Source organism: Arthrobacter sp. zg-Y895 (genome assembly GCF_020731025.1).
In the GTDB taxonomy this organism is placed as follows: Bacteria; Actinomycetota; Actinomycetes; order Actinomycetales; family Micrococcaceae; genus Arthrobacter_B.
Map to the genome: position 1 here is coordinate 1 of NZ_JAJFZY010000012.1, position 114,485 is coordinate 114,485.

Below are 114,485 nucleotides of genomic sequence, written 5' to 3' on the forward strand. Positions count from 1 at the left end.
GGGGGCGGGCGGGGCGGCACCCGCCCCCCTACAACCCACCACGGCGGGGCCCCCCCTCAAAGGGGGGCGCCACCGCCGTCGTTTTTTAGTGCCTTCTCAGCCGCTGCGCGTCAACGCCTCAGTCAGCGGGGACAGTGGCCTTGTCATTGGCGTACAGCACGCCGATCTGCGCCCGTACAGCGTCAAAGAGCCGCATGGTCCGCAGGGAGTCCGCCCACGTCATGGTGGGGCTTTCCACCATGCCCGCCTGGATGCAGCGGGTCACCTCACGCAGCTCGTACGCGTAGCCGTTGCCGACCTGCGGGAACCTCTCCACGCGGGCCTCTCCGTCCTGCGGAACGATGGTCAGCTCCACCGGGTTATGCAGGGGTGCACCGGTGCGGAGCCAGCCCTTGGTGCCGGAAATAACAGCGGTCCGCGGGCAGGAGGAGACCAGCGACGAGGTCAGCTGTGCCAGGCCGCCGGACGGGTACCCGAGCGTCAATGCGTTCTGTGTGTCCACGCCGTCGGCGTTGATGCTGCCTACTGCATGGACCGTCTCCGGGTAGCCCAGTGCGCCGAGGGCAAAGGTGAGCGGATAGACCGTCAGATCCAGCAGTGCTCCTCCGCCTGCCGCCGGGTCCCAGAGCCTGCTGGCAGGGTCATACGGTGCCGGGAAGCCCAGGTCTGCCTGCACCCAGTTGATGTCCCCGAGTTCACCCGAGGCAATGAGTTCCCAGATGCGGTTGATGCAGGGAAGGAAACGGGTCCAGACCGCTTCCATGAGGAACAGGTTGCGGGACCGGGCCAGTTCGATCAGGTCCTGGGTTTCGCGGGCATTGATGGTCAGCGACTTTTCGCACAGTACGTGTTTGCCGGCTTCCAGGGCACGCCGGGCTATCCGATAGTGCTGGGCGTGCGGGGTCCCGATGTAGACGACGTCGACATCGGGATCGGCAAAGAGCAGGTCGTAGCCCGAGGCATCGTCCGAGTCGAAGTAGCTGCTGGCGAAGCCGAAGCGGGCAGCGAACTCCTCCGCCGAGGCCTGCCGGCGGGAACTGACCGCCTGCAGGACAGCGTCCTCCAACCGGGCAATGTCTTCAGTGACACGCTCGGCAATGTTTCCGGTGGCGACTACGCCCCAGCGCAGGGTCCGTCCCGTGGATTGGACGGGACTGGGAGCTCCCGGCTGGACACAGGGCGGGGTGGGTATGTGTTGAACGGCAGTCATGGTCCTCGTCTTCCGCGTCGTTGCAGGGAGTACCCCTACTCTATGGTCGCCCCCGGCCGAGGCCTAGGGGTGGACACCGAGCCCGTGCGGCACGAAGTGCAGGCGACCGGCGTGTGAAACAGGGTGGAACAGGCGTGGAACAGCCCGGGTCTCCGCTGAGGGATACCCGGGCTGTTCCGCCCCGAGGGGCAGTGAATGCGTGCTTACTTGGTCAGCTCGGAGAGCGTGGGGTCATTCTCGTAGGCCTCGGCAGCGTTGGCCTTGGTGACGATGACCGGTTCCAGCAGGTAGCTCTCGACTACCTTCTTGCCGTTGTCGTAGCTCTCGTCGTCGTTGATTTCGACCTCTTCGCCGGCGCCCAGTGCCTTGACCATGTCAATGCTCTGGTTCACCAGGTTGCGGGTGTCCTTGTTGATGGTGGAGTACTGCTTGCCTTCCATGATCAGCTTGACGGATTCCACCTCGGAGTCCTGGCCGGTGATGACGGGCAGCGCCTTGCCGGCGCCGGTGACCGAGGTCAGGACGGCGCGGGCCAGGGTGTCATTGGGGGAGAGGACGCCGTCCAGCTCCTGGGAGGCGTAGTTGCTGGAGAGCAGGGTGTCCATGCGCTTCTGGGCGTTCTCCGCCTTCCAGCCCTGGGTGACGGCCTGGTTGAACTCGGTCTGGCCGGAACCGACCACGAGGTTTCCTGCTTCGATCTCCGGCTGGAGGATATCCATGGCGCCGTCGAAGAAGACCTGGGCGTTGGCGTCATCCGGGGAGCCGGCGAACAGCTCAATGTTGTACGGACCTTCGGGCTTCTTCTCCTTCAGCCCGTCCAGCAGGGCCTGGCCCTGCAGCTGGCCGACCTTGAAGTTGTCGTAGGCCACGTAGTAGTCAACGTTTTCGGTGTTTGTCAGCAGGCGGTCGTAGGCGATGACGGTGATGCCGGCATCCTTGGCATCCTGCAGCTGCGAGCCGAGCTGGCTGCCGTCGATGGCACCCACAATCAGGACCTCGACACCGTTGGTGATCATGGAGCTGATCTGGTTCTGCTGTTCGGACACGCCGCCGTTGGCGAACTGGACCTGGCCTTCGTAGCCGGCTTCCTTGAGGCCGTCGTTGAAGAGGGTCTCTGCCAGCACCCAGTTCTCCGAGGTCTTCTGCGGCAGCGCGACGCCGATGGATGCCCCGTCTTCGAAGCCTTCTTCGGCGCCGGAAGCGGTTTCTTCGGTGCGGCCGCAGGCGGACAGCGACAACGCTGCCACCGTTGCCGCAACGGCGAAGGACTTTGCGAATTTACGCATGGTGTTCTCTTTCTGAATAGCGGTCGTGGAAATAGTGGGGAGTAAGTGGTGCGGTTTAGGCGTCAGTGGAGATGACGGTCTTGGTGCCCGTGGGCATTTCCGGGGTGGCGTCGACGACGGCGGGGGCCGGCTTGGGCTTGTTGCCGCCGAAGTTGCGCATCAGCAGTCCGGTGATGGAGGGCTTGCCCTGGGTCTTGTTGTAGACGTCCAGGGCCACGGCCAGGAGCAGGACAAGGCCCTTGATCATGGAGGTCATATCGGCACCGACGCCCAGCAGCTGCAGGCCGTTGTTCAGCACTGCCATAACGAGGCCGCCGACGATGGAACCGACCACGGTGCCCACGCCGCCGGAGACAGCGGCGCCTCCGATGAAGACGGCCGCAATGGCGTCCAGTTCCCAGTTGGTGCCGTCGAACGGTCCGGAGGCGGTGGAGCGGGCCACGAAGATCATGCCGGCCAGGGCGGCCAGAATCGACATGTTCATCATGACCATGAAGTTGACCTTCTTGCCCTGCACGCCGGAGAGCTCGGCCGCGTGCCGGTTGCCGCCCACCGCGTAGACGTGGCGGCCGAAGATGGTCTTATTGGAGACGAAACCGTAGAACAGGACCAGGACGCCGAGGATGATGCCCGAGACCGGGAAGGACGTGCCCGGCCGGCCGGTGGCGAACATGTACGTGGCGTAGAGGATGACGGCGCAGAGCAGGCCGATCTTGACCACGGGCACCCAGGCAGGCGGGTTGGCGGTGCCCAGCTTGGCGTTGCGGGAACGCTTGCGCATTTCGCCGTAGATCACTGCGGCGCACAGGATCAGGCCCAGCAGCAGCGTCAGGTTGTTGTACCCGGGGATCGGGCCGCCCTCGGGCAGGTAGCCGGCGCCGATGAACTGGAATTCGGACGGGACAGGAACCGTGTTGGACTTGCCCACCCACTGGTTGGCTCCGCGGAAGATCAGCATGCCCGCCAGCGTCACGATGAATGCAGGTATGCCGATGTACGCGACCCAGAAGCCCTGCCAGGCACCGATGGCCGCACCCACCGCCAGGCCCAGGATGATGCCCATGTACCAGGGCAGGCCCCAGTCCCGCATGGCCATCGCGACGACGATGCCCGAGAACGCTGCGACGGATCCCACCGAAAGGTCGATGTGGCCGGCAATGATCACGAAGACCATTCCCACGGCGAGGATCAGGATGTAGGAGTTGCCGTTGAACAGGTTGATCATGTTCGTGGGTGTCAGGGTCTTGCCCCCGGTGAGGACCTGGAACAGGCCGACCAGGATGGCCAAGGCGAAGATCATCCCGAATTGGCGGCCGTTGCCGCCCAGGAGTTGCTTGATGGCGTTCATGAAAGTGTTCCTTGAGTGGCGTAGTCGGCGGGCTTCCGGGCGGGGGAGGTCATGAGCCTCATGAGGTTCTCCTGGTTGGCCTCCGCCTTGGAGACCTCGCCGGTGATCGCCCCTTCGAAGATGGTGTAGATGCGGTCCGAGAGGCCCAGGAGCTCGGGGAGCTCCGAGGAAATCACGATGACTCCCTTGCCCTGGTTCGCGAGCTGCTGGATGATTCCGTAGATTTCGTACTTGGCGCCCACATCGATGCCGCGGGTCGGTTCGTCCAGGATCAGCAGGTCCGGGTCGGTGAACATCCACTTGGCCAGGACAACCTTCTGCTGGTTGCCGCCGGAGAGCTTGGAAACGCCCTCATCTACAGTGGGTGCCTTGGTGCGCAGGCTCTTGCGGTATTCCTCCGCGTAGCGGAACTCGGCGTCGTTGTCGACAACAAGCCCGCGGGTGATCTTCTTCAGGTCAGCCGAAACGGTAGTGGCCTTGATGTCGTCCAGGAGGTTCAGGCCCAGGGTCTTACGGTCCTCAGTGACGTAGGCCAGGCCATGGTTAATCGCGGAGTGCACCGTCTTGAGGGTGATCTCCTTGCCGTCCTTGATGATCTGGCCGGAAATGAAGTTGCCGTAGGAGCGGCCGAAGATTGACCGGACCAGTTCGGTGCGCCCGGCGCCCATAAGACCGGCGAAGCCGACGATTTCCCCGCGGCGGACGTGGAAGTTCGAGCCCTTGCAGACCAGGCGGTCCGGGACGGTCGGATGCCCCACGGTCCAACCGCGGACCTCGAAGAACGTTTCACCGATCGTCGGGGTGTGGTCCGGGAACCGGGACTCCAGCGAACGGCCAACCATGCCGCGGATGATGCGGTCTTCGTCCGCGCCTTCGGCGGCGACGTCGATCGTCTCGACGGAGCGGCCGTCGCGGATGATGGTGATGGAATCCGCAATCTGCTCAATCTCATTGAGCTTGTGCGAGATCATGATGCAGGAGATGCCCTTGTCCCGCAGGCCGGACATCAGGCCCAGCAGGTGCTGGGAATCGGTCTCGTTGAGCGCTGCGGTGGGCTCGTCGAGGATCAGCAGCTGTACCCGCTTGTTCAGTGCCTTGGCGATCTCCACCAGCTGCTGCTTGCCCACGCCCAGATCCTTGATGGGCGTGGTGGGGTCTTCCTGGAGTCCGACCCGTTCCATGAGGTCCAGGGTGTCGTAGTTGACCTTGTCCCAGTCGATGACGCCGAACCGGGTGGGTTCATTGCCCAGGAAAATGTTCTCGGCGATGGAGAGTTCGGGAATCAGCGCCAGTTCCTGGTGGATGATGACAATTCCCGCGGCTTCGCTGGACCGGATATCCCGGAACTGGACGGGCTTGCCCTGGAAGACAATTTCTCCGGTGTACGTGCCGTGGGGGTAGACGCCGGAGAGGACCTTCATCAGCGTGGATTTTCCTGCGCCGTTTTCTCCGCAGATGGCGTGGATTTCGCCGGCCCGGACGTTGAGGGCCACATCCGCGAGGGCCTTGACGCCGGGGAACTCCTTGGTGATGGAGTGCATTTCCAGAATGAATGGACTAGCCGGCATGCGCATTGTCCCTGCCGTGATGGCAGGGAGCGCGCCGCGCGCCGACTGCCGGAGCTGCTTCTGCTCGCATGAGTGCCTCCGTGTGACCTCTTTGTCGTGATACGGCCCACAGAGTGGGCCGGTAAGGAAGTTACCACGGTCACAGGCACTGCCGTCAAGTCTTGAACGCAAGAGCGGCGGTTTCGGGTAGTTTTTGGTTCGCCCGGGCAAGTACTACGCTGCCGCGGTTCCCTGCTCCTGGAGGACCAGTGCCGCTGCCCCCAGGGCTTCGGCGCGGTCCCCGAGCGAGGACATAAGCACGGTGGAGGTTTCGCCGACAAGGGGGACGGCGTGCCGCAGCAGGCCGCGGCGGATCGGGTCCAGGAAGGTGTCGCCGAGGTCGGTCAGCGACCCGCCGATGATGATGAGTTCCGGGTTCAGGGTATTCGCGAGGTTGGCGGCGGCGCGGCCGACCGCGACGCCGGCATCGTCAATGACGCGCAGGGTGGCCGGGTCCTTTGCCGCGGCCCGCGAGAGGATGTCGGCGGTGGTGATGTTGTCCTTGGAGGCGCGGCTCAGCAGTTCGATCATGATGGAGGTCGAGGCGATGGTTTCCAGGCAGCCCCGGTTGCCGCACCGGCAGATCAGCCCCTGGTCGAAGATGGTGGCGTGGCCGATTTCCCCGGTGATGCCGACATTGCCGTAGTAGAGCGAACCGTTGATGACCAGCCCCGCGCCGATGCCGGAGGCAACCTTGATGAAGATCAGGTTTTCGCTGCAGCCGTGCGGTCCCCAGGTGACTTCCGCCAGTGCCCCGAGGTTGGCGTCATTGTCGATGTAGACCGGGACACCCAGCCGGTCGGCGAGGTCTTCGCGCATGTTGATCCCCACCCATTCGGGAAGGATTGCGCCCTGGACCACTGTGCCCGTGCGCCGGTCGATGGGGCCGGGGATGCCGACGCCGGCACCCAGGACGGCGCTGCGGTCCACCCCCTGCCGGCGTAGCAGCCGGGCAAGCAGGGCCGCAGCGGCATCCATGCCCTCTGCCGCGGAGTGGCCCAGCGGAAGCTGGACGGACTCCTCCTGCAGGATCCGGTGGCCGAGCGAAGCCAGGATCACCCTGACGTGCCGGCGTCCGATGTCGATGCCGGCAGCAACGGCTCCCGACTCGTTGAGCCGCACCGAAAGTGCCCTCCGCCCGGAGCTGGTGGTGGGCTCGGTGATGACGAGCCGGCGCTCGCTCATATCGCCCACGATGTTGGAGACCGTGGCGCGGGACAATCCCGTCTGGCGCGAAAGTTCCGCCTGCGTCAACGGCCCCGAGGCCAGGAGGGCCTGGATAATGCGCTGCCGGTTGCGTTCGCGCAAGGCGCTCTGCGAGCCCGGCTTGGGCGGGGTGGTCCCCGGTGTGCGGGTGGTCCTCAACGTCGAGGATTGGTCGGCTGGCATTATTTTAGAGTGCTACATCACACTCTTGCAGTCAAGAAGTGAACACAAGCCTAGGGCTGCGACGCTACGGCAGAGCGGTGGTCGGCAGCCGTCTGCCGGTAGTTTTCCGCGTTCGCCTTCACTCCCGCGACCTCCTCATCCGTGAGGGGCCGGCGGACCTTTGCCGGCACACCGGCTACCAGCGAGCGGGGCGGGACCACCGTTCCTTCAAGGACCAGGGCACCGGCGGCCACGAGGGAGCCGGCGCCGATCACGGCACCGTTCATAATCGTGGCGCTCATGCCGATCAGGCAGTCATCCTCGACCGTGCAGCCGTGCACCACCGCGTTGTGGCCGATGCTGACCCGAGCGCCCACCGACGTCGGGAAGCCCGGGTCCGCGTGCAGGACCACGTTGTCCTGCAGGTTGGTTCCCGCGCCAACACGGATGCTGTTGGAGTCACCGCGGACGCAGGCGCCGTAGAAGGCGCTGGAGTCCGCGGCCATGGTGACGTCGCCAATGAGCGAAGCGGTGGGAGCGAGGAAGACGGTGGGATCGACGGCGGGGGTCTTGCCCCGGAATTCAATGATGTGTGCCATGCCACCCAGCGTAGCGCCGGCCGGAGGCCGGTTAGCGGAAGCCGGCACCCGTAGCAGGAACCGCCTAGTTGAAGACGATGGTCCGCCGGCCGTCCAGCAGGACCCGGTGCTCGGCATGCCACTGCACGGCTTTGGACAGTGCCCGCCCCTCGACGTCGCTGCCCAGGGCCGCGAGCTGGGCAGCCGAACGGGCGTGGTCCACCCGGATGACTTCCTGTTCAATGATGGGACCCTCATCCAGGTCCGAAGTTACGTAATGCGCCGTGGCACCGATCAGCTTCACGCCCCGGGCATGCGCCTGGTGGTAGGGCCTCGCTCCCTTGAACGAGGGCAGGAAGGAGTGATGGATGTTGATGGCACGCCCGGACAGGTCGCGGCAGAGGTCGTTGCTCAGGATCTGCATGTAGCGGGCGAGGACCACCAGCTCAATGTCCAGTTCGGCCATCAGGGCGCGCAGCCGGTCCTCCGCCTGGCCCTTGGTGTCCGGAGTGACGGGGACATAGTGGAACGGCACGCCGTAGAAGTCGGCGAGGGACTCCAGCTCGCGGTGGTTGGAGACAATGGCCGGGATATCGATCGGCAGCGTCCCCGCACGCTGCTGGAACAGCAGGTCATTGAGGCAGTGGCCGGACTTGGACGCCATGATCAGGGTCCGGGTCCGGCGGCCGGCGCGGTGCAGTTCCCAGGACATGGCAAACGCAGATGCCGTTGCAGCGAGTTCCGCATGGACCTGCTCGTAGGAGCGCGGAGAAGTGAAGTCCACGCGCATAAAGAAGGAGCCGGTTTCCCGACTGCCGAACTGCGCGGACTCGGTGATGTTGCCTTCGGCCGCCACGAGGGAAGCACTGACGGCATGGACAATGCCCGGACGGTCGGGGCAGGACAACGTCAGGGTAAAGGCGTTGGCGGCGGAGGTGTCGGGAGAAGAAATCATGTCTGTCACCCTTGCTAGGTTACCGGTTTCAGTGCCCTGACCTAGGGTGGGCACATGGATGTGATGTTCCTTCCGTTTTCTGACAAGGACGAGGGAGAGCTCGTACGTTTCCTCACTACCAATAGCTTTCCCTACCACCGGATCAAGGCGCCTTCTGAGGGGCTGGTGCGTCGCCTCCTGATCGAAGGGCGGTTCGACGGCGACGGCGTGAGTACCTTCTGGGTGTTCGGCGACAACCACCGCATGGGCCTGGTCATCCTGGAGGAGTTGGGAACGAGTACACCGGTGCTGGACCTGCGCCTGGTGGAGAAGTTCCGCGGCCGGGGCAACGGCGTACCGGTGTTGCAGGCCCTGACCGGCATGGTGTTCGACGACTACCCCGAAGCGCACCGCTTCGCGGGCCGTACGAGCGAGGACAACATCGCCATGCGCAAGACCCTGCTGAGGTCAGGCTTCGTGAAGGAAGCGCATTACCGGGAGGACTGGCCGCTGGAAGACGGGCGCAGAGTTGCCACGGTGGTTTACGCCATCCTGCGGCGGGACTGGGAGCAGGGCACGGTTACCGCCGTCAACTGGGAAGAGCTGCTTTCGTAACCGGCTGCCGCACGGCCGCAAGCGCGGCTGCACGGCCGGCGCGGGTAGCCCCCAGCGTGGAGGAGGACTCGCCGTAGCCCACCAGCAGCAGCCGGGGCTCGCGCACCACCCGTACTCCGTCCATCCGGATCCCGCCGCCGGGTTCGCGCAGGTGCAGCGGTGCCAGATGCTCCAGGGCGGCACGAAAGCCGGTGGCCCAGAGGATGGTGTCCACGGACTCCGCGGACCCGTCTGCGAAAACGACACCGGAGGTGGTCAGGCGGCCGATCGGTCCGCGCGAAACGAGCACCCCGTCCTCTATGCCCCGCCGGTATTCATCCGTCAGCGGCAGGCCCGTGGCGGAAACGACGCTCAGCGGCGGCAGGCCGGCACGGGTCCTGGCGCTGACTTTCGCTTCCACGGCCCGCCCCCACTCTGAGTCGAACGGACGGAGGGTGAATTCCGGCGGTCGGCGGGTGGACCAGACGGTTTCCACACCGGCACGTTGCAGCTGCAGCAGGAACTGCACGGCGGAGGTGCCGCCGCCCACCACAAGGACCCGCTGCCCGGCAAAGTCAGCCACGCTGCGAAAGTCCCGGGTATGCAGCTGCCGGCCGCGGAAGGATTCCCGCCCGGGGTAGTAGGGCCAATACGGCCGGTCCCACGTGCCCGTCGCGTTGATGACCGTGCGGGCTTGCCACTCGCGGCCATCCACGGCACGGACCGAGAGCCTGCCGCCGTCGCCCTCCGCCACCGCGGACACGGAAACCGGCCGGACGACGTCGAGCCCGAACTCCTGCTCATAGCGTCCGTAGTACCTGGTGACGACGGCGGAAGCGGGTTCGGCGGGATCCGGCGAGCCCAGCGGCATCCCCGGGAGGTCGTGCAGGGCGTGCGCAGCACCGAAGGTCAGCGAATCCCACCGGTGCCGCCAGGCGCCGCCCGGCCCGGGGTTCGCGTCCAGCACGGTGAATCCGGCGCCGGGCTCCAGGCCGCGGCGGCGCAGGTGATAGGCGGCGCTGAGCCCGGCCTGGCCGGCTCCGATCACGAGTATGTCCGTTTCCACCTGTGCACTCCTTCGTTCTTGAGAACCGTAACGGTCCGGGCATTGCGGCTATTCCGCTGAAGCCCTGCAGCCGGGGGACAGGTGAGGCTAGGATGGAGAGCGTCGCGACTGGCGTTAGGTGGATTACCACCAGGAAGCGGCACGGCACCCCTGCGGGGGTGTCCTAACGACCACGGATCGCACGCCTGGGCCGCGGGTCACGCGCGAAACTGTTGTGCCATGCCCGGCCTATGTCCCGACAGGTAGCCTGACCTATAGAGAACCCCTTCCCAGGAGATCCACGTGAGAGTATCCACCCAGCCCGTCACCAACGCGCCGCTTATCGATGTTGATCCCGAAATAGCAGCGGTGCTGAATGATGAATTGTCCCGCCAGCGCAGCACCCTCGAGATGATCGCCTCCGAGAACTTCGCCCCGCGCGCCGTCTTGGAAACCTCCGGCTCCGTCCTCACCAACAAGTACGCCGAGGGCTACCCCGGGCGCCGCTACTACGGCGGCTGCGAACATGTGGACGTAGCGGAGAACCTCGCCATCGAGCGGGCGAAGGCCCTGTTCGGTGCAGAGTTCGCCAACGTCCAGCCGCACTCCGGCGCGCAGGCCAATGCTGCCGCGCTCGCGGCCCTGATGGCACCGGGCGAGAAACTGATGGGGCTGAACCTGGCCCACGGCGGGCACCTTACCCACGGCATGAAACTGAACTTTTCCGGCAAGCTGTACGACGTCGCGGCCTACGGGGTGGACGAGCAGACTTATCGGGTGGACATGGATCGGGTCCGCGAACAGGCGCTGGCAGAACGCCCGCAGGTTATTGTCGCCGGCTGGTCCGCCTACCCGCGGCAGCTGGACTTCGAGGCCTTCCGCTCCATTGCCGATGAAGCCGGTGCCTATCTCTGGACCGACATGGCGCATTTTGCCGGACTGGTGGCCGCGGGACTGCACCCCAACCCGGTGCCGGTGTCCGACGTCGTCACCTCCACCGTGCACAAGACCCTTGCCGGGCCGCGCTCGGGAATGATCCTGGCGAAAAAGGAATACGCGAAGAAGCTGAATTCCGCCGTTTTCCCCGGCCAGCAGGGCGGTCCGCTGATGCACGTGATTGCCGCGAAGGCCGTGGCCTTTAAGATCGCCGGCACCGAGGAGTTCCGGGAACGGCAGGAACGCGTGCTCGAGGGTGCACGGATCATTGCCGACCGCCTGAATGCGCCCGACGTCGCCGAACACGGAGTTTCCGTGCTCACCGGCGGCACCGACGTACACCTGATCCTGGTGGACCTGCGGCACTCCGCCCTGGACGGGAAGCAGGCCGAAGACCTGCTTGATTCCGTGGGCATCACGGTGAACCGCAACTCCGTGCCGTTCGACCCGCGGCCGCCGATGGTCACGTCCGGCCTGCGGATCGGCACCCCGGCGCTCGCAACCCGGGGCTTCGGCGCAGCCGAGTTCACCGAAGTTGCCGAGATCATTGCCGCCGCACTGAAGCCCGCTCCCGACGTCGAGGCCCTCCGGGCCCGCGTGGGGGCGCTGACTGAGAACTTCCCGCTCTACCCCGGACAGGAGGAATGGTAACCGTGGAGAAAGGAACCAATATGGAGGGTCCCGCGACTGATGAGGCCGCCAGCGTCAACCTTGGCTGGGAGGTCAAGGAGAAAACCGAATTCGGCACTCCGGTCGCGGCGAAGATCCTGGACGGCCGCGCCGCCGCCCGGGAGATCAAGGAGGACCTGACCGAACGGGTGCGCGTGCTGAAGGAAGAGCACGGCGTCACTCCGGGCCTGGGGACCGTGCTGGTGGGCGACGATCCCGCCAGCCACTCCTACGTGGGCGGCAAGCATAAAGACTGCAAGCAGGTGGGGATTAATTCCATCCGCCGGGATCTTCCCGGCGACATCAGCCAGGCAGACCTGGAAAAGGTCATTGACGAGCTGAACGAGGACCCGGCGACCACCGGTTACATTGTGCAGCTGCCGCTGCCGGCGCATATCGATGCGAATGCCATCCTGGAGCGGATCGCCCCGGAAAAGGATGCGGACGGGCTGCACCCGGTCAACCTGGGCCGCCTGGTGCTCAACGTCAGCGAACCGATGACGTCTCCGCTGCCCTGCACGCCGCACGGGATCGTGCAGCTGCTGGTCCGCAACGGGATTTCACTGAACGGCAAGAAAGTCCTAGTGGTCGGACGCGGCGTCACCGTCGGGCGGCCGCTCGGCCTGCTCCTGACCCGCCGTCCGATCAATGCCACGGTCACGCTGGCGCACACCGGGACCGCGGACCTGTTCGAGCACCTGCAGGCAGCCGATGTGGTGGTTGCTGCAGCCGGCTTCCCGGAAATGATCCGTGCCGAAGACCTCAAGCCCGGCGCCATCGTGCTGGACGTAGGCGTCACCCGGGTCACCGATCCGGAAACCGGGGAAACAACGCTGACCGGCGACGTCGAAGCAGCGGCGGCCGATGTCGCGTCCTGGATTTCGCCCAACCCCGGCGGCGTGGGCCCGATGACCCGCGCCATGCTGCTGGCGAACGTGGTGGAAGCCGCCGAACGGCAGGCCGGAATCCTGGTCTAGGGCCGAATTCAGCACCAACGGAACGGACCGGCGCGGCTTGATGCGCCGGTCCGTTCCGCGTCCACTATGCTGTCTCAAGTGTCACAGATCACATCAAGCAGAACCGTCCCCGAAACCCGCTCCGATTTCGTTATTTCCGCACGGAACCTGACCAAGTCCTACGGCGATTTCACCGCCGTCAACGGCATCTCCTTTGACGTTCCGCCGGGGGAGTCCTTCGGGCTGCTCGGGCCCAACGGCGCAGGTAAATCCACCACCATGAAAATGATCGGCGGAGTGTCCCAGCGCAGCGGCGGAGACCTCAGCATCATGGGGCTGGACCCGAACACCTACGGGCCGGAAGTCCGCGCCCACCTGGGCGTGGTGCCCCAGCAGGACAACCTGGACGAAGACCTGCGCGTGCGGGACAACCTCCTGGCCTACGGCCGCTACTTCGGCCTGCCCAAGAGCTACCTGCAGCCCAAGGCGGACGAGCTGCTGGAATTCGCGCAGCTCACCGACAAGGCCAAGGCCCGCGTGGATTCGCTCTCCGGGGGGATGAAGCGGCGCCTGACCATTGCCCGGTCCCTGATCAACGATCCGAAGATCCTGCTGCTGGACGAACCGACCACCGGACTGGATCCGCAGGCCCGGCACATCCTCTGGGACCGGTTGTTCCGGCTCAAGGAAGCCGGCGTGACGCTGATCCTCACCACCCATTACATGGACGAGGCCGAGCAGCTGTGCGACCGGCTGATCGTGGTGGACAAGGGCGCGATCATGGCCGAGGGGTCGCCGTCGGCCCTGATCCGTGAGCATTCCACCCGGGAGGTGGTGGAGCTGAGGTTCGGTTCGGAGCGCAACACCACCGTGGCCGCGGAGCTGGAGGGGATCGGCGAGCGGCTGGAGACACTCCCGGACCGGGTCCTGATCTACGCAGACGACGGCGAAGCCGCCCTGGAAGCCGTGACCGGCCGGGGGCTGCGGCCCATCACCTCGCTGGTGCGACGCTCCTCGCTGGAAGACGTGTTCCTGCGCCTGACCGGGAGAAGCCTCGTTGACTAGGCCGGAATCCCCTGCCCGGCCCGGGGTCGAGCGCCATGACGTGCTCGGGCTGAGATCACCGCTGACGCCGATGGAAACGGCCGCCAAGGCGCGCCGTTTCGGCAGCCTTTACTACGCCGACATGTGGATCCGGCGGATGCGCGGTTACCAGTGGACCGTGCTGATGACCGCCGTCGGGACCCCGCTGGTGTACCTGCTGGGCATGGGCACGGGCCTGGCGGTGCTAATTGACGGGAACTCCAACGCGGGTTTCCCGGGCGGCAACGGCTCGACGGTGTCCTACCTGATGTTCCTGGGACCGGCCCTCGTGGCCACGGCGGCGCTGATGGTTTCCAGCGAGGAAAACACCTATACCGTCATGGGCGGGTTCAAATGGCACCGCACCTACTACGGACCCAACGCCTCTCCGCTCTCCAGTGGGCAGATTGCCCTCGGCCACGTCCTGGGGCTCACCGTCCGCATCCTGCTGACCACGACCATCTATTACCTTTTCCTGGTCCTCTTCGGGGCCGTGGCGCAGCCGGCAACCGGCTGGCTGATGATCTTCACGGCGCTGCTGGCCGGACTTGCCTTCGGTATGCCGCTGCTGGCGTTCAGCTCCACCCTGAAAGAGGACAAGGGGCAGTTCGCCATGGTCCAGCGGTTTATTGTGATGCCGCTGTTCCTGTTCTCCGGCACCTTCTTTCCATTGGAGTCGCTGCCGCTGGCCGTCCGCTGGATCGGCTGGATCTCACCGCTCTGGCATTCCACCGAACTGGGCCGGGTGCTTAGCTACGGACACCCGGAACCGGCAGCCATGACGGCCGTCCACGTGGTGTACCTGCTGGTCCTGACCGTCGGCGGGCTGGTACTGGCCCGGCGGAACTTCACGAGGAGGCTCGACGGATGAGCACCGAAAACCGCACGGCACCCACGGCGCTTGTACCGCAGGACCGTTTCCTCGGCTCGCTGTACGGACGGAACATCCGGGCAGTAATTGCCCGCGGCCTCAAGGCCACGTGGGGCACCAACTGGAGCATCATGATCAGCGGGTTCGTCGAACCGGTGCTGTACCTGGTCGCCATGGGCATAGGCCTGGGCGCGCTGGTGGGGACGGTCTCCGGCCCCGGCGGCCAGGAAATGGAGTATGCCAACTTCATCGCGCCGGCGCTGCTGGCTGTGTCGGCGATGAACGGCGCGGTGTACGACTCCACCATGAACGTGTTCTTCAAGCTCAACTACGCCCGGCTCTACGAAGGCATGCTGTCCACGCCGCTGGGGCCGCTGGACGTCGCGATGGGGGAGATCTTCCTGGCCCTCCTGCGGGGCGCCATGTACGCCACGGGCTTCACCGCCGTGATGGGCGCGATGGGCCTGATCACCTCGCCCTGGGCGCTGCTGATGATCCCGGCCGCCGTGGTGATCGCGTTCGGCTTCGCCTCCTTCGGGATGGCAATAACCAGCTACATGAAGACGTTCCAGCAGCTGGACTGGGTCAACATGATCATGCTGCCGATGTTCCTGCTCTCAGCCACCTTCTACCCGCTGAGCGTGTACCCCGAAGCGGTGCAGTCGGTGATCCAGGCCCTGCCGCTGTGGCACGGCGTGGAACTGCTCCGGCAGATCAGTGTAGGTATCTTCAGCTGGGGGACGGCAGGGCACCTGCTGTACTTCGTGGTGATGATTGTGCTGGGCCTGACCTTGACCACTAACCGGCTCCGGGCGCTGTTCCTGAAGTAGGTTCCTGGTCAGCCGGCCAGCTGCTCATACTTGTTGGCGAAGATCCCGGCCAGGCGGTCGTTGAACAGGACGAACTCTGCCCGCTTCAACGTCCGCGGGGTATGGTCCAGGAGCTCCTGCAGCCCGATCCCGGCCACGGTCTCCGGGTCCCAGCCGTAAATGCCGGCGCTGACGGCGGGAAAGGAAATGCTCTCGGCGCCCAGGTCCTCGGCCACGGCCAGGGCGGTCCGGAAGCATGACCTCAGCAGCTCCGGGTCCGTTTCCCCTGCCCCCGCGTTGGGTCCCACGGTGTGCACCACCCACCGGGCAGGCAGGTTGAACGCCTCGGTAGCGACGGACCTGCCGGTGGGCAGCCCCTGCGGCAGTGATGTCTTCCGCAGCCCCCGGCAGGCTGCCAGGAGCTGCGGGCCTGCCGCGCGGTGGATGGCGCCGTCCACCCCGCCGCCGCCCAGCAACGATGAGTTGGCGGCATTGACGACGACGTCGGTATCCCGGGTGGTGATGTCACCGGTGGCGATCGTGATCTGCATCGAGCCAGTCTGCCACTGCAGCCGCCCCGTTTTCCACCGCCGGGGAAGGCAGGCACCAGCGCAGAGCGAACGCGGCATCGGGCACCTGTCCGAGTTTGAGAGAATAAAACCATGCAGTCGATCCGAAACGGCCAGACGCCGTCGTCCTCGTCCTCGCCCGGCCGCGGCATTAGCCGCAAGATGGGCTCTACGGGCATCGTCGTGATGCTCATTGTCTTCCTGGTGGCAGTGGTTTTCGCCGCCAACCAGAATGACGTCATCGGTTGGCTAGTGGTCATTGTGTCCCTCGGCTGGCTGTTCCTCGCCACGTTCGTGGTGTTCTCTGTCCGGAGTGCCACGCGCAAGGCCACCGCGAAGCTCGCCGGCGCCACTGCCGGCCTTGCTCCCCGCGGCGGCGTCCAGGTTGTCGACGAAGCCACCACTGTGCGCGACCAGAAACTGGACCACAGCTTCAAGATCATCCAGGTCCAGGCGAATGTCATTGCCCAGAACCTGGACACTGACCGCGAAATGGTGGACCGCGCCCTGGAGACCATCGAGATCACGGCGCACAACGGCCGTGGCATGATCAAGAAGGACGACGGCGGGTCCGTCGAAGGCACCGTAGTCGACTAGTTCCCGCCAGCCGCTTCCGGAAGCGCCGCGTCGACGCGGCGTGCCGGACGGCCGTTTCGGGATGAACAGCTACTGAGGAGTATGGTTATTCGCGTGAGTTCGGCATCAACAGGGACGGCATCAACAGGGACTATGGACAGTTCCGGGGAAACACTGCGCATTGCGTCCGTGAACGTCAACGGCATCCGCGCCGCCTACAAGCGGGGCATGGCCGATTGGCTGGCAGGGCGCGATGTGGACATCCTCTGCCTGCAGGAGGTCCGCGCCCCCGACGCGATCCTGAAGGACCTGCTCGGTGATACCTGGCACGTCCAGCACGCCGAATGCCTCGACGCCAAGGGCCGTGCGGGTGTTGCCATCGCCTCCCGCACGGAGCCGGTCGCCGTCCGCGAACATATCGGCGACGAGTACTTCGCACGTTCGGGCCGCTGGGTGGAGGCTGACTTCAAGGTTGCCGTCGCGGGAGAAGAGAAGATCCTCACCGTCGTCAGCGCCTACGTCCATTCCGGCGAAGTGGATACGCCCAAGCAGGTCGACAAGTACCGCTTCCTCGACACGATGGCCGCCCGGCTGCCCGCCCTGGCACAGACGAGCGACTTCGTGCTGGTGGTGGGGGACCTGAACGTGGGACACACGCCCCTGGACATCAAGAACTGGAAGGGCAACGTCAAGCGTGCAGGTTTCCTGCCCGAGGAACGTGCCTACTTTGACCGCTTCTTCGGCGAGGAAATCGGTTACACCGACGTCCACCGCTCCCTGGCCGGCGAGGTCAACGGACCGTACACCTGGTGGAGCTGGCGCGGACAGGCGTTCGACAATGACTCCGGCTGGCGGATCGACTACCACATGGCCACGCCGGAGCTGGCGGCACGGGCCGTCACCGCCGTCGTCGACCGTGCCCCCTCGTACGACTCGCGCTTCTCAGACCACGCTCCAGTAGTGATCGACTACCAGTTCTAAGGGTTTCCTCCATGACATCTGAGTCTTCCAGCAGCCGCCGGCGCATCCTCTCGGGCATGCAGCCGTCCGCCGATTCCCTGCATCTGGGCAACTACCTCGGCGCATTGGTGAACTGGGTGAGGCTCCAGGACGAATACGACGCCTACTTCTTCATCCCGGACCTGCACGCCATCACGGTGCCGCAGGATCCCGAGGACCTGCGCAAGCGCACCCGCGTCACCGCTGCCCAGTACATCGCGGGCGGCGTCGACGTCGACAAGGCCACCCTGTTCGTGCAGTCCCAGGTGCCCGAGCACGCCCAGCTGGCCTGGGTGCTGAACTGCCTCACCGGATTCGGTGAGGCCTCCCGCATGACGCAGTTCAAGGACAAGCAGCAGCGCTTCGGGTCGGATTCGGCCAGCGTCGGACTGTTCACCTACCCGATCCTGCAGGTGGCCGACATCCTGCTCTACCAGCCGCACGGCGTGCCGGTGGGCGAAGACCAGCGGCAGCACGTGGAGCTGAGCCGGGACCTTGCCAAGCGGTTCAATACCCGCTTCGGCGAGACCTTCGTGGTGCCCGAGGTCTTTATCCAAAAAGCAGCAGCCAAGATTTACGACCTGCAGAACCCTTCGGCGAAGATGTCCAAGTCAGCCGCGTCGCCGGCAGGCCTGATCAACCTCCTCGATGAGGACAAGGTCATAGCCAAGCGGATCAAGTCGGCCGTGACCGACGACGGCAGCGAGATCCGTTTCGACCGCGACGCCAAGCCCGGGGTTTCGAACCTGTTGTCCATCTACTCCCTGATCAGCGGACGCAGCGTGGAAACACTGGAGAAGGAGTACGAGGGGAAGATGTACGGACACCTGAAGGTGGACCTTGCGGAGGTCGTCACCGAACACATCCGGCCCATCCGTGAACGTGCACTGCACCTGCTGGACGATCCGGCCGAGCTGGACCGCCTGCTCGCAGTGGGTGCTGCCAAGGCGCGGGAGTCGGCGTCGGTGACGCTCGCGGACGTGTACAACAAGGTCGGCTTTCTGCCGCTGGGCAGCGTTACCGCGTAATCCCATGAGAATCTCCGAATCCTACGACCAGGCCATGGCAGCAGGCAGCATGAACGGCAGCCACGCTCCTGCGTGCGATGCGCGCTGCGTGGGGATAGTGATTGCGGTTCCGGAGCCGATGGCGAGCGAGCTGAAGGCGGCACGGGCATCCTTCGGAGATCCCATGGCGGCGCTGATCCCTGCCCACATCACCTTGGTCACGACCACGGAAACGGATGACTGGGAAGCGACGTTGCAGCATGTGCGCAAAGTTGCCGCGGCGCAGGAACCGTTCCGGGTGACGTTGGAGGGGACCGCCACGTTCCGGCCGGTTTCACCGGTGGTCTTCCTGAACGTCGACGAGGGCTTCGATGAGTGCACGGCACTGCATAAGGAGCTCCAGAGCGGCCCGCTGGCCCGGGACCTGGCGTTCCCGTTCCACCCGCACGTTACGGTGGCGCACGATGTCAGCGAGCAGAGCATGGACGAAGCCGTTCGCCGGCTGGACAGCTATTCCGCAGGCTTTACGGTGGACTGCGTGGGCCTTTACGAGCACGATGCCACCGGCCTGTGGAAGCTGCAGGAGCACGTCCGGCTCGGATCCGGGAAGCAGCCGGACTAGGACTCCCTGCCCAGATCCAGATAGGTGCCGGCCCATGCGGCGATGATTGCCGCGGCACGCGCTGTCTGGGCCCGGTCCACCATCAGGTGGTCGCTGCCTTCCAGCGAAATGAAATTCCGGGGATGCCGCGCCGTCCGGAAGATCTCGCTCGCGTTGTCTATGCCCACGGTGTTGTCGGTGGGGGAGTGCATCACCAGCAGGGGCAGGTGCAGCTCCTTGATGCTGTCCGTGAGGTCATGACCCCGCAGGTCCTCAATCAGGTGCCGGCGGATTTCCAGTTCCCCGCCGCCCAGATCCACGGCTGCCGATCCCTGTTCGTGGATCCGGTCCAACTCCGATTCGAAGAGGTGGACTACATGTGAGGGACGGAAGGGCGCGGCGATGGTGACGACGGCGTCCAGTCCGGGAACCCGTGAAGCGGCCGCCAGGACGGCGGCGCCGCCGAGCGAATGTCCGACCAGCAGGGAGACCGGGCGTCCGCTGTCCGCCATGAAGCCGCAGGCACTGAGCACATCTGCCACCTTGGTACTGAAGCTGCCGTCTTCCCACCTGCCGGTGGAGCTGCCCAGCCCCGCGGCGTCGTAGCGGAGCACTCCGATGCCGTGGCCGGCCAGGGCCTTGGAGATCCGGGAGGCCGCGGCGCTGTTCTTTCCCAGCGTGAAGCCATGGCAGAAGACCGCCCAGGCGCGGGCTCCGCCGTCGGGGACATCAAGGGTTCCGGAGAGGGTGGTCCCGTTGACGCCGGAAAAGGACACAGATTCAAACGAAGGCATGGAGCAACTCTATCGAGTACGCAAAAGGCGCCGGTAAGCGGGGAAATCCGCTTGCCGGCGCCTAACGCAGGGAAGTACTTAGAGGGAACGGGCCAGGATGGCCTGCTTGACCTCTGAAATGGCCTTGGTGACCTGGATGCCGCGGGGGCATGCTTCCGAGCAGTTGAAGGTGGTGCGGCAGCGCCACACGCCTTCCTTGTCGTTCAGGATCTCCAGGCGCATATCTCCGGCGTCGTCACGCGAATCGAAGATGAAGCGGTGCGCGTTGACGATCGCCGCCGGGCCGAAGTACTGGCCGTCGGTCCAGAAGACGGGGCAGGAGGACGTGCACGCGGCGCAGAGGATGCACTTGGTGGTGTCGTCGAAGCGCTCACGGTCCTCGGCGGACTGCAGGCGTTCCTTCGTGGGCTCGTGGCCCTTGGTCACCAGGAACGGCATGATCTCGCGGTAGGACTGGAAGAACGGCTCCATGTCCACGATCAGGTCCTTTTCCACCGGCAGGCCCTTGATGGGCTCGACGAGGATGGGCTTGGACGTGTCCAGGTCCTTCAGCAGGGTCTTGCAGGCCAGGCGGTTGCGGCCGTTGATGCGCATGGCATCGGAGCCGCAGACACCGTGGGCGCAGGAACGGCGGAACGAAACCGAGCCGTCGTGCTCCCACTTGACCTTGTGCAGTGCGTCCAGCACGCGGTCCGTGCCGTACATGGTCAGCTTCCACTCATCCCAGTAGGCTTCGTCGGAAACCTCGGGGTTGTAGCGACGGACCTTCAAGGTGATTTCGAACGAGGGGATCTCTCCGCCGATTGACTCGGGGAGCTCCACCTTCGAGGCCGGCTCGGCGATTTCGGTTGTCATTAGTACTTCCTCACCATCGGCTCATAGCGCGTGAAAATGACCGGCTTGGTGTCCAACCGGATGCCGGCGGTGTGCTCGGTATTCTCGGCTTCGTCAACCTTGTAGGCCATCGAATGCTTCATGAAGTTCTCGTCATCGCGCTCCGGGAAGTCCTCGCGGAAGTGTCCGCCGCGGGATTCGGTGCGGTGCAGGGCGGCAACGCTCATGACTTTTGCCAGTTCCAGGAGGAAGCCAAGCTCCACGGCCTCGAGGAGGTCGAGGTTGAAGCGCTTGCCCTTATCCTGGACGCTGATTTTCTGGTAACGCTCCTCGAAGGAAGCGATGTCCTTCAGGACCTGCTGGATGGTTTCCGCGGTGCGGAACACCTGCATGTTCAGGTCCATGGTGTTCTGCAGGTCCCGGCGGATTTCGGAGATACGCTCGGTGCCTTCCGAATTCCGGACGTGGTCCAGCAGGTTGACCGTGTCCATTTCGGAGTTCTCCGGCAGATCGACGAAATCGGCGGTCAGGGCGTATTCGGCAGCGTAGATGCCGGCCCGCTTGCCGAAGACGTTGATGTCCAGCAGCGAGTTGGTGCCCAGACGGTTGGAACCGTGTACGGACACACAGGCGACTTCGCCGGCCGCGTACAGTCCGGGGATTACCGTGTCGTTGTCCTGGAGTACCTCGGCCTTGATGTTTGTGGGAATGCCGCCCATCACGTAGTGCGCCGTAGGGAACACCGGCACCGGTTCGGTGTAGGGCTCCACACCGAGGTAGGTGCGGGCAAACTCGGTGATGTCCGGAAGCTTCGCATCGATGTGTGCCGGTTCCAGGTGCGTCAGGTCCAGCAGGACGTAGTCCTTGTTCGGGCCGCAGCCGCGTCCCTCGCGTACCTCATTGGCCATGGAACGGGCCACGATGTCACGCGGCGCCAGGTCCTTGATGGTGGGGGCGTAGCGCTCCATGAAGCGTTCACCCTCGGAGTTGCGGAGGATGGCGCCTTCGCCGCGGGCGGCCTCGGAGAGGAGGATGCCCAGCCCGGCAAGGCCGGTCGGGTGGAACTGGATGAACTCCATGTCCTCCAGGGGAATGCCCCGGCGGAAGGCGATGCCCATGCCGTCACCGGTGAGGGTGTGTGCGTTGGACGTGGTCTTGTAGACCTTGCCGGCGCCGCCGGAGGCGAACACGACGGACTTGGCCTGGAAGATGTGCAGCTCGCCGGTGGCGAGGTCATAGGAAATGACACCCGCTACCCGCTTCTGGCCGTCGAGGTCGACGACGGTGATGAGGTCCAGGACGTAGTACTCGTTGTAGAACTCAACGTTGTGCTTGACGCAGTTTTGGTACAGCGTCTGCAGGATCATGTGGCCCGTGCGGTCTGCGGCATAGCACGCACGGCGTACGGGTGCCTTGCCGTGGTCACGGGTGTGCCCGCCGAAGCGGCGCTGGTCGATGCGTCCTTCGGGCGTGCGGTTGAACGGCAGGCCCATCTTTTCCAGGTCCAGCACGGCGTCAATGGCTTCCTTGGCCATGACCTCGGCTGCATCCTGGTCCACCAGGTAGTCACCGCCCTTGACGGTGTCGAAGGTGTGCCATTCCCAGTTGTCTTCTTCGACATTGGCCAGGGCCGCGCACATGCCGCCCTGCGCCGCACCGGTGTGGGAGCGGGTGGGGTACAGCTTGGTCAGTACCGCCGTACGTGCCCGCTGACCTGATTCGATGGCGGCACGCATACCGGCGCCGCCTGCGCCGACGATGACGACGTCGTACTTATGGACCTGCATAGCAGATGCTCTTTCTGTTGAAACTACTAGAAATTCGTGGGCGTACCCTGGTTGTCCTGCGCCGGCGTTAGCTGGCGCCGCAGAACTCCTGGAGCGTCTCAGCCGAGGCGCCTGCAAGGCAGGGGTCAAAGGTGAAGATCACCAGGGTGCCGAGCACGATGATCACGAAGGTCGCGACATAGAGGACAGTCTTGAGCCACATGCGCGTGGCCTTCTTGTCTGCGTAGTCGTTGATGATGACGCGGACGCCGTTGGTGCCGTGCAGCATGGCCAGCCACAGCATGACCAGGTCCCAGACCTGCCACAGCGGGCTCGCCCACTTGCCGGCAACGAAGCCGAAGTCGACGGCGTGGATGCCGTCGCCCAGGACCAGGTTCATGAACAGGTGCGTGAAGATCAGGACAACAAGGATCACGCCGGAGACGCGCATGAACAGCCACGCAAGCATTTCAAAGTTGCCGCGGCCCGAGGAATTGCGCGTGTAGCGCGGGGCGATGCGTCCTGACCGGGGTGCTTCGAGGGCGTGCGCTTCGTTAGTGGATGTGCTCATTGGTTATTAACCCCCGAAGACGTTGGGCAGGTGGCGAATAGAGAAGCCGATAACCGTAACGGCCCACAGGGCAACAACGCCCCAGAGCATCTGGCGCTGGTACTTGGGCCCCTTCTTCCAGAAGTCGATCAGGACTACACGCAGGCCGTTGAAGGCATGGAACACAATGGCAGCAACGAGACCAAGCTCGCCGATGCCCATAATCGGGTTCTTGTAGGATTCGATCACCACGTTGTAGGCCTCCGGCGAAACGCGCACCAAAGACGTATCCAGAACGTGGACCAAAAGGAAGAAGAAGATCGCCACGCCGGTGATACGGTGCACAACCCACGACCATTGGCCCTCACGGCCACGGTAGAGAGTGCCTGCTGGTAACTTCGACACTGAATTTTCCTCCCTGCATCGCAGCGGCGTTAGCGCGTGTTCCACGCAGTGATGACGCCGGTGCGACAGCGATATAAGCTCTACCATAATCTAGGCTTGCGTGACCGGGGTTTCAATTTAGGTTCGCCTATGGTGTGACGCTGATTACATTGAACCCGCAACGAAAACCCTGTATCAGGGGTGGTTCCTGATGCTCGCCGACAGGCTGGGCTAATCTTGGCTGTGATGAGTAACGAAAAGCCACAAGCAGATACTGCGTCCGCCGTTCTTGACCGTTTTTACGGAGTCATCCCGGCGGGCGGCGTCGGGACGCGCCTTTGGCCACTTTCCCGTGCGGCCGCACCCAAGTTCCTGCATGACCTGACAGGTTCGGGTTCCACCCTTATCCGGGCCACGTACGAGCGCCTGAGCCCGCTCAGCGGAGACCGCGTCATGGTGGTGACCGGGGCCGTGCACCGGCAGGCCGTGCGGCAGCAGCTGCCCGAGATCTCCAACAAGAACCTGGTCCTGGAACTCGAGCCGAAGGATTCGGCCGCAGCGATCGGCCTTGCAGCGGCGATCCTCTACAAGCGGGATCCGCAGATCATCATGGGATCCTTCGCCGCAGACCAGGTCATTGCCCCCGTGGAGGTCTTCCAAGCCGCCGTCCGGGAAGCCGTGCACACCGCGGCGCAGGGATATATCGTCACCATCGGCATCGAACCCACGCACCCATCCACCGGATTCGGTTATATCCGCGCCGGCGAGCAGCTCCGCGTTGCCGGCGCACCGAGCGCGCGCTCCGTGGTCGAGTTCGTGGAAAAACCGTCAGCGGACGTTGCGCAGACATACCTGGACAGCGGCAGCTACAGCTGGAACGCCGGAATGTTCGTGGCCCCGGTGGACCTGATGCTCAAGCACCTGGAAGCCAACGAGCCCGTGCTCTACTCCGGCCTGATGGAAATCGCCGACGCCTGGGACACCACCCGGCGCCGCGAAGTGGTCCGTCGGGTCTGGCCCACACTTCCCAAGATTGCCATTGACTATGCCGTCGCTGAACCGGCTGCCGCAGCAGGCGACGTCGCAATGATCCCAGGCGCCTTCAGCTGGGACGATGTAGGCGACTTCGCCGCGATCGGCCGGCTGAACCCCGCAGCGGAAAACAGCAACCTGACGGTGATGGGGGAGGGCGCCCGCGTCTACTCTGAAAACGCTTCCGGGATAGTCGTCTCCGATACCAAGCGTGTCATTGCGCTGATCGGGATCGAGGACATTGTCATCGTGGACACACCCGACGCCCTGCTGGTGACCACCAAGGAGCACGCGCAGGAAGTCAAGAAAGCCGTGGAACACCTGAAGGCCAGCGGCGACACCGACGTCCTGTAGCTCGTCCGCGGAACACCGTCACGCGGCGTCGTTTCCGGCGTCGCACATTCCCGCTTTGGCTCCGGAATTGGCTAACCTTGAGGTTGTGCAGACAATCCCTTTGAGCAATTCGCCAATCCCCTCAATACAGGGGAGCGTGGCGCCGCTCCTGGGCGGGTTGATCGAGTTCCGGCGGGACCTGCACTCGCATCCCGAGCTCTCGCATAAGGAATTCCGTACTACCGACCGCATTGTCGAAGCCCTGGAGCATGCAGGCCTGACGCCCAAGCGGCTCGACAACACGGGCGTTGTGGTGGACATCGGTGAGGGCCCCGTGCGCCTGGCGGTCCGGGCGGATATCGATGCCCTTCCCGTGCTGGAGGAGACCGGACTGCCGTACGCCTCGGAAAACACCGGCATAGCCCATGCCTGCGGCCATGACATCCACACCACGGTGATGCTCGGCGTAGCCAAGGTGCTCGCAGGGTTCGACGCCGCCGGCCAGCTGGGCGGACGGGTGCGCGTCATCTTCCAGCCGGCCGAAGAAGTCATGCCCGGAGGTGCCCTCTCGGTGATCGAGCAGGGAGCCCTGGACGGAGTCCCGCGCGTCCTGGCCCTGCACTGCGACCCCCGGGTGGATGTGGGGCAGGTGGGCACCCGCATCGGCGCGATTACCTCGGCGTCGGACACCATCCGGATCGAACTCACCGGCCGCGGCGGGCATACCTCCCGCCCGCACCTGACCGAGGATCTGGTCTTCGCGCTGGCCGAGATTGCCGTCAGTGTTCCGGCCGTACTCTCCCGCCGCATCGATGTGCGCAGCGGTGTTTCCGTGGTGTGGGGACAGATGCACGCGGGTTCCGCACCCAATGCCATTCCCGGACACGGATTCATGGCCGGCACCATGCGCTGCCTCGACGCCGAGGCCTGGCACGCCGCCGGCGAGCTGCTGGACAAGGTGGTGCGGGAAATCGCGGCGCCGTTCGGCGTCGACGTGCATCTGGAGCACATCCGGGGCGTTCCCCCGGTTATTAACGCCGACGCCGAGATCAGCCTGATTGAGGCGGCGGCCCGCGCCGAACTGGGCGAAGACGCCGTCGTGCTGGCCCCGCAGTCGATGGGCGGGGAGGACTTCGCCTGGATGACGCAGGCGGTTCCGGGCGCCCTGATGCGGCTTGGCACACGTTCACCGGGCGGGGAAACGTTCGATCTGCACCGCGGAGACTACAACCCGGATGAACGGGCTATCGGCTGCGGCGTAAGCGTGATGGCGGCTGCCGCCCTCCGCGCCGCCCGGGGCCTGCGGCACTGAATCAGCGGCGCCCGTTCCGGCCCTGCGGGCCGCGTAACCTGGCGACACAATAGGGGCTGCCGCTGCCCATGGGGCCGGGGCGGGACCATATCAGTCCGGTTCCGGCCGGAAGTGCCCGTTTGATAACAACATGTAAACAATGTTCCACCAGCACCGGATTTGGACTTGGTGTTGCCTCCGACACATTATGGTTATGTTGCTGCGGTCCAACGACGGACGGAGCGCTGCGCCACACGCTGCACCTTGAAAGGGCACCGTTCGGCGAAAACCATTTCTTTTCTGGAGGAACATTGAAGAATTACCCGCGCAGCTTTAAGCGCAACGCAGGCGTCTCCGCCGCCATGCTCGGCGTGTCAGCTCTCCTGCTTTCCGGCTGCGGTGCTGCACCGGAAGAGGAAGAAGGCGGCTCCGAAGCAGCCAACAGCGACTTCACCGGCTGCATTGTCTCCGACGCCGGCGGCTGGGATGACCGCTCCTTCAACCAGTCCAGCTACGAAGGCCTGATGGCGGCGAAGGATTCGCTGGGCATCGAGACCCGCGACGCTGAGTCCCAGGCTCCCACCGACTTCACGAACAACGTGGACAGCATGGTCCAGGCCGGCTGCGACCTGACCGTGACCGTTGGCTTCCTGCTTTCCGACGCCACGAAGGCCGCCGCCGAAGCGAACCCCGACGTGAACTTCGCGATCGTCGATGACAACGCCATCGAGCTCGACAACGTCAAGCCGATCATCTACGACACGGCCCAGGCTGCCTTCCTTGCGGGCTACGTCGCTGCAGGCTCCTCCGAGACCGGCACCGTCGCTACCTACGGCGGCATGAACATCCCCACCGTCACCATCTTCATGGAGGGCTTCGCCCAGGGCGTTGAGCACTTCAACAAGGAGAACGGCGCAGACGTCAAGCTCCTCGGCGCAGACTCCTTCGTCGACAGCTTCGACAACCGTGCCGCAGGCAAGACCCTGACGCAGAACTTCATCAACGAAGGCGCCGACGTCATCATGCCCGTCGCCGGTCCGGTAGGCCTGGGCACCATGGAGGCCGTGGTCGAGGCCAACGAAGGCGGCAAGAACGTCCGCGCCGTCTGGGTTGACTCCGACGGATACGAGACCGCCGAAATCGGTCAGGAATTCATCCTGACCTCGGTCATGAAGCTGATGGGCGACGCAGTCGAGGACGTCATCACCGAGTCCGCCGATGACAACTTCAGCGCCGAGCCGTACGTGGGCACCCTGGAGAACGGCGGCGTCGACCTGGCACCGTTCCACGACCAGGAAGCCAACGTCCCCGAAGACGTCAAGTCCGCGGTCGAGGACCTGAAGGCCAAGATCATCTCCGGTGAGATCACGATCGAATCCGAGTCCAGCCCGAAGCAGTAGCAGCGGACCGAACTGCCCTCAGACAACCGCCATGCCCCGCAGTTGCGACTGCCGGACATGGCGGTTTGTCTGTGCCGGACAGCCCTACCTCCCACACAGCACTTTTTAGAACAGATTGGTTGGGGTTTTGTGAAACTCGAGCTTCAAGGCATCACCAAGCGATTCGGTTCGCTGGTAGCCAATGACCACATCGACCTCGTGGTCGAGCCGGGGCAGGTACATAGCCTGCTCGGCGAGAACGGCGCCGGTAAATCGACGTTGATGAATGTCCTCTACGGCCTCTACGAGCCCACCGAGGGACAGATCCTCATCGACGGGCGCCCGGTAACCTTCAGCGGCCCCTCGGACGCCATGGCCGCCGGCATCGGCATGGTGCACCAGCACTTCATGCTCGTACCGGTCTTTACCGTGGCCGAAAACGTGGCCCTCGGAAACGAAAAAACCCGGTTCGCCGGCATGCTGAACCTTGACGACACCCGCCGCCGGATCCGGGAGATCTCGGACCAGTACGGGTTCGACGTCGACCCCGACGCCCTCGTGGAAGACCTGCCCGTCGGCGTCCAGCAGCGCGTGGAAATCATCAAGGCGCTGATCCGGGACGCAGAAGTCCTGATCCTCGACGAACCGACCGCCGTACTTACCCCGCGCGAAACCGATGAACTGCTGGGCATCATGCGCCAGCTCACCAGTGACGGCAAGGGCGTCGTCTTCATCTCGCACAAGCTCCGCGAGGTCAAGGCCGTATCCGATGTCATCACGGTAATCCGCCGCGGCAAGGTAGTCGGCTCCGCAGAACCCAGCGCCGGCACCACGGAACTGGCAGCACTGATGGTGGGCCGCTCGGTCAGCCTGAGCCTGGACAAGGCTCCGGCCGTCCCGGGCGAAGAGACCTTCCGGGTACAGGACCTCACGGTTGTCTCCGCGAGCGGCCAGCCAGTGGTTAACGGCCTGAGCTTCGGCATTGCCAAGGGCGAAATCCTGGCCATTGCCGGTGTGCAGGGCAACGGCCAGACCGAGCTCACCGAAGCGGTTATGGGCCTGCAGGAACACGTGACCGGCTCCATCAAGCTGGACGGACGGGAACTCGTGGGCATGAAGACCCACAAGATCATCGACGCCGGCGTCGGCTTCGTGCCCGAGGACCGCAACGTGGACGGACTGGTCGGCACCTTCTCGGTAGCCGAAAACCTGGTCCTCAACCGCTATGACGAGCCGCCGTTTGCACGCGGCCTTTCGATGAAGCCTGCAGTGGTCGGCGCCAACGCCGAGGAAAAGATCACCGAGTTCGATATCCGTACCCAGACTGCGGCCACCCCGGCGGGCACACTGTCCGGCGGTAACCAGCAGAAGGTGGTTATGGCCAGGGAACTGTCCCGGCCGCTCTCACTGTTCATCGCCAGCCAGCCCACCCGCGGGGTGGACGTTGGCTCAATCGAATTCCTGCACCGGCGCATCATCGCCGAACGGGAAGCCGGCACGCCGGTGATGATCGTGTCCACCGAACTGGACGAGGTCCTGGAACTCGGTGACCGTATTGCCGTGCTGTACGGCGGCCGCCTGATGGGCATTGTGCCCGGCGGCACATCGCGGAATGTGCTGGGCCTGATGATGGCCGGCATGACCGCCGACGAGGCGCTGGCCCGCGAGGCCGCGCCCGAGGAAACACCAATTATTGAGGGAGGGGCGCAGTGAGCCCGGAAAAGTCCACCACTGGTGGGCCAGCACCAGACCGCAAGACTTCGGCTGCCGACGAGGCACGTCTCGAAGTAGCTGCGGAGACCGCCGGAGGGCAGCTGGCGCCGCCCGCCGCCGCCGTCGGCAGCACCATCACGCCGGAGCCGGACGCCAAGCGCGGCGTCCTCGAGCGGATCGTGACCGGAAACGGGCTGGTATCCGTCCTCGCCGTCCTGATGGCCCTGGTTGTGGGCGGGGTGCTGATCGCCCTGACCAATGAGGAAGCCACTGAGGCAGCCGGCTACCTGTTCAGCCGTCCCGGCGATTTCTTCGCCGCAGCCTGGGACGCGGCGGCCGGAGCGTACTACTCGCTCTTCCAGGGGTCGATCATCAATCTGGAGGCTGAGACCTTCACCCGTGCGATCTACCCCCTCACCCAGACGCTGACCACCGCCACCCCGCTGATCTGCGCCGGCCTTGGCGTGGCGCTGGCGTTCCGTGCCGGCCTGTTCAACATCGGTGCGCAGGGCCAGATCATCATCGGTGCCGCACTGGCGGCGTGGGTCGGGTTCACCTGGCAGCTGCCCGCAGGGCTGCACATCCTCCTGGTGATCATCGCCGGCCTGCTCGGCGGAGCCATCTGGGGCGGCATTGCCGGTCTGTTGAAGGCCCGCACGGGTGCCCACGAGGTGATCGTGACGATCATGCTCAACTATGTGGCCATCCAACTGGTCGCGTTCCTGCTCACCACTCCCGGTTTCCAGCGAGAGGGCAGCAACAACCCGATCAGCCCGCTGCTGGCTGACAGTGCCATGTTCCCCAAGCTGTTCGGCGCGGACTTCCGCCTGCACTGGGGCTTCATCCTGGCGATCGCAGCCACGGTCTTCGTGTGGTGGCTGCTCAACCGCTCCACCATCGGGTTCGAACTGCGTGCCGTGGGTGCCAACCCCGACGCCGCCCGGAACGCCGGCATCAGCACCACGAAGGGCTACGTGGTGGTTATGCTCATCGCCGGCGCCCTGTCCGGCCTCGCCGGCGTGTCCCAGGTCTCCGGAACCGAGCGTGTGCTGACCACCGACGTGGCTGCCAGCTTCGGCTTTGACGCCATCACGGTGGCGCTGCTGGGCCGTTCGACGCCGTGGGGAACCTTCGCTGCCGGTCTGCTCTTCGGCGCCTTCCGCGCCGGAGGTGTCGCTATGCAGACCAACACCGGTACCAGCATCGACATTGTCCTGGTGGTCCAGTCCCTGATCGTGCTGTTCATCGCGGCCCCGCCGCTGGTGCGTTCGCTGTTCAGGATCCCGCCGCCCGGAGCCTTCCGCTCCACCCGCAAGCCCGCCGCAGCCGCCGGAGGAGCAGCATGAGCACCGCAACCACCACCACCGCCGCGCCGAACCCGGCGCCGGCCGCACTCGTGCGCAGCTGGAAGACACCCATCCTGCTGGGCGTGCTCGCCCTGCTGTCCCTGGTGTTCTTCGCCCTCGGGGCTCCGGCCACCGATGTCACCTTCCGACTGACCGACCCCGGGGCAGCCATTACGCTGCCGGACCTGGTGTTCTCCGCCAAGGCCTTCGGCTGGGCAGGCGCAATCGTGCTCGTCCTGGCCGCTGCCTGGGCCTTTGTCCTCGTCCGGTCGGGGCGGCGCCTGCCGCTCTGGCTCCCGGTTATTTTCGGCGTCGTATTCGTGGCGGCGTTCCTCTCCTGGTCCGTCGGCAGTGCAGGCACGCCCAACATTGCCCTCTACGGACTCCTGGCCGGCAGCATCACCCTGGCCGTGCCGCTGATCTTCGGTTCGCTTTCGGGCGTCCTGTGTGAGCGCGTCGGCGTGGTCAACATCGCCATCGAGGGCCAGCTCCTCTTCGGCGCCTTTGCCGCCGCAGTGGCCGGCACCGTATCCGGCAGTGCCTTCGTCGGTTTGCTGGCAGCAGCCGTTGCCGGTGTGCTCGTCTCCCTGGTGCTGGCAGTCTTCAGCATCAAGTACGTGGTCAACCAGGTCATCGTGGGCGTTGTGCTGAACGTGCTGGTGTCCGGCCTCACCGGTTTCCTCTTCTCCACCGTGCTCAGCGCGAACCCGTCGGAATTGAACTCGGCGCCGCGCCTGCCGAACATCCGGATCCCGTTCCTGGCCGACATCCCGATCATCGGACCGATCCTGTTCGATCAGTCGCTGATCGGCTACCTGATGTACTTCGCTGTTGCCGCAGTCTACTTCGGGCTGTTCCACACCCGTTGGGGCCTGCGTACCCGTGCGGTGGGAGAACACCCCAAGGCGGCCGACACCCTGGGCGTCAACGTCAACCGGACCCGGTTCACCAACGTGCTGCTCGCCGGCGCGGTGGCCGGCGTCGGCGGCTCGTTCTTCACCCTCGTATCGGTCTCCAGCTTCGGCCAGGACATGACCGGCGGCCAGGGCTACATTGCCCTCGCGGCCCTCATCCTGGGCCGTTGGAACCCGCTCGGCGCCGCAGCCGCGGCCCTACTGTTCGGCTTTGCCACGAACCTGCAGTACGTCCTGGGCCTGCTGGGCACCCCGGTGCCCAGCCAGTTCCTGTCGATGCTGCCTTACGTCGTGACGATCTTCGCGGTGGCCGGCGTCGTGGGCAGGTCCCGCGGACCGGCTGCCAGCGGCGTGCCCTACATCAAGGGATAGCTCTCAGGGGGACCTGCTGCCGGGAAACCGGCGGCAGGTCCCTCTTGGTTTCCGGTCCGACCGGACCGGAAACCCAATTGGAAGGAAGACATGACACAGACGACCCCCGGCCAGGTGGACTGGGACCAGCTCCTGGAAACCGCACGCGCGGCCCTGGCCCACGCCTACGTGCCCTACTCGAAGTATCCGGTAGGTGCCGCAGCGCTTACCGACGACGGCCGGATTGTTTCCGGCTGCAACATCGAAAACGCCTCCTACGGGCTGACTCTGTGTGCAGAATGTTCGATGATCAGCCAGCTGCGCATGACCGGAGGCGGCCGCTTAGCCGCCTTCGCCTGCGTGGACGGATCCGGCAATGTCCTGATGCCGTGTGGCCGCTGCCGGCAGTTGCTCTACGAATTCCGGGCACCGGGCATGCAGTTGATGACAGTAAGCGGCATCAGAAGCATGGACGAAGTCCTGCCGGATGCTTTTGGACCGCAGCACCTCGAAGGGCAGGACAAATAAACATGAGCGCTGAAAAGTTCGACGCCGTAGACATCATCGGGATCAAGCGGGACCGGGGCACCTTGACCGCGGAACAGATTGACTGGACCATCGACGCGTACACCCGCGGAGCGATTGCGGATGAACAGATGGCCGCACTCAACATGGCAATCCTGCTCAACGGCATGAGCCGCGCGGAAATCTCCCGATGGACCACCGCCATGATCAATTCGGGGGAGCGGATGGACTTCTCCTCCCTCGGGAAACCCACTTCGGACAAGCACTCCACCGGCGGTGTGGGGGACAAGATCACGCTTCCGCTGGCACCCCTGGTGGCCGTTTTCGGTGTTGCCGTCCCGCAGCTCTCCGGCCGCGGGCTGGGCCACACCGGAGGCACCCTGGACAAGCTCGAAGCCATCCCCGGCTGGCAGGCCGCACTGACCAATGACGCCCTGATGGCCCAGCTGCGCGACGTCGGCGCGGTCATCTGTGCAGCCGGTGCCGGATTGGCTCCGGCCGACAAGAAGCTGTACTCGCTGCGCGACGTTACGGGAACCGTGGAAGCCATCCCGCTGATCGCTTCCTCGATCATGAGCAAGAAGATCGCCGAAGGCACCGGTTCGCTGGTGCTTGACGTCAAGGTCGGAAGCGGCGCGTTCATGAAGAACGAGGCCCGCGCCCGCGAACTGGCCGAGACCATGGTGGCCCTGGGCAAGGACGCCGGCGTGAACACGGTGGCCCTGCTGACCGACATGTCCACACCGCTGGGCCTGACAGCCGGCAACGCCATCGAGGTGCAGGAATCCGTGGACGTCCTTGCCGGCGGCGGACCCGAGGACGTCGTGGAACTCACCCTGGCCCTCGCCCGGGAGATGCTCACGGCCGCCGGGCAGCCCGATGCCGACCCGGAAGCAGCACTGAAGGACGGCCGCGCAATGGACGTCTGGCGCCGGATGATCTCCGCGCAGGGCGGCGATCCGGACGCTGCGCTTCCGGTGGCCCGCGAATCCGAAACCATCTACGCGCCTGCAGACGGTGTGCTGGTGGAACTCGATGCCCTCTCCGTAGGCGTTGCAGCTTGGCGCCTTGGTGCCGGCCGTGCCCGCAAGGAAGACGCGGTCCAGGCCGGAGCCGGCGTCGTAATGCATGCCAAGCCGGGCGCCGTCGTCCGGGCCGGTGAGCCGCTGATGACGCTGCTGACCGACACCCCCGAAAAGTTCGACCGGGCCCGCGAGGCACTGGCCGACGCCGTCGTCATTGCTCCCGAGGGGTCGCGTCCGGCCCGGAAACTGATCATCGACCGGATCAGCTAGGGGATTCGGGGTTCGGGGCGGCGGCGCCCTCCAGACTCCGGCGCCCTCCAGACTCCGGCGCCCTACGGGCCCCGGAACGGCGGCAACGAAATTTCCGTGCTCGCAGAGCTCGCAGGAAATATTAAAGCCGCCTTCCTCCGGGGCCCTCCGGGGCCCTCCGGGAGTCGGGGTCGGCGTGGGTGCGCCTCGCCGGGAGGGGGCGCCGCAGGCATTGGTATCTGCGTGGCATGCTTGTAAGGGACCTAGGTAGCTAACTCAAGGAGCGGCAGCTGTTGGACGTTCTCAGTGCCACAGTGGACGGCATAAACAACTTCATCCTCTCCACAGCGGGTTCGCCGTGGGTCTACATCGGGCTCCTGGCCTGCTGCCTGATCGACGGCTTCTTCCCGCCGGTGCCCAGCGAGTCCCTGGTAGTCGCACTGGCATCGCTTGCGCTGAGCGGCGCCGGCGTGAATATCTGGCTGATCATTCCCGCAGCGGCCCTGGGCGCCTTCCTGGGCGACAACCTCGCTTATCTGCTGGGCCGCTGGATCGGAACCGAAAGGTTCCGCTGGATGCGCACGCCGAAGATGCGCCGTTCCTTCACGTGGGCGCGCCATGAACTCGACAAACGCTCCATGTCGCTGATCCTGGTGGCCCGGTTCATCCCGGTTGGCCGGGTGGTAGTAAACCTCACCGCCGGCGCGACAGGGTTCCCGCGACGCCGGTTCATCTCCCTGACCGCGATCTCCGGGATTGTCTGGGCTGCCTACAGCGTGGCTATCGGCGCGATAGCCGGTGCCTGGTTCAACGAGCACCACCTGCTCGGTGTGGTGGTGGGTGTCACCGGTGCCCTAGTCCTGGGCCTGATCATCGACCGCATCATCACCATGGTCCGGGGCTCCGCAGCGGGGACGGCACACGCGGCAGCGGACGACATGCCGAACGCCGATGACGACGAGAGCACGCAGAAGGCCGCCTGAAACACCGTAGAGTTGCCGTGTGACTGAGCCTACAAACCTCCCCGAATCCTCTTCCCTCAACGTGCGCAGCCTGCCGAAGGTATCGCTGCACGATCACCTTGACGGAGGCCTCCGTCCGGCCACCATCATTGAGCTGGCCGCCGCCGTCGGCCATACCCTGCCGAGCACCGACCCCGCCGCGCTGGGGGAGTGGTTCCGCGATTCGGCGGACTCCGGATCCCTGGAGCGCTACCTCGAAACCTTCGACCACACCATCGCCGTCATGCAGACGCGCGAGGGCCTGGTGCGGGTGGCCCGCGAATTCGTCGAAGACCTCGCAGCTGACGGAGTGGTCTATGCGGAGGTCCGCTGGGCGCCGGAACAGCATGTGCAGGCAGGGTTGAGCCTGGACGAAGCCGTCGAAGCGGTGCAGGCCGGCATCGAAGAAGGCGTTGCGAACGCGGAAGCCGCCGGAAGGTTCATCCAGGTGGGCCAGCTGATCACCGCCATGCGGCACGCGGACCGTGCCATGGAAATTGCCGAGCTGGCCGTGCGGCACCGCGACTCCGGCGCCGTGGGCTTCGACATCGCCGGTCCGGAAGACGGCTTCCCGGCTTCGCGGTTTAAGGACGCCTTCACCTACCTGGCCGAAAATCAGTTCCCGGCCACGGTCCACGCCGGAGAAGCAGCCGGAATCGAGAGCATCGTGGATGCCCTGGTACACGGCCGGGCGCTGCGGCTCGGTCACGGCGTGCGGATTGCCGAGGATATCGACGTCGAGTTCGAGGACAACGGCACGCCGGACGAACCCGAAGTGGGCATCGTAAGCATGGGCCGGGTGGCGAACTGGGTCCGCGACCGCGGTATCGCCCTGGAGGTGTGCCCGTCCTCGAACCTGCAGACCGGTGCCGTTGCCTCCTTCGGCGAGGACATCGAGACCCACCCGATCGACCTGCTCTACCAGACGGGCTTCGCCGTCACCGTCAACACGGACAACCGGCTGATGAGCTCGGTGACGCTCACCGGCGAGTTCGAGCTCCTGATGGACACCTTCGACTACGACCTCGACGATGTCCTGGAACTGACGATGAACGCCGTCAACGCGGCGTTCCTGCCGCTGGACGAGCGTGCCGCGCTTTCGGCCTACGTCACCGAGGGGTTCAACCGCGCCCGTGGCTGAAATCCCCCTTCCCGATGACCTCGGTGAGCGGTTCACCCGCCTCGCCGAGGTCATCGGTGCCCTCCGGGAACGTTGTCCCTGGACCGGGGCATTGACCCACGAATCCCTGCTCGAGTACCTCGTGGAGGAAACGTACGAGCTCGTTGAAGCGGTGGAGGGCGGAACGTCCGGTCCCGTGCGCGCTGCGGAACTGCGCGGCGAACTCGGCGACGTGCTGCTGCAGGTGATGCTGCATGCCCGCCTGCAGCAGGAATCCGGCAGCTTTTCCGTCGCGGACGTGATCGATTCCCTTACTGCCAAGATGATCCGCCGCAACCCGCATGTCTTCCGTCCCGACGGCAGTCTCCGGGCAGAGCGCGATGACTCCGGTATTGCGGCAATTGAACAGGCATGGGACAAGGCGAAGAAGGCCGAGACGCCCTCCCGGACTTCGCCGTTCGAAGGAATTCCAGCAGGCCTGCCCGCACTGCTCCTGGCCGCCAAGACCCTTTCGAGAGCCCGCCGTGCCGGACACCCGGATCCACCGGCGCCGGCCTCCAACGCGGAGTTCTCCGACGAAAACGAGCTTGGCGATGTCCTGTTTTCGCTGGTCCGCCGCGCCTCGGGGCAGGGACTTGACGCCGAGGCGGCCCTGCGGGCGGCGGTCCGCCGGTACACAGCGGAAGACACAGGCGCCTGATTCCGCGGCGCCGGCCTGCGGGAAGAGATCCTCGATATCCGTGATTCAGCTCACCGGGCCTTACTCGGAGCCGTGATTCTATTAGGCTAAGAGGCAGACACCGGAACCTGCCGGCCAGGCAGGTCTGCGGTTTTCTCCCCATTCGTTCCAATGAACAGGAGCAATTCAATGGCCATCATCGATGCCATCCATGCCCGCGAGATTCTTGATTCCCGCGGCAACCCCACCATCGAGGTGGAGGTGCTGCTCGACGACGACACCTTCGGCCGCGCGGCTGTTCCCTCCGGCGCCTCCACCGGCGCTTTCGAAGCCAACGAACGCCGTGACGGTGAGAAGAACCGCTACCAGGGCAAGGGCGTACTGCAGGCCGTTGAAGCCGTGATCGAACAGATCCAGCCGGCGCTGCTTGGGTTCGACGCCGCCGACCAGCGTGCCATCGACCAGGCCATGATTGACCTGGACGGCACCGAGAACAAGTCCGGCCTGGGCGCCAACGCCATCCTCGGCGTCTCCCTCGCCGTCGCCCGTGCCGCCGCCGAATCCGCTGCACTGCCGCTGTACCGCTACCTCGGCGGTCCCAACGCGCACATCCTGCCCGTGCCGCTCATGAACATCCTGAACGGCGGTTCGCACGCCGATTCCGACGTCGACATCCAGGAATTCATGATTGTTCCCCTGGGCGCCCAGACCTACTCCGAGGGACTGCGCTGGGGCGTTGAGGTCTACCACAACCTCAAGTCCGTGCTGAAGGAAAAGAACCTCTCCACCGGTCTCGGCGACGAGGGCGGCTTCGCTCCGAACCTGCCCTCCAACCGTGCAGCCCTGGACCTGATCATCGAAGCCATCGAGCGGGCCGGCTACGTACCGGGCAACGACATCGCCCTGGCCCTGGACGTGGCAGCCTCCGAATTCTTCAAGGACGGCTCGTACGTCTTCGAGGGGCAGAACCGGTCCGCAGCCGAAATGTCCGCGTACTACGAGGAACTGGTCCGCGACTACCCGCTGGTCTCCATCGAGGACCCGCTGGACGAAGAAGACTGGGACGGCTGGAAGACCCTGACCGCGTCCGTCGGCGACAAGGTGCAGATTGTGGGCGATGACCTCTTCGTCACCAACCCCACCCGCCTGGAAACCGGCATCAAGAACAACGCCGCGAACTCGCTGCTGGTGAAGGTCAACCAGATCGGCACCCTGACCGAAACCCTGGATGCCATCACCATGGCCCAGCGCGCCGGCTACACCACCATCACGTCCCACCGCTCGGGTGAGACCGAAGACACCACGATCGCCGACATCTGCGTTGCCACCAACGCCGGCCAGATCAAGACCGGTGCTCCGGCCCGTTCCGAGCGCGTGGCCAAGTACAACCAGCTGCTGCGCATCGAAGAGGAGCTGGACGACGCCGCACGCTACGCAGGGCGCAGCGCCTTCCCGCGCTTCAACGCCAAGTAGCCGTACCGCCGCAGCGGATGCCGGCCCCATTCCGGGACGGTAGGCGTTGCGGAACAGGCTCCAAACACCGCGGGTGGGTAACCTCATAGGAGGGAACCCGCCCGCGGTTGTTTTTTGCCGCCTGCCCCGCCCTTTTTGACAGCACCGATTTAGACAGGAAGCGCATGCCAACCCGACGCCCCAAGGTGCCCCGGCCCGCGGCCCCAGCGAACCCGGACAGGGTAAAAGCCAGCGGAGGCAACGCGTCGAAACCGGTGACGGCGAAGCCGGCCGCCTCGAAGGCTGCGGCCCCCAGGGCTGCCGCCTCGAAGGCTGCGGCTAAGCAGCCGGCTGCCCCCAAGGCTGCGGCTAAGAAATCACCGGCCCCGAAGGCTGCCGCCCCGAAGACTGCAGCAGCCCCGAAGGCTGCCGCAAAGCAGCCGGCACCCCGGAAAACCGAAGCTTCGAAGGCCGGCGCCCGGCCGGGGAACCAGCGCTTCGGGAAGTTGTCGGCATCGGACGCCCGCGCAGCAGTGCGCTCCCAGCTTTCCGGCGCGATCCGCCGCAAGTCCGATCCTGCACCCGAAGCCAAAGCCCCCGCAGCTGTGCCGGAGGTGGAAGAGCCCGATGAGCTGCGTCCCGTACCAGCAAAGGCATTCTCCGGACGGTTGCTGGTCCTGGCAATGGTGATGGTGGCCATCACCGTCCTGCTCGCACCGTCGGTACGGACGTACCTCCAGCAGCGCTCGGAGATCGCCGTGATGAAGTCGGAGATTGCCGAGGCTCAAGCAACACAGGCCGAATTGGAAGTCCAGCTTGGCCGCTGGGAAGACCCTGCCTACATCAAGCAGCAGGCGCGGGACCGTATTTTCCTGGTGATGCCGGGGGAGAAACGGTACCTGGTCAAGGGTGAAAACGGTGTGGAACAAGCAGAGGAGCTTGCTGCCGAAGAGGAGCCCGAAGACCTGCAGTGGGTCGATTCGCTGTGGGACTCGGTCAAGAAATCCGCCACGGCACAGTAATCTGGAGGCTGATAGAAGAAGCAGCCCGGGGCCCTCGCCGGCCCCCACGGAAGGAACCTCCTGCATGACCCAGGACCAGCTCGCCCCCACCCAGGAAGACCTGGAAACCCTGAGCCGGCAGCTTGGCCGCCCGGTGCGCGACGTCGTCGAAATCGGCGCACGCTGCGTGTGTGGCAACCCTCTGGTAGCCACCACGGCCCCCCGGCTGAGCAACGGCATCCCGTTCCCCACCACCTATTACCTGACGCATCCGGTCATCACGGCTGCCGTATCCCGCCTGGAAGCCGCCGGCCTGATGACCGATATGAGCCGCCGGCTGGAGGAAGATCCGGAGCTGGCGCAGCGGTACCGCAGCGCCCATGAACACTACCTCCGGGTCCGTGACGAGATCGGGGAGCGCACCGGAACCGGCCCCGTACCGGAAATCGACGGTGTCTCCGCCGGCGGGATGCCCAACCGCGTGAAGTGCCTGCACGTGCTGGTGGGCCACTCCCTGGCCGCCGGCCCCGGGGTGAATCCGCTGGGCGACGAAGCGCTGGCCGCTATTGAACAATGGTGGACAACCGACCGCTGCTACTGCGAAGGTGCTTGGGACACTGCGGCTCCCGCTCCGGCGCGTGACCTTAGCCGCCACACGAAGACGCAGGGCCTCAGCCCGGAAGAGCTCGAGAGCAAGAAGGCTGCACGCCGGCAGGCAACGGATGCCGCAATGAACGAGGGGGAACTGTGACAGGCCAGGAAGATCGCCGCGCGGAAAGCGTGCGGGTTGCAGCCATCGACTGCGGCACCAACTCCATCCGCCTCCTCATCGCGGACATCAGCCGGGACAACAGCGGCGCAGCCCAGCTCACCGACGTCGTACGCCTGATGCGGGTGAACCGGCTGGGACAGGGCGTGGACGCCACCGGACGGCTGGCGCCGGAAGCGCTGGAACGCACCTTTGCCGCGGCTGATGAGTATGCCGCCCTGATCCGTGAGCATGGTGCCTCCCGTATCCGGTTCGTGGCCACCTCCGCCAGCCGTGACGCCGAAAACCGGCAGGAATTCGTAGACGGAATCCGCGAACGCCTTGGCGTTGAACCCGAAGTGATCAGCGGAGACGAGGAAGCGGCGCTTTCCTTCGCCGGCGCGGCAAGCGTCTTCGCCGACGGCAACGGTGCGAAGACACTCGTGGTGGACCTGGGCGGCGGCAGTACCGAGTTCGTCCTCGGTGACGGCTCCGGCGTCCTGGCGGCGAAGAGCACCGACATGGGCTGCGTCCGGTTTACCGAACGGTACCTGCCGTCGGATCCGCCCACCGAAGCGGAAATCGCGTCCGCACGCACCGAAATCCTGGACATGATTGCTTCCGCACTGGTCACCGTGCCGCTGGCCGAGGCCGATCGGCTGGTAGGGGTAGCCGGGACGATCACCACTGTTACTGCCGCGGCCCTGGACCTGGCGGAGTACTCTCCGGAGGCCATCCACGGGACCGAGCTGAGCCGGGAGCGGATAGACGAAACAGCCGACTTCCTGCTGCGGCAGGACCGTGCCGGGCGCGCAGCATTGCCGTACATGCATCCGGGCCGCGTGGACGTAATCGGGGCCGGAGCGCTGATCTGGCGCACCATCGTGGACCGCATCGACGAACTGACCGACGGCCGCGTGGCCACGGCATTCGCCAGCGAGCACGACATCCTTGACGGCATTGCGCTGAGCGCGTGAGGGCAACGGGAACCGCCCCCGGCCGCCGCCGGGGAGGCGCAGCACGCCTTAGGGCCGCTGCCGCAGCGCTCTGCGCAGCAGTGGCGCTGCCGCTTCTGGCACCTGCTCCGGCGCAGGCCGATGAATGGCGGGACAAACAGTATTGGCTTACCGACTACGGTGTGACCGAGGCCTGGAAGACCACCAAGGGCGCAGGCGTGAAGGTGGCCGTCATTGATACCGGCGTCGACGCAACTCATCCCGACCTTGCCGGTGCCGTCACCGGAGGGTTCGATGCATCAGGCGCGGGCGATCCGCAGGGCGCCAAGGGCCTGGGCACCACACCCGAGCACGGAACGCTGGTGGCGACCCTCCTGGCGGGCCGGGGGCACGAGAAACCCGAGGAGGACAAGGAAGCCGGCGAAGGGGACAAGAAGGAGGGCGAGGACAAGGAGAAGGACAAGCCGGCCGAGCGCCCCGACGGCATTATCGGCGTTGCCCCGGAGGCGGAGATCCTCGCCGTTTCCACCTGGATCGGCGGAACGAATCCCGGCGGAGTTCCGATTGACACGCAGATCCCTGCCGCCGTCCGCTGGGCCGTGGACAACGGCGCCAAGGTCATCAACATGTCCCTCGGCAGTTCCTCGACCGCCTGGCCCGAGAGCTGGGATGACGCGTTCCTCTACGCCGAACAGAATGACGTGGTGATTGTCGCAGCCGCCGGCAACCGCGGCGGCGGGATGGTCCAGGTGGGAGCGCCTGCCACCATTCCGGGCGTACTCACCGTCGCCGGGCTGAACCGGCAGGGCGAGGCGAGCTTCGATTCATCCTCCGAAGGCATCAGCATCGGGGTAGCCGCTCCGGCCGAAGACCTGATCGGGGGGATGCCCGGGAACACATCCCGGTATGCGAAATGGGAAGGCACCTCCGGGGCGGCGCCGCTGGTTTCCGGCGTCGCTGCACTGATCCGCGCTGCACACCCGGAAATGAGCGCGGCAGATGTGATCAATCGGATTGTCAGCACCGCGCGGGACGCCGGGGACCCCGGTACGGACACTATCTACGGTTACGGGATCCTGGACGCCAATGCCGCAGTGAACGCCGATGTTCCCCCGGTCACCAGCAACCCGCTGGGAACCATTGCCGAGTGGATCCGTGTGCACCGGCGGGTGGCGGAAGAGCCACCCGGCGCCGCGGACATTCCCGCCCCCACGGTCCCGGACCTGCCGGAGCCCGCTGTCCCGGTGGCGCAGGAGCCGGCGGCCGCGAACGGCACCCTTCCCGCCGTCGTCGTACTCGGATTCGGCGGGCTCCTGGTGGCCCTGCTGGTGGCCGGCACGGTGCATGTGACCCACGTCCGACGCCGCGGCAAGACAGCCGGCGGGACCCGGAACACCGAAGCGGGCTCCCTGGACGAGGCCGGGATCCGATAGCGAAAAGCCCTGTTCCCGGTTTGTCAAATGGTTCGTGAAGACTTTCACAAACTCAGGTAGGATTAGGGCATGGCATCGAACAAGCAGTTTTCTGATCGTCCCCGCGTTCTGGTGGTCGGCGGTGGTTACGTCGGTCTGTACGTGGCCAAAGACCTCCAGAAGAAGGTAAAGGAACAGGGAGGGATTGTTACGGTAGTGGATCCGCTGCCGTACATGACCTACCAGCCTTTCCTTCCCGAGGTTGCCGCAGGCACCATTGAAGCCCGCGACGCCGTTGTGTCCCACCGCATGCACCTGAAGAACACCGAGCTGATCAACGGCAAGGTGACTTCCATCAACCACGCCGCCCGCACCGCGACCATTGAGCCGGGCGACGGCAGCGAGCCGTTCGACCTGCCCTACCAGGACGTCGTCCTGGCCGCCGGTTCGATCACCCGCACCTTCCCGATTCCGGGCCTCGCCGAGGCCGGCATCGGCATGAAGAGCATTGAAGAAGCCATGGCCACCCGCAACCACGTGCTTGAGCGCATTGAAACCGCCTCGCTCATGCCCGCGGGCCCGGAGCGCGAACGCGCCCTGACCTTCGTCGTCGTCGGCGGCGGCTTTGCCGGCATCGAAACCCTGACCGAGCTCGAAGACATGGCCCGCGACGCGGTCCGTATCAACGACCGGCTTCGCCGCGAAGACCTCCGCTTCGTCCTGATCGAGGCCATGGGCCGGGTTATGCCCGAGGTCAAGCCGGACCAGGCCGAGTGGGTCGTCTCCAGCATGCGTGAGCGGGGCATCGAGGTCCTGCTGAACACGTCGCTGGCGTCCGCAGAAGGCGGCGTCCTCAAGCTGATCAACATGGCGGACAAGTCCCCGGCGGGCGAGTTCGGTGCTGACACGCTGATCTGGACTGCCGGTGTGCAGGCCAACCCGATGGTGCGCGCCACCGACTTCCCGATCGACGAGCGCGGCCGTGTCCGCGCCAACGCCGAACTGCGCATCACCGGCGACGACGGCCCCATCGACGGCGCCTGGGCTGCCGGCGACGTCTCCGCGGTTCCGGATCTTTCCGGCGGCGGTGTAGGCGGCTTCTGCGTCCCGAACGCGCAGCACGCCGTCCGCCAGGCAAAGCTGCTGGCCAAGAACATCATGGCTGCCCGCTACGGCGTCGGCACCGTGGAAGAGTACAACCACAAGAGCCTTGGCGCTGTGGCCGGTCTCGGCCAGTACAAGGGTGTCGCCAACATCATGGGCTTCGGCCTGAAGGGCTTCCCGGCCTGGCTGGCACACCGCGGCTACCACGGCCTGGCCATGCCGATGTTCGAGCGCAAGTTCCGCGTCATCTCGGGCTGGCTGCTGAACGTGAGCTACGGCCGCGACCTGACGTCGCTGCGCAACCTGGAAGACCCGCGCCGCGGCTTCGAGGAAGCAGCAACGCCGGCTAAGAAGCCGGCCGTGAAGGCCTAGTCTTCCGCATTCGTTCGTAGACGACGACGGCGGCCCTCCAGCAGGAGGGCCGCCGTTGTTGTGTTTCCTGCCGTCCACGCGTTTCCAGTAGGCTTGGAAGGCAATTGCAGAGCCCCAGTAGCCCAATTGGCAGAGGCAACCGACTTAAAATCGGTGTGTTGTCGGTTCGAGTCCGACCTGGGGTACCCCCCCCCCCCCGTCCGGCTAGTCGCGTGAGCGGTTGCGATGGCGCAGCAGCAGTCCGCCGGCGAGCAGCCCGAGGATGACGACGGCCGCGATCGCCGGGAGCGCCAGATCCGAGGCGGTACGTTCCTCCTCTACCGCGTCCGTGGCGGACGGCGAAGGGCTGGCTGTCCGGCTGGAACTCGGTGACGGTGTGCCGACGGAAGAGTTCCCTCCGGCTCCGCCGCCGGTTGTTCCACCAGTACTGCCGGTGGAAGCCGGAGACGGCGGCACGGTGGACGGTGTGGCTTCCGGTGTGGGCTCCGCGGGGGCGGAGGGACCGGCCGGAACGGGGACCGCGGGAACCGCTTCCGAATAGTTGCCGGTCGACGGATCGTAGTGGCTTTCGCCCGGATTGTAGGACGGCACCGGCACTGCGGGGCTGTAGGTGCTGACGACGCACGTCTCGACCCCGTCGACGACGGCGGGAAGGTAGCCCGGCGCGCACTCCAGGGCCTGTGCCGGAGAAACAGGCCCCATCAGGAGCAGGGCAGCGATCGGAAGTGCGGAAGCGGCAGTGGACAGGCGCGGAATGTGCATTGTTTCCCCCAAGATAACGGTTCTACGGCCATCGTATAGGGCTAACGCGCACTTCCCGGCAAGGGGAACAATGTTGGAATGTGACGAGCGTTACAAGGCTGTAACCCCAGCCTCTTATATTCGACACAATGATCTACTAGCTTTTCTTCTAATCAGGAACACCTGGTATTTGCGTCAAAGGCACCCGCCTTTCGATCGGGGAGAAACTTTTATGACTGCACTACGCACTGCCAGTGGTCTTGGCATGGGCACGGGATACGCCCGCACCGCCAAGATCGCCGCCCTTGGGCTGGGCCTCGCAATGTTCGCCAGCGGCTGCAGCGGCGGCAGCGGGGAATCGTCCGCTGAAGAAACGTCCGCAGAGTCGGAAACCGCGGCTGCTTCGGGCCTGTCCTGCCCGGAAAGCCAAGGAGGAACTGGGGAAGACCCGGGCGCCAAGGGTGATCCTGCGGCAGTGCCCGCCTCCACGGGCACCACGGACGTACCGCTGAAGATCGGCACGCTGCTGCCCACCACCGGTTCGCTTGCCTACCTCGGCCCGCCGGAAATCGCCGGCACCAACCTGGCAGTTGAGGAAATCAACGCGGTTGGCGGTGTCCTGGGGCAGCCGATCGAGATCACCCACCGCGACTCCGGTGACACCACCACCGACATTGCCACGCAGTCGGTGAACGATCTGCTCAGCCAGGACGTCAGCGCCATTGTCGGCGCGGCATCCTCGGGTGTGTCCAAGACGGTGATCGGCAACATCACCGGCGCCGGAGTCATCCAGTTCTCGCCGGCGAATACCTCACCGGACTTCACCACCTGGGATGACAACGGACTGTACTGGCGTACCGCACCCTCCGACGTGATGCAGGGCCGTACGCTCGGCAACTACATCATGACCTGCGGCGCGCAGACCGTGGGCATGATCGTACTGAACGATGCCTACGGCACCGGCCTGCAGGGCAACATTAAAGACTCGGTGGAAGCAGCCGGCGGCCAGGTTGTTGTCGAGGAGATGTTCAACGAGGGCGACTCGCAGTTCAGCAGCCAGGTCGACTCGGTGGTGGCGGCAAAGCCGGACGCCATTGTGGTTATCAGCTTCGACCAGTCCAAGAGCATCGTGCCGTTGCTGTCGGCCAAGGGCGTTGACCCAGGCCAGCTGTTCTTCGTGGACGGCAACGCATCGGATTACAGCAAGGACTTCGAACCCGGAACCCTTGAAGGCGCCCAGGGCACCCGCCCCGGATCGTTCCCCTCCGAGGACTTCCTGGCCTCGCTGCTCGCCGTTGACCCGGCCCTGACGGACCTGACCTACGCCGGCGAAAGCTACGACGCGGTTACCTTGCTCGCCCTCGCAGCCGAGGCGGCAGGCAGCACGGACAGCAAGGCAATGGCCGCCGAGCTTGAGGGGCTGTCCAAGGACGGTGAAAAGTGCTTCGACTTCGCAGGATGCGTCACGATCCTGCGCGACGGCGGTGACATCGACTATGACGGCTACTCCGGCCCGGTTTCCTTCGACGAGAACGGTGACCCGACCGAAGCCTTTATCGGTATCTACCAGTACGACGCCGACAACAAGCCGCAGCCGAGCCGCTCCGAAGCGGGCCAGCTGTAGCTGAAGCAAAACACCAAAGAAGAAGCCCCCGCCGGTTCCGGCGGGGGCTTCTTCTTTGCGCCTGGCTGTCCTTTGACGGCGCCTTCCGCAGCCGCGGAGGGTTCCGGCGGGCCGGGGCTAGGCGGTGTCGGCCAAGGTGCCCAGGTAGAGCTGGATGACCTTTGGATCCTGCATCAGCTCACGCCCGGTTCCGGTGTAGGCGTCCCGGCCCTGGTCCAGCACGTATGCGCGGTCGCAGATCTGCAGGCAGCGGCGGGCATTCTGCTCCACCATGATCACGGAGACCCCCGCCCGGTTGATCTCATGCACTCGAAGGAACGCTTCGTCCTGCTTGACGGGGGACAGCCCGGCAGACGGTTCGTCCAGCAGCAGGACAGCGGGATCCATCATCAGGGCCCGGCCCATGGCGACCATCTGGCGCTCTCCGCCGGAGAGCGATCCGGCCCGCTGGGCGCGGCGCTTGCCCAGCTCCGGAAAAATCCCGGAGACAAAATCAAAGCGTTCCCGAAACGTCTTGGGCGCCTGGAAGACCCCCATCTGCAGGTTCTCCTCGATGGTCAGTGAGGGGAAAACGTTGTTGTTCTGGGGGACAAACCCCACACCCCGGCTGACCAGTTTGTTGGCCTTGAGCCCGGTGAGGTCCTGGCCGCGGACCACCACTGTCCCGGAATGCACCTTGACCAAACCGAACATTGCCTTGAGCAGGGTGGACTTGCCGGCCCCGTTGGGTCCGATGATCCCGATCAGTTCCCCGCGCCGGGCCTCGATGCTGCAGCCGTTGAGGATGTTTACCCCCGGCAGATATCCCGCCACGAGGTCGGTCACCTTGACGACGGAATCACCGTCGAATGCCTTGGCGCTCATGCCTGGTCCTTCCGTTCGTCCTGCCGCAGGGCTGATGCTCCAGCGGGTCCGCTGCTGCGTTCGGTTCCTACCGATGACTCGGCGTCGTGCTCCAGTTCCGCCTCCAGCTTTTCAAAGCCTTCGGAATCGGCGAGGTCGACGTCGTGGTGAGCGCCCAGGTAGGCGTCGATCACGGCCTGGTCCTTCATCACCTCGGCCGGCGGTCCTTCGGCCACCACCTTGCCCTCAGCCATAACGATCACCCAGTCGGCAATGTGTCGGACCATGTGCATGTCATGTTCCACGAACAGGACGGTCATGCCCTCGGCCTTCAGGTTCTTGATGTGGTCCAGCAGGGATTGGGTCAATGCCGGGTTCACTCCGGCCATGGGTTCATCCAGCATCACCAGTTTGGGACGGACCATCAGGGCCCGGGCCATTTCCAGCAGTTTGCGCTGTCCCCCGGAGAGGGAAGCAGCATAGTCGGTCCGCTTGGTGTCGAGCTTGAACTTGGCCAGGAGCACATCGGCCTGCTCGGTGATTTCCGTTTCCCGGCTGCGCCACAGCGGGGGCAGCAAAGCGCGCCAGAGGGATTCCCCCGGCTGGGCGGTGGCACCCAGGCGCATGTTCTCCAAGACCGTCAGCTTGCCCATGACCTTGGTCAGCTGGAAGGTGCGGACCATGCCAAGGCGTGCCACCTTGTAGGCGGAGACCCCGGCCAGGTCTTTGCCCTCGAACTGCCAGGTGCCCGACTGGGGCGTGTCGAAGCCGGTCAGCAGGTTGAAAAGAGTCGTTTTCCCGGCACCGTTGGGGCCGATCAGCGCGGTGATCTTATGCCGCGGAATCTCCACGTGCTCCACATCCACGGCATTGATGCCGCCGTAGGTCCGGGTGACGTTTTCCGCCACCAGGATCGGATCCCGCTTGGCACATCCAGGGCCGATCTCACCTTGTGCGATGGGACGGGTGTCGTCCATGTATTCGTTGGCCGCGGCCGCCGGAGCGACGGGAGCGGCGAGGGGTGCTTCCGCTTCCGGGCCGGCTGCGTGCGCCCCTGAGGCGCGCGCCTCCGCCCGGGGCTCGTCTGCTTGGTGGCTCATGCGAACGACAGCTCCTTCTTGTTGCCCAGGATGCCCTGGGGCCGGAAGATCATCAGCAGCATCAGGGCCACGCCCACAAGGATGTAGCGGATCTGGCCTGCTTGAGAAATGGTGATGAAGGTGATGTACCCGGATTCAATGGCGCCGTAAAGCACGCCCTGGGTCAGGGACAGGATGGCCCAGAAGATCATGGAGCCCAGGACCGGGCCCAGGACGGTGGACATTCCGCCCAGAAGAAGGGCGGTGTAGAGGTAGAAGGTGAGTTCCGTGCCGTAGTTCGCCGGCTGCACCGCATCCCGGGGGAGGGTGAAGATAATGCCGGCGAGGGTGCCCAGCAGGCCACCGATAATCAGTGCCTGCATTTTGTAGGCATACACGTTTTTTCCCAGGGCGCGGACGGCGTTTTCATCTTCGCGGATGCCCTTGACGACACGGCCCCAAGGGCTGCGGATAAGCATCCAGACCAGGAGGCAGGCGAGAATCACCATCACCCAGGCCACGATGCGGATCCATAGGTCCCGCTCGTTCATCGAGACGGGGCCGAGGCTGTAGGAGCCGGCCGGGATCGGATTGAGGTCGTAGAAGCTGCCGGTAAACGCGGCGAGGCCGTTGGCAGATCCCGTTACCGGAGTCATGGAGTTGGTGGTGACGATGTACCGGATGATCTCGGCGGCTGCAATGGTGACGATTGCCAGGTAATCCGCACGGAGGCGAAGCGTGGGTATGCCCAGGATGACGGCAAACACTGCGGATGCCAGCAGGGCGATCAGCAGCGCCAGCGGCAGCGGGGCGTTAAAGGACAGGATAGGTATGGCGAAACCGTACGCACCGACGGCCATGAAGCCTGCCTGGCCGAAGTTCAGCAGTCCGGTGTAGCCGAAGTGCACGGCCAGGCCGAGGGCGGCCAGCGCGTAGGCGGCCGTGGTGGGGCTGATGATCTCGTTGAAGGCACCGAGAAGAATATTGGCGAAATCCATCTGTAACTAAGCCCCTAACCTATGCGCTCGCGGCGGCCGAGGAGTCCCTGCGGCCGGACCAGCAGGACAAGAATCATGATGACCAGGGCGCCGACGTATTTCAGGTCCGCCTCCAGCCAGAGGGTGGAGATTTCCACGAAGAGACCCACCAGGACGGAACCGACCAGTGCGCCGAAGACCGTGCCGAGACCGCCGAGGGTCACACCGGCGAAGATCAGCAGCAGGATCTGCTGGCCCATGTTGAAGGAAACACCCGGTCGGTAGTACGCCCAGAGGATGCCGCCCATGGCGGCAAGGGCTCCGCCGATGACCCAGACGAGCCGGATGACCCGGTCCACGTCAATGCCCGACGCCGCGGCCAGGGCGGGGTTGTCCGCCACGGCCCGGGTGGCCTTGCCGATCCGGGTGCGCAGCAGCAGGAGCGCGACCACCAGGATGACGGCCAGGCTGACGATCAGGGACACCAGGGTATTCCGGGGAATGGACACGGGTCCGAGTTCCAATATCGGACTCTGGGAGCCCGGCAGCTGCTGTGTACCGCCCCCAAAGAAGAACAGCACGGTGTAGCGGACCGCCACGGCCAGGCCGATGCTGACGATCATCATGGGCACCAGGCCCGTGCCGCGGCGCCGCAGCGGTTTCCAGATCCCGGCGTCCTGCACGTAGCCAAATGCCGCACCGCCCACTACCGCCAGCGGAAGCGCGACCCAGAGCGGCATGCCCAGTGAGGCGAAGGCGAAGGCCAGGATGGCGCCCAGCGTCACCATTTCTCCATGTGCGAAGTTGGTCAGGCCGGTGGTGCCGAAGATCAGCGAGAGCCCAACGGCGCTCAGCGCCAGCAGGAGTCCGAAGCTCAGGCCCGCCACGGCGCGCTCGAGAAGCAGGGACCCGAAGCTTTCCTCCTGCAGCACGATGCCTTCACCCAGCAGGAACAGGGTGGTGATGTTGGTGGTGTTGGCGAAGGTGACGGTGCGCGGGTTCTGCTGGCCTTCCGCCAGGGCGACACCGTCCGGAAGGGTGGATTCGTCCAGCTCCACTTCATACGCGCCCTGCTGCGGGACGCCGATGGACCAGGAGCCGTTTGCGCCGGTGACGGCTTCGCCCTCGTACCCGTTGCCGGTCGCGGTGATTTTCACCCCCTCCAGCGGAGTGCCCTCATTCTTGATGACGCCGCTGATCCGGTCGCGGTAGTCCGCCCCGTCTGCGGGGGCGGGACTGGTGGCTGACGGCGAGGCGTCAGGCGTTGCAGTTGTTGCGGACGCGGCTGGAGCCGCGAGCAGCAGGGCAGCAAACATTGCTGCCACGGCCGCTAGCATCCCCAGATAACGGGTCAGCGCCGATGTTCTTACCAAGTTTTGAAACCTCCACGCAGGGCTGCGGAACCGAAGGAACGGCGCGCAGGCGGGCAGATGTGACACAGGTCACCGATTGGAGAACATGGTACCTACAGAATGTTTCCGGCAGTGACCTTTCTCCCGGCGTGCATGTCGCAATCGGGTAACGACTCCGTTGCGGCAACGCAAGCGAAGCCTTCCCCCGTGGGGACCGGCGGTACCAAACTGTTACCGCCAGGCGGCAGTTCCGCGGGAATCCGCCGCCCCCTGTGCACGTTGTACTTGGTAGGCTGGGCTGAAACAGCCCCCAGATGGAGGACAGATTCAATGGCACTTGGCGGAAATCCGGTATTCAACGGAAAAAACTTCCGTTCCCAGACCCGCGGCGGTACCGCTACGGGCTCCCTGGCAACAGATAACAGCTACATGACCCCCCAGCAGCTGCAGGATCTTTACACGGCACCTTCGGCGAAGCCGTCCGACATGGGCCGCATGACCTACGACGACGTCATCATGAAGACGGTGTTCTGCCTGGCGATGGTCCTGGTGGGTGCCGCAGTTCCGACCTTCCTGCTGCCGGGAATGGGCGGCGGACTGATGATCCTGGGCGCCCTGGGCGGTTTCGTCCTGGGCCTGGTGAACTCCTTCAAGCGTGAGCCGGTTCCCGCACTGATCCTGGCCTACGCCTTCCTTGAAGGTATGTTCCTCGGCGGTCTCACCGCTGTCCTGGACAATGCCTACCCGGGCGTCGGCCTGCAGGCAGTGCTGGGCACGCTGGCAGTCTTCGCGGTCACCCTCGTGCTGTTCCGCAGCGGTAAGGTGCGCGCCACTCCCAAGGCCGTCCGCTTCTTTATGATCGCCATCATCGGCTACGCGGTCTTCTCGCTGCTCAACGTCGGGCTGATGATCTTCGGCGGCGTGCAGGACCCGTGGGGCCTGCGGGGCAGCGTGGAGATCTTCGGGATTCCCCTGGGCGTCTTCATCGGTGTCCTGGCCATCGGCCTGGCAGCGTTCTCGCTCATCATGGACTTCACGTCCATTGAGCAGGGCGTCAAGGCCGGCACCCCGGAGCGCTACTCCTGGACCGCTGCGTTCGGCCTGACCGTGACGCTGGTGTGGCTGTACGTGGAGATCATCCGTCTCCTGTCGATTCTCCGAGGCAACGACTAGACGTTCCCGGCGACGACACATCGGTAGTACTACCGGAAGGACCGCAGGCACTGCCTGCGGTCCTTCCGCCGTTTAAGAGGCTGGACTCTGGGCACCCTCCTCCTGCAGACGTACCATGGCCGCTGGGGGACCGGGAAAGGGGGCTTCGATGGCCGAATCTGAGCGGCAGCCGGTGGTCGAGGAGCTCGTTGCCGCCCTGTTGGCCGGAACGGATACCGAGGTATTCCTGTCCGTTGCCGCCGGCGTTGCTGCCCGACGGCTGGGCCTGTCTGCACCGGACGGCTGTTCGATCGCCGTGGAACGAAGCCGGCGGCCGCTGCTCACCGTCCGGACCCCGGGAATACCGGCAGCCCGTGCAGAGCATGGTCCAGGCAGCCCGGGCGGGACGGTGCTTGGCGGCGGACCCGACGTCGTGGTGACGGATCTGGGCGCGGAGCAGCGTTGGCCCGGGCTGGCCGAGGCAGCCGATAACGGAATCCGGTCGGTTGCCGCCGTCGCCCTCCCGCTGGAGGGGGACCGCGGCGTCCTCAGCTGCTATTCGGCGCGGATGCACGCGTTCGGCCCGGGCGAGATTGCCGGTGCGCGTGCGGTTGCCGCCGAAACGGCCAAGGTTCTCCGGCTGGCCCTGCAGATAGATGCGCAGGCCAACCGGGCGGCGAATCTCCAGGCCGCCCTGGAATCGCGGACGGTGGTGGACCTGGCAGCGGGCATCATCATGGGGCAGAACGGGTGCAGCCAGCAGGCCGCAATCGACATCCTCCGCAGCGTCTCGAACAGCCGCAACATCAAAATCCGCAATGTCGCGGCAGGCGTGGTGGCGGCCGTCAGCGACCGGGTCAACACGCATTTTGATGAGTGACGGCCAAGCGCACGGGTAAGATCGGGTGGCATGAACGCAACCGGCAGCGCACCGGCGGAGGCCAGCCCGGCCACCGGTGCGCAGTATGAAATCAGCCGCGGCAATGCCCGCGCCGTCATCGCCTCCCTGGCCGGCGCGCTGCGCCGGTACACGGTGAACGGGGTTGATCTGGTGCAGACGTATCCGGACAACGCCATACCCCCGTCCGCCAACGGGGTGCTGCTGGCACCTTGGCCCAACCGGACGGCAGACGGACGCTGGACCCTGGCGGGGAAGACCCAGCAGCTGGACATCACCGAGCCCTCCCGCGGGCACGCCAGCCACGGCCTGCTGCGCAATACCGGTTACACGGTCCGGGAACAGGTGTCGGGCGCCGTGGAACTCAGTGCGGAGATCTTCCCGCAGCACGGGTATCCCTTCCACCTCACCCACCGTGCGCGCTACAGCCTGGACGACGACGGCGGCCTGCGGGTGCAGCAAAGCCTGACGAATGTGGGTTCCACGGCCGCTCCCGTTGCCCTCGGTGCCCATCCCTTCCTTCGGCTCGGCGATGTACCGACCGAAGACCTGGTGCTCACAGTGTCCGCGTCCACCGTGCTGACTGTTGATGAGCGGCTCATTCCCAACGGGCGGCAGGAACCAACCGGAGCGGCGGACCTCCGCGGCGGGGCCCGGGTAGGGGATCTGGCACTGGACAGCGCCTACACGGACCTTTCGTTCGATGAGGCAGCCCCCGGCACGCACCGGCATACGCTCACCGCGCCGGACGGACGAACGGTGAGTCTCTGGACCGGAGCCGAATGCGGTTACGTCCACGTTTTCGTCACCGACAAGTTCCCCGGGGAGCGCCGGGCGGTGGCCCTGGAACCGATGACTGCACCGGCCAACGCCCTGAACTCGGGGGAGGGGCTGGCCTGGCTGCCTCCGGGCCAGGTCTTTTCCGCTCATTGGGGCATCCGCGCCGAGCTGGACCCGGCGTGAGGTAACAGCGGGGGATAGCCACGTAAAGAGGGGTCCCGGCCCTCGCCCGGTATGGAAAGATGGCCCCATGAAACCCCATGCGCGACGCACAGCGGCGCCCCGCGCGCTGCAGGCGGCGGCGGCGAATTCCAACCGCAACAACGACGAGGTCCCCTTCGCCCTGCGGGTCAGTGCCGCCTGGGCCTGGCGCCTCGGCATTGTCCTGATCGTCGGCGCCGGGCTTATCTGGATCCTCAGCCACTTCTCGCTGCTGATCATTCCGCTGATGATCGCCGCCCTGCTGGCCGGGCTGCTGTCACCGGTTTCGAGTTGGCTGCGGCGGAACCGGCTCCCCGGCGGCCTGTCGGTTGCCGTGACCATCGTGGCCTTCCTCGGCGTCGTTATCGCTGCCCTGACCTTGGTGGGACGGCAGCTTGCCCTCGGGTTCCGGGACCTCTGGGGAGAAACGCTTGCGGGGGTCCGCCAGATCCAGGGCTGGCTGTCCGACGGTCCGTTGAACATCACCGCCGGTGACATGGACTCGCTGTTCAACGAAGCCACCACCACGCTGCAGGACAATTCGGCGAACATCCTCTCCGGCGCCCTGAGCGTGGGCAGCAGCGCCGGGCACTTCGCCGCCGGCATCCTGCTGACCCTCTTCGCCTTGGTTTTCTTCCTGCTGGACGGCCGCCGGATCTGGGAGTTCACTTCCGGACTGCTGCCGCGCCGGGCAAGGCCCGCCGCCTACGGAGCCGGCATCCACGGCTGGGAATCCATGGTCAACTACGTGCGGGTGCAGGTGGTGGTGGCGCTCATCGATGCCATCGGCATCGGCGGCGGCGCAGCCCTCATCGGTGTTCCCCTCGCCCTGCCTCTCGCGGTTTTGGTGTTCCTGGGCTCGTTCGTTCCGTTGGTCGGTGCGTTTGTCACCGGCTTCGTGGCCGTCCTGCTGGCATTGGTGGCAAACGGCGGAGTCAACGCGCTGATCATGCTGGGCATCGTCCTGCTGGTCCAGCAACTGGAATCCCACATCCTCCAGCCGCTGGTTATGGGCAGGGCCGTCTCCCTCCACCCCCTGGCCGTGATCCTGGCAGTTACGGGCGGCACCCTCGCCGCGGGGGTTCCCGGAGCCCTGTTTTCAGTGCCGCTGCTGGCCATTCTCAACACGATGGTCCGCTACATAGCGGCCCGCGGCTGGGAGGACGACCCGGCTATGGACCCGGAGGGGCAAGAGAACGACGACGGCGATAACCCTGCGTCGGCGGAACACGGTTCCGACACGGAGGATACGTTGGCTACAAAGGAAGAGCGCCGCCCATGACCGATCTGTCGCAGTTGCCCGTCACCCTGGATGATATCCGGGCTGCGGCAAAGCTCCTCGACGGAGTCATTGCCCACACCCCCGTCGAGTCATCACGGGCGCTGGCCCGCGAAACCGGTGCACCGGTGCACCTCAAATGCGAAAACCTCCAGCGGGCAGGGTCCTTCAAAGTCCGCGGTGCCTACGTGCGCATGGCCAAGCTGTCCCCTGCGGACAAAGCCCGGGGCGTGGTGGCCGCCTCTGCCGGCAACCACGCACAGGGCGTGGCCGTGGCTGCGGCGCGTCTGGGCATTTCCGCCCGGATCTACATGCCGCAGGGAGTGGCGCTGCCCAAGCTGGCCGCCACCCGGGGGCACGGCGCGGAAGTCATCCTTCACGGCCATACCGTCGACGAGGCCCTGGCAGAGGCCCAGCGGTACTCCGACGAAACGGGCGCCGTTTTTGTCCATCCGTTCGACAACGTGGACGTGGTGGCAGGGCAGGGGACTATCGGCCTTGAGCTCCTGGACCAGATACCGGACCTGGACACCGTGCTGATGGGGGTGGGAGGCGGCGGCCTCCTCGCCGGCGTCGCCGTCGCGATTAAGTCGCGTGCACGGGAACTGGGCCGTGAGATCCGGATCATCGGGGTGCAGGCGGAAAATGCAGCCTCCTATCCGCCCTCGCTGGCCGCTGACGCACTGGTGCCCCTCACCAGGGTCAGCACCATAGCGGACGGCATCGCCGTCGGGCGGCCCGGACAACTGCCTTTCTCGATCATCCGTGAACTGGTGGACGATGTGGTGACCGTGAGCGAGGATGCCCTTGCCCGCGCGCTGATTTTCCTCCTCGAGCGTGCCAAGATGGTCGTGGAACCGGCGGGGGCCGTGGGAGTGGCTGCGCTGATGGAAGGGAAGATAGAGAATCCCGGAAATACGGCGGTAATCCTGTCCGGCGGCAATATCGACCCGATGCTGATGCTGAAGGTCATCCAGCGGGGACTGGCGGCTGCGGGCCGTTACCTGGTGGTCCGCATCCTCCTTGACGACCGTCCGGGGTCGCTGGCAACCATCTCCCGGATCATCGCGGAATCGGACGCCAACGTCACCGGAGTGGACCACACAAGGGTAGGAGGATCAATCAGCATGGGAGACGTAGCGATCACCATCAACATGGAAACAAAGGGCCACGAGCACTGCGAACTGGTGCTGAAGAACCTGCGCACTGTTGGATTCCAACCCGTCGTACTGGCCGGCTAAGCCATGTTTGCCTCTCGTGCACGCACCGCCCTGGCCGGGTCGCTCCTGTTCGCCGCCGTGCTCTGGGCGGTCTACCTGCTCACGCTGCTCTTCAAACCGGTCCTCTTTCCGCTGCTGGGAATCCTGCCGAGGCAGCTTGAGGGGCTCGACGGCGTGGTGTTCGCCCCGCTGCTCCACGCCGGAACGACGCATCTCCTGGGCAACACGCTGCCCTTGATCGTCTTTTCGTTCCTGACCCTGCTGGAAGGGGTGCGGCGGTTTGTCGCGGTGCTGGCCATTTCCTGGCTGTGCTCGGGAATCGGAGTCTGGCTGTTCGGCAGCGGGCTGACCGTAGGCGTCTCCGGCGTGGTGTTCGGACTATTCGCGTATCTGATCGTCCGCGGCTTCTACAACCGCAACACCGGCCAGATCCTGCTCAGCGCCGTGCTGTTCCTGATGTACGGATCAATTCTCTGGGGCCTTTTCCCCACCGCACTGGGCGTCTCCTGGCAGGCGCACCTGTTCGGGGCAGCGGGCGGCGTGCTGGCCGCCGTCGTGCTGCGGCACGACCGCCGGGCATCAACGCAAAAGCGGGCCCTCCCGTAGGAGAGCCCGCCACCATCGAACCGGGGAAAACCTACCCGGTGTAGGGCTTGGCGGAGATGATTTCTACGGAGATGTTCTTGCCGTTCGGCGCGGTGTAGGTAGTGCTGTCCCCGGCCTTGAGGCCCTGGATGGACGCACCCAGCGCAGACTTTTCACTGTAGACGTCGATGTTGCCGTCGCCGGCGATCTCGCGGCTGCCCAGCAGGAAGGTCTCCACGTCGCCGGCGACGCGGGCTTCCACCAGCATGCCCGGCTCTACGACGCCGTCGTCGGCCGGAGATTCACCAACTTGTGCACTTTCAAGGAGCTGCGTCAGCTGCCGGATCCGGGCCTCAGCCTTGCCCTGTTCCTCTTTGGCTGCGTGGTAGCCGCCGTTTTCCTTGAGGTCGCCCTCGGACCGCGCCTGCTCGATGCGGGCCACGATTTCGGTCCGACCGGGGCCGGACAGGTGATCCAGTTCCGCCTTCAGGCGGTCGTAAGACTCCTGCGTGAGCCAGGCGACAGATGCGCTGTTGGTTGACACGGGTATCTCCTTATATAAACGTCCGGGCCATCGTTTGGTCCGGCATGGCTGAATGCCCGCCGGCCGGATTGGCCTGACAAGCAAAGACCCCGCCGGGCGGAGACCAACTGGTTTGGAATGTCTACCAAAGACCAGCCGGACACCTGGGCGGGGCATGTCGTAAGTTCCCATAGTAGTTTGCCCGCGCACATAACCCAATATGCCGGGCGGGACGTCTTATGGGGCTTTAGCCCTCATCCACTATCCAGCAGGAGGACACGCCGCCGGTCACCGCCGGGGAGTCCGTGCGGAGTTCAACCCGCTGGGTGCTGCTTTCCGGAGCATCCGGTCCCAGGACCACCGTCTTCCAACCCACGACGGCGTAACTTTCGTTGAGCGCCTGGATGGCGCAGGCAGCGGTGCTGCCGGCGGATTTGTCGACCTTGAAATCCACCGTCACGCGGCCGTCCTCTGGCAAGGTGTAGCCCACATCCTTGGACGTGACCGTTCCGGTGGAGGCGGGGATGTTCATCCACGCCGCGGCCACTACGCCGGCGGTCACCGCGGCCGCCGTTCCGATGATCCGCGCCCGCCGAGACAAGCGCCGGTTTGGAGCGCCGTAGCGATTGGCTAATCTGGACTCGGACGTGGAAACGTCCGGCTGATGGGGTGCCGACGTCACGGGCTGACCTTCCGAAGTGCTCACAGGCCCATTTTAGCTTCTCGATTCCACCGCTGTTTTCCGCTTACCTCAGGAGTTGCCTTGTCTGCCCGCGAAAGCACCGATTCCCGGCCTACCGCCCCGCTGCGCCTGCTCGCGGTGCATGCCCACCCCGACGACGAGGCCAGCAAGGGCGCGGCCATGATGGCCTCCTACGCCGCTGCCGGCGTCGAAGTGATGGTTGCCACCTGCACCGGAGGGGAACGGGGATCCATCCTTAACCCCGGTGCCGAAGATGATCCCGCCGGCAAGCGGGACCTGGCCGGACTGCGCCGGCGTGAAATGGCTGCTTCACAGGCGGCCCTGGGGATCCAGCACCGCTGGCTTGGATTCGCCGATTCCGGCCTGCCCGAGGGGGATCCGCTGCCGGACCTGCCCTTCGGCTGCTTCGCGCTGCAGCCGTTGGAACGGGCTGCGGCACCCCTGGTGAAGCTGGTCCGCGAGTTCCGTCCGCACGTCATCATCAGCTACGACGAAAACGGCGGCTACCCGCACCCGGACCACATCATGGCCCACAAGGTCGCCGTGGAGGCGTTCGCCGCGGCCGGCGATCCGGAGCGGTACCCCGGGACAGGGTCCGCGTGGGAGCCGTCGAAGCTCTACTACGACCGGGCCTTCAACCCGGAGCGGTTCCGTGCCCTGCACTTTGCCCTGGAAGAAGCCGGCCTGCAGTCCCCGTACGCCGAGCGGATCGCCGCCTGGCAGGAAACCGATGCGGAAGGCCACCAGCCGCCCGCTCCCACTCATGCGACCACCACGCAGATCGAGTGCGGCGACTTCTTCGAAGTCCGGGACGAAGCCCTGCGCAGCCACCGCACGCAGGTGGATCCGAACGGCTTCTTTTTCGCGGTCAGCCCGGATCTGCAGCGCAAGGTCTGGCCCTGGGAGGACTACTCCCTGATTGAGTCGCGTGTGGAAACCGAACTGCCGGAAACCGACCTGTTCGCTGGCATACGATAGACCCTAGGAACGTAGGTTCCGCCGCAGTATTGGCTAAAAGAGAGATATACCGTGAACTTCCTGTACAGCCTGGCTACGGCCGCCACCCCGGCACCCGAGGAGTCCCTCGCGCCTGGAGTTGCCGCAGAAGACGTCACCCCGGGCACGCTGGGGTTCCTCTTCACGCTCTTCGTGGTGATTGCGATCATTTTCCTGATCCGCGATATGACCAAACGGATCCGCCGGGTCCGGTACCGCGAACAGGTGCTGGCCACCCAGGAAGCCGCCGAGCGCGACGCCTCCGGCCGGCCGGATCCCTCCCGGACGGCGCTTCCCATGGACAAGGCCGTGGATGATCCCGCGGACCGCGACACCACGTGGGACCACCTGCGGTAGCGGGAATGCCATGGCTGAAAGACTGAGGAACCAAGCGTCGGCCTACCTCCGCCAGCATGCGGACAACCCCGTCGACTGGTGGCCCTTCGGTGAGGAAGCCTTCGCTGAAGCCCGGCGCCGGAATGTTCCCGTCTTCATCTCCGTGGGTTACGCGGCCTGCCACTGGTGCCACGTCATGGCGCACGAATCGTTCGAGGATGCCGCCACGGCGCAGTACCTGAATGAGAACTTCGTGTCGGTGAAGGTGGACCGCGAGGAACGTCCCGACGTCGACGCCGTGTACATGGCAGCGACGCAGGCACTGACCGGCCAGGGCGGCTGGCCGATGAGCGTGTTTACCCTTCCGGACGGCCGCACCTTCTATGCCGGCACCTATTTTCCGCCCCGGCAGCTGCAGGGCATGCCGTCCTTCCAGCAGGTCCTGGAAGCTGTTTCCTCCGCCTGGCGGGACCGCCCGGCCGAAGTCGAAGCAAGCGCGGCGCAGATCGCCGCCCACCTGGCCTCCGCCCAGGCGGGAAACCGCCGGCTGATCGGGAGCCTCGAGGTGACTCCCGAATCCGGTCCGCTCTCGGGCGAAGTGCTCGAGGCCGCGGTGGACGCGGTTCTGGAACAAGTTGACCAGCGTTTCGGCGGCCTGGGCGGTGCACCGAAGTTCCCGCCGTCGCCCCTGCTGCGGTTCCTGCTGGTATACGGATCGACTGACCGGCCGGCCGCCGGCGCCGCCGCGTCCGTGGCTGACCGCACCCTGGAAACCATGGCCCGCAGCGGACTGTACGACCAGCTCGAAGGCGGCTTCGCCCGGTACACCGTGGACCGGGCCTGGGCCATTCCGCACTTTGAGAAAATGCTCTACGACAATGCCCAGCTGCTGCGCCTCTACGCACACTGGAGCCGCTCGGCACCCACGGAGGACCAGCGGAAGCTTGCGCTGCAGGTAAGCGCCGATACTGCAGCCTGGCTGGCCAAGCGGCTGCGCGTGGAGGGGGGAGGATTCGCGTCCTCGCTCGACGCGGATACCCTCGTGGACGGGCACCGCCGGGAAGGCGCCACCTATGTATGGACTCCCGACGAGCTCCGCACTGTCCTGGCCGATTCCGGCGCCGACGCCGATGCGGTCCTTTCCCTGCTGGACCTGGAAACCGGCCGAATGGCGGAGGGCGGGTCCACCCTGCACTTCGGCCGCAGCCTGGAGCCTGAGGAGGAGCTGCTCTGGCAGCGGATCCGGCCCGCCCTGCTGGCGGTACGGGACCGGCGGCCCCAGCCGGACCGCGACGACAAAGTGGTGGCAGGGTGGAACGGGCTGGCCATCGCGGGCCTGGCCGACGCCGCGCTGGCCCTCGACGACGCCGGAGACGCGGGGGACAAGGCAGCAGGCCTGCTGGACCTGGCACGGGACGCCGCGGAATACCTGCTGCGCGTCCACTACCGCAACGGTCTGCTGTCCCGGGTGTCCCATGCCGGCACCGCCTCCGGCATTGAAGGCCTGCTCGAAGATTATGCCGGTGCGGCCGAGGGGCTGTTTGCGCTCTTCGCCGCCACCGGTGAGGAACAGTGGTACCACGCGGCAGAGGAGCTGGTCCTGGCCGCCGAGCAGCGCTTCATCGTGGACGGGGTCCTGCAGGACACCGCTGTACGCACGGACCAGCTGGCAGCCGCGCAGGGATCGCTCTCAGCAGCGGATCCGATGGACGGCCCCGCTCCCAGCGGCACAGCGCTGTTTGCCGGCGTGCTGGTGACGTATGCGGCCTATTCCGGTTCCTCCCGGCACCGCGCGCTCGCAGAAGCACTGCTGGCCCACGTCCAGCTGGTGGCGGCACGGGCCCCGCGCGCAGGCGGGTGGGCGATGTCCGTCCTCGTGCAGGCGCTGGAGGGACCGCGGGAACTGGCCGTCACGGGCAGCGATCCTGTGCTGGTGCGGCAGCTGCTCCGGGCCGGGCGGGCAGCGGGCGGTCCCGCCGTCGTCGTGGCCAGCGGACCCGGTGGGGAGACGGCGGTGCCGCTGCTGCGTGACCGGCCCGCACCGGACGGGGGAGCCTTGGCCTACCTGTGCCGCGGGATGGCCTGCAACCGCCCGGTATCCGACCCGGAGGACCTGGCGGCCCAGTTCAGCGCGCTGCGTTCCTAGCCGGTGACCGAGCGGACGGCCATCATGATGGCGATGTAGTGGGCGGCGAATCCAGCCAGGGTAAAGGCGTGGAAAATCTCATGGAAGCCGAACCAATCCACCGAGGGATTGGGCTTCTTCATGGCGTACATAACGGCACCGGCAATATACATGGCACCACCCACGCAGATGAGGATGGCTGACGTCGGGTTGGCTGCGTAGAAATCCGGAATGTAGAACAGCGAGGCGCAGCCCAGGGCAATGTACACGGGCGTGTACAGCCAGCGGGGAGCATGCAGCCACAGGAGCCGGAACGCGACACCGACCAGGGCGCCGGCCCAGATGATCGACAGCAGGGTCACGGCGGTGTCCCGGGGCAGCAGGGACCAGGCCAGCGGGGTGTATGAGCCGGCAATGACCAGCATGATGTTGGTGTGGTCCAGGCGCTTGAGCACCGTTTTCACCTTCGGGGACCAGTTGCCGCGGTGGTAGACGGCGCTGGTGCCGAACAACAGCACGCCGGTGAAGGCATAGATTGCGGAGGCGATCCGGGTGTCGGTCGTCGGAGCGAGGACTACCAGGATGATCCCGGCCGCCAGCGCGAGGGGAGTGGCACCGGCATGCAGCCAGCCGCGCAGGCGGGGCTTGATTTCCAGTTCTTCGGCTACTGCTTCAACCGCGTTTTCCAGGGGGCCGGGTGCGGCCTTCGATTCCGGGTCGTGCTGGGCTGGAACCCGAGAGGCAGGGGCGGAAAATGGTGACGAATCCATAACGGAAATTCTAACCTACGTTCGGGTAACTTATGGATGGGTAAGCCCGTGCCCGCTCCGATCTGCGCTTCGGCAAGCCAAGCTAGCGGTAGCCTAGGAGAAGATTTTTATCCTTTGGGCAGACCCGGGGTAGCGGGACCATTTGGTGGTGCCCGCTCCGGATCCCAGGTACGTGAGGCAAACAATGAAATTCCCCGGTGTTGTCTACGCCTACTACGAGCGTAAGCTGCGGCGGTCCCTGATTGGAGACCGCATCCCCGAACACATCGGGGTAATGGTGGATGGAAACCGGCGGTGGGCCAAGCTCGCCGGCGCGCCTACCAGCGACGGGCACCAGGCAGGAGCGGACAAGATCCTGGAGTTCCTGGGCTGGTGCCAGGAACTGGGTGTGCGGATGGTGACCCTCTACATGCTGTCGACGGACAACCTCAACCGTGACGCGGACGAGCTGGAACCGCTGCTGGATATCATCGGCAACACCCTGGACCGCCTGGGCGAAGAGGGCAACCTGCGGGTCCAGCCGGTAGGGGCCCTGGAGATCCTTCCGTCACGGCTGGCCAAACAGCTCACGGAGCTTGGCGAAAGCACCGGCGACGCCGACGGGCTGCATGTAAACGTGGCCATCGGCTACGGCGGCCGGCGGGAAATCGTCGACGCCGTCAAGGAACTCCTGCGGGACGCCGAAGCCGAAGGCAAGGGGATCGCGGAAGTCACCGAGGAAATCTGCGACGCCAAGATTTCCGAATACCTCTACACCCGCGGCCAGCCGGACCCGGAACTGGTCATCAGGACCTCCGGTGAGCAGCGACTCTCCGGCTTCCTGATGTGGCAGAGCGCCTACAGCGAGTTCTACTTCTGCGAAGCGCTCTGGCCGGATTTCCGCCGGGTGGACTTCCTGCGTGCCCTGCGCGACTACGCCAGCCGGCAGCGGCGCTTCGGCTCCTAACGGGTTACCAGGACACAGCCGCCAACGGCCGTGTCCTGCTGCGGGGCTGAGGCCTGCGGGCGTACTTTGGTGCTATCGGCCCGGCTGAGGCAGCGGGCGGAACATCCAACGCAACAGCGAGATGGAATATATCCAGCGACCGGGGCCCTGGGGCGCCCCTGACGGGAGTTCCACGTGGCAGCTGAACAGCAAGTACAGGAGCGGGCCAGCTTTGTGCTGGATACCTCGGTGCTATTGTCCGATCCGCGGGCGATCCTCCGCTTCGCCGAACATGAAGTAATACTTCCCCTGGTGGTCATCACCGAACTGGAGCGCAAGCGCCAGGATCCCGAGCTTGGGTATTTTGCCCGGAACGCGCTGCGGCTGCTGGACGACCTCCGGGTCCAGCACGGCGGGCTCGGGGCACCTATCCCGTTGGGGGAGAGCGGCGGCACGCTGCGGGTGGAACTGAACCACATCTCCACGGACGTGCTGCCCGCGGGTATGCGGGGCAGCGACAACGACAGCCGGATCCTCGCCGTGGCCAAGAGCCTGGCCGACGGCGGCCGGAACGTGACAGTGGTGTCCAAGGACCTGCCCATGCGGGTGAAGGCCTCGGCGATGGGACTGGCAGCGGATGAATACCGCAACGAACTGGTCCGGGATTCGGGCTGGACCGGAGTGGCGGAACTGGAAATCTCCGACGCCGATATGGCGCTGCTGTACGACCACCAGCCGCTGCTGATCCCCGAAGCCGCGGACCTGCCCGTCAACACCGGAACGGTGCTGATGGCCGGGCGGGCGTCGGCGCTGGGGCGGGTGGGCGCGGATAAGCGGCTGCGGCTGGTCCGGGGGGACCGGGACGTCTTCGGGCTGCATGGACGGTCGGCCGAGCAGCGGCTGGCTATCGACCTGCTGATGGACCGGGAGGTGGGCATTGTCTCGCTGGGCGGCCGGGCAGGAACGGGCAAGTCCGCGCTGGCCCTGTGCGCCGGGCTGGAAGCGGTGCTCGAACGCGGGGAACACCGCAAGGTGATGGTGTTCCGGCCGCTCTACGCCGTGGGCGGCCAGGAGCTTGGCTATCTGCCCGGCACTGAGTCCGAGAAAATGGGCCCCTGGGGCCAGGCGGTCTTCGACACCCTCGAGGCACTGGTCTCCGTGGAGGTGGTGGAGGAGGTCCTGGACCGCGGCATGCTCGAGGTGCTGCCGCTGACCCACATCCGGGGCCGTTCACTTCACGACGCCTTCGTGATCGTGGACGAGGCACAGTCCCTGGAGAAGAACGTCCTGCTCACGGTCCTGTCACGGATCGGACAGAACTCCAAGGTGGTCCTGACCCACGACGTCGCCCAGCGGGACAACCTGCGGGTGGGCCGGCACGACGGCGTGGCCGCCGTGGTGGAGACGCTCAAGGGCCATCCGCTCTTTGGACACGTGACGCTCACCCGGTCGGAGCGCTCGCCGATTGCCGCGCTGGTGACCGAGCTGTTGGAGGAAGGACAGATCGGCTAGCTTTTCCACAGCCGCCGGCCCGGCCGCCTGAACCGGCCGGGCCTGGGGCTACGGTGGTCCCATGGTGGGCATCCTGGCGGGCTATTGGGCAGCGGGCACAGGCGGTGGAAGCGGTGGTTTAGGTGGATCCGTTGCCGCGGTGCTCCTAGCTGCTGCGCTCGCCTGGTTTGCGGCCGTCGCCGTCCGGCTGGCCCTGATCGACATCCGTACCCGCCGCCTGCCCAACGCCGTGGTTCTGCCGTCCTATCCGGTAGCCGCCGTGCTGCTGGCCGGTGCCGCGCTGGCCGGCGGGGAACCGGAGCGTGTCGGCGCAATGCTGCTGGGGGCCGCTGCGCTGTGGATCGGGTTTTTTGCCCTGCGGCTGCTCAGCCCGGCCGGAATGGGCTTCGGGGACGTCAAGCTTGCCGGACTGCTGGGCCTCTATTTGGGATTTCTCGGCGCCGGCCACGTCCTGGCAGGGGTGGTGGCTGCATTTGTTTTCGGCGGACTCTGGGGGCTGGCGTTGATCCTCACCCGGCGGGGAACGGCGTCGTCAACGGTGGCGTTCGGCCCGTTCCTGCTCCTGGGAGCCGCCGTGGCCATGGCCGCCCCTGCCCTACAGTAGAAGCATGCCTACCCCTGATTTTGTCCTGTCCCTTCGGAAGCGGATAGGACATGATCCGCTCTGGCTTCCCGGTGTCACGGCCGTCGTGTTCAACGTGGAAGGACAGGTGCTGCTGGGCCGCCGCGCGGACAACGGACGGTGGGCCCTGATCACCGGAATGCTCGAGCCGGGGGAGGAGGCCGGGCCGGGAACCGTGCGTGAAGTCGAAGAGGAAACCGGTATCCGGGCCGAACTGGAGCACCTCATCCACGTCGGCGCCCACGGGCCGGTTACCTTCCCCAACGGAGATGTCTGCTCCTTCCTTAATCTGGCCTTCAGCTGCCGGTACGTTTCGGGAGAGGCTCGGGTGAACGACGACGAGTCCACCGATGTGGGCTGGTACCACCTGGATGCCCTGCCGCCCCTGAGCGAACGGCACCGAATGCTGATTGACCTGGCCCTGACGGCCGACGGCGTGCCGGTCTTCGAACGCTGAGCCGCTGACAACCCAAACAGTGAAGGGCCGCCCCGCAGCAGCGGGACGGCCCTTTCGCCGGTTAATGAAGCGAAGCTGCTACTTCTCCCGGTAGGGGTTCTCCGGAGCCTGCAGCGGAGCCTCTGAAGCTTCCGTACGGCCGGTTTCCTTGAGCGCGGCCAGGCGTTCGGCCTCCAGCCGGTCCGCCTCCGGACCGGCGACGGCTTCACCGCGGGCCACCATCCCGGCGACGTCGGACAACGGAATCTGCTTCAGGAAGAGGGCCAGGACCAGTGCGATGACCAGGAACGGGATCAGGTACCAGAAGACAGGGGCCAGGGAATCGGCATAAGCGGTGACAATGCCGTCCCGGATCGGTTCCGGCAGGTCATTCATGACGGACGGCTGCAGGGTCGCGGTGGCCTCGCCCGCAGCGGAAGGATCGAAGCCGGCCTTGGTGAAGACCTCATGCAGGTTCTCGGAAAGGCGCGAGGTGAACATGGCACCGAAGATGGCCACGCCCAAGGCGGCGCCGACCTCGCGGAAGTAGTTGTTGCTGGACGTCGCGGTGCCGATCTGGTCCACTGGAACGGAGTTCTGCACCACCAGGACAACCACCTGCATGATGTAACCGAGCCCGGCGCCAAAGACGAACAGCTGCGCGCAGATCACCCAGACCGGGGTGTCCGCCGAGAGGGTTGTCATCCACAGCATGGCAGCGATCACCAGTGCCGCACCCATGATCGGGTACTTCTTGTAGGTGCCGTGCTTGGTGATGGCGAGGCCGGAATAGATCGAGGTACCCATCATGCCCACCATCATCGGCAGCATCAGCAGGCCGGAAACGGCTGCAGAGGTGCCGGTGGACATCTGCAGGAAGGTCGGCACGAAGGCAAGGGCGGCGAACATGCCCATACCCAGGGTGAAGCCGATGGCCGTGCTGTTGACGAAGATCGGGTTCCGGAACAGGCTCATCGGGATGATCGGGTCCGCGACGCGGTTTTCCACCATCACGAACAGGACTGCGGCAACCAGCATCCCCGCGCCGCAGGCCAGCGTCAGCGGGTCGGTCCAGCCGCGCTCGTCGCTGCCGCCGAAGTCCGTGAAGAAAATCAGGCAGGTGGTGGCAATGGAGAGCAGCACCACGCCGCCGATATCGATCCGTTTCGTTGCCTTCTTGCTCGGCAGCGTCAGGGTGAAGAAGGCGATCAGGAAGGCAACGATGCCGATCGGGATGTTGATGTAGAACGCCCACTGCCAGGTCATGTGGTCCACGAAGAAACCGCCCAGCAGGGGGCCTGCGACGGCGGACAGACCGAAGATGCCGCCGAGCGGGCCGAGGTACTTGCCGCGCTGGTCGGCCGGCACGATGTCCGCGATGATGGCCTGGGACAGGATCATCAGGCCGCCGCCGCCGAGGCCCTGAATGGCCCGGAAGATCACGAAGCCCCAGAAATCGGTGGCGAAGGCACAGCCGACGGAGGCCGCGGTGAACAGCACAATGGCGAACAGGAACAGGTTGCGGCGGCCCAGCACGTCACCGAACTTGCCGTAAATGGGCATCACGATGGTGGTGGCCAGCAGGTAGGCGGTGGTGATCCAGGTCTGATGCTCGACGCCGCCCAGTTCTCCCACGATGGTGGGCATGGCGGTGGAAACAATGGTCTGGTCGAGGCTGGCAAGCAGCATGCCGGCGATCAGGGCGGAGAAGATGATCCAGATGCGCTTCTGGGTCAGCAGGAGCGGCCCGGAAGCACGTTCGGCGGTGGAGGTCATTTACGTGTCCTTGGCGGTATCGGCAGCGGAGGTGGATGCAGGGCGGGGATCCGTCGGTTCGACGGGGAGTGGAGACGCAGTCGAAAACACTGCGATTGCGGCATTGACCTCGGTGACGAGGGTGCTGCGGTAGGAATCGGTGTTGGCCGGATCGAAGAAGCGGAGTCCGGCGCGCTGGACCAGTGCTCCGAAGACGGCAACCGTTGCCCGGACCCGCGGGTCATCGGCCGGCAGGGATTCACGGGCGGCCAATATCCGTGCAAAGGCTTCCTCGGTCTCCTGCGACCCGTGCATGGCCTTCGAGATAAGGCGGGGTTCGGCGCTGACGGCTTCCTTCAGCTGGGCCATCTCCGAGCGGGACATGGCCATGCGCTCGGTCATGCCGACGGCCAGGTCCACGAAGTCCGCCACCAGGGCAGGGGAGATGCCTTCGCCGTTGGAACCGGCTCCGCCGTCGATAAAGCGCTGGACCAGATCCTCCGGAAGGTCATCAGCGGGCGAACCCAGGATGGCGTCTTCCTTGGCGGGAAAGTAGTTGAAAAACGTCCGGCGGGAGATGCCGACCTGTTCGCACAGTTGCTCGACGGTGAAGCCGTTGACGCCGTGGGCGGCGGTCAGCGCCCGGGCCTGCGCCGTGATGGCGGCCCGGGTGGCCGTACGCTTGCGCTCGCGCAGGCCGCAGTCTTCTGTTGCACTATTCGGCATGGAGTAAAGTTTTGCACTCTGTGTCGGTAGGTGCAAATTTCCGGTTTGCCGGGGAAAACAAAGGAGCGCCCGGGAATCCGGACGCTCCTTCGGCGGGCCTGCCGTGCTGGGACGGCGGTGCTCCTTAGGCCTGCGGCGGCTTCGTCATGGACAGGACGTCAAGGGCCTTGTCCAGCTGCTCAACCGTGAGTTCGCCGCGCTCGACGTAGCCGAGATCCTCGACGGCCTGGCGGATGGTCTTGCCTTCCTTGACCGAGTACTTGGCGATCTTCGCAGCGTTTTCGTAACCGATGAACTTGTTCAGCGGAGTCACGATGGACGGGGAAGCCTCGGCCAGGTAGCGGGCGCGCTCGACGTTGGCTTCGATGCCGTCGATCATCTTGTCCGCCATCACGCGGGAGGAGTTCGCCAGGAGCCGGATGGATTCGAGCAGGTTCGCGGCGATCACCGGAATGCCCACGTTGAGTTCGAAGTAGCCGAAGGTTCCGGCCCAGGCCACGGCGGCGTCGTTGCCCACTACCTGCGCGGCGACCTGCAGGACGGCCTCGGAGATGACGGGGTTGACCTTGCCCGGCATGATCGAGGAGCCCGGCTGCAGGTCAGGGATGGCAATCTCGCCCAGGCCGGTGTTGGGGCCCGAACCCATCCAACGGAGGTCGTTGGCGATCTTGGAGAAGGACACGGCGATGGTGCGCAGCATGCCGGACACCTCAACCAGTGCGTCGCGGTTGGCCTGTGCTTCAAAGTGGTCCCGTGCCTCGGTCAGCGGCAGGCCCGTGTCAGCGGCCAGCAGCTCGATCACGCGCTGCGGGAATCCGGCAGGAGTGTTGATGCCGGTGCCGACGGCGGTGCCGCCCAGCGGGACTTCGGCCACGCGGGGCAGGGATGCCTGCACGCGCTCGATGCCGTAGCGCACCTGCGCGGCGTAGCCGCCGAATTCCTGGCCAAGGGTGACCGGGGTGGCGTCCATCAGGTGGGTACGGCCGGACTTGACGACGTCCTTGAACTCTTCGGCCTTGCGCTCCAGGGACACGGCAAGGTGCTCGAGGGCGGGGATCAGGTTATTGATCAGGGCGGACGTGGCAGCAACGTGCACCGACGTCGGGAAGACGTCGTTGGAGGACTGCGAGGCATTCACATGGTCGTTGGGGTGGACGCTGGTCTCGCTGCCGGCTTCCTTCAATGCCCGGGTGGCGAGCTCGGCGAGGACCTCGTTGGTGTTCATGTTCGAGGAGGTGCCGGAGCCCGTCTGGAAGATGTCGATCGGGAACTGGTCATTGTAGGTGCCGGCGGCGACGGCGTCGGCGGCCTTTTCAATGGCCCGGGCGCGCTCGTCGTCGAGCACTCCCAGTTCCGCGTTGGCAGTCGCGGCGGCCTTCTTGATCCGGGCGAGCGCTTCGATGTGCGAGGGTTCCAGCGTGGTGCCGGAAATGGGGAAGTTCTCGACCGCGCGCTGGGTCTGGGCGCGGTAGAGGGCGGAGGCCGGAACGCGGACCTCACCCATGGTGTCGTGTTCGATGCGGTATTCGGAGGTGTCAGAAGTCATGCCCCCAAGCCTAATGTCCGAAGGCGCCGCAGTGATAACTGCTACTTGGGCAGCACCGAACGCAGGACGGCGGGGTGCTCGAGGGCGCCGAAGCCGGAGACGAGCTCCGCGTTGCCTTCCGCCAGCCGGTAGGACAGGCCGATGACGGCAACTTGACCTTCCTCCACTGCCGCGGAAATGAGGCGGGAACTTTCCACCAGGCGTTCCGCGGTCTGCTTGGTGTGTTCAACCACCATGTCATTGACTTCGTGCAGGTTCTTGCGCTGCGCCGCCAGCACGGACGGAGTGATCCGCTCGACGAGGGTGCGGACGTAGCCGGTGGGCATTTCGCCCGTGTCCACGGTGGCTTTGGCGGCAGTGACGGCGCCGCAGTTGTCATGGCCCAGCACCACAATGAGGGGCACGCCCAGCGTGCCTACGCTGTACTCCAGCGAGCCGAGCACGGCGTCGTCAATGACCTGTCCGGCGGTGCGGACCACGAATGCGTCCCCAAGACCGAGGTCGAAGATGATCTCGGCGGCGAGGCGGGAATCCGAGCAGCCGAAAATCACTGCAAACGGGTTCTGCCCCTCAACCAGCGAACTGCGCCGGGGTGCGTCCTGGTTGGGGTGGCTGGCGGTGCCGGCCACGAAACGTTCGTTGCCTTCGCGCAGCTTCTGCCAGGCCTGGGCGGGTGTGATGATCTTTTCGCTCGCTGTTTCCACGGTATCGAGGTTACTCCTATGGGGACGGGCGGGGCCTAAACGGGCACGCCCGCAGCCGCCGCGGTCAGTTGCTGCGAAGTTCGCGGACCACGTGGTCGGCCAGGACATCGAATTCCGCCAGGTCGGCGGAACCGGTGAGGATCACGGTTTGCCCGTCGATCTCCGCGACCAGCGTTGAGTCCGCGTTGGAGGAATCGCGCAGCTCCCAGGTGACTCCACCTGCCGGCCGTTCACCGGACACGGTTGAATCGCCGCTGTGTTCGAAGATCCAGGTGGGATTGGCGGCGTTGGTCTGTGTCAGGGAGATGAACTCGGTATCCGGAGTGACATATCCGACTTCCCAGTTCGGGACGCCGTTGTTGGTCCCGGCGTTCCAGCGGGCGTAGTTGGCACTCCAACCGTCCGGAAGCTCCAGAGCCAGCGGCTGGTAACCGGCGTCCCCGGCAGCCTGGTTGGCAGCGGCAGCAACATCGACGTTGCGGGCCTGCATCTTGGGTGCGGGATTAAGCAGCACCGGCACCAGGCACAGTGCCAGCGTGAGCCCGGTGGCGATCAGCATGCCTATCACGGTGGCATTGGCCCGCTTGGCCTGCTTGGCGGTCAATACCGGCGTTACGGGTTCATCGGTCTGCTGGGGATCGGGCTGCGTTTCACTCACCCATCCATAATCTCTTATTCGGAAGCGATGTCCTACTCCGAGTAGCGCACCGCCGCGGAAATCCGCTGGCTGAGGTGGTGACGGGAGGCACGCAGACTATGATCGGACAAAGGCCACCCGCTTTCGGCGGTGTCCGCAGACGTTTACAGCAGAGTTTTACATCATAATTTCGAAGATGAGGTTTGACGTGTCCAAAGGTGCCCAGTACTCCACACTTTCCCCCGCATTGGCAGTCGGGGACTCCGAGCCGGACCGCAACCTGGCCCTGGAACTCGTCCGCGTCACCGAGGCGGCGGCCATCGCCGGCGGCCACTGGGTGGGCTTCGGCGACAAGAACGCGGCAGACGGTGCTGCCGTGGACGCCATGCGTTCACTCATTTCCACCGTCCATTTCAACGGCGTGGTAGTGATCGGCGAAGGCGAAAAAGACGAAGCGCCGATGCTCTACAACGGCGAATACGTCGGTGACGGCACCGGAGCCCTGTGCGATGTCGCGGTGGATCCGATCGACGGCACCCGCTTGACTGCCCTGGGCATCAACAACGCCCTTGCCGTGCTGGCCGTCGCGGAGCGCGGCACCATGTTCGACCCCTCGGCGGTCTTCTACATGGAAAAGCTGGTCACGGGGCCTGAAGCCGCGGACATGGTGGACCTTCGCCTTCCGGTGAAGCAGAACCTGCACCTGATCGCCAAGGCCAAGGGCAAGAAAATCAACCAGCTCAACGTGATGATCCTGGAGCGGGACCGGCACAAGCCGCTGGTACAGGAAATCCGCGACGCCGGTGCGCGCACCCGGATGCTGATGGACGGCGACGTTGCCGGCGGCATCGCGGCCGCTCGCGAAGGCACCGACGTCGATGCCCTGATGGGCATCGGAGGCACCCCCGAGGGCATCATTACGGCCTGCGCGATCAAGACGCTGGGCGGCGTCATCCAGGGCCGGCTGTGGCCGACCTCCGACGACGAGAAGCAGAAGGCCATCGACGCCGGACATGACCTGGACCGCGTGATGTCCACCAATGACCTGGTCACGAGCGACAACTGCTACTTCGCCGCCACCGGGATCACCGACGGCGACCTGCTGCGCGGCGTGCGCTACAAGAAGGACCGGGTCCTGACCCAGTCGATCGTGATGCGTTCCAAGTCCGGCACCATCCGCGTGGTGGACGGCGAGCACCAGGCACACAAGTGGGAGTCCTACGCCCGCTCCAACTAGGCGTTCCTGACACAGTTGATGCTGCCTGGCTTCCGTCCGCAGGCAGCATCAACTGTTTACCGGGCTTCCTTTACGGAAGCCGACGTTCCCGGACCGCCCGGACACGGAAAACCACGGTGACTGCGGCTACCACCACGGCGGCGGCAACGGCGGCGACAGCGGTGGGAACCGATTCCAGCCCTCCGTTCAGCCGGGAAACGGCGATCCAGGCCAGCCCCCACACCAGCGACGCCGCCGGGGCAAGACGTCCGCGTCCGGCTGCAGCCAGCCCGGCGCCCACTCCGGCAGCCACGGCGAGCACACCGCAGGCCCAGACTTCCGGAGCAATACCGAATCCCCGGAATCCCTCGGCAGTCAGTGCCGAGGCCGTATTCGCGGCGGTGGCTACGCAGACCCAGCCCAGATACAGGCCAAGGGCTCCGTCCACGGCGATGGCTTCGAGCCAGCCGGACGCCCGGGTGGCGGCGTAGCGGCGGAAGCACAGGGCCAGGACGGCGAGCAGCAGCACAATCACCACAACGCTCAGAATGACCGCGCCGGCCTGGACGGTGAGGATCCAGGCGGCGTTAAGCACCAGCGAGGCGGCGACCAGCCAGCCCAGGGAGCGCTGCCGGTCCGACGTCCGCTGGGACGGGAACCACTGGTAGACGGTGTAGAGGCCCAGGCCCGTGTAAATCACTGACCAGATCGAGAAGGCAGAGCTGGCCGGTGCGAGGTACGTGGCGTCTGCGCTGAGGGCGCCGCCGGCCGCCTCTGCAATGGGTGTGCCGCCGAAGACACCCACGCCGATCATCGAACCGACAATGCAGGCCGCGAAACAGATACTGACGGTGCTGAGGCGGGCCAGGTCCGATCCGCCGGAATTGGTCCGAGACGTCCGGGTGTTGGGTGTGTAGGAACTCATAGTTGACCGTAACAAAGCAGCCAACCGCCCGGCAGTGGTGCGGGGAAAACCGGAAGCGGCCCGGTACCGCTGTTTTCGGGTGTGGCAACGGAGCCAAGTAGGCTGGAAGGCATGACACTGCGCGTTACCCCCTGCTCCGATGCCGCCGCCTGGAACGAAACCGTGAACCGCTTCCGCGGACACCCGCAGCAGTTGTGGGGCTGGGGGAAGACCAAGGCAGAGCACGGATGGAACGTAGACCGCGTCCTGGTGAGCGACGACGCCGGTACGGTCCTCGGGTGCGCACAGGTCCTGCTGCGTGCGCTTCCCTTCCCCTTCCGGGCCCTTGCCTACATTCCCCGCGGTCCGCAGGGTGAGCCCGGACGGGAACTTGAAGTCCTTGACGCCGTTGCGGATTACGTCAAGAGCACCCATTCCGCCGTGGCCTTGTCCATCGAACCCGATTGGGATGCGGACGGGAAGCTGGTGGCAGGGTTGCCCGGGCTTGGCTTCCGCAGCAGCGACAACACCATCCTCATCGGCCGGACACTGATCCTGGACCTGCAGCGCAGCCTGGAGGACCTGTCGGGGGACATGAGCAAGAAACACCGGCAGTACATCCGCAAGTCCGGACGCGAGGACCTGACCTACCGGCGCGTGACGCGCGGGGAAATTGCCAAATGCCTCGCGGTGTACAAGCTGACCGCCCAGCGGGCGAACTTCGGCATCCACGAGGATTCCTACTACCTGGATATCTTCGACAACCTCGGCGAGGATTCACCGGTCTACGCCGCCTTCAAGGGCGAGGACGTCGTCGCGTTCCTGTGGCTTTCCACCAGCGACTACACCTCGTTCGAGCTCTACGGCGGAATGACGGAGGAAGGCGAACGGCTGCGGGCGAACTACGCCCTTAAATGGCATGCCATCTCCGATATGAAGGAGCGGGGGATCACCCGGTACGACTTCAACGGCCTGCTCAATGACGGGGTCTCGAAGTTCAAGATGGGCTGGGCGAAACACGAGGATCAGCTGGCCGGCACCTGGGACAAGCCCCTCTCGCCGCTCTACCCGGTCTTCTCCACCGCGCTGCCGCTGGCCAAGACCGGAATGCGCAAGGCCCGCGGGGCAGCGGCCGCGCTGAAGGCCCGGCTGGGCCGCTAGCCGGCTAGGGCTAGGCCTCGATATCCAGCCGGGGGGAATCTGCTTCCCCGGCCGGAACCGACCCGACCGTCACGGCAAAGGCCAGGGCGCCGTCGTCGTGCTGGGCGGAGTCCGCAGCGAGCCGGGCCACCACGGGTGCCTCGAACGCTGGAAGGAAGGCACTGTCTCCGGGCTCGAGGGTGAGGCTGCCCGAGGTGGATGTCAGGGCAATAGTGCCCCGCACCGCGATGACCACCGCCGGTCCGTGCTGCAGTACCGGCGCTTCGGCCGGGAGCGAGTCTCCGTTGGCGCCGGAAGGTCCCTGAGCCAGTTCCAGGCGCTGGAGTGCAAACTCCTCGAACGGCGGGCGGAATACCTGCTGGCCTTCCCGCGTGTCCTCGGCCGCCACGTACGGGACGCCCAAGGGGCGGAAATCGACGGTCCGAAGCAGCTCCGGTACGTCGATGTGCTTCGGGGTCAGCCCGCCCCGCAGGACATTGTCCGACGCCGCCATAACCTCCACCCCCAACCCGCTGAGGTAGGCGTGGACGTTGCCGGCCGGCAGGTAGACCGCTTCGCCGGGCTGCAGTGAAGCACGGTTGAGCAGCAGGGAGATCAGGACACCGGGATCGCCCGGGTAGTAGCCGTTCAGCTCGATCAGTGTGGACAATTCGCGGGCATATTCGCCTCTGTCGGTGAGCTTCGCGACGGCAGCCGCGGCAAGTTCAACGGCCTCACGCACGGCTTCGCCGTCATTAATGAGGGTGCGGAAGACGGACTGCAGGCGCACCGGCGCGGGATGGCCGGAGGACAACTCGGCCGCGATCCATTCCAGCAGGTCGGGCACCTCCCGGCCGGCTGCGGTGACCGCAGCATTAACGGCCCGGAACAGGTCCGCAGAATCCTCCGGCTCGCGGAAGCCGCACAACGCCTCGAAGGGCGTGAGTGCGAAAATCATCTCGGGCTTGGAGTTGCCGTCCCTGTAGTTGCGCTCCCGGGCATCCCGGTCCACGCCGGCTTCCTCTTCCGCAGCGTAGCCGGCCCGGGCCTGCTCTGACGTGGGGTGGACCTGCAGCGACAGGGGAGCCCCGGCCGCCAGGATTTTTGCCAGGAACGGCAACTCGGGACCGAAACGCCCGGCGGTGTCGGCGCCGAGCATCAGCTCCGGGTCGGCCGCAATCAGCTCGTCGAGCGTTTCGCTGCCGTCCACCGGCGGAACCAGCGCCGAGGGTGCCCCGGGGTGCGCACCGATCCACAATTCAGCCTCGGGTCCGCCGGAAGGTTCCCGGCCGAACAGTTCGGCGATCGCGGTGGTTGATCCCCAGGCATAGGGTCGAAGGGTGTTCCGGAGTAGGTACACGGGCCTCTTTCGGGTGCTTGAGAATCGGGTCGGGTTGGGAAGGCGGAACTAGCCCACGCTGCACTCGCCGTTGTTGTTCAGGAGCGATCCGAGGGTGGCGTCATCGCCGATTTCCGCGAGGTACTGAAGATACTCCACCGTTATTTCGGTTTCCTCCTGCGGCACCTCGGTGATGGGAGTTCCGTCGGCTGCTTCGCCGTCCGCGCCGGTGCCTGACTCCGGCGCCGGTGCGGCTTCCTCGGGTGCTGCTTCTTCCGGTGCTGCCGGGGCAGCTTCTTCCGCCGGAGCGGGGGCCGGAACCGGCTCGGCCGGTGCGGCTTCCAAACCGGCCAGGAAGTCCTGCACCCGGGCGTGGATCAGGTTGAAGTCCGGATAGGTCACAAAGTTGTCCGCCGCCGTGCCGAAGTCCGGCGGGCCGATGGTCATCCGCTCCATGGGCTGGCCCTTGGCCTTCAACGCCAGGTCCACGAAACTGCCCAGCTGGTCCTGGGGGAGGTCCGTTTTCACGATCTCTTCACCGGCCGTGGCAATGGCCTGGAAGCGGGTCAGGAGCGTAGCCGGGTCCATCTGGGCCACCATGGCCTGCTGGACGCATTGCTGCCGGGCGATCCGGTGGTAGTCAGTCACGAATTCGCGCGAGCGGGCGTACCAAAGGGCATGGTAGCCGTCCAGGGTCTGGGTGCCCGGCGGAATCCAGCCGTCCGGGGGATAGTGCCGGTTGGTGCCGGGAATTTCCCCGGCAGTAATCGGCACCCAGCCGCCGGAATTGACGGTGACGCCGCCCATGGCGTCGACCAGCTGTTCGAAACCGCCCATATCCACGATGACGTAGGCCTGCACCTCAAGCCCCAGGCTGCCGCTGACGGCGTCCATCATGGCTTCGGCGCCGGGATCAGCTGCCTCGGGGTAGAGATCCGCGTAATTCTCCGTCACCGTCTGGTAAAGGCTGTTGATGATGCACTCGTCGCCGCAGTTGTAGCCGTCGGGGTATATGTCGTACAGCGGGGAATCCGTGGGGAACTGGGCGTTCTGGAAGTTGCGGGGAATGCTGAAAGTCACGGGCTGGCCCGTTTTCGCATCCACGCTGATCATCGAGATGCTGTCGGGACGCAGTCCGGTGCGGTCCTCGCCGGCGTCTCCGCCCATCAGCAGGAAATTGTACCTGCCGTCTACCGGATCAAGGGACGGGCCCGAGGAAAAGATGGAGCCGAAAGTCTGCCGGCTGACGTTCATCAGGTAGGCGCCGTAGGCGAGGCTGCCGCTGGTTCCCACCATCAGCAGCACCAGGCAGGCGGCGACTAGCGGCCGCACCCGGCGCTGCAGCAGGGGAGGGCGGATGATGCGCAGGGTGTTCAGGAACAACAGTCCCCAGGCCACGGCCAGGGCGGCCAGGACGATCATGATTCCGAACGAGGCCCAGCCGTTGGCCAGGATGTTGATCAGCAGTGCTCGGTTGGTGACGGCCAGGACGATGGCCGCAATAGCCACCGCCCAGACTGCGAAGGTGACTTTCAGGGCACGCCGGCCGAGGCGCCGGTCCCCGGCTACCACCTGCGCAGACCCGGGAAGCACCAGGGTCAGCAGCAGGAGGATGAAGGCACGCTTGGTGCGCACCGCGGGGGCCGCGGTCTGGGGATACCGCACGGGATCGGTGAAGGAGCCGCCCGTGGGCTCGGAACGTTGCTGGTTCATTGCTGCTAGTCCGTTCCGAGCAGGGATGTGCGCAGTGCTGCGCCTTTGGCCATGGCGGACTGGCGCAGCCCGCCGGCAAACTCGATGAGCTGTTGCTGGAGGCTGGCAGCGAGTGGGTCGGTACCTGCTGCGAGTATCCGGACAGCCAGCAGTCCGGCGTTCCGGGCACCCCCGATCGAGACCGTGGCTACCGGCACCCCGGCGGGCATCTGGACGATTGAGAGCAGGGAGTCCATGCCGTCCAGGTATTTCAGCGGCACGGGAACTCCAATGACCGGAAGCGGGGTAACCGCGGCCAGCATGCCCGGAAGGTGGGCGGCCCCGCCTGCTCCGGCAATGATGACGCGCAGCCCGCGGCGGTGGGCGTCCTGCCCGTATTCCAGCATGTCGGCCGGCATCCGGTGGGCCGAAACGACGTCGGCTTCATAGGGGATGCCGAATTCGGCAAGGGCCGCAGCGGCTGCGTCCATGACCGGCCAATCGGAGTCCGAACCCATGACGAGGCCTACCAGCGGCGTGGCAGCGCTGTGGGACATGCTTCAGTTCTCCTTCAGGGGGTCGCGGCCGTCACGGATGATGGCTGCTGCCCGGCCGGCACTGCGGCGGAGGGCGGGGAGGTCGTCAGCGGAACCGACGGCATTAACGTGGCCGATCTTACGTCCCGGCCGGACGGATTTGCCGTAGGTATGGACCTTGACGGCGGGTTCGGCACCCAGCGCCAGGGGATATGCAGCAAACAGGTCGCTGTTGTCGCCGCCAAGGAAGTTCTTCATCACGGCTGTCCCGCCCCGCAGGGAGGTGGCGCCCAGCGGGAGATCGAGGACTGCGCGCAGGTGCTGCTCGAACTGGCCGGTGACGGAGCCGTCCATGGTCCAGTGCCCGGAGTTGTGCGGGCGCATCGCCAGTTCGTTGATCAGGAAGCCGGGGCCGCGGCCGGGGGTTTCAAAGAGCTCGACAGCCATGACTCCGGTGACACCCAGTTCCTCCGCCAGGCGCAGGGCTGCGGATGCGGCAGCGTCCGCGACGGCCGGATCCAGCTGCGGTGCCGGGGCAATGACCTCGTCGCAGACGCCGTGGACCTGGATGGATTCGACAACCGGCCAGGCACTGCTTTCACCGCTGGGAGTGCGGGCCACGAGGGCGGACAATTCCCGGTGGAACGGCACTTTTTCCTCGGCCAGCAGGGGTTCGGAGCCGAACCAATCGGCGCAGTCCGCGGCAGCGGCGGCGTCGTCGACTATGCGTACGCCCTTGCCGTCGTAGCCGCCCCGCGGTGTCTTCAGGACCACGGGCCAGCCGGCGGAGTTGCCGAACGAGACCAGGTCCCCGGGTGTGGAAACCGCGGCCCAGCGCGGATTGGGCAGTCCCAGGCGTTCCACGGCGGCACGCATGACCAGTTTGTCCTGGGCATGGATCAGTGCGGCGGGACCGGGCTGGACATTGATGCCCTTCTCCATGAGGGCCCGCAGATGTTCACCGGGCACATGCTCGTGGTCAAACGTGACAACGTCCACCTGGGCGGCAAAATCCGCTAAATCCTGCAGGTTCCGGTAATCACCCACTGTGGCATTGGCCACTGCCGCCACGGCAGATACCTCGGGGCCCTCGGCGAGCACACGCAGCTCAAATCCGAGGGCTGTGGCCGCCGGGGCCATCATCCGGGCGAGCTGGCCGCCGCCTATCACGCCGATAATTGGGAAATCCACGGCTTAAGCGTACCGAAAAGGGCTGTTATTCCCGCCTCGCGGCACCGTTGTCTCCCTGGACACTAAGCAGACTCCCATAAAGGCGCGGTAATATCGGCTGTTGACCGCCGCGCGTCCGCGCGTCGGGAACTGGCAGCCGCCGATTCTTCCATGAGTCTTTGGGGGTGCTGCCGTCGATCGGCCTCGGAGGGTCATGAATACATCGCTGTCAGATCGGCTTCGGGGCCTGGTTTCCCTTTTTTGGCGTGAGGTTGCCAAATTCGGCACGGTAGGTGCCGTGGCCTTCGTGGTGGACAACGGCCTTACCCTCTACCTGATGCACGGACCGATGTCCGGCAGTGAGGTCAAGGCTCGTTTCGTGGGCGCCGTCGTCGCCACCATGGTCTCCTGGGTTGCCAACCGCTACTGGACCTTCCGCCGCCGCCGCAGCGTGGACAACGTGGGCCGTGAACTGGGACTGTTCATTCTGATCAACGGCGTGGGCATTGTCATTTCCACCGGTTTCACCTGGGTTGCCCGCTATCCGATGGGTATCGAAGACAAGAACATGCTGTTCCTGGCCGGCGTGCTGGGCATCGCCGTCGCCACCATCCTTCGGTTCTTTGCGTACCGGTTCTGGGTCTTCAACGTTGAACTGGACCAGGAACCCGGCTTCGAGAAGGACTATGAACTGATCGACGAGTCCATAGTCCCGCCCAGCAAGGTCAACCGGTACGGCGCCGTTAAGCCTCCAAGCGCTTCGTAACCTTCTCAGAGGCCAATACCCGTTCGTCCGGTTCCACGCCGGCCGCAGTAAGCACGACGGCGCCGCCCGAGGCCCAGGTTCCCACCGCCGCCTCCAGTACGAGCGGCAGGTCCGGAGCTGAAGCGAGCAGTACTTCGGCGGAACCATCCGATGCTCCGCCGAGCAGGGTCCCGAGCGATCCGTAGGACACTGTTCCGTTCAATTCGCGGGCAGCAGTCGGGCTTCCGACCTCAAGGGCCGGTTGTCCGTCGTCGGGCCGGGCGCCCTCCATGTACGTGTCGGCGTAGGAGCGCACCTCCGCCGCGTAATCGACGACGCCGGCCGGCAGCTCCGACGGGAACGCCAGGTCCAGTGCCCCCAGCGCGACGGCCACGATGATCCCCTCGGCGCCGCCGTCCGCAGCGTCGGTGACCGTTATGTCCACGTGTCCTCCTTCGGCCGGGGAACCTAGAACCACGGTGCAGCCGGTCTGCCAGGCAGCAAGGGCCCAGACCAAGGTCTTCCAGTGGATGGGAAGGTCCAGGCGGACGAGCCGGCCGGGCTCGGCGTCCAGTTCATCCACCAGGAAGTTCGAGGTCTTGGCCACCCAGTTGTCCAGCACCTTCCCTGAGAGCTCGATCCGTTCCCCTGCGGGGCCGTACCAGATCAGGGCAGGGGAAGTAGCCTGGCGCGTGCGCAGGCCTGACAGAAGGGTGCTTGCTGCGGACATGGTCATGGAGAGGGCCTCTTTCGTTGGTTCCTGCGTAGGCGGCACGGCGTGCATCGGCTTACTGCGAATGGCGACGCTGAATAATCGCGGATGATGCGATTCCCGCTTCCCGGGACGGGTAAAGTGCGACGCGCCCGGCTTAAGTGCGAAATCCCGGGCGTGGCGTTCCCGGCATCCGCTGATTGAACTCTATAGGATGCCTGAACAGCTTGACGGAGCCGTATTACACACGTGTAATTAGGTATCGGATTTGTTCCAGCCACATGGGAGGACCCGCAGGGCCCAGGCCCCGCCGGCTCGACCACACAGCCGCCGCTGGAGCAGTAACACCGGGAGGACTCCATGGGGCAAGCAGAAGAAACGCAGGACAACACGGTCATTGCCGGGCAGGCTTCGGCCAGCTACGGCTCAAGGGGCGTGCCCGTCGACTGGTACGTGGATCCTGCAGACCCGGCTGCTGCCGAGCGCTACCGCAGGGAAACCGCCGGCACCCTCGAGGACCAGGCCACTGCCTTCCTTGCTGCGCATGAGGCGCTGGCGGATGCTCCTGCCGACGAGGAGCTTGTCCTCGACCCGCCCGTTTCGTTGTTCCAGGCTCCGCCGGAGTCCGAAAGCCGGCCCGTCTGGATCGGACTGCCCGGGTTGGGCCAGGACTACGCCGACGAAGGCGAGTTGGGCTGGCAGGCGGATGCCCTCTGCGCACAGACCGATCCCGAGGCTTTCTTTCCGGAAAAGGGCGGCTCAACGAGGGACGCCAAAAAGGTCTGCGCCGCCTGCAACGTGCGTTCGCAATGCCTCGAATATGCACTGGCCAATGACGAGAGGTTCGGAATCTGGGGCGGCCTGTCCGAGCGCGAACGCCGTCGGCTTCGGAAGCAGGCAGTCTAATTCATTCGCAAGTCCATGTCTGCGCCGTTGTTATAGCCCATAACGGCGCCTCTTATCTGCCCGATACACTCTCCGCGCTGACGGCCCAGACCCGGCCTGCGGACTTCTGCATTGGCGTGGACGCCGGTTCCACGGATGCCAGCGCCTCGTTGCTGCAGCTGGGACTCCCGGTCGGCAGCCCGGTCATCGCAGTTCCGGCGCGGAGCGGCTTCGGAGCAGCTGTGACGGCGGGCCTGGCCGAACTCCCGGACAACCTGCGCGTCACCGGCAGCGGTTCCGCTTCCGGCAGCGGCACCGAGGACGGCGCCGGAAGCGTGCAGGAATGGATCTGGCTGCTGCATGACGACTCGGCTCCGGATCCAGGGGCACTGCAGGAACTGCTCCTCGCCGTTGAGCGCGCTCCTTCCGTAACCATTGCCGGTGCGAAGCAGGTGGAATGGGATAACGACCGACGCCTGGTGGACGTGGGAGTCAGCATCAACCGGTGGGCCGAAAGGCTCACGCTCATCGACGCCGATGAACTGGACCAGGGGCAGTACGACTCCCGCAGCGACATCTTTGCCGTGAACTCCGCCGGCATGCTGATCCGCCGCGACGCCTGGGACCTGTTGGGGGGATTCGACCCCGCGTTGCCCGGAAGCGGAGACGACATTGACCTCTGCTGGCGGAACCGGCTGGCCGGAAACCGGGTGGTGGTGGTGCCTTCCGCACGGATGCGCCACGCGGGCAACCGTCCCAACCCCGCGGCCTCCGCATCCGCTGCCCGACGGGCGGAGATCTTCCTCCGGCTCAAGCACGCACCGTTGTGGCAGGTGCCGTTCCTTGCAGTAGGTGCGGTCCTGGGCGGCATTGGCCGCTTCTTCCTCGGAATGGTGGCCAAGGACCCCGCGTATGCGGTGTCCTCGCTGCTCACCAGCGCCGCGGCGGTCCTGCGACCGGTCGATCTCTACCGCTCCCGACGGCAGGCAGCGGTTACCCGGCGGCGCCCGCGTAACGCGGTCAATGCACTGCGCAGCGGCAGCAGGGAGGTCCGGGAGCACCGGCGGACAATGTACCGGGCCGCTTCGCCGGAAACTCCCGAAACAGGCAGCGCCGAATACGTCCCCAGCGGGGACACCAATAACGACTTTGCTGCCTTGGAAGGTCCCGGGCGCGCCTGGGTAGGGCTTGGCGCCGTCGCTGCTGTGCTGTTGCTGGCAGGGTTCTCCCTGGCCGGGCTGCACCGGTTGTTCGGTGCCTCGGCCGTGGCCGGCGGGGCGCTGGTGCCCCTGGGACAGGGTGTGGGCGAAGTCTGGGCCGCCGCTACCGGTTGGTGGGCACAGCTGGGGTCCGGAGCCCCGGCCCATGGCGACCCCTTCAACTATGTCCTCACACTGCTGGCGATCGCCGGATTCGGCAACGGCAATGCCGCCCTGCTGATCCTGCTGTTCCTTGCGCTCCCGCTGGCAGGGCTGAGCGCCTGGTTCGCCGCCGGAGCCTTTACCAGCCATCGCGGGCTGCGCTTCTGGGCAGCCCTGTTCTGGGCAGCGGTTCCCGCGTTCCAAGTGGCTCTGGGCAGCGGCCGGCTCGGTGCCCTGATTGTCCATCTCCTGCTTCCCCTTACGGTGCTGGCGGTTGCCCGCGCCGTTGGCTCGGGTACAGCATCCGGGACCGCAGCACCCGGGACCGCAGGACCCGCCGGGACGGCAGGACCCGCGGGGGCCGCGTCCTGGACCGCAGCCGCTACCGCCGGCCTTCTGCTGGCCGCCGTCACTGCTGCCGCGCCGTTGGTGTTCGTGCTGGCTGCCGCCGCGGTGCTCCTCCTGACGCTGGGACTGCGGCGCCGTGCAAGGACCCTGTGGTGGTCCCTGCTGCCCGGCGCTGTCCTCCTGCTCCCGCAGGTCCTCTCGGCGGCGCCCAGCCTCCGCGCTGTCGTGGCGGATCCCGGCATGCCGCTGGCCTTCATCCGGTCCGAGGCCTGGCAGCAACTGCTCGGTTATCCGCTGGCCTTCGACATCAACGGCACCCTGGCGGGGCTGCTTCCGGTCGGACCCTGGAACCTGGCCCTGGCCCTGTTGGTCGGTGCTCCGGTTGTGTTCCTGGCTGCCCTTGCCCTTTTCCGCACCCGGTCCGCGCCGCTGGCGAGACTGAGCTGGCTGCTGGTCGTGACGGCCCTGGCGCTCAACGCCGCAGCGTCCTACCTGGGAACCGCTGCCGCGCCGGATGCCGTGGTGACGGCATTCACGGGCCCGCTCGTCTCCGCCTGCACGCTGTTGCTTCTCTGCCCGGCGCTGGTCTTTGCCGGCGACCTCCTGTCCGGTGCTCGGCGCCGCACGGTTGCGCGCAGCAACCGCGTCCTGGCCGTGGTGCTTGGAACGGTGCTCGCGGCCGGTCCCGCCGCCAGCCTCGGCTTCTGGGTCATCCCGCAGTTCACCGGCAGCGGTTTCCCCGGAACCCAGTCCCCGGACGGGGCCGCCGCAGCTATCCTGCCGGGCACCAATCTGGAGGTCCAGGGTGCAGAAGACCGCAGACTGCCCGCCACGGCAGCCGATGCCGGCAACGACACTACACAGTCACGCAGCCTCGTCCTTCATGTCGACGCGGAGGGCAATGTCTCGGCAGCGCTCATGCGCGGCGGCGGGACAACCCTGGAGCAGCTTTCCACCATTTACGCCGCCCGCGGAGTCAAGGGCGGTGCCGGCAGGGAAACGCTGGCGGACGACGATCCGGCGACTGCTGACCTGCGCCGAGCGGTGGCCGCGATTACCGCGGGCAGCGGAGTTGACCCGCGGGCAGACCTCGCCCGTCTCGGCGTCGCCTTCGTGGTACTGCAGGAATCCGATACGGCCGCCGAGCTGCTGGCCGGGCGGATGGACTCCGTACCCGGCTTGTCCGCAGTGGGACAAACCGACTCCGGGTGGCTGTGGCGGGTGAGCGAACCGCTCAGCGCAGCGGGTACGGAAACGCAGTCCGGCCTTGGTGCCAGGGCGCGCATCCTCAATGCGGACGGCAGCACCGCGGCGGCCGTGCCGTCCCAGGCCGAAGACATCAGCACCTCCATCCCCGCCGGCGCGGAAGGCCGCCTGCTGGTCCTCGCCGAACGCGCCGACGCCGGATGGCAGGCCAGCCTGAACGGCAGCCCGCTGACCGCGACGGATCATCAGTGGGCGCAGGCCTTCGAACTGCCTGCCGAGGGTGGAGAGCTCCGCGTGGACTATGCCAGCGCAGCCTCGCCGTGGCTTGAGGCGCTGCAGATCCTGGTGATCGGACTGACCGTGCTCCTGGCGCTTCCCACGCCCACCGGCCAGACTGTCCGCCTTCCCGGCAAACGGGAATTGCCCGAGGCGCCAACGGCGGCAAACGAGCCGCAGCCTACGGCCGGACCGGTACCCGGTTCGGCACAGACAGCTGCAAAAGAGGAATCGCCCGTGCCCTTCGGCGCAGGCCCGCACCGGGTTGACCGGACCCCGGAAGGAAGCCAGCAATGAGCAGGGACAAGTCCGGCAGCAAGCCGGGGGAGCAAGAACTCCCTTCTACGGAGGAAGAGGCTGAGCTGCGCCCGGAGGCACCGGAAACGCCTTCATCAACTTCGCCGGCGCCCGCCGGCTCCAAACCTGGCGGAGCCACTGCCCGCAGGGCCGGTTCCGGCGGCGCCAGGACCGCCGGACGCTGGACAACAGGGATCCTGCTCCTGACTGCTGCCGGTGCCCTGGCGGCGGGGGCATCGCTAGTTGGAACCGGTTCCGCAGGCGGGGCCGTAGACGTTCCCTATGCCGAAGTTCCCGCCGGGCCCCTGACCGGCGTGTGCCCGCAGCCGCCGCGGCTGCTCGCCGGCAACACGGCCGGTACGGACGCCGAGTTCAGCGCGGAGTCCACCTCTGCCAAGTCCGTAGTGAGCGCGGTTCTCCTGGCTGATGCGGGCAACCCGCTGCCGGCCGCCGAACTGTCGGCAGTCTCGGACGGTTCGGTCCTCAAGGGCATCGGCGGCGGCACGGACGCACCGCTCGCCGGAGAGCGTACCGCCGGCGTCGTACGCGAGACGCCGGTCTCCGCGGCGGCGCTTTTGAGCGCCGAGCCTGCCGGTGCCCAGCAGGTCACGGCCGGCGCCACCATGACCTATACCGCTGCAGACGGCGATCTGGCCGGACTCACGGCGGCCACCTGCCAGGCCCCGGCCAATGACCTTTGGCTGGTGGGAGCACGGACGAACGTCGGCGCCACAGCGGTGCTGCAGTTAACCAACCCGTCCCTGACCCCCGCCGATGTCGATTTGGAACTTTACGGCACTGCCGGTCCGGTGGAAGGGCCGGGCACCCGGGGCATCGCGGTGGCCCCGGGCGAAACAAAGTCAGTGGTCCTTGCCGGACTCGCCGCCAACCAGGACTCCCTGGCCGTGCGGGTGCGGAGCTCGGGCGGACCGGTTTCAGCGGTGATTTCGCAGAACCTGCTGCGGGGCCTGACCCCCGGCGGTGTGGAGCTGATCCAGCCCACGGCGGCTCCCGGCCCGGCACAGGTGGTCAGCGGCGTGCGCATCCAGAACCCGGAGGCTACCCGCAACCTGGCGAAGGAAGAGGGCTACGCGTCGGTGACGCCGTCACTGCAGATAGCGGTTCCGGGCGGCAGCGACGCCGTCGTGAATGTCCGCGTCTTCGGCAGCAACGGCGAAGCCGTCCTGGAGGGCGGCGGAAGCTACAACGCTGCGGCAGGCACGGTGACGCGCCTTCCGCTGGATACGCTGCCCGAAGGCACCTACACGCTGGATATTACGTCCGACGTCGCCGTGGCCGCGTCAGCCGTCTTCAGCCGCGGTTCCGATGCCGAGAAGGGGACCGATATTGCCGTTGCTCCTGCCGGCGAACGCCTTGGCAGCGAGCACCTGGCGGTACTGGCCTCAGGAGACTCCGCGCTCTCGTTCACGGCGCCGGAAGGGGCGTCCGAAGTGCGCCTCGCTGCTGTCACCGCCGACGGCGCCCTGCTGGCCGAGAAGACGGTGCAGCTCAAAGCGGCCTCCACTACCGTGGTCAACCCGGGCGATCTGGGTGGACCCGCCGCCGCGGTCTTGGTCAGTGCCACCGGAGCACCGGTTTACGGGGCACAGATAGTGACCGGGGGAGACACCGGGATCAGCGTAGTGCCCCTGCCCCGGGGCACCGTAGGCGGCAGCCGCGTACAGGTGGGTGTGGGGTACTAGACCTCAGTTACAGGGGGCGGAACCGGCCGTAGGCAGGATCAACGGTTTCCGGGTCCATTCCCATCAGGATCGCCAGCTGCTCCACGATGACGTCATGCACCAGCTCGCTGACGGGCACCAGGGAGCGGGCAGAGGTTTCGACGGCGTGCCGGTAGATGGTGATGACCGGCGGCCGGTTCGGCGCGGAGGCTGTCCCGGCGCCCAGCGGAATGGGTCCGCCGGAACGCGCCAGCTCCTCAAGTCCGGGAGGGATCTCCTCGACCACGAACTGGTAGGACTGGATCCGTTCGCCCCAGAGCCGTTCCAGTCGCTGCGCTGATTCCAGTACCCATTCGTCGAAACGTTCCGCGCGAGTGCGGGCACCGGCCAGATGCGGCGGGATCACGTCTCCCCGCAGGCCGCGCCCGTGCCGGTTGCGCCGCCGTTGCCGGAAGGACCGCGCCGGCGCACCGGGGGAGGAGGCGGCTGCGGCATTCGACTCATCATCGAGGCGCACCCGGAATGAAGATCCCATGGACATGTAAGAACTCTAACCGCTGGCCCCAGCCCCGGGGACCCCTTATTTTTTTGGGCAACCGTCTTACGTCGCAGCCGGGCCCGGGGCCGCGGCTCCGGCGCGCCTGCACGGGCGCCGCGCAGGGAACGGGTAAAGTGATCCTCCGTGGAATCCTTACGCCAGTGCTCCCGGTCAGCCTGCCGCCATCCGGCGGTAGCTACGCTGACCTACGTATACGCCGATTCCACTGCAGTGCTTGGCCCGCTGGCCACGTACGCCGAGCCGCATTGTTACGATTTGTGTGCCGGCCACTCCGCCCGGCTTACCGCACCGCTGGGATGGGAACTCGTCCGCCTGAACCTGGAGGGCCAGCCCCGGACTCCGACCAGTGATGAACTCTCCGCTTTGGTGGACGCCGTACGTGAACAGGCGGCGAAGGCTACGGAAGAGGACGGCACGGAGCCGCAGCGCAGCGGAAAGCACACCCTGGAGCCACCCGCCGAAACCCCCGGGACCCGCCGGGCGCACCTGAAGGTGCTGCGCGAACAGAACTAGGCACCGCCCTGCGCCTTGGTACCTGCCTCCCAGGCGCTAGGCTTGGCTGTGATGCGCCGCCCACCGCGGCACCCGATTTCAAGGAAGTGCTGTATCAATGGCCAATCTGACAGCCGGACTCCTCGATGTCCTGCGTTGCCCTGCCACCGGATCCGTCCTCGTCCAGGACGGTGACGAACTCGTTTCGACCGTTCCCGACGCAAGCGGCGAACCGGTGCGGTACCACGTGGAAGAAGGAATTCCGGTTCTGCTGAAGGCCGCCGCCACTCGGCAGGAGGGCTAACCGCCCGGACCCGCCGCGAACCCGTGAGGATTCCAGCGTGAGCATTGACTTCAAAGTAGCCGACCTTTCCCTCGCCGAAGCCGGACGCCACCAGATCCGCCTGGCCGAACACGAGATGCCAGGCCTGATGGCGCTGCGGCGCGAGTACGGTCCAAGCCAGCCGCTGGCCGGTGCCCGAATCGCCGGGTCCCTGCACATGACTGTGCAGACCGCCGTGCTGATCGAGACGCTGACGGCCTTGGGCGCTGAAGTCCGCTGGGCGTCCTGCAACATCTTCTCCACGCAGGACGAAGCCGCTGCTGCCGTGGTGGTAGGCGGGGGAACGGCGGCCGAACCTGCAGGCGTTCCCGTCTTCGCCTGGAAGAACGAGTCACTCGAGGATTACTGGTGGACCGCCGAGCAGATCCTTACCTGGCCCGAAGGATCCGGCGGCCCGAATATGATCCTCGACGACGGCGGTGACGCCACCCTCCTGCTGCACAAGGGCGTGGAGTTCGAAGCGGCGGGGTATGTACCGGAAAACCCGCAGGACGGCGACGAGGACTACTCCTACGAGTCCACCGTGATCCTCGACCGTCTGCGGCGCAGCCTGGCGGAGCATCCGGGGAAGTGGACCCAAATTGCAAAGGGCATCCGGGGCGTCACGGAGGAAACCACCACCGGTGTGCTGCGCCTCTACCAGCTGGCAGCCGAAGGCAAGCTGCTGTTCCCGGCCATCAACGTCAACGACTCCGTCACCAAGTCCAAGTTCGACAACAAATACGGCATCCGGCATTCCCTTCCGGACGGATTGAACCGTGCCACTGACACGCTTATCGGCGGCAAGGTTGCCGTGGTCTGCGGCTACGGCGACGTCGGCAAGGGTGCGGCGGAGGCACTTCGCGGGCAGGGCGCCCGGGTGATCGTCACGGAAATCGACCCCATCTGCGCGCTGCAGGCGGCGATGGACGGCTACCAGGTGGCGAAGCTGGAATCCGTGCTGGCGCAGGGCGATATTTTCATCACCACCACCGGCAACAAGGACATCATCATGGCCAGGCACATGGCCGCCATGAAGCACCAGGCCATCGTCGGCAACGTCGGCCACTTCGACAACGAGATCGATATGGCCGGACTCGCCCGGGTTCCCGGAATCCGCAAGGTCGAGATCAAGCCGCAGGTCCATGAATGGGTGTTCGACGAAGGCACTGACGCGCAGCGCAGCATCATTGTGCTCTCCGAAGGGCGGCTGTTGAACCTCGGCAACGCCACCGGCCATCCGTCCTTTGTGATGAGCAATTCCTTCGCGAACCAGACCATTGCGCAGATTGAGCTGTTCACCAGGCACGGCGACGGGACCTACGCCAACCAGGTCTACGTGCTGCCCAAGGTCCTGGACGAAAAGGTGGCCCGCCTGCACCTGTCCGCCCTCGGCGTCGAACTGACCGAGCTCACCAAGAGCCAGGCGGACTATCTGGGCGTCGACGTGGCCGGGCCCTTCAAGCCCGAGCATTACCGGTACTGACTGCCCGGGCTCAGTCGCTGAACGGCATCCGGTGCAGCCGTTCGGCCAGGGCCCGGGACTGCCACCGTTGGCGGTCCAGCCGGACGTAATCGCGGTCCCGGCGCTCGGCGACGACCGCCCGGAGGTAGGCCTCCGGATGCGTGCCCGGCGGCGGCTGCGGGGATACGTACGCAGTGGTTTCCGAGGCAAGTTCGGATGCAAGCGCTACTCTGGCCGTTCCGGTCATGTGTCCGCTCTGCGCCAGGAAGCGGGAGATGCGGCGGGCCAACCCGTCGGGCAGGCGGCCGATATCGGCCAGGTCCGCCCAGCCGGCAAGCTCAGGGGGAGCCGCGACCAGTTCCGGCAGCGGTGCCACCACCCGGTCCCGCAGGGCGTAGGTGCCGGCCATGAGGTCCCCGAGGCGCTTGGACTTGTCATTGAACAACGCCACCATGAAGGCCAGCGAACCGGCGAGCATGTAGATCTCCAGTACCGCGGTGAACGCCCGGATGAAGGCGTGCCGGAACCGCACCGAACCGCCGTCGTCGCGGACAATCCGCAGCCCCATGACCAGCCGGCCGAGCGACTTTCCCCGCGTCAGGGTTTCCACCGCCGCCGGGACCAACACAAACAGCAGCACCACAAGGCTCAGCGACAATGCCTGTGCCAGGGCCGGGTCCGACGACGCGACGGCCTGCGCAACGAGCAGCATCAAGCCGATAAACACGAGGACCTGGGCGATGACGTCGATGAGGGCGCTGACCATCCGCGCGGCGAAGCCGGCAGGACGGAGTTCAAGGACTACCGCTTCGCCGGTGACAATGCTGCTCATTCGTGTCCTCCTGAAGTGATGGGGACTACTGTACCGACCCGTTAGGGTGTAACCGTGGACCTCGATGCCTTCACTGCCGTGCACAGCGATGACTGGAAACGCCTCGACGAGCTGGCTGCCCGCCGCCGCTTAAGCGGCCCGGAAGCGGACGAACTGCTTCGGCTTTACCAGCGCGCCTCCACCCATCTTTCCATCGTGCGCTCGGTGGCCCCGGAAGGAACGCTTTCCGCCTCCCTCTCCATGCGCCTGTCCCGCGCCCGGACCCGGTTCACCGGCAGCCGGTCCAACTTCATGGAGGACCTGGCGAACTTTTTCGTTTTCTCCCTCCCCGCCGCCTTTTACCGCGTGCGCTGGCTCACCGTTGCGATAGGTGCAGCCTTCGTCCTGGTGGCCTGGCTGACCGGTTTCTGGGCCGTCAATACGCCGGGGGTGCTGGCAGCAGTGGGGTCGGACGAAGAGGTCCGACGCTATGTCGAAGAGGACTTCGTCAACTACTACTCCGAAAATCCGGCGGCGTCGTTCTCCGGCATGGTCTGGACCAACAATGCCTGGATCGCCGTCCAAGCGGTCGCGTTCGGCATCACCGGACTGTGGGTGCCCTGGATCCTGTACCAAAACGCCGTCAGCGTGGGCGTGTCCGCGGGCATGATGGCAGCACACGGCCGCCTGGACGTGTTTTTCACCTATATCCTGCCGCACGGATTCATGGAACTAACCGCCATTTTCATTGCCTCAGCCGCCGGGCTGCGGATTTTCTGGGCTTTCGCTGCACCCGGGCGGCGTTCCCGGATGACCGCCGTGGCGCAGGAGGGACGTTCCCTGATGACGGTTGCCCTTGGCCTGGTAGTGGTCCTGTTTGTCTCGGGACTGGTTGAGGGCTTCGTTACACCCAGCCCCCTGCCGGCCTGGCTGCGCCTGACCATCGGGTTCGGAGTATTTGCGGCGTACTGGGCGTACACGCTCATTCTTGGCGGAAGGGCCTACCGGGCCGGTCACCGAGGTGACCTGTCGGCGCGCGACGCCGGAGTGTATCTGCGTACGGCCTAGCCGCGGGGTGGCGTGCGGCCCACCCGGTGCTGTCCCGGTAGGGTCGAGTGTAAGACCAGCGGAGAACAGTTCAGGGAAGTGAAAGAGGAAGCAGTGGCAAGTCAGGACGAAACCCCCACGCATCGATCGACGGCCGGAGGGGAGCCGCTCAACGGAACCGAGGCTTCAGTGCCGCCGCAGGGGAGTGCCCCCAACGGATCGGGCTCCCACGCCGCTACTGCCCCGGAACCCGCCGGGACCAGTGAACACGCCGACTGGGACGCGGAGTTCGATAACCTCACCGCATCCCAGCGGGCGGATGCCGATGCGGAGGCTGCAGCAGATGAGGCAGGCGACGCACCCGTAGACGCCGAAGAGCCGGACGTCGAAGAGCCGGACGTCGAGGATGTCGAGCGGACCCCGGAGGCGCCGGAGCAGCTCGAGGACCCGAAAGATCCGGAGGGCCCGGAGGACGTTGAAGACGCTGACCTCGGGAACCGGGAAGCGGCTGAGAGCCCGGCTGCGTCCGGAAACCGTGATGCAGCGGGAACTGCCGGCACCGGTGGAACCGTCCCGGGCGGGCATCCGAAGGTTGCCCAGCGCAGCCAGCTTCCCATGCGCCGGGCCAGCACCCTGCCCGACCTGAGCGGTTATTCCTCCACCGACGACGACGACGACACCGACGACGCCGTCGACGCCGGCCCCGAGGACAGGGACCGCGCGGGTGGGGAAACGGCGGCAGCATCCGCTGAAACGTCATCCGGCGCGGTGGAAGCAGGGGAGGGCCGGCCGCATGCCGCGCCCTCCGGAGCGCATGAAGCCGGCCGGCATGAAGCCGACGGGTCCGGAGACTCCGAAACTGACTCCATAACTGACTCCGAAACGACGCCGGAGCGCGAACCGGAAACGTCCGACGCCGTCGACGGCGAAGTACAGGACGGCACTGCCGCGGAGACCACCGAGTCCACAAAGACTGCCGTCACACCGGTTATTGCCCACTCAGCCGAGACGGAGAGCGGGACGGAGCCAGCCATTGACAGGGCGGACCACGCCGACGACGTCGACCCGGCACTGGCTGAAGCGCAGCGCCGTGCACAGGAACGGGAGAAGGCAGCAGCGGGCAAGCCCGTCCTGGCCCGTGTCCTGCAGGTCATGATTGCCGTGTTCTTCCCGGTCATGGTGCTGGCCGCGGCCATCCGTGCCGTCGCGACGCCCCTGTTCCTGTGGGCGGAGTACCATCGGCCCGGTTTCCCGGCAGACAGTTACGGCTTCTCCACCGATGACCGGATGACCTACGGTTCCTACGCCGTGGACTACCTGCTCAACTTCAGCGGCTCCCGGTATCTGGGGGACCTGGTCGGGGACGGCGGGGAACCGCTGTACCTGGCCAGCGAAGTCAGCCACATGGCCGACGTCAAAACGGTGCTGACGGTGGCCTTCATCGCTGCGACAGTGATGGCGGTCCTGAGCCTCTTCGCCGCGCTTTATCTGCGCCGCCGCAGCCCGGGCGGCATCCGCCGGTCGCTGTTCTCCGGTGCGGTGGTCACACTGGTCCTGGTGGCGGCACTGGTCGTCCTCGCCGTTCTGGGCTGGGAACAGTTCTTCACCCAGCTGCATACCGTCTTCTTCGCGAACGGGAACTGGACCTTCCGGCTGGATGACACGCTGATCCGGCTCTTCCCGGCCCAGTTCTGGATGGACGCCGGGATCACCATTGCCGCGCTGGTGCTGCTCACCTGCGTTGTCGTGCTGGTCTGCTGCTGGCCGACCCGGGCACGCCGGGAACGCGTTCAGCAGGCCCGGGAAGACGCCCGCCGCCGTTACGCAGAGTCCCTCGAAGCACTCTAGGTCGAGCACCGGCAGTCCCGCAGCATAAAAATCCCCCGTACCGGTATCGGTACGGGGGATTTTTACTGCCGCTGTGCCTACTTGGCGTAGAGCTTGTCGACCTCGTCGGAGTAATCCGCAATCACCGCATTGCGGCGCAGCTTCAGCGTGGCCGTGAGATGGCCCGATTCCAGGGTGAAATCCTTGGGCAGCACGGTGAACTTGCGGATCTGTTCGGCCCGGGACACCGTTGCATTGGCGGCGTCGACTGACTCCTGCAGCAGCTGCTGCACCCGGGGATCCTCCGCAGCAACACCGTCCGGGGCGCCGTTCTCCCGGCTCCAGGCGGCGAGGGCCTCCTCGTCCAGGGTGATCAGGGCGGACACGAACGGGCGGCCTTCGCCCACCACGATGGCCTGTGAGACCAGCCGGTTCTCCCGGATCTTTTCTTCCAGCGGGCCGGGGGCCACGTTCTTGCCACCGGCTGTGACCAGCAGGTCCTTCTTGCGGCCGGTGATGCGCAGGAAACCGTCGTCGTCCAGAACGCCTACGTCGCCGGTCTTGAACCACTCGCCCTCGAAGGCGTCCGCAGTAGCTTCAGGGTTGCGGTGGTAGCCCTTGAAGACCACGGCTCCGCGGACCAGGACCTCGCCGTCGTCGGCAATCCGGATGGTGGTGCCCGGCATGGGCAGGCCGACCGATCCCACCCGCGTGCGGGTTGCCTGGTTGACGCTTGCCGGGGCGGTGGTTTCGGTCAGGCCGTAGCCCTCCAGCACCGTGACCCCGCAGCCGCGGAAGAAGTGCGCGAGCATCGGGCTCAGCGCGCTGGCACCGGAGATGGCGAAGGCAGCGTTTCCGCCAAGGACCGCACGTACCTTCGGGTAGAAGAGCCGTTCAAACAGCTTGTGCTTTACGGTCAGCGCCACCGACGGGCCGCGGCCGCCGCGGGCGGCCGAGTCCTGCGCCTCGGAGTAGGCAATGGCGGTGGCGGCGGCAGCCTCGAAGGCCTTGCCCTTGCCGGCGGCTTCGGCCGAAGCCTGGGCGCCGGTGTAGATCTTCTCGAAGATCCGCGGCACGGCCAGCAGGAACGTGGGAGAGAAGGACTTGAGGTCCGACATCAGGTCGGACGCACTGCGGGAATGGCCCACCTTGACGCCCGCGTGCAGGCAGCCCACCTGGACCGCGCGCGCCAGCACATGCGCCAGCGGCAGGAACATCAGCGTGGTCGGGTTGGGGACCTTCAGCATTTCCGGCAGGACTTCAATGACGTTGACGCCGAAGAGGGCAAAATTGCCGTGCGTGATTTCGCAGCCCTTGGGCCGCCCGGTGGTTCCGGAGGTGTACACCATGGACGCGGTGTCACTGAGGTTCGCGGTACTGCGGGCCGTTTCCAGCGTGTCGTCGCTGACACTGCTTCCCGCGGCGGTGAGGCCGGTGAACGTGTCGGCGCCGTCGCCGTCGTTCATCAGCCAGATGGAGAATTCCCCTTCAAGGGCGGAAGCGGCGGCCAGCACGATGTCGGCCTTACGTGCGTCCTCCACGAACACGTGCCGGGCACCGGAATCCTTGAGGATCCACTCGACCTGGGAGGGGGAGGAGGTTTCGTAGATCGGGATGGTGACGGCCCCCGCGAACCAGTTGGCCATATCCGCCACGGTCCACTCGTAGGAGGTCCGGGACATGACGGCAACGCTGTCGCCGGGACGGACACCGGATCCGATCAGGCCTTTGGCCAGCCGGGTAACTTCTGCGAGGAACTGCGCGGCGGTGATGTCTTCCCAGCTGTCGCCGTTCTTGACCGCGTACAGGACGCGGGCGGGATCTTTTCGATGCATTTGGAGCAGGAGATCCGTAACATTCGAATCTTCGGGAAGGCTAACCAGGAGGTCAGTGGCGGACTCGCGCACTTATGACCCTCTCTTTCTGTGCGTTGAGCACATGGGTAATGAGACTAAATCCAGCTGGGCATCCACATACGCAGCCGCCAGCCAGAATACGGGATGGTTTCCGCTGTCCAGACCGGCAGGAAATATGCCGAGAGCGCCAGGACCCCCGCGACGAAGCAGCCGGTAAGCAGGATGCCGATCCGCCGGCGCTGTGGACTGTCCCCGGGCCGGCCGAGTATCAGGCCCAGCACGTAGACCAAGGCGAGGACGAGGAACGGTTCAAAGGACACCGCATAGAAGAAGAAAGTTGTCCGTTCAGGATAGGCGAACCACGGAAGGTATCCAGCCGCCACTCCGGACAGCACCGCACCGGCCCGCCAGTCCCGCCGGCCAGCCCAATAGAACAGCACTACCAGCAGCGACAGGGCGGCAGCCCACCAGATCAGGGGATTGCCAACGGAGGTGACCGCCGTGGAGCAGCTCTCCGCGGCGCAGCCGGCGTCGCCTTCGGCAGAGGACTCGTAGAAGAACGACGTGGGGCGGCCCATGAACAGCCAGGTCCAGGCGGTGGAGGAGTAGCTGTGCTCCGAACTGAGTCCGTTGTGGAAGGCATAGGCGCTGCGGTGGTACTCGGCCAGTGAACGCAGCGGAGCAGGAACCCAGCTCCAGCCTTCGTCCGGGTTCTCCTCGGCCCACTGCCGGTTGTACGCGTCGTCGGACAACAGCCACCCGCTCCAGCTGGCCACGTAGGTGATCAACGCGGCCGGGATGATCGTGAGGAACGCCGGCACGCCGTCCCGGAACAGGGCGCTTTCCCACTGGCGAACGCCTGCCACGCGCCGGGCGCCGACATCCCAGAGGACAGTCATCAGCCCGAAGACGGCAACGAAGGCCAGGGCTGACCACTTGGTGCCTACAGCCAGGCCGAGGCAGACGCCGGCAACGATCCGCCAGGGGCGCCAGAGCAGCCACGGCCCGTACAGCAGTGCCCCGCCGCCGGAGTCTGGGCGGTCCGGCTCGCCCGCACGGCCGGCGCCGGCCGTGCGGGCGAGGGCACGTGCCAGCCGCAGCCGGCCGTCCCTTCGGTCCAGCAGGAGCGCGCCGAACGCGGCCACAACCCAGAACGTCAGGAAGACATCCAACAGGGAGGTGCGGGAATGGACCAGATGGTGCCCGTCCACGGCCAGGAACAACCCGGCCAGGGCGCCGAGAGTCACCGAGGAGAACAACCGTGCGGCAATGAGCCCCAGGAGCAGGACCGTAAGGGCGCCGGTCAGCGCGGCGCCGAAGCGCCAGCCGAAGGAATTGTCCGATCCGAAAAGTGCCATCCCGAAAGCGATCATCCATTTGCCGACAGGCGGATGCACCACATATTCGGGCTCATCGAGCAGGACTTGGGGCTGGCCCGCAGCAAAGGAGTCGTTTGCATCTTCGGGCCAGGCACGTTCATAGCCGGACTGCAGCAGCGAGTAGGCGTCCTTGACGTAGTAGGTCTCGTCAAACACCAGGGCACCGGGCTCACCCAGGCGGGTGAAGCGCAGCACACCGCCCAGTACCGCCATCATCAGCGGCAGGATCCAGCCGGCCGCCCCCAGCGGAACCAGGCTGCTGCCCAGCAGGCGGTTCCGCAGGGCATCGAAGGTGAAAGCATGCTGAGGGGACTCGACCGGGGCCGGTGCCTCGCGGCGGGTCGTCGAGGAACCGGAGAGACTCACGCGCACCACTCTATAGCCTGTCGCGTAGGGTTAGAGGGTGGACTCGAGCAAGGTAACAGGCAGCATGACAGGCACCAGGGCAAGCACCATGGCAGGCACCGCGAACAACGACGCCGCAGGGCCGGGGCAGATTGTCCTGGCGGCAACACCCATCGGCAATATGGGCGATGCAACCAACCGGCTGATCGGATTGCTGGAAAGCGCCGACATCATTGCCGCGGAGGACACCCGGCGCCTGCACCGGCTGGTAAGCGCCCTCGGCATCACCACGCGGGGCCGGATCATCAGCTACCACGAGCACAACGAAGCTTCCCGCACTGCCGATCTGCTGGAGATGGTCCGCGGCGGCGCCACCCTCCTGATGGTGACCGATGCCGGCATGCCCGCCGTATCCGACCCAGGCTTCCGCCTGGTGGAGGCTGCAGCCGCCGAAGGGCTGACCGTCACCGCCGCCCCCGGACCCTCAGCGGTGTTGACCGCGCTGGCCCTTTCCGGCCTGCCGACGGACCGCTTCTGCTTCGAAGGCTTCCTTCCCCGGAAGCCCGGGGAACGCAGCAGCCGGCTCGCGAAGCTGGCCGGCGAGCAGCGGACCATGGTGTTCTTCGAGGCTCCGCACCGCCTTGAACCCATGCTGCGTGCCCTGGACGCCGCCTTCGGCGGGGACCGCCGCGCCGCCGTCGCCCGAGAGCTCACCAAGCTGCATGAACAGGTACTGCGCGGGCCCCTGCGCGAGCTGCTGGAATGGGCGGAAGCCGGGGATGTGCGCGGCGAAATCGCCGTGGTGGTGGAAGGCGCACCGGACGCCGCGCCGGAACAGGCGGCGGACCACGTGGCCGCCGTCAATTCCCTGGTGGAGCAGGGCATCCGGCTTAAGGACGCCGTCGCCGCCGTGGCCGAGGATGCCCGGATCAGCAAGCGCGAACTGTATTCGGCGGTGCTGGAAGCGCGCAGCTAAGCACTCCGGCCCGGGACAACGCCGCGGGAACGCTGGGCAGATGCACAGTAGTTGCCGGGGAAGGTAGTGCATACCCGCATTTACAGGCAGTGCAGCCGAAGCCTACGGTTTAGTGAGACCACGGGCACGCCGCCCGCGGCGGTTCCGATGATTTTGGAGGCATTCCCTATGGGTATTCCCGCAGACCGTGAAGCCGAACTCCTGGCGCAGGTCCCCACCGGCCTGCTGATTGACGGCCAGTGGCGGGAGGCATCCGGCGGCCGCACGTTCGACGTCGAAGATCCCGCCACCGGCAAGGTGCTGATGAGCATTGCCGATGCCTCCACGGAAGACGGTGCGCTGGCCATGGACGCCGCCGCAGCCGCACAGGATGCCTGGGCGCGGACGGCACCCCGCGAACGCGGGGAAATCCTGCGCCGAGCCTTTGAACTGGTGACGGAACGCGCCGAGGACTTCGCCCTGCTGATGACGCTGGAAATGGGGAAGCCGCTGGCGGAAGCCCGCGGCGAGGTAGTGTACGGCGCGGAGTTCCTGCGCTGGTTCTCCGAGGAAGCCGTCCGGGTTTCCGGGCGCTACAGCACCGCTCCCGACGGTAAATCCCGGCTGCTGGTGAACAAGAAGCCGGTGGGGCCGTGCCTGCTGATCACCCCCTGGAACTTCCCGCTGGCCATGGCCACCCGCAAGATCGCCCCCGCTGTGGCGGCCGGCTGCACCATGGTGCTCAAGCCCGCCAAGCTGACCCCCCTGACCTCCCAGCTCTTCGCGGCCGTCATGATGGAAGCCGGGCTGCCTGCCGGGGTGCTGAACGTTGTCTCCACCACCTCTGCCGGGGACGTCACCGGGCCCATCCTCAAGGATTCCCGTTTGCGGAAGGTTTCCTTCACCGGTTCCACGCCCGTAGGCCAGGGCCTGATCCGGGATGCAGCCGAGAACGTCCTGCGGACCTCCATGGAGCTCGGCGGAAACGCCCCCTTCATTGTTTTCGAGGACGCAGACCTGGACAAAGCCGTGGAAGGCGCCATGACCGCAAAGCTGAGGAACATGGGCGAGGCCTGCACGGCGGCAAACCGCTTCATCGTCCAGGACACGGTGGCGCAGGAGTTCGCAGAGAAGTTTGCGGCACGGGTGGGTGCCATGACTACCGGCCGGGGTACCGAAGAGGACACCAAGATCGGGCCGCTGATTGACGCCAAGTCGCGGGACAAGGTGCATGCCCTCGTCAGCGAAGCGGTCGACGGCGGCGCAGTGGCACTGGTCGGCGGGGAACCCGTGGACGGACCGGGCTACTTCTACCGCCCCACGGTCCTGCAGAACGTTGCCCCGGATGCCCGGATCCTGAAGGAAGAAATCTTTGGTCCGGTGGCACCGATCGTCACTTTCTCCACTGAAGACGAAGCCGTGGCGCTCGCCAACAACACCGAATACGGATTGGTGTCCTACGTCTTCACCCGGGATTTGAACCGCGGACTGCGGATCGGCGAAAAGCTGGAATCCGGCATGCTGGGACTCAACGCCGGAGTGGTTTCCAACGCCGCCGCACCGTTTGGCGGAGTCAAGCAGTCCGGGCTGGGCCGCGAGGGCGGTGCCGAAGGCATCGAGGAATACCTTTACACGCAGTACATCGGGATCGCCGACCCCTACGCCGGGTAGGTAACCGCCAAAAAGGAACCCAGTGACGCCGCCGGTGTCACTGGGTTCCTTTTTGCCGCTTTTCGGTGCAGGTGGGTGCAGTCGTGCCAGGGTGCTCAGTCGTGCCGAAACCGCATGGCCAGCGACGGCGGGAGGAACCGCGCGTGCAGCTGCCCGAACAGGCTGGTGCCGCTCCGCAGCTCGTCCTGCACTGTTTCGAGGTCCGCCCATGTCGGGGCGGCTCCCCGTCCGCCGCGGCCCGCCCCGGCGTAGGCCTCTTCCTCGAATGCGAGACGGATGCGGGTCAGGGCTTCCTCCGCCTGCGGGGAGAAGCCGGCCTCGCCTGCCAACCGGCGGGCGTACGTCCGGGGAGTGTCGGAGGTCCGGCCGGGATACCCGTAATCGATGCCCAGATCCGCTATTTCGTCCCAGGCCGGTCCAGAACGGGAGCCATCCGCGGCGGCCTTCCGCCGTCGGGCCGCACGGCGTCGCCGCATCGCCCAGGGCATCAGCAGTGCAGCCACTGCCGCCAGTGTTCCGAGGACAGCGCCCAGCCACGCCGTCGTGCCCGTGTCGCCGGCTTCGAGCACGGTTTCGGGTGCCAGCGGAGCTTCCGCCTGCGGGACGGCCGGCGCCGTCGCAAGCGCGTCAGGGACCCGGGGATCGTCGTCGTCGTGAATAGTGGCACTGCCCGGCGTCCGCTGCTGCTGGGCGTAGTCCGGCACCGATCCGCGGGAAGGGGTGGGCTCGAAGCGGACCCAGCCGGCTCCTTCGAAATACAGTTCGGGCCACGCATGGGCGTCCGTGGAATCGACTTCGAACTCGCGCAGCGGTTCTCCGTTGGGGCCGGTCCCGTCCGGGGTCTCGCCGGTGGCCTGGCCGGGGGCGTATCCCAGGGCCATCCGGCTGGGGATGCCCTCCTGCCGGGCCATCACGGCCATGGCTGCGGCGAAATGCACGCAGTAGCCGCCCTTCCGCTCGAGGAATTCGGACAAGACCGAAATCCCGTTCCCGTCGTAGCCGCCCTCCACCGGTGCCTCCAGTGAATAGGTGAACTGCGGCCCGCGCAGATAACTCTGGATGGCCATGGCCTTGGCATACGGAGTGGCGGCGTCCCCGACTGCCTCCGCGGCTGCCTCGCGGATGTTTCCGGGCAGGTCTGCGGGCAGGTCCGTGAAAACGGGGTCCAGGCTTGTGGCGTCAGCCTCCGGAATCGCCGCCAGCTGCTCCGGCGTGAACTCGGCCGCGATACTCAGCACCTGGTAATCCTGCCGTGCTGCGCCGTCGGAATCGTCGTCCAGCACGGTCATGGTCTTGGGATCCCAGGACCAGCTTCCCTCGGCACCGGTAACGCCCAGCGGATAGTAGGGGGCCAACAGCCAAGGACTCGCATACGTGTTGGAGCTGATCCGCGTTACCACCGCCTCGGCCTGGCTTCCCCTCGGCGTTACGTAGGCGCCGCCCGACATGGTTGCCACGCCCTCCCGGCGTTCGTCCTCGCGCACATCGGGAGCCCAGCGGCTTCCGGAAAAATCCTCCAAGGTAGTGGAGCGGAGATACACGGGTTCGACCGACGAGGTTGCGTAGGTGATCCGGCCTGCGGACTGGGGTTGGCGCAGGTCATTGCCCAACGTGACTATGGGGTTCAGCCCGGTGCTGCCGGAAAAGAAATTGAATCTGGTGCCTTCCGGGAAGGCGCCGCCGTTGAATCCCGGCAACACCGGAGGCAGCAGGAGCGCCAATGCCAGGGCAGATGCCGAAACTGCCGTTCCGCGTGCCAGCCAGGTCCGCGGGATGCCGGGTCGGTGCTGTTCCCTGAGGGCACTAACCGTGAGCAACAGCAGGTATCCGACCGCTGCGAGGAAGAAATATCCTGCTCCCAGGCTCGCGGGTTTCAGCACTGCGGGGATCAGCAGCACTGCAAAGAGGCCCAGCCCGGCCGTTGCCGGCATCCGCAGTGTGGCTGCCAGAGTATCCGTCAGGACGGCTACCAGCCCGATGCCGGCACAGCACAGGAACAGGATGCCGGGCAATGGCTGCACGGGGGTGACTTCGGTGAGGACAACCGTCCGCGCCTCGGCCAACAGTGCATCCGCCCGGGCAAGGGTGCCCGGCCCGGGCAGGAAGCCCAGGAACGACGCCGATGAAGCGAACAGCCACGTCAGGGTGCACGCCAGGACAGCCATTCCTGCCACGGGAACCAGAGGCTGCGGCACCTTCAGCCGCCGTGCACCTGCGGTGGCCGCCAGCGGGACGAGGACGGCGAAGAAAAGCGGCGGCAGCCAGGACCAGCCTTCGATGACCCCGTGCACGCTGAGCGAACAAAGCAGGACCGCCAGCGCTCCTGCCCCGGCTACCGCAAGGTTGGCCGGTCGGCGGTCGCCCGGGGGTGCCGGGTCAGCGTCCTGCAGGTGGCCGGACGCCGGTGCGGCCTCCGGGCGGCTTAGCAGGGCACTCATACCCGCCCCCCGGCGGCGTGGACGCCCTGCGGGTCGCGGTCAAGGAGGGACCAGGCCGTGGGTACCGGAGTTGCCGGTGTTACTGCCGCGGCAATCCATCCGGCCTCCCGCAGGATTTGCAGGACAGGACGCAGGGCGGCCGGCCGATCCGTAACCAGCAGCACCAGCGGTTGGCGGGCATACCGGGCAGCCGGAGCCAGCGTATGCGCCTGTGCAGTGTCGATCCGGCCGGCGACAACGAGCAGGGGGCCGGGCGCTTGGCCGGAAACGTCCAGCGCGGCAAAGGGGGCAGCGGCATCGGTGCCCCGGGGATGGGCCGCCGGCGCGGGCGGCGGAGATTCCAGGCCCAGGGCGGCCAACCCTTCGGCGAGGTTTTGTACCCCGTCAAACCCGCGGAAGTCGGTCTCGCCGCCGTCTACGGCAGACGGGGAACGGGCCAGCCCGGGCCGGGAGAGCTCGTCGGTGAAGCGCACGCCGTAGCCGGACTCGGAGAAGAAAACGGCGCAGGAAACCACAGCCGAAACCGCCCATTCGAATGTTTCCGAGGTCAGCAGCTCGCCGTTCTCGGGATTCAGCGGCGATCCGTCATCGTAGGAGGCCAGGCGCTGGTCCAGCACGATGGAAGCGGTCGGAGCGGTCACCGGTTCCTCCTGCCGGACCATCAACTCCCCGTGCCTGGCCGTCGCCGGCCAGTGCACCCGGCGCATGGGATCTCCATGGCGGTACTCGCGGGTGGAAGCATCATCTTCGCTGGGTGTTCCGCGGCGCCTGCTCGGCGCACTGCCGTCGGTGCCCATGGCACCGAACAGCGACGACGGCGGAAGCTCAAGCGGGGCCGGCGCCACTGCCAACCGGTCGGTTCCGCCCAGCGTGTGCATTGTCCGTGCCAGGCCCAGGGGATCGACGAAGTCCGCGGTTACGGGGCCGATGCCGTAGAGGCCGCGACGGCTCGACCGCAGGCGGTACTCATAGGTACTGGAGCCGTTCTCCGCCGCGTAACCGGACGGAAACCGGAACACCGGGCTGGGTCCGAAACGGAACGGCAGTCCCTCGCGTATGAGTGCTCCGGACGCAGGCGTTCCGCGGCTGAGCACCCGCAGCGATACCGTGGCCGCCGTGCCCGTTTCCACCAGCGGGGGAGAGAACGTCCGCTCGACCTCAAAGCCGGGTTTGAACAGGCGAAGCAGTGCTGCGGCCAGGACCGGCAGCGCGATGAGCAGGACAGCGAGTGCCAGCAGGTCCCGGCGGCCCAGGCTGATCGCACCAAGGAGCGCCACCGCCCCGGCACACGCCAGGCCCCAGCCGCGCGGGGTGAAAAACCTCGTAACGGATGAGGTGTCCATGGGAGCCTTTCGCTCGGCGGTGCGGACTCAGTGCGGACTCGGTGCGGCGGGAAACAGGCTCGGGCGAAACCGTCAGCGGAGGCTAGCGGTGCAGCCGCTGCGGTGTACCGGCGGACCGCGGAACCGGCACAGCCGCAATCATGGACGCAATAATGCTCGTGGCGCTGATCCCCGCTCCGGCGGCCTTGCGCTGCAACAGGAGCCGGTGGGCGAGGACGGGATCCGCCAGCCTCGTCACGTCGTCAGGCAGCACGAAATCCCGGCCTTCAAGCGCTGCATAGGCCTTGGCCGCACGGAGCAGCTGCAGGAGGGCCCGGGGGCTGGCACCCAGCCGGAGATCCGGGTGTTCACGGGTGGCCCGGCCCAGGGAAACCGTGTACTCCTTGACGGCGTCGGAAACGTAGATGTCGCGGACCCTGGCGATCATGGCCGAGGCCTCGCGTATTCCCACCACGGGGGTGATGCTGTCCAGGGGCGAGCCGGATTGATGGTTCCCAAGCATTTCCACTTCGGAACGCGCGTCCGGGTAGCCCAGGGAAAGCCGGGCCATGAACCTGTCCCGCTGCGCCTCGGGCAGGGGATAGGTCCCCTCCATCTCGATGGGATTCTGCGTGGCAACCACGATGAAGGGGGCCGAGAGCCGGTGGGTGCCGCCGTCGACGGTCACCTGGTGCTCCTCCATGCATTCCAGCAGAGCGGACTGGGTCTTTGCGGAAGCCCGGTTGATTTCATCGGCGATGACCACGTTGGCGAACACCGGGCCCTGACGGAATTCGAACCGGTGGCTGTCCTGGTTATAGATGGACACACCGGTGACATCAGACGGAAGCAGATCCGGGGTGAACTGGATACGGCTGACTGTGCAGTCAATGGTCCGGGCAAGCGTCTTTGCGAGCATCGTCTTGCCGACCCCGGGAACGTCTTCGAGCAGCACATGCCCCTCGGCAAGCAGGACCGTCAGCACCAGCCGGGCCGCGTCCTCCTTGCCGTCAATCACCGTATTCACGGCGGCCAGGATCCCCTCTGCCGCTTCGGAGAAGGATTCGGCGTCGACCGTGGCGGGAGGGGAATGGAGCGTGGTGGCCGATGGCCGGGAAGGAAAGCCGTTAAGGGACGCTGCGGCGGCAGACGGGATCGGAGCGTCCATGGACACCTTCCATACTCGGCGGTTGCAGCTGCAGCAACCAGACCGCACCTGCGGTGACACGGCAGGTGCGAGTAGGCCCCGCTAGCCGTATTCGACCTGATTCGACCTGATTCGGCCTGATTCGATTCGACCTGCGGGAGCTCCAACAGCAGTTTGTCTGATCAGGCTACTAGCTCACCTAGGCTTAAGAACATGATTAATCGAAGTGGATTTGTCCCCGGCAGCACACCGACGGCTTACCTCCCGTCCGCCGAAGACGCCGGAACCGTCCGGCACAAGGGCAAAGGCTATCCGCCGGCGCCTGAGCCGCTGCCCGTGCCCGTAATGGATAACCACACGCATTTCGACTTTCCCGCCGGTGAGATTGCCGGTGATTTTACGGTTGCCCTCGCCGCTGCCCTTGACGCGGCGGAGGCGGCCGGCGTCCAAGGTGCCGTCCAGGTGGGCACCGATCTCGAGTCTTCCCGCTTCACGGCGTCCGCTGTCGACGCCGATCCGCGCCTGCTTGGTGCAGTGGCCATCCACCCGAACGACGCCCCCGTGCTGGCAGCGGAAGGGACGCTGGAGCCGGCACTCGCCGAGATCGAGGCGCTCGCAGCCCATCCGCGCATCCGGGCAATCGGCGAAACCGGGCTCGATTACTTCCGGACCGGGGAAGACGGCCGGGAACGGCAGCACTATTCGTTCCGTCGGCACATCGACATCGCCAAGCGCCTCGGCCTGGCACTACAGATCCATGACCGCGATGCCCATAACGACGTCGTCCGCCTCCTGAAGGAGGAGGAAGCCCCCGACACGGTGGTTTTCCATTGTTTCTCGGGGGACCGCGAGCTGGCCCGTATCTGCAACGAAAACGGTTGGTACATGTCGTTCTCCGGCACTGTGACCTTCAAGAATTCGCACGATCTCCACGAGGCCCTCTCGATCGCGGACCGGAACCTGCTGCTGGTCGAAACGGATGCTCCGTTCCTGACGCCCCACCCGCACCGCGGGCGTCCCAACGCCAGCTACATGGTCCCGTATACGGTGCGGTCCATGGCAGACCGCATGGGTGTCGACCTTTCCGAGCTGGGAGCAGGATTGGCCGCGAACACTGTCCGGGCCTACGGCTCCTGGGCCGAGCAGTAGGACACCAGGAAGCACCCGCCGAGGATCGTGCCGCGCCGCGGGCCGCCAAACTACCCGGGGACCCCTGTTTGCCCTCACATCACGGTTCGGTTACGGTAGGGAGCAATTAGCCGGGGTCGGGGAAGGCATCCGGACTATCACTGCATAAACACTGCATAAACACTGCAAACTGCAACAATTTGCGGGCCCATGGCGCCGAGCGGCGGCACGGACCTGTGAAACCATGTCCGCTTCAGTTCGCTGCTGCGGCTCTGGTTTTGTTCGCCAAGCCTGTGCCTGGCCGCGTTTCGTTTCCCTGCCCTCCGGCAGGTGCAACGGAATGCGCACGGCGCTTAAAGTCCCCGTGCCCGGATTCTTTGACCGTTTGGAATCTCGTGGCAAGAACACTTGCAAGGCGTGGGATAAAGCTCGTTGGCCAGGCAACCGTTATGGTGTGCCTCCTGCTTGGCATGGTCGCCTTTGTCGGCGCCAGCAAGTCGGTGGTGTTGACCATCGACGGTAAGAGCCAGGAGGTGCAGACCTTCGACGGTACCGTTGCGGATGTACTCAAACAGGCCGATGTGACTGTAACCTCCGTTGATCGGGTGACACCGGAGCCAACGGCAGCCTTGGAAGACGGCGCCACCATCGAAGTCCAGCGGGCCCTCGCAGTGGATGTCGTGGTGGACGGCAAGGGGACCACGGTCCACACCACCGGCGAAACCGTCGAGGACCTGGTTTCGGAGCTGCGGGTGGCCACCAACTCCGCAGTCTCCGCCCCGATGGATACCTCGCTGGACGGGCTGGACGGCAGGATCTCGATCTCCACTCCCAAGACGGTGTTTGTCACCGTGGACGGGAAAACCCACGAACACAGCACCACAGCGGGAACCGTGCGGGACCTGCTGAAGGAATCAGGGGTGCAGCTCGGCACCGCGGACCAGGTTTCGGCTCCGCGGAGCGCCGGCCTGGTGGACGGCATGGGCCTGAAGGTCACGCGTGTTTCCGCCGGCGTTGAGGAAACCGTCACGGAACCGGTTCCGTTTACCAGCTCCGAGGTTCCCAACGCGGACCTGCTGGAAGGCGAAAAGAAGGTCACCACTGCCGGAGTGGACGGGGAACGTTCCCGTGTCTTCTCGGTCACCCGCGTAGACGGCAAGGAAGTCAGCCGTACCCTCGTGAAGGAAAGCATGACCAGGGAACCGGTAGCCGAGGCCGTCGCCAAGGGCACCAAGAAGCGCCCTGAACCCAAGCCTGCCGCCGCTCCGGGTGCCGGCGGCGGTGAGGCACCAGCCTCCGGAACCTGGGCCGCCCTGGCGCAGTGTGAATCCGGTGGCAACTGGCATATCAACACCGGCAACGGCTATTACGGCGGCCTGCAGTTCAGCTCCGGCAGCTGGCTGGGTGCCGGCGGCGGTGCCTACGCTCCTGTTGCCAGTGACGCCACCCCGGAGCAGCAGATCGCGGTAGCCGAGAAGCTGCGGGCCAACGGCGGATGGGGCCACTGGCCCTCCTGCGCCTCGAAGCTCGGCTTGCTCTAACCCAACTGCTCAACGCCGGCTTGCCCTGCCTCACCCGGCCGCCATCTCGTGGGCCAGGGCCGCCGCGTGAGCTGCGCGGTCCTTGGCTCCGGCCGAGCGGAAGCGCTGTTCGCTATCCGCCAGATAGGCGGAACCGGCGTCGAGCCTGCCGGTTCGCGCCAAGGCCAGGCCGAGGTGGAGGGCCAGCTCGCCCGAGTCCTGGGGCGAGAGCTCACCCCGGTGGGCATACACGTCCGAGAGCATCCAGACAGCCCGCGCATGCTCGCCGTTGAGGTCCAGCCAGATTCCCCGGCTGTGGTCCGCTTCCAGCCGCTCGGGACCGTCCAGTCCGACCACCGACATGGCCGCCTCGGCATGCTCTATGCAGGTCAGCGTCTCGTTATCGTGGATGCCCGCCCCGAGCCGCATGGCAGCGGTGGCGTTATTGAAGCGGGCCCACAGCTCGACGTCGACGCCCGGCTCCAGGAGGTCCGCAGCAGTACGGTGGTGCATCAGCCCGGTGGAGATGTCCCCGCGGCGAAAGGCCACAGTGCCCACTGCCCAGCGGGCCTTACCCTCGATCTGCCTGCCAACCCCCGTCTCCAGCAGCGGCAGCACCAGGGTGCGGCAGTAGGTCCATGCCTCGTCCAGTCCGCCCGCTTCGGCCAGTGCGGTGACCAGCGCTCCGCACGCGTCAAGGAAGGCAGCCGCACCGAGCCTGGATTCCTGCACCCGCGCCACGGCGCTGCGGGCATGGGCCACAGCCGAGCCCAGTTCGCCGGCGCCCTGGAAGGCGGTGGCGAGCAGTGTTTCCGCCTGTGCCCGGAGGCCGGGGTACTCCGCAGCCAGGGGATGGCTGGCCAGCAGGGACGCCTTCCCGATGCAGTCCCGGTAGGCGTGCGTGGTGCAAAGACAGCGGGCTGCCAGATAGGTCATATCCCACCAGGACCGCGGATGCCCCTGCGCGAGTGCCGCATCCGCTGCGGCATCTGCCAGTGAGCATGCCGCTCCGTAGTCGCGCTCATCCAGCGCCTGCCGGGCGGAAAGCTCCAGGAACAGGGCCGTCTGTTGCCCTGGCCGGCCCGGGATCGCGCCCGAGGCCAGGCGGTCGGAGAGCAGGCTGACCGCACCCGGAACGGGTTCCCTCCGGCCGACTTCCAGAAGCGAGATCTCACGGGGCCGAAAAGCCCCGTTTCCTAGCTGGGCCTGCGTCAGGTTTCGCTCCTGCCGCGCCGAACGCAGCTTTTCACCGAATGATTTGCCCATCGTCGATACCGCCGATCCCCGGGTGCGGCACTCTGTAACCGGTGCCGGCAATGCGCTCGATGCTACAGGTGGAAACCGGCCGTCGGCAGAGCAGTCCCCGCTTATGGAAGGCAAAACGGCGAACTCGATTCCCGCACCTTCGAGGCGCACCACTCAGGCCGCGGGAAGACGGTGAGGGGAGTGGACCGGAGGGCCGCACCGGGGTACCCGCGGCGTCGGCGGACACGCCCGCTCGGCTAGTATTACTGGGTGAGAGAATCCGAACCTGCCCCCCGAACACCAGTTCCCGCACTCCTCGGTGCCTCGGATATCCGGGCGCTGGCAGAGGAACTCGGAGTCCGCCCCACTAAGACCCTCGGCCAGAACTTCGTTATTGACGGAAACACCATCCGCCGGATTGTGGCTGCGGCGGACATCGCTCCAGGGGAAACCGTGTTGGAGGTCGGCCCCGGCCTCGGGTCACTGACCCTCGGGCTCCTCGACGCAGCGGAGTCGGTGGTGGCTGTGGAGATCGATCCCGTCCTGGCCGGAAAGCTTCCGTCCACGGTGGCGCAGCGGCGGCCGGAAGCGGCCGGCCGGCTGCACGTTGTGCTTGGCGACGGCATGCGGATCACCGAGCTGCCCAAGGAACCGACCGCGCTGGTAGCGAACCTGCCCTATAACGTGGCCGTCCCGGTGGTGCTGCACCTGCTGGAGCATTTCCCGTCCCTGCAGCACGGCCTGGTCATGGTCCAGGACGAAGTGGCGGACCGGATGGCAGCCAAGCCCGGCTCCAAGACCTACGGGGTGCCCTCGGTGAAAGCCGCCTGGTATGCCCAGATGCGCAAGGCCGGCGTCATCGGCATGAACGTGTTCTGGCCGGCACCCAAGATCGCCTCCGGGCTGGTCGGGTTTGTCCGGCACGAACCGCCGCAGACGCGTGCCACCCGGCAAGAGGTCTTCGCGGTTATCGACGCTGCCTTTGCGCAGCGCCGCAAGACCCTGCGCGCCGCCCTGGCCGGATGGGCCGGCAGTCCTGCCGAAGCCGAAAAGGCCCTGCGTGCTGCGGGAGTGGATCCCAGCGCCCGCGGCGAGGTCCTGGACATCACGGCATTTGCCCGGATCGCCGAGGCACGGAAGCCGCTCATTGCCTGAGCGAAAGGAAACCGAAGAGATGGCCGCACCGCGCTCCGTCACTGTCCGGACCCCCGGCAAGATCAATGTGTCCCTGAAGGTGGGACCGCTGCGTCCGGACGGTTACCACAGCGTGGCCAGCGTCTACCTTGCGGTGTCCCTCTTCGAGGAGGTCACGGCCACGGCGCTGGAAACCGACGGGATCCGGTTGACGCTCAGCGATCCCGACGGCCGCCTTCCGCAGGGGGGCATACCCCTGGACGGGGACAACCTGGCCGCCCGTGCCGCCCGGGCCGTGGCTTCCCGGATCGGAAGGGAGCATCCCGGCGTCCACCTGCACATCACCAAGCGGGTGCCGGTGGCAGGCGGAATGGGAGGCGGCTCTGCGGACGCCGCCGCCGCATTGGTCGCCTGCAATGAGCTGTGGAACGCGGGCCTGTCTCCGGCTGACTTGGCCGGCCTGGCTGCCGGACTCGGGGCCGATGTACCGTTTGCCCTGCTCGGCGGTGCTGCTGCCGGGCTCGGCGTGGGGGACCGGCTCACCCCGGTACCGGCACCGCACCGGCTGCACTGGGTCCTCGTCCCGGCACCTTACGGGCTTTCCACCCCGCAGGTCTACGCCGCCGTCGACCGCCTCCGCACGGGAACCGACGTCGCCGAGCCCACCGAAGCTGACCCGGCGATCCTCGCCGCCCTCGCCGCCGGGAACACTGCCGCGCTGGCAGGCGTTCTAGAGAATGACCTGCAGCCGGCGGCATTGGAGCTTGCACCCGAACTTGGGACCGTTCTTGAAGCGGGGACCCGGCTCGGCGCCCTCGCCGGCATGGTTTCCGGTTCCGGCCCCACCCTGGCTTTCCTGGCCGCGGATGAAGCAGCTGCGACCGCCCTGGCCGCCGCACTGCGCACCGAAGGCCACTCGGCCCTGGCCGTTTACGGGCCGGCCGACGGCGCCGTCACGGCTGCCGACACCACCGCACCTCAGACGCACAGAAAGTAGTACCGATTGGCACACCTGCTTGGTGCTGAAAACCTCAGCATTTCCTTTGGCACGCGCACCATCCTGGACGGCGTTTCGCTCGGCCTCGAGGAAGGCGACCGGATCGGCATGGTCGGCCGCAACGGCGACGGCAAGTCGACCCTGATGAGCCTGCTGGCCGAACGGCAGACCCCCGACGACGGCCGCGTGACCCGCCGCCGTGATGTCACCGTGGGCTACCTGGACCAGACGGACGTACTGGACGGGGACCTGACCGTCGGCCAGGCCATCGTCGGCGACGCGGCGGACTACGAATGGGCGTCCAACGCACGGATCCGTGACGTGATGAGCGGCCTGGTGCAGGAAGTGGACTGGAACGCGCAGGTCTCCTCCCTGTCCGGCGGGCAGAAGCGCCGCGTGGCGCTGGCCAAGCTGCTCACCGGCGACGATGACGTCATCATGCTGGACGAGCCCACCAACCACCTCGACGTCGAAGGCGTGGCCTGGCTGGCCCGGCACCTGAAGCAGCGCTGGCGGCCCTCCGACGGCGGCCTGCTGGTGGTCACCCACGACCGCTGGTTCCTGGACGAAATCTGCACCCGGACCTGGGAAGTCCACGACGCGATGGTGGATCCGTTCGACGGCGGGTACGCCGCCTACGTGCTGGCCCGCGCCGAGCGTGACCGGATGGCCTCCGTGGTGGAAGGCAAGCGCCAGCAGCTGGTCAAGAAGGAACTGGCCTGGCTGCGCCGCGGCGCCCCGGCCCGGACCGCCAAGCCCAAGTTCCGCATCGAGGCCGCGAACAACCTGATTGCGGACGTCCCCGAACCCCGCGACACGCTGTCCCTGAACAAGATGGCCACCGCCCGCCTGGGCAAGGACGTCCTGGACCTGGAGAACGTCTCCCTGACGCTCGGGGATACCGACCTGTTCCGCAACATCACCCTGCGCCTGGCCCCGGGGGAGCGGCTGGGCCTGGTGGGTGTCAACGGTGCCGGCAAGACCACCCTGCTGCGCCTGCTCAACGGCGACATCGAGCCTACGTCGGGCCGGCTGAAGCGCGGCAAGACGGTCCAGACCGCCGTCCTGTCGCAGGAGGTCCGGGAACTGGATGAGGTAGCGGACCAGCGCGTCATCGAGGTCATTGAAAACGAGAAGCGGGTCTTCAACGTGGGCGGCCGCGAGCTGTCCGCCGGCCAGCTGGTCGAGCAGCTGGGCTTCAGCGCCCAGCGCCAGTGGACACCGGTCCGCGAGCTCTCCGGCGGTGAACGGCGCCGGCTGCAGCTGCTGCGCCTGCTGGTGGGTGAACCGAATGTGCTGATGCTCGACGAGCCGACCAATGACCTGGACACCGACACGCTGGCTGCCGTCGAGGACGTGCTGGACGGCTGGCCCGGCACGCTCGTGGTCGTCTCCCACGACCGGTACCTGCTGGAACGCGTCACCGACCACCAGATGGCGCTGCTCGGCGACGGCAAGCTGCGCGGCCTGCCCGGCGGCGTGGACCAGTACCTGGAACTGCGCGGCGAAGCCCTGGCCGCCAATTCCTCTGCGTCCACCGCTGCCCGCGGCTCCTCCCAGGCGGCCCGCGCCGCTGCGGCCGGCGCCACGCGTCCCGGCGGCTCTTCCGCGGCTGCTTCAGCCGGCGCCCAGGGCGGAACGACGACGGCGCTGGCCGGCTCCGGTGCGTCCGAAGCTGAAAAGCGGGCGGCCAAGAAGGACCTCACCCGGATCGAACGGCAGCTGAGCAAGCTCACCGCACAGGCCGAAAAGATCAACGCGCAGATGAACGACGCGACCCAGAAGGCCGGCGGCGCGGACTTTGAACTCATCGGCGAGCTCAACGCCAAGCTGCAGGCCGTGGCGGCCGAGCAGGAGGAGCTGGAAATCCAGTGGCTCGAGGCTTCGGAGATCCTCGAGTAGGAACCGCTGCCCTGAGGCGGCAGCTAGCCCAGCAGCCGCGGCAGGATGTAGGTGCTCAGCAGCGGCGAGAGATCGGTGCGTTCCGCGGCGGCCGCGGGTGCCGCCCACAGCAGTTCCTCGATCTCCGCCGCGGCGGCGGGCTGCGGACCGTCTGCGGGGAGGGTCCAGGCATACAGGCCGGCGTCAATGAAGGTGTTTTCCTCATTCGCCGCCGGACCGTACCAGCGGCCCAGATCCTCGAGATCGGCGGCTGCTACGGAAAGTCCGAGTTCCTCGCCCACCTCCCGGGCTGCTGCTTCCGCAAAGCTTTCCCCGGGCTCGAGCTTTCCGCCGGGCTGCATGAAGCGCGAGGTGCCCCGCTTGCGCACCAGGAGGATCCGGCCGGCGTCGTCGGTGACCAGGACCGCGGAAAGCCGAAGGACGGTCGGGGCCTGCCCGCCGTAGCCGGCCTCCGGCACAGCGGTGCCGGCGGGCAGGTGGGGCATGTGGGAAAGCCGGGGATCCTTCTGCAGGCCGGCGAGGCCGTTCCAGGAAAGGTTCACCAGATGCGCGGCCACGGTGGCCTTATCCGGGGTCCGGGTGTCCAGCCACCACTGGCCGGTCATGGCCACCATGCCCACCAGCATCTGCGCATACATCCCGCCCACCTCGGCGCTCAGGCCGCGGCTGCCGAACTCCTTGGACAGGATGTGCTCCACATGGCGGGTGATCCGGGACAGCAGGGTGGAAAACGTCCCCTCCGGCTGCGACGGCGGCGCATCACGGGTAAGGATCCGGAAACCGTCGGTGTAGTTCTCGATGTAGTCCAGCAAGGCGTAGGCGGCCCGTTCGAGCAGCACCCGGGGGCCGGCGTCGGCGCTGAGTGACTCGGTCATCACTTCCAGCAGGCGGCGGAACTCAATGTCCACCACCTCCGTGTAGAGGCCTTCCTTGGATCCGAAATGCTCGTAGACGACCGGTTTGGAAACACCCGCCGCGGCGGCAATTTCCTCGATGGTCGCGCCGTCGAGGCCGCGCAGGGCAAACAGCCCGCGTGCCACCTCGATCAGCTGGGCGCGGCGCTGGACGCCGGTCATACGCAGGCGTGTACCGCCGGCGGAAGTCTTTACCACCGGACCAGTCTACCCACGCACCGCTGCCTGCTCGGCGGCAACGCCGCGCCTGCGGGACTCAACTCGCGAACGCATCGGCTCCCATGGCAGACTAAACTCTTGTGTGCGCGGCTAGCCGTGCACATGATCCGCCCTGGTGTAATGGCAGCACCCCGGCCTTTGGAGCCGTGGAGTATAGGTTCGAATCCTATGGGCGGAACGCTGTGCGGTGGACCTGTGACGGGCTGCCGCGGAGCCGATATACGCCGGCCGTACCACCGAGGAGCGCCATTTTCGTGACCACCAACGATGTCCGAACCAATGAGGCTTCCGCCGGCGCTTTGTCCGCGGTGATTGTCCTCGCCGCCGGCGCCGGAACGCGGATGAAGTCCCGGACCCCGAAAATCCTGCACCCCGTGGGCGGCATCTCGATGCTCGGCCATGCACTCGCCGCAGCCTCCGAGCTGCACCCCCGCTTCCTGGCCGTCGTGGTGCGCCACGAGCGGGACCTCGTCGCCGGGCATGCCGCCGAACAGGCGCCCGGGGCCGTCATCGTCGACCAGGACGAGGTTCCCGGCACCGGCCGCGCGGTCCAGGTGGCACTCTCGGCCTTGGACGCCGTCGCCCGGCTCGAAGGCACCGTCGTGGTCACCTACGGGGACACCCCGCTGCTTGAAGCGCAGACACTTCGCAATTTGGTGGCCGTCCACGAAACGGACGGCAACGCCGTGACCGTCCTGACCGCGCGGCTTGCGGACCCGACGGGCTACGGACGGGTCCTGCGGGCAGCAGACGGAACCGTGACCGGCATCGTCGAGCACAAGGACGCCACCGACGAGCAGCGTGCCGTAAACGAGATCAACTCCGGCATCTATGCCTTCGACGCCGCGGTGCTCCGCAGCGCGCTCGAATCGGTGACCACCTCCAACTCGCAGGGGGAAATGTACCTGACCGACGTCCTGGGCATCGCCCGCGCGGCGGGCGGACGCATCAGCGCCGTTGTCACCGACGACACCTGGCAGGTGGAGGGCGCCAATGACCGCGTCCAGCTCGCTGCCCTCAACGCAGAACACAACCGGCGCAACCTGGATCGGTGGATGCGCGCCGGTGTCACGGTCGTTGATCCGGCCACCACCTGGATCGACTCCACAGTGACTCTCGCTGAAGACGTCACGGTGCTGCCGGGCACGCAGCTGCACGGTTCCACCAGCGTCGCCCGGGACGCCGTCGTCGGACCGGATACCACGCTGACCAACGTGTCCGTGGGCGAGGGAGCTTCAGTGGTGCGGACCCACGGCAGCGATGCCGTACTGGGTGCCGGAACCAGTGTGGGACCGTTCGCGTACCTGCGCCCCGGAACGGTGCTGGGCGCGAAGGGCAAGATCGGAACCTTCGTGGAGACCAAGAACGCCGACATCGGCGCCGGGTCCAAGGTTCCCCACCTTTCCTATGTGGGGGATGCCACCATCGGCGAGCAGTCGAACATCGGTGCAGCCTCCGTTTTCGTGAACTACGACGGCGTAAACAAGCACCATACGACCATCGGTTCGCACGTGCGCATGGGCAGCGACAACATGTACGTGGCACCCGTCACGGTGGGCGACGGAGCGTACAGTGGAGCCGGAACGGTGATCCGCAAGGATGTCCCCGCCGGTGCCCTGGCGATCAATGTGGCGCCTCAGCGCAACCTCGACGGCTGGGTGCTGGATAAGCGCCCCGGTACGGCCGCCGCTGCAGCCGCCGCGGCTTCCACCACCAACACTTCTTCCTCCGAAACTGATTCCCCCACGCGAGAAAGCGATCATTAATGAGCAGCGAGATCACCGCACAAGGTGAAAAGAAGCTTGTCCTTGCCACTGGCCGGGCACACCCGGAGCTGGCGGAGGAGATTGCACGCTG

General features: G+C 66.1%; 103 protein-coding genes and 2 tRNA genes (1 of these 105 running past the window's edge). 63 read left to right on the top strand and 42 right to left on the bottom strand.

Annotated features, from left to right (window positions below; all coding sequences use genetic code 11):
• Nucleotides 1–118 precede the first annotated feature (118 nt).
• The 7 genes from LJ760_RS15375 to purU all read right to left on the bottom strand — a co-directional run bounded on the left by LJ760_RS15375 (nt 119) and on the right by purU (nt 8,352).
• Entirely contained in the window at nt 119–1,210 is a 1,092-nt protein-coding gene (locus LJ760_RS15375) for a Gfo/Idh/MocA family protein (RefSeq protein ID WP_227924205.1), read from the bottom strand.
• Between the two features lie 203 nt (nt 1,211–1,413).
• The gene (locus LJ760_RS15380; RefSeq protein ID WP_227924206.1) at nt 1,414–2,496 is read right to left on the bottom strand and encodes a substrate-binding domain-containing protein; all 1,083 of its coding nucleotides are present in this window, start codon (nt 2,494–2,496) and stop codon (nt 1,414–1,416) included.
• 55 nt (nt 2,497–2,551) lie between these two features.
• Entirely contained in the window at nt 2,552–3,844 is a 1,293-nt protein-coding gene (gene mmsB / locus LJ760_RS15385) for a multiple monosaccharide ABC transporter permease (RefSeq protein ID WP_227924207.1), read from the bottom strand.
• Nucleotides 3,841–5,412, bottom strand: coding sequence for a multiple monosaccharide ABC transporter ATP-binding protein (gene mmsA / locus LJ760_RS15390; RefSeq protein ID WP_227924208.1), 1,572 nt, complete (start codon nt 5,410–5,412; stop codon nt 3,841–3,843). The genes mmsB and mmsA overlap by 4 nt, the downstream gene beginning before the upstream one ends.
• 213 nt (nt 5,413–5,625) lie before the next feature.
• Nucleotides 5,626–6,840, bottom strand: coding sequence for an ROK family transcriptional regulator (locus LJ760_RS15395; protein WP_227924209.1), 1,215 nt, complete (start codon nt 6,838–6,840; stop codon nt 5,626–5,628).
• Nucleotides 6,841–6,890: 50 nt separating this feature from the next.
• Nucleotides 6,891–7,418: a gamma carbonic anhydrase family protein gene (locus tag LJ760_RS15400; protein WP_227924210.1), complete on the bottom strand. Its 528-nt coding sequence runs from the start codon at nt 7,416–7,418 to the stop codon at nt 6,891–6,893.
• Nucleotides 7,419–7,482: 64 nt separating this feature from the next.
• Entirely contained in the window at nt 7,483–8,352 is an 870-nt protein-coding gene (gene purU / locus LJ760_RS15405) for a formyltetrahydrofolate deformylase (RefSeq protein WP_227924211.1), read from the bottom strand.
• 54 nt (nt 8,353–8,406) lie between these two features.
• Here purU and LJ760_RS15410 point away from each other — a divergent pair, with 54 nt between their 5' ends.
• Nucleotides 8,407–8,946, top strand: a complete 540-nt coding sequence (locus LJ760_RS15410) for a GNAT family N-acetyltransferase (protein ID WP_227924212.1) — start codon at nt 8,407–8,409, stop codon at nt 8,944–8,946.
• On the opposite strand, the gene LJ760_RS15415 is transcribed toward LJ760_RS15410, so the two are convergent.
• The gene (locus LJ760_RS15415) at nt 8,921–9,991 is read right to left on the bottom strand and encodes an FAD-dependent oxidoreductase (RefSeq protein ID WP_227924213.1); all 1,071 of its coding nucleotides are present in this window, start codon (nt 9,989–9,991) and stop codon (nt 8,921–8,923) included. The genes LJ760_RS15410 and LJ760_RS15415 overlap by 26 nt on opposite strands.
• 282 nt (nt 9,992–10,273) lie before the next feature.
• Between LJ760_RS15415 and glyA the strand changes: the two genes are divergently transcribed.
• The 5 genes from glyA (at nt 10,274) to LJ760_RS15440 (ending at nt 15,315) form a co-directional block, all read left to right on the top strand.
• On the top strand, nt 10,274–11,557 hold the full coding sequence (gene glyA, locus LJ760_RS15420; protein WP_308036426.1) for a serine hydroxymethyltransferase: 1,284 nt from the start codon (nt 10,274–10,276) through the stop codon (nt 11,555–11,557).
• A gap of 20 nt (nt 11,558–11,577) precedes the next feature.
• Nucleotides 11,578–12,552 carry a bifunctional methylenetetrahydrofolate dehydrogenase/methenyltetrahydrofolate cyclohydrolase gene (locus LJ760_RS15425; RefSeq protein ID WP_227924214.1) on the top strand — a complete coding sequence of 325 codons (975 nt, stop codon included), beginning with the start codon at nt 11,578–11,580 and terminating at the stop codon, nt 12,550–12,552.
• A gap of 78 nt (nt 12,553–12,630) precedes the next feature.
• A complete protein-coding gene (locus LJ760_RS15430; RefSeq protein ID WP_374200061.1) occupies nt 12,631–13,596 on the top strand; it encodes an ABC transporter ATP-binding protein in 966 nt (321 codons plus the stop codon).
• On the top strand, nt 13,589–14,485 hold the full coding sequence (locus tag LJ760_RS15435; protein ID WP_227924216.1) for an ABC transporter permease: 897 nt from the start codon (nt 13,589–13,591) through the stop codon (nt 14,483–14,485). Before LJ760_RS15430 ends, LJ760_RS15435 begins: the two co-directional genes overlap by 8 nt.
• The gene (locus LJ760_RS15440) at nt 14,482–15,315 is read left to right on the top strand and encodes an ABC transporter permease (protein ID WP_227924217.1); all 834 of its coding nucleotides are present in this window, start codon (nt 14,482–14,484) and stop codon (nt 15,313–15,315) included. The genes LJ760_RS15435 and LJ760_RS15440 overlap by 4 nt, the downstream gene beginning before the upstream one ends.
• Nucleotides 15,316–15,323: 8 nt before the next feature.
• On the opposite strand, the gene LJ760_RS15445 is transcribed toward LJ760_RS15440, so the two are convergent.
• Nucleotides 15,324–15,845 carry an O-acetyl-ADP-ribose deacetylase gene (locus LJ760_RS15445; RefSeq protein ID WP_227924218.1) on the bottom strand — a complete coding sequence of 174 codons (522 nt, stop codon included), beginning with the start codon at nt 15,843–15,845 and terminating at the stop codon, nt 15,324–15,326.
• A 111-nt stretch (nt 15,846–15,956) separates the two neighbouring features.
• On the opposite strand from LJ760_RS15445, the gene LJ760_RS15450 reads away from it, so the two are divergent.
• From LJ760_RS15450 to LJ760_RS15465, 4 genes are all read left to right on the top strand, one after another.
• Nucleotides 15,957–16,460 (top strand): hypothetical protein, encoded by a 504-nt coding sequence (locus tag LJ760_RS15450; RefSeq protein WP_227924219.1) that lies wholly within the window; start codon nt 15,957–15,959, stop codon nt 16,458–16,460.
• A 132-nt stretch (nt 16,461–16,592) separates the two neighbouring features.
• Nucleotides 16,593–17,420 (top strand): exodeoxyribonuclease III, encoded by an 828-nt coding sequence (locus tag LJ760_RS15455; protein ID WP_227924220.1) that lies wholly within the window; start codon nt 16,593–16,595, stop codon nt 17,418–17,420.
• Between the two features lie 11 nt (nt 17,421–17,431).
• Complete coding sequence (gene trpS, locus LJ760_RS15460; protein ID WP_227924221.1) at nt 17,432–18,466, top strand: tryptophan--tRNA ligase; 1,035 nt, start codon at nt 17,432–17,434, stop codon at nt 18,464–18,466.
• 4 nt (nt 18,467–18,470) lie between these two features.
• The gene (locus tag LJ760_RS15465) at nt 18,471–19,067 is read left to right on the top strand and encodes a 2'-5' RNA ligase family protein (protein ID WP_308036427.1); all 597 of its coding nucleotides are present in this window, start codon (nt 18,471–18,473) and stop codon (nt 19,065–19,067) included.
• Here the strand turns inward: LJ760_RS15465 and LJ760_RS15470 are convergent.
• The 5 genes from LJ760_RS15470 to sdhC all read right to left on the bottom strand — a co-directional run bounded on the left by LJ760_RS15470 (nt 19,064) and on the right by sdhC (nt 23,395).
• Nucleotides 19,064–19,840 (bottom strand): alpha/beta hydrolase family protein, encoded by a 777-nt coding sequence (locus LJ760_RS15470; RefSeq protein WP_227924222.1) that lies wholly within the window; start codon nt 19,838–19,840, stop codon nt 19,064–19,066. The genes LJ760_RS15465 and LJ760_RS15470 overlap by 4 nt on opposite strands.
• Nucleotides 19,841–19,918: 78 nt before the next feature.
• On the bottom strand, nt 19,919–20,695 hold the full coding sequence (locus LJ760_RS15475) for a succinate dehydrogenase iron-sulfur subunit (protein WP_227914227.1): 777 nt from the start codon (nt 20,693–20,695) through the stop codon (nt 19,919–19,921).
• Nucleotides 20,695–22,461, bottom strand: coding sequence for a succinate dehydrogenase flavoprotein subunit (gene sdhA, locus LJ760_RS15480; RefSeq protein WP_227924223.1), 1,767 nt, complete (start codon nt 22,459–22,461; stop codon nt 20,695–20,697). The genes LJ760_RS15475 and sdhA overlap by 1 nt, the downstream gene beginning before the upstream one ends.
• A 67-nt stretch (nt 22,462–22,528) precedes the next feature.
• Complete coding sequence (locus LJ760_RS15485) at nt 22,529–23,011, bottom strand: succinate dehydrogenase hydrophobic membrane anchor subunit (protein ID WP_227924224.1); 483 nt, start codon at nt 23,009–23,011, stop codon at nt 22,529–22,531.
• A 6-nt stretch (nt 23,012–23,017) separates the two neighbouring features.
• A complete protein-coding gene (sdhC, locus tag LJ760_RS15490) occupies nt 23,018–23,395 on the bottom strand; it encodes a succinate dehydrogenase, cytochrome b556 subunit (protein WP_227924225.1) in 378 nt (125 codons plus the stop codon).
• Between the two features lie 225 nt (nt 23,396–23,620).
• Here sdhC and LJ760_RS15495 point away from each other — a divergent pair, with 225 nt between their 5' ends.
• From LJ760_RS15495 to LJ760_RS15580, 18 genes are all read left to right on the top strand, one after another.
• A complete protein-coding gene (locus LJ760_RS15495; protein ID WP_227924226.1) occupies nt 23,621–24,760 on the top strand; it encodes a mannose-1-phosphate guanylyltransferase in 1,140 nt (379 codons plus the stop codon).
• A 136-nt stretch (nt 24,761–24,896) separates the two neighbouring features.
• Entirely contained in the window at nt 24,897–26,051 is a 1,155-nt protein-coding gene (locus LJ760_RS15500; RefSeq protein ID WP_227924227.1) for an amidohydrolase, read from the top strand.
• Between the two features lie 290 nt (nt 26,052–26,341).
• Entirely contained in the window at nt 26,342–27,430 is a 1,089-nt protein-coding gene (locus LJ760_RS15505) for a BMP family lipoprotein (protein WP_374200062.1), read from the top strand.
• A 129-nt stretch (nt 27,431–27,559) separates the two neighbouring features.
• Nucleotides 27,560–29,122, top strand: coding sequence for an ABC transporter ATP-binding protein (locus LJ760_RS15510; protein ID WP_227924228.1), 1,563 nt, complete (start codon nt 27,560–27,562; stop codon nt 29,120–29,122).
• Complete coding sequence (locus LJ760_RS15515) at nt 29,119–30,468, top strand: ABC transporter permease (RefSeq protein ID WP_374200063.1); 1,350 nt, start codon at nt 29,119–29,121, stop codon at nt 30,466–30,468. The genes LJ760_RS15510 and LJ760_RS15515 overlap by 4 nt, the downstream gene beginning before the upstream one ends.
• On the top strand, nt 30,465–31,754 hold the full coding sequence (locus LJ760_RS15520; protein ID WP_227924229.1) for an ABC transporter permease: 1,290 nt from the start codon (nt 30,465–30,467) through the stop codon (nt 31,752–31,754). The genes LJ760_RS15515 and LJ760_RS15520 overlap by 4 nt, the downstream gene beginning before the upstream one ends.
• A 90-nt stretch (nt 31,755–31,844) precedes the next feature.
• Nucleotides 31,845–32,261 (top strand): cytidine deaminase, encoded by a 417-nt coding sequence (locus LJ760_RS15525; protein ID WP_227924230.1) that lies wholly within the window; start codon nt 31,845–31,847, stop codon nt 32,259–32,261.
• 2 nt (nt 32,262–32,263) lie between these two features.
• Nucleotides 32,264–33,553: a thymidine phosphorylase gene (locus tag LJ760_RS15530; protein WP_227924231.1), complete on the top strand. Its 1,290-nt coding sequence runs from the start codon at nt 32,264–32,266 to the stop codon at nt 33,551–33,553.
• Between the two features lie 293 nt (nt 33,554–33,846).
• Nucleotides 33,847–34,515 carry a DedA family protein gene (locus LJ760_RS15535; RefSeq protein WP_227924373.1) on the top strand — a complete coding sequence of 223 codons (669 nt, stop codon included), beginning with the start codon at nt 33,847–33,849 and terminating at the stop codon, nt 34,513–34,515.
• A gap of 19 nt (nt 34,516–34,534) precedes the next feature.
• Complete coding sequence (locus LJ760_RS15540; protein ID WP_227924232.1) at nt 34,535–35,674, top strand: adenosine deaminase; 1,140 nt, start codon at nt 34,535–34,537, stop codon at nt 35,672–35,674.
• Nucleotides 35,667–36,353 (top strand): MazG nucleotide pyrophosphohydrolase domain-containing protein, encoded by a 687-nt coding sequence (locus tag LJ760_RS15545; protein WP_331460734.1) that lies wholly within the window; start codon nt 35,667–35,669, stop codon nt 36,351–36,353. The genes LJ760_RS15540 and LJ760_RS15545 overlap by 8 nt, the downstream gene beginning before the upstream one ends.
• Nucleotides 36,354–36,521: 168 nt before the next feature.
• Nucleotides 36,522–37,805: a phosphopyruvate hydratase gene (gene eno / locus LJ760_RS15550; protein WP_227924233.1), complete on the top strand. Its 1,284-nt coding sequence runs from the start codon at nt 36,522–36,524 to the stop codon at nt 37,803–37,805.
• Between the two features lie 164 nt (nt 37,806–37,969).
• The gene (locus LJ760_RS15555) at nt 37,970–38,806 is read left to right on the top strand and encodes an FtsB family cell division protein (RefSeq protein WP_227924234.1); all 837 of its coding nucleotides are present in this window, start codon (nt 37,970–37,972) and stop codon (nt 38,804–38,806) included.
• 64 nt (nt 38,807–38,870) lie between these two features.
• Complete coding sequence (locus tag LJ760_RS15560; protein WP_227924235.1) at nt 38,871–39,536, top strand: DUF501 domain-containing protein; 666 nt, start codon at nt 38,871–38,873, stop codon at nt 39,534–39,536.
• Nucleotides 39,533–40,510: a Ppx/GppA phosphatase family protein gene (locus LJ760_RS15565; RefSeq protein WP_227924236.1), complete on the top strand. Its 978-nt coding sequence runs from the start codon at nt 39,533–39,535 to the stop codon at nt 40,508–40,510. The genes LJ760_RS15560 and LJ760_RS15565 overlap by 4 nt, the downstream gene beginning before the upstream one ends.
• The gene (locus LJ760_RS15570; RefSeq protein ID WP_396127069.1) at nt 40,507–41,922 is read left to right on the top strand and encodes a S8 family serine peptidase; all 1,416 of its coding nucleotides are present in this window, start codon (nt 40,507–40,509) and stop codon (nt 41,920–41,922) included. Before LJ760_RS15565 ends, LJ760_RS15570 begins: the two co-directional genes overlap by 4 nt.
• Nucleotides 41,923–41,991: 69 nt before the next feature.
• On the top strand, nt 41,992–43,377 hold the full coding sequence (locus tag LJ760_RS15575) for an NAD(P)/FAD-dependent oxidoreductase (protein WP_227924237.1): 1,386 nt from the start codon (nt 41,992–41,994) through the stop codon (nt 43,375–43,377).
• 111 nt (nt 43,378–43,488) lie between these two features.
• A tRNA-Leu gene (locus LJ760_RS15580) sits at nt 43,489–43,562 on the top strand.
• Nucleotides 43,563–43,581: 19 nt separating this feature from the next.
• Here LJ760_RS15580 and LJ760_RS15585 read toward each other — a convergent pair.
• On the bottom strand, nt 43,582–44,151 hold the full coding sequence (locus LJ760_RS15585) for a hypothetical protein (RefSeq protein WP_227924238.1): 570 nt from the start codon (nt 44,149–44,151) through the stop codon (nt 43,582–43,584).
• A 199-nt stretch (nt 44,152–44,350) separates the two neighbouring features.
• Here LJ760_RS15585 and LJ760_RS15590 point away from each other — a divergent pair, with 199 nt between their 5' ends.
• Nucleotides 44,351–45,742, top strand: a complete 1,392-nt coding sequence (locus tag LJ760_RS15590; RefSeq protein ID WP_227924239.1) for an ABC transporter substrate-binding protein — start codon at nt 44,351–44,353, stop codon at nt 45,740–45,742.
• Nucleotides 45,743–45,859: 117 nt separating this feature from the next.
• On the opposite strand, the gene LJ760_RS15595 is transcribed toward LJ760_RS15590, so the two are convergent.
• The 4 genes from LJ760_RS15595 to LJ760_RS15610 form a co-directional block, all read right to left on the bottom strand.
• Complete coding sequence (locus LJ760_RS15595) at nt 45,860–46,606, bottom strand: ABC transporter ATP-binding protein (protein WP_227924240.1); 747 nt, start codon at nt 46,604–46,606, stop codon at nt 45,860–45,862.
• The gene (locus LJ760_RS15600; RefSeq protein WP_227924376.1) at nt 46,603–47,562 is read right to left on the bottom strand and encodes an ABC transporter ATP-binding protein; all 960 of its coding nucleotides are present in this window, start codon (nt 47,560–47,562) and stop codon (nt 46,603–46,605) included. The genes LJ760_RS15595 and LJ760_RS15600 overlap by 4 nt, the downstream gene beginning before the upstream one ends.
• Before the next feature lie 119 nt (nt 47,563–47,681).
• Entirely contained in the window at nt 47,682–48,662 is a 981-nt protein-coding gene (locus LJ760_RS15605; protein WP_227924241.1) for a branched-chain amino acid ABC transporter permease, read from the bottom strand.
• Between the two features lie 14 nt (nt 48,663–48,676).
• Nucleotides 48,677–49,978 (bottom strand): branched-chain amino acid ABC transporter permease, encoded by a 1,302-nt coding sequence (locus tag LJ760_RS15610; RefSeq protein WP_227924377.1) that lies wholly within the window; start codon nt 49,976–49,978, stop codon nt 48,677–48,679.
• A 345-nt stretch (nt 49,979–50,323) separates the two neighbouring features.
• On the opposite strand from LJ760_RS15610, the gene LJ760_RS15615 reads away from it, so the two are divergent.
• From LJ760_RS15615 to LJ760_RS15640, 6 genes are all read left to right on the top strand, one after another.
• On the top strand, nt 50,324–51,166 hold the full coding sequence (locus LJ760_RS15615) for a Bax inhibitor-1/YccA family protein (RefSeq protein WP_227924242.1): 843 nt from the start codon (nt 50,324–50,326) through the stop codon (nt 51,164–51,166).
• A 148-nt stretch (nt 51,167–51,314) separates the two neighbouring features.
• Nucleotides 51,315–52,025, top strand: a complete 711-nt coding sequence (locus LJ760_RS15620) for a GAF and ANTAR domain-containing protein (RefSeq protein ID WP_227924243.1) — start codon at nt 51,315–51,317, stop codon at nt 52,023–52,025.
• 30 nt (nt 52,026–52,055) lie between these two features.
• Nucleotides 52,056–53,006, top strand: coding sequence for an aldose 1-epimerase family protein (locus LJ760_RS15625; protein WP_227924244.1), 951 nt, complete (start codon nt 52,056–52,058; stop codon nt 53,004–53,006).
• 67 nt (nt 53,007–53,073) lie between these two features.
• Nucleotides 53,074–54,306, top strand: a complete 1,233-nt coding sequence (locus tag LJ760_RS15630) for an AI-2E family transporter (protein ID WP_227924245.1) — start codon at nt 53,074–53,076, stop codon at nt 54,304–54,306.
• On the top strand, nt 54,303–55,544 hold the full coding sequence (ilvA, locus tag LJ760_RS15635; protein ID WP_227924246.1) for a threonine ammonia-lyase: 1,242 nt from the start codon (nt 54,303–54,305) through the stop codon (nt 55,542–55,544). The genes LJ760_RS15630 and ilvA overlap by 4 nt, the downstream gene beginning before the upstream one ends.
• Nucleotides 55,545–55,547: 3 nt before the next feature.
• On the top strand, nt 55,548–56,129 hold the full coding sequence (locus tag LJ760_RS15640; RefSeq protein ID WP_227924247.1) for a rhomboid family intramembrane serine protease: 582 nt from the start codon (nt 55,548–55,550) through the stop codon (nt 56,127–56,129).
• Between the two features lie 31 nt (nt 56,130–56,160).
• On the opposite strand, the gene greA is transcribed toward LJ760_RS15640, so the two are convergent.
• The gene (gene greA, locus LJ760_RS15645) at nt 56,161–56,652 is read right to left on the bottom strand and encodes a transcription elongation factor GreA (RefSeq protein WP_227924248.1); all 492 of its coding nucleotides are present in this window, start codon (nt 56,650–56,652) and stop codon (nt 56,161–56,163) included.
• Nucleotides 56,653–56,878: 226 nt separating this feature from the next.
• Nucleotides 56,879–57,337 (bottom strand): DUF4307 domain-containing protein, encoded by a 459-nt coding sequence (locus LJ760_RS15650; RefSeq protein WP_227924249.1) that lies wholly within the window; start codon nt 57,335–57,337, stop codon nt 56,879–56,881.
• Between the two features lie 57 nt (nt 57,338–57,394).
• On the opposite strand from LJ760_RS15650, the gene mca reads away from it, so the two are divergent.
• From mca to LJ760_RS15665, 3 genes are read left to right on the top strand one after another with little or no spacing between them, the layout of a single operon-like run.
• Nucleotides 57,395–58,312: a mycothiol conjugate amidase Mca gene (mca, locus tag LJ760_RS15655; protein ID WP_227924250.1), complete on the top strand. Its 918-nt coding sequence runs from the start codon at nt 57,395–57,397 to the stop codon at nt 58,310–58,312.
• 51 nt (nt 58,313–58,363) lie between these two features.
• Nucleotides 58,364–58,687 (top strand): hypothetical protein, encoded by a 324-nt coding sequence (locus LJ760_RS15660; protein WP_227924251.1) that lies wholly within the window; start codon nt 58,364–58,366, stop codon nt 58,685–58,687.
• A gap of 10 nt (nt 58,688–58,697) precedes the next feature.
• A complete protein-coding gene (locus LJ760_RS15665) occupies nt 58,698–60,812 on the top strand; it encodes a thioredoxin domain-containing protein (protein ID WP_227924252.1) in 2,115 nt (704 codons plus the stop codon).
• Here LJ760_RS15665 and trhA read toward each other — a convergent pair.
• Nucleotides 60,809–61,561: a PAQR family membrane homeostasis protein TrhA gene (trhA, locus tag LJ760_RS15670; protein ID WP_227924253.1), complete on the bottom strand. Its 753-nt coding sequence runs from the start codon at nt 61,559–61,561 to the stop codon at nt 60,809–60,811. The two genes, LJ760_RS15665 and trhA, sit on opposite strands and share 4 nt — an antisense overlap.
• A 184-nt stretch (nt 61,562–61,745) precedes the next feature.
• On the opposite strand from trhA, the gene LJ760_RS15675 reads away from it, so the two are divergent.
• From LJ760_RS15675 to LJ760_RS15690, 4 genes are all read left to right on the top strand, one after another.
• The gene (locus LJ760_RS15675) at nt 61,746–62,507 is read left to right on the top strand and encodes an isoprenyl transferase (RefSeq protein WP_227924254.1); all 762 of its coding nucleotides are present in this window, start codon (nt 61,746–61,748) and stop codon (nt 62,505–62,507) included.
• Nucleotides 62,508–62,681: 174 nt separating this feature from the next.
• Complete coding sequence (locus tag LJ760_RS15680) at nt 62,682–63,998, top strand: PhoH family protein (RefSeq protein ID WP_227924255.1); 1,317 nt, start codon at nt 62,682–62,684, stop codon at nt 63,996–63,998.
• Between the two features lie 61 nt (nt 63,999–64,059).
• On the top strand, nt 64,060–64,602 hold the full coding sequence (locus tag LJ760_RS15685) for a prepilin peptidase (RefSeq protein ID WP_227924256.1): 543 nt from the start codon (nt 64,060–64,062) through the stop codon (nt 64,600–64,602).
• Nucleotides 64,603–64,606: 4 nt separating this feature from the next.
• Entirely contained in the window at nt 64,607–65,077 is a 471-nt protein-coding gene (locus LJ760_RS15690; protein WP_227924257.1) for an NUDIX hydrolase, read from the top strand.
• Nucleotides 65,078–65,155: 78 nt separating this feature from the next.
• Here LJ760_RS15690 and LJ760_RS15695 read toward each other — a convergent pair whose 3' ends face one another.
• The 5 genes from LJ760_RS15695 to LJ760_RS15715 all read right to left on the bottom strand — a co-directional run bounded on the left by LJ760_RS15695 (nt 65,156) and on the right by LJ760_RS15715 (nt 70,445).
• Nucleotides 65,156–66,832, bottom strand: a complete 1,677-nt coding sequence (locus LJ760_RS15695; RefSeq protein WP_227924258.1) for an MDR family MFS transporter — start codon at nt 66,830–66,832, stop codon at nt 65,156–65,158.
• Nucleotides 66,833–67,537: a TetR/AcrR family transcriptional regulator gene (locus LJ760_RS15700; RefSeq protein WP_227924259.1), complete on the bottom strand. Its 705-nt coding sequence runs from the start codon at nt 67,535–67,537 to the stop codon at nt 66,833–66,835.
• 124 nt (nt 67,538–67,661) lie between these two features.
• Nucleotides 67,662–69,083, bottom strand: a complete 1,422-nt coding sequence (locus tag LJ760_RS15705) for a class II fumarate hydratase (RefSeq protein WP_227924260.1) — start codon at nt 69,081–69,083, stop codon at nt 67,662–67,664.
• 41 nt (nt 69,084–69,124) lie between these two features.
• Nucleotides 69,125–69,787, bottom strand: a complete 663-nt coding sequence (locus LJ760_RS15710) for a carbonic anhydrase (protein ID WP_227924261.1) — start codon at nt 69,785–69,787, stop codon at nt 69,125–69,127.
• Nucleotides 69,788–69,851: 64 nt separating this feature from the next.
• Nucleotides 69,852–70,445 carry a DUF4245 domain-containing protein gene (locus LJ760_RS15715; protein ID WP_227924262.1) on the bottom strand — a complete coding sequence of 198 codons (594 nt, stop codon included), beginning with the start codon at nt 70,443–70,445 and terminating at the stop codon, nt 69,852–69,854.
• Nucleotides 70,446–70,620: 175 nt separating this feature from the next.
• On the opposite strand from LJ760_RS15715, the gene glpX reads away from it, so the two are divergent.
• Nucleotides 70,621–71,661 (top strand): class II fructose-bisphosphatase, encoded by a 1,041-nt coding sequence (gene glpX, locus LJ760_RS15720; protein WP_227924263.1) that lies wholly within the window; start codon nt 70,621–70,623, stop codon nt 71,659–71,661.
• 70 nt (nt 71,662–71,731) lie between these two features.
• Here glpX and LJ760_RS15725 read toward each other — a convergent pair whose 3' ends face one another.
• On the bottom strand, nt 71,732–72,565 hold the full coding sequence (locus LJ760_RS15725) for a tryptophan-rich sensory protein (protein ID WP_227924264.1): 834 nt from the start codon (nt 72,563–72,565) through the stop codon (nt 71,732–71,734).
• 111 nt (nt 72,566–72,676) lie between these two features.
• Here LJ760_RS15725 and LJ760_RS15730 point away from each other — a divergent pair, with 111 nt between their 5' ends.
• Nucleotides 72,677–73,705 (top strand): lipid II:glycine glycyltransferase FemX, encoded by a 1,029-nt coding sequence (locus LJ760_RS15730; RefSeq protein ID WP_227924265.1) that lies wholly within the window; start codon nt 72,677–72,679, stop codon nt 73,703–73,705.
• Nucleotides 73,706–73,715: 10 nt separating this feature from the next.
• Here LJ760_RS15730 and manA read toward each other — a convergent pair whose 3' ends face one another.
• The 4 genes from manA to LJ760_RS15750 are packed head-to-tail and all read right to left on the bottom strand — an operon-like array spanning nt 73,716 to nt 78,442.
• Entirely contained in the window at nt 73,716–75,044 is a 1,329-nt protein-coding gene (manA, locus tag LJ760_RS15735; RefSeq protein ID WP_227924266.1) for a mannose-6-phosphate isomerase, class I, read from the bottom strand.
• Between the two features lie 48 nt (nt 75,045–75,092).
• Nucleotides 75,093–76,736, bottom strand: coding sequence for an LCP family protein (locus tag LJ760_RS15740; protein WP_227924267.1), 1,644 nt, complete (start codon nt 76,734–76,736; stop codon nt 75,093–75,095).
• 5 nt (nt 76,737–76,741) lie between these two features.
• A complete protein-coding gene (purE, locus tag LJ760_RS15745; protein WP_227924268.1) occupies nt 76,742–77,272 on the bottom strand; it encodes a 5-(carboxyamino)imidazole ribonucleotide mutase in 531 nt (176 codons plus the stop codon).
• Nucleotides 77,273–77,275: 3 nt separating this feature from the next.
• Nucleotides 77,276–78,442, bottom strand: a complete 1,167-nt coding sequence (locus LJ760_RS15750; protein WP_227924269.1) for a 5-(carboxyamino)imidazole ribonucleotide synthase — start codon at nt 78,440–78,442, stop codon at nt 77,276–77,278.
• Nucleotides 78,443–78,635: 193 nt separating this feature from the next.
• On the opposite strand from LJ760_RS15750, the gene LJ760_RS15755 reads away from it, so the two are divergent.
• Complete coding sequence (locus LJ760_RS15755; RefSeq protein WP_227924270.1) at nt 78,636–79,187, top strand: GtrA family protein; 552 nt, start codon at nt 78,636–78,638, stop codon at nt 79,185–79,187.
• On the opposite strand, the gene LJ760_RS15760 is transcribed toward LJ760_RS15755, so the two are convergent.
• Nucleotides 79,165–79,902 (bottom strand): TIGR03089 family protein, encoded by a 738-nt coding sequence (locus LJ760_RS15760; protein ID WP_227924271.1) that lies wholly within the window; start codon nt 79,900–79,902, stop codon nt 79,165–79,167. The genes LJ760_RS15755 and LJ760_RS15760 overlap by 23 nt on opposite strands.
• A gap of 336 nt (nt 79,903–80,238) precedes the next feature.
• Between LJ760_RS15760 and LJ760_RS17325 the strand changes: the two genes are divergently transcribed.
• The 3 genes from LJ760_RS17325 to LJ760_RS15775 are packed head-to-tail and all read left to right on the top strand — an operon-like array spanning nt 80,239 to nt 85,954.
• Nucleotides 80,239–80,784, top strand: coding sequence for a WhiB family transcriptional regulator (locus LJ760_RS17325; protein ID WP_231709589.1), 546 nt, complete (start codon nt 80,239–80,241; stop codon nt 80,782–80,784).
• Nucleotides 80,785–80,816: 32 nt separating this feature from the next.
• Nucleotides 80,817–84,251: a glycosyltransferase gene (locus LJ760_RS15770; RefSeq protein WP_227924378.1), complete on the top strand. Its 3,435-nt coding sequence runs from the start codon at nt 80,817–80,819 to the stop codon at nt 84,249–84,251.
• Entirely contained in the window at nt 84,248–85,954 is a 1,707-nt protein-coding gene (locus tag LJ760_RS15775; protein ID WP_227924272.1) for a DUF5719 family protein, read from the top strand. The genes LJ760_RS15770 and LJ760_RS15775 overlap by 4 nt, the downstream gene beginning before the upstream one ends.
• A gap of 7 nt (nt 85,955–85,961) precedes the next feature.
• Here the strand turns inward: LJ760_RS15775 and LJ760_RS15780 are convergent, their stop codons facing one another.
• On the bottom strand, nt 85,962–86,474 hold the full coding sequence (locus LJ760_RS15780; protein ID WP_227924273.1) for a metallopeptidase family protein: 513 nt from the start codon (nt 86,472–86,474) through the stop codon (nt 85,962–85,964).
• 141 nt (nt 86,475–86,615) lie between these two features.
• On the opposite strand from LJ760_RS15780, the gene LJ760_RS15785 reads away from it, so the two are divergent.
• The 3 genes from LJ760_RS15785 to ahcY all read left to right on the top strand — a co-directional run bounded on the left by LJ760_RS15785 (nt 86,616) and on the right by ahcY (nt 88,792).
• Nucleotides 86,616–87,005, top strand: coding sequence for a DUF3499 domain-containing protein (locus tag LJ760_RS15785; protein ID WP_227924274.1), 390 nt, complete (start codon nt 86,616–86,618; stop codon nt 87,003–87,005).
• Between the two features lie 97 nt (nt 87,006–87,102).
• Nucleotides 87,103–87,288, top strand: coding sequence for a Trm112 family protein (locus tag LJ760_RS15790; protein ID WP_227924275.1), 186 nt, complete (start codon nt 87,103–87,105; stop codon nt 87,286–87,288).
• 37 nt (nt 87,289–87,325) lie between these two features.
• A complete protein-coding gene (gene ahcY / locus LJ760_RS15795; protein WP_227924276.1) occupies nt 87,326–88,792 on the top strand; it encodes an adenosylhomocysteinase in 1,467 nt (488 codons plus the stop codon).
• Between the two features lie 10 nt (nt 88,793–88,802).
• Here the strand turns inward: ahcY and LJ760_RS15800 are convergent, their stop codons facing one another.
• Entirely contained in the window at nt 88,803–89,603 is an 801-nt protein-coding gene (locus tag LJ760_RS15800) for an RDD family protein (RefSeq protein WP_227924277.1), read from the bottom strand.
• 54 nt (nt 89,604–89,657) lie between these two features.
• Between LJ760_RS15800 and LJ760_RS15805 the strand changes: the two genes are divergently transcribed.
• Together LJ760_RS15805 and LJ760_RS17525 are read left to right on the top strand one after the other, a co-directional pair.
• Nucleotides 89,658–90,650, top strand: coding sequence for a stage II sporulation protein M (locus tag LJ760_RS15805; protein WP_227924278.1), 993 nt, complete (start codon nt 89,658–89,660; stop codon nt 90,648–90,650).
• A gap of 93 nt (nt 90,651–90,743) precedes the next feature.
• Nucleotides 90,744–92,477 carry a TIGR01906 family membrane protein gene (locus tag LJ760_RS17525; RefSeq protein WP_331460735.1) on the top strand — a complete coding sequence of 578 codons (1,734 nt, stop codon included), beginning with the start codon at nt 90,744–90,746 and terminating at the stop codon, nt 92,475–92,477.
• 77 nt (nt 92,478–92,554) lie between these two features.
• Here LJ760_RS17525 and LJ760_RS15815 read toward each other — a convergent pair whose 3' ends face one another.
• Both LJ760_RS15815 and LJ760_RS15820 read right to left on the bottom strand, forming a co-directional pair.
• Nucleotides 92,555–94,363, bottom strand: coding sequence for an AMP-dependent synthetase/ligase (locus tag LJ760_RS15815; RefSeq protein ID WP_227924279.1), 1,809 nt, complete (start codon nt 94,361–94,363; stop codon nt 92,555–92,557).
• Nucleotides 94,364–94,407: 44 nt separating this feature from the next.
• Nucleotides 94,408–95,907 (bottom strand): dolichyl-phosphate-mannose--protein mannosyltransferase, encoded by a 1,500-nt coding sequence (locus tag LJ760_RS15820; RefSeq protein WP_227924379.1) that lies wholly within the window; start codon nt 95,905–95,907, stop codon nt 94,408–94,410.
• Nucleotides 95,908–96,121: 214 nt separating this feature from the next.
• Between LJ760_RS15820 and rsmI the strand changes: the two genes are divergently transcribed.
• A complete protein-coding gene (rsmI, locus tag LJ760_RS15825; protein WP_227924280.1) occupies nt 96,122–97,012 on the top strand; it encodes a 16S rRNA (cytidine(1402)-2'-O)-methyltransferase in 891 nt (296 codons plus the stop codon).
• Between the two features lie 168 nt (nt 97,013–97,180).
• On the top strand, nt 97,181–98,662 hold the full coding sequence (locus LJ760_RS15830) for an NAD-dependent succinate-semialdehyde dehydrogenase (protein ID WP_227924281.1): 1,482 nt from the start codon (nt 97,181–97,183) through the stop codon (nt 98,660–98,662).
• A 95-nt stretch (nt 98,663–98,757) separates the two neighbouring features.
• Here LJ760_RS15830 and LJ760_RS15835 read toward each other — a convergent pair whose 3' ends face one another.
• From LJ760_RS15835 to LJ760_RS15845, 3 genes are all read right to left on the bottom strand, one after another.
• Nucleotides 98,758–101,100, bottom strand: a complete 2,343-nt coding sequence (locus LJ760_RS15835) for a transglutaminase family protein (protein ID WP_227924282.1) — start codon at nt 101,098–101,100, stop codon at nt 98,758–98,760.
• Nucleotides 101,097–102,443, bottom strand: a complete 1,347-nt coding sequence (locus LJ760_RS15840; RefSeq protein ID WP_227924283.1) for a DUF58 domain-containing protein — start codon at nt 102,441–102,443, stop codon at nt 101,097–101,099. The genes LJ760_RS15835 and LJ760_RS15840 overlap by 4 nt, the downstream gene beginning before the upstream one ends.
• Before the next feature lie 82 nt (nt 102,444–102,525).
• A complete protein-coding gene (locus LJ760_RS15845) occupies nt 102,526–103,590 on the bottom strand; it encodes an AAA family ATPase (RefSeq protein WP_227924284.1) in 1,065 nt (354 codons plus the stop codon).
• 192 nt (nt 103,591–103,782) lie between these two features.
• Between LJ760_RS15845 and LJ760_RS15850 the strand changes: the two genes are divergently transcribed.
• Complete coding sequence (locus tag LJ760_RS15850) at nt 103,783–104,718, top strand: TatD family hydrolase (protein ID WP_227924285.1); 936 nt, start codon at nt 103,783–103,785, stop codon at nt 104,716–104,718.
• A 428-nt stretch (nt 104,719–105,146) separates the two neighbouring features.
• Nucleotides 105,147–106,238 (top strand): resuscitation-promoting factor, encoded by a 1,092-nt coding sequence (locus tag LJ760_RS17435; protein ID WP_269436619.1) that lies wholly within the window; start codon nt 105,147–105,149, stop codon nt 106,236–106,238.
• Between the two features lie 30 nt (nt 106,239–106,268).
• Here LJ760_RS17435 and LJ760_RS15865 read toward each other — a convergent pair whose 3' ends face one another.
• A complete protein-coding gene (locus LJ760_RS15865) occupies nt 106,269–107,483 on the bottom strand; it encodes a helix-turn-helix transcriptional regulator (protein ID WP_227924286.1) in 1,215 nt (404 codons plus the stop codon).
• A 249-nt stretch (nt 107,484–107,732) separates the two neighbouring features.
• Here LJ760_RS15865 and rsmA point away from each other — a divergent pair, with 249 nt between their 5' ends.
• The 3 genes from rsmA to LJ760_RS15880 are packed head-to-tail and all read left to right on the top strand — an operon-like array spanning nt 107,733 to nt 111,495.
• Entirely contained in the window at nt 107,733–108,617 is an 885-nt protein-coding gene (gene rsmA, locus LJ760_RS15870; RefSeq protein ID WP_227924287.1) for a 16S rRNA (adenine(1518)-N(6)/adenine(1519)-N(6))-dimethyltransferase RsmA, read from the top strand.
• 19 nt (nt 108,618–108,636) lie between these two features.
• Nucleotides 108,637–109,593 carry a 4-(cytidine 5'-diphospho)-2-C-methyl-D-erythritol kinase gene (locus tag LJ760_RS15875; protein WP_227924288.1) on the top strand — a complete coding sequence of 319 codons (957 nt, stop codon included), beginning with the start codon at nt 108,637–108,639 and terminating at the stop codon, nt 109,591–109,593.
• A 6-nt stretch (nt 109,594–109,599) separates the two neighbouring features.
• On the top strand, nt 109,600–111,495 hold the full coding sequence (locus tag LJ760_RS15880; RefSeq protein ID WP_227924289.1) for an ABC-F family ATP-binding cassette domain-containing protein: 1,896 nt from the start codon (nt 109,600–109,602) through the stop codon (nt 111,493–111,495).
• A 23-nt stretch (nt 111,496–111,518) separates the two neighbouring features.
• Here the strand turns inward: LJ760_RS15880 and LJ760_RS17530 are convergent, their stop codons facing one another.
• A complete protein-coding gene (locus LJ760_RS17530) occupies nt 111,519–112,607 on the bottom strand; it encodes a TetR family transcriptional regulator (protein ID WP_308036433.1) in 1,089 nt (362 codons plus the stop codon).
• Between the two features lie 127 nt (nt 112,608–112,734).
• On the opposite strand from LJ760_RS17530, the gene LJ760_RS15895 reads away from it, so the two are divergent.
• The 3 genes from LJ760_RS15895 to LJ760_RS15905 all read left to right on the top strand — a co-directional run.
• A tRNA-Gln gene (locus LJ760_RS15895) sits at nt 112,735–112,806 on the top strand.
• 76 nt (nt 112,807–112,882) lie between these two features.
• On the top strand, nt 112,883–114,394 hold the full coding sequence (glmU, locus tag LJ760_RS15900; protein ID WP_227924290.1) for a bifunctional UDP-N-acetylglucosamine diphosphorylase/glucosamine-1-phosphate N-acetyltransferase GlmU: 1,512 nt from the start codon (nt 112,883–112,885) through the stop codon (nt 114,392–114,394).
• A protein-coding gene (locus LJ760_RS15905) for a ribose-phosphate diphosphokinase (protein WP_104104432.1) crosses the window boundary here: on the top strand, nt 114,394–114,485 show its start. 892 nt of this gene lie beyond the right edge of the window; 92 of the gene's 984 nt are visible here — the first part of the coding sequence; the start codon lies at nt 114,394–114,396; the stop codon falls past the right edge of the window. Before glmU ends, LJ760_RS15905 begins: the two co-directional genes overlap by 1 nt.

Bases quoted from the DNA above. Each gene is read 5' to 3' on its own strand.
- eno (WP_227924233.1), top strand. From the start codon at position 36,522: ATGGCCATCATCGATGCCATCCATGCCCGCGAGATTCTTGATTCCCGC.
- LJ760_RS15475 (WP_227914227.1), bottom strand. From the start codon at position 20,695: ATGACAACCGAAATCGCCGAGCCGGCCTCGAAGGTGGAGCTCCCCGAG.
- LJ760_RS15630 (WP_227924245.1), top strand. From the start codon at position 53,074: ATGAAACCCCATGCGCGACGCACAGCGGCGCCCCGCGCGCTGCAGGCG.
- LJ760_RS15610 (WP_227924377.1), bottom strand. From the start codon at position 49,978: ATGCTAGCGGCCGTGGCAGCAATGTTTGCTGCCCTGCTGCTCGCGGCT.
- LJ760_RS15840 (WP_227924283.1), bottom strand. From the start codon at position 102,443: ATGGACACCTCATCCGTTACGAGGTTTTTCACCCCGCGCGGCTGGGGC.
- LJ760_RS15530 (WP_227924231.1), top strand. From the start codon at position 32,264: ATGAGCGCTGAAAAGTTCGACGCCGTAGACATCATCGGGATCAAGCGG.
- ilvA (WP_227924246.1), top strand. From the start codon at position 54,303: ATGACCGATCTGTCGCAGTTGCCCGTCACCCTGGATGATATCCGGGCT.
- LJ760_RS15705 (WP_227924260.1), bottom strand. From the start codon at position 69,083: ATGACTTCTGACACCTCCGAATACCGCATCGAACACGACACCATGGGT.
- LJ760_RS15380 (WP_227924206.1), bottom strand. From the start codon at position 2,496: ATGCGTAAATTCGCAAAGTCCTTCGCCGTTGCGGCAACGGTGGCAGCG.
- LJ760_RS15615 (WP_227924242.1), top strand. From the start codon at position 50,324: ATGGCACTTGGCGGAAATCCGGTATTCAACGGAAAAAACTTCCGTTCC.
- LJ760_RS15760 (WP_227924271.1), bottom strand. From the start codon at position 79,902: ATGACCATGTCCGCAGCAAGCACCCTTCTGTCAGGCCTGCGCACGCGC.
- LJ760_RS15620 (WP_227924243.1), top strand. From the start codon at position 51,315: ATGGCCGAATCTGAGCGGCAGCCGGTGGTCGAGGAGCTCGTTGCCGCC.
- LJ760_RS15470 (WP_227924222.1), bottom strand. From the start codon at position 19,840: ATGCCTTCGTTTGAATCTGTGTCCTTTTCCGGCGTCAACGGGACCACC.
- LJ760_RS17325 (WP_231709589.1), top strand. From the start codon at position 80,239: ATGGGGCAAGCAGAAGAAACGCAGGACAACACGGTCATTGCCGGGCAG.
- sdhA (WP_227924223.1), bottom strand. From the start codon at position 22,461: ATGCAGGTCCATAAGTACGACGTCGTCATCGTCGGCGCAGGCGGCGCC.
- LJ760_RS15690 (WP_227924257.1), top strand. From the start codon at position 64,607: ATGCCTACCCCTGATTTTGTCCTGTCCCTTCGGAAGCGGATAGGACAT.
- LJ760_RS15695 (WP_227924258.1), bottom strand. From the start codon at position 66,832: ATGACCTCCACCGCCGAACGTGCTTCCGGGCCGCTCCTGCTGACCCAG.
- LJ760_RS17435 (WP_269436619.1), top strand. From the start codon at position 105,147: ATGGTGTGCCTCCTGCTTGGCATGGTCGCCTTTGTCGGCGCCAGCAAG.
- LJ760_RS15850 (WP_227924285.1), top strand. From the start codon at position 103,783: ATGATTAATCGAAGTGGATTTGTCCCCGGCAGCACACCGACGGCTTAC.
- trhA (WP_227924253.1), bottom strand. From the start codon at position 61,561: ATGGATTCGTCACCATTTTCCGCCCCTGCCTCTCGGGTTCCAGCCCAG.
- LJ760_RS15725 (WP_227924264.1), bottom strand. From the start codon at position 72,565: ATGAGTTCCTACACACCCAACACCCGGACGTCTCGGACCAATTCCGGC.
- LJ760_RS15790 (WP_227924275.1), top strand. From the start codon at position 87,103: ATGGCCAATCTGACAGCCGGACTCCTCGATGTCCTGCGTTGCCCTGCC.
- LJ760_RS15875 (WP_227924288.1), top strand. From the start codon at position 108,637: ATGGCCGCACCGCGCTCCGTCACTGTCCGGACCCCCGGCAAGATCAAT.
- LJ760_RS15495 (WP_227924226.1), top strand. From the start codon at position 23,621: ATGAGTAACGAAAAGCCACAAGCAGATACTGCGTCCGCCGTTCTTGAC.
- LJ760_RS15560 (WP_227924235.1), top strand. From the start codon at position 38,871: ATGACCCAGGACCAGCTCGCCCCCACCCAGGAAGACCTGGAAACCCTG.
- LJ760_RS15525 (WP_227924230.1), top strand. From the start codon at position 31,845: ATGACACAGACGACCCCCGGCCAGGTGGACTGGGACCAGCTCCTGGAA.
- LJ760_RS15865 (WP_227924286.1), bottom strand. From the start codon at position 107,483: ATGGGCAAATCATTCGGTGAAAAGCTGCGTTCGGCGCGGCAGGAGCGA.
- LJ760_RS15375 (WP_227924205.1), bottom strand. From the start codon at position 1,210: ATGACTGCCGTTCAACACATACCCACCCCGCCCTGTGTCCAGCCGGGA.
- LJ760_RS15410 (WP_227924212.1), top strand. From the start codon at position 8,407: ATGGATGTGATGTTCCTTCCGTTTTCTGACAAGGACGAGGGAGAGCTC.
- LJ760_RS15665 (WP_227924252.1), top strand. From the start codon at position 58,698: ATGGCTGAAAGACTGAGGAACCAAGCGTCGGCCTACCTCCGCCAGCAT.
- LJ760_RS15555 (WP_227924234.1), top strand. From the start codon at position 37,970: ATGCCAACCCGACGCCCCAAGGTGCCCCGGCCCGCGGCCCCAGCGAAC.
- LJ760_RS15400 (WP_227924210.1), bottom strand. From the start codon at position 7,418: ATGGCACACATCATTGAATTCCGGGGCAAGACCCCCGCCGTCGATCCC.
- LJ760_RS15590 (WP_227924239.1), top strand. From the start codon at position 44,351: ATGACTGCACTACGCACTGCCAGTGGTCTTGGCATGGGCACGGGATAC.
- LJ760_RS15755 (WP_227924270.1), top strand. From the start codon at position 78,636: ATGAATACATCGCTGTCAGATCGGCTTCGGGGCCTGGTTTCCCTTTTT.
- LJ760_RS15780 (WP_227924273.1), bottom strand. From the start codon at position 86,474: ATGTCCATGGGATCTTCATTCCGGGTGCGCCTCGATGATGAGTCGAAT.
- LJ760_RS15835 (WP_227924282.1), bottom strand. From the start codon at position 101,100: ATGAGTGCCCTGCTAAGCCGCCCGGAGGCCGCACCGGCGTCCGGCCAC.
- LJ760_RS15625 (WP_227924244.1), top strand. From the start codon at position 52,056: ATGAACGCAACCGGCAGCGCACCGGCGGAGGCCAGCCCGGCCACCGGT.
- LJ760_RS15595 (WP_227924240.1), bottom strand. From the start codon at position 46,606: ATGAGCGCCAAGGCATTCGACGGTGATTCCGTCGTCAAGGTGACCGAC.
- LJ760_RS15440 (WP_227924217.1), top strand. From the start codon at position 14,482: ATGAGCACCGAAAACCGCACGGCACCCACGGCGCTTGTACCGCAGGAC.
- LJ760_RS15485 (WP_227924224.1), bottom strand. From the start codon at position 23,011: ATGAGCACATCCACTAACGAAGCGCACGCCCTCGAAGCACCCCGGTCA.
- LJ760_RS15450 (WP_227924219.1), top strand. From the start codon at position 15,957: ATGCAGTCGATCCGAAACGGCCAGACGCCGTCGTCCTCGTCCTCGCCC.
- LJ760_RS15600 (WP_227924376.1), bottom strand. From the start codon at position 47,562: ATGGACGACACCCGTCCCATCGCACAAGGTGAGATCGGCCCTGGATGT.
- LJ760_RS15700 (WP_227924259.1), bottom strand. From the start codon at position 67,537: ATGCCGAATAGTGCAACAGAAGACTGCGGCCTGCGCGAGCGCAAGCGT.
- glpX (WP_227924263.1), top strand. From the start codon at position 70,621: ATGAGGTTTGACGTGTCCAAAGGTGCCCAGTACTCCACACTTTCCCCC.
- LJ760_RS15675 (WP_227924254.1), top strand. From the start codon at position 61,746: ATGAAATTCCCCGGTGTTGTCTACGCCTACTACGAGCGTAAGCTGCGG.
- LJ760_RS15800 (WP_227924277.1), bottom strand. From the start codon at position 89,603: ATGAGCAGCATTGTCACCGGCGAAGCGGTAGTCCTTGAACTCCGTCCT.
- LJ760_RS15640 (WP_227924247.1), top strand. From the start codon at position 55,548: ATGTTTGCCTCTCGTGCACGCACCGCCCTGGCCGGGTCGCTCCTGTTC.
- LJ760_RS15465 (WP_308036427.1), top strand. From the start codon at position 18,471: ATGAGAATCTCCGAATCCTACGACCAGGCCATGGCAGCAGGCAGCATG.
- LJ760_RS15395 (WP_227924209.1), bottom strand. From the start codon at position 6,840: ATGCCAGCCGACCAATCCTCGACGTTGAGGACCACCCGCACACCGGGG.
- LJ760_RS15740 (WP_227924267.1), bottom strand. From the start codon at position 76,736: ATGAACCAGCAACGTTCCGAGCCCACGGGCGGCTCCTTCACCGATCCC.
- LJ760_RS15830 (WP_227924281.1), top strand. From the start codon at position 97,181: ATGGGTATTCCCGCAGACCGTGAAGCCGAACTCCTGGCGCAGGTCCCC.
- trpS (WP_227924221.1), top strand. From the start codon at position 17,432: ATGACATCTGAGTCTTCCAGCAGCCGCCGGCGCATCCTCTCGGGCATG.
- LJ760_RS15775 (WP_227924272.1), top strand. From the start codon at position 84,248: ATGAGCAGGGACAAGTCCGGCAGCAAGCCGGGGGAGCAAGAACTCCCT.
- LJ760_RS15845 (WP_227924284.1), bottom strand. From the start codon at position 103,590: ATGGACGCTCCGATCCCGTCTGCCGCCGCAGCGTCCCTTAACGGCTTT.
- LJ760_RS15455 (WP_227924220.1), top strand. From the start codon at position 16,593: ATGGACAGTTCCGGGGAAACACTGCGCATTGCGTCCGTGAACGTCAAC.
- LJ760_RS15445 (WP_227924218.1), bottom strand. From the start codon at position 15,845: ATGCAGATCACGATCGCCACCGGTGACATCACCACCCGGGATACCGAC.
- mmsA (WP_227924208.1), bottom strand. From the start codon at position 5,412: ATGCCGGCTAGTCCATTCATTCTGGAAATGCACTCCATCACCAAGGAG.
- LJ760_RS15575 (WP_227924237.1), top strand. From the start codon at position 41,992: ATGGCATCGAACAAGCAGTTTTCTGATCGTCCCCGCGTTCTGGTGGTC.
- rsmI (WP_227924280.1), top strand. From the start codon at position 96,122: ATGACAGGCACCAGGGCAAGCACCATGGCAGGCACCGCGAACAACGAC.
- LJ760_RS15820 (WP_227924379.1), bottom strand. From the start codon at position 95,907: ATGATGGCGGTACTGGGCGGTGTGCTGCGCTTCACCCGCCTGGGTGAG.
- LJ760_RS15685 (WP_227924256.1), top strand. From the start codon at position 64,060: ATGGTGGGCATCCTGGCGGGCTATTGGGCAGCGGGCACAGGCGGTGGA.
- LJ760_RS15425 (WP_227924214.1), top strand. From the start codon at position 11,578: ATGGAGGGTCCCGCGACTGATGAGGCCGCCAGCGTCAACCTTGGCTGG.
- LJ760_RS15605 (WP_227924241.1), bottom strand. From the start codon at position 48,662: ATGGATTTCGCCAATATTCTTCTCGGTGCCTTCAACGAGATCATCAGC.
- LJ760_RS15520 (WP_227924229.1), top strand. From the start codon at position 30,465: ATGAGCACCGCAACCACCACCACCGCCGCGCCGAACCCGGCGCCGGCC.
- LJ760_RS15730 (WP_227924265.1), top strand. From the start codon at position 72,677: ATGACACTGCGCGTTACCCCCTGCTCCGATGCCGCCGCCTGGAACGAA.
- mmsB (WP_227924207.1), bottom strand. From the start codon at position 3,844: ATGAACGCCATCAAGCAACTCCTGGGCGGCAACGGCCGCCAATTCGGG.
- purE (WP_227924268.1), bottom strand. From the start codon at position 77,272: ATGTCCCACAGCGCTGCCACGCCGCTGGTAGGCCTCGTCATGGGTTCG.
- purU (WP_227924211.1), bottom strand. From the start codon at position 8,352: ATGATTTCTTCTCCCGACACCTCCGCCGCCAACGCCTTTACCCTGACG.